General features: G+C 68.7%; 104 protein-coding genes, 1 tRNA gene and 1 rRNA gene. 42 read left to right on the forward strand and 64 right to left on the reverse strand.

What is annotated here, in order from left to right; translation table 11 throughout:
- Both ACFUEJ_RS06325 and ACFUEJ_RS06330 read right to left on the reverse strand, forming a co-directional pair.
- Positions 1–91: ribosomal RNA gene (locus ACFUEJ_RS06325) — 16S ribosomal RNA — on the reverse strand; the annotation flags it as partial.
- A 791-nt stretch (positions 92–882) separates the two neighbouring features.
- Positions 883–959, reverse strand: a tRNA-Met gene (locus tag ACFUEJ_RS06330).
- 218 nt (positions 960–1,177) lie between these two features.
- Between ACFUEJ_RS06330 and ACFUEJ_RS06335 the strand changes: the two genes are divergently transcribed.
- Positions 1,178–1,462 (forward strand): hypothetical protein, encoded by a 285-nt coding sequence (locus ACFUEJ_RS06335; protein ID WP_058251883.1) that lies wholly within the window; start codon positions 1,178–1,180, stop codon positions 1,460–1,462.
- Between the two features lie 43 nt (positions 1,463–1,505).
- Here the strand turns inward: ACFUEJ_RS06335 and ACFUEJ_RS06340 are convergent, their stop codons facing one another.
- Positions 1,506–4,463 (reverse strand): UPF0182 family protein, encoded by a 2,958-nt coding sequence (locus ACFUEJ_RS06340; RefSeq protein WP_238994920.1) that lies wholly within the window; start codon positions 4,461–4,463, stop codon positions 1,506–1,508.
- 220 nt (positions 4,464–4,683) lie between these two features.
- Here ACFUEJ_RS06340 and ACFUEJ_RS06345 point away from each other — a divergent pair, with 220 nt between their 5' ends.
- Positions 4,684–5,229, forward strand: a complete 546-nt coding sequence (locus ACFUEJ_RS06345) for a PPA1309 family protein (RefSeq protein ID WP_065631883.1) — start codon at positions 4,684–4,686, stop codon at positions 5,227–5,229.
- 20 nt (positions 5,230–5,249) lie between these two features.
- Here ACFUEJ_RS06345 and ACFUEJ_RS06350 read toward each other — a convergent pair whose 3' ends face one another.
- Positions 5,250–6,314: a PDZ domain-containing protein gene (locus ACFUEJ_RS06350; RefSeq protein WP_205333205.1), complete on the reverse strand. Its 1,065-nt coding sequence runs from the start codon at positions 6,312–6,314 to the stop codon at positions 5,250–5,252.
- A gap of 123 nt (positions 6,315–6,437) precedes the next feature.
- On the opposite strand from ACFUEJ_RS06350, the gene ACFUEJ_RS06355 reads away from it, so the two are divergent.
- From ACFUEJ_RS06355 to ACFUEJ_RS06365, 3 genes are all read left to right on the forward strand, one after another.
- The gene (locus ACFUEJ_RS06355; protein ID WP_058251886.1) at positions 6,438–7,910 is read left to right on the forward strand and encodes a zinc-dependent metalloprotease; all 1,473 of its coding nucleotides are present in this window, start codon (positions 6,438–6,440) and stop codon (positions 7,908–7,910) included.
- An 88-nt stretch (positions 7,911–7,998) separates the two neighbouring features.
- On the forward strand, positions 7,999–8,940 hold the full coding sequence (locus ACFUEJ_RS06360; protein ID WP_091344360.1) for a hypothetical protein: 942 nt from the start codon (positions 7,999–8,001) through the stop codon (positions 8,938–8,940).
- Between the two features lie 15 nt (positions 8,941–8,955).
- Positions 8,956–10,272 (forward strand): AarF/ABC1/UbiB kinase family protein, encoded by a 1,317-nt coding sequence (locus ACFUEJ_RS06365; protein WP_068970010.1) that lies wholly within the window; start codon positions 8,956–8,958, stop codon positions 10,270–10,272.
- Positions 10,273–10,335: 63 nt separating this feature from the next.
- On the opposite strand, the gene ACFUEJ_RS06370 is transcribed toward ACFUEJ_RS06365, so the two are convergent.
- Both ACFUEJ_RS06370 and ACFUEJ_RS06375 read right to left on the reverse strand, forming a co-directional pair.
- Entirely contained in the window at positions 10,336–10,626 is a 291-nt protein-coding gene (locus ACFUEJ_RS06370) for a WhiB family transcriptional regulator (protein WP_068970011.1), read from the reverse strand.
- Positions 10,627–11,237: 611 nt separating this feature from the next.
- Positions 11,238–13,385, reverse strand: coding sequence for an ATP-dependent helicase (locus tag ACFUEJ_RS06375; protein ID WP_165629759.1), 2,148 nt, complete (start codon positions 13,383–13,385; stop codon positions 11,238–11,240).
- Between the two features lie 81 nt (positions 13,386–13,466).
- On the opposite strand from ACFUEJ_RS06375, the gene ACFUEJ_RS06380 reads away from it, so the two are divergent.
- The gene (locus ACFUEJ_RS06380; protein WP_058251890.1) at positions 13,467–13,751 is read left to right on the forward strand and encodes a mycoredoxin; all 285 of its coding nucleotides are present in this window, start codon (positions 13,467–13,469) and stop codon (positions 13,749–13,751) included.
- A 42-nt stretch (positions 13,752–13,793) separates the two neighbouring features.
- Here ACFUEJ_RS06380 and nudC read toward each other — a convergent pair whose 3' ends face one another.
- The 4 genes from nudC to ACFUEJ_RS06400 form a co-directional block, all read right to left on the reverse strand.
- A complete protein-coding gene (gene nudC, locus ACFUEJ_RS06385; protein WP_240198905.1) occupies positions 13,794–14,717 on the reverse strand; it encodes an NAD(+) diphosphatase in 924 nt (307 codons plus the stop codon).
- Between the two features lie 43 nt (positions 14,718–14,760).
- The gene (locus ACFUEJ_RS06390; protein WP_058252009.1) at positions 14,761–15,831 is read right to left on the reverse strand and encodes a TrkA family potassium uptake protein; all 1,071 of its coding nucleotides are present in this window, start codon (positions 15,829–15,831) and stop codon (positions 14,761–14,763) included.
- 102 nt (positions 15,832–15,933) lie between these two features.
- Positions 15,934–19,338, reverse strand: a complete 3,405-nt coding sequence (locus tag ACFUEJ_RS06395; protein ID WP_388028212.1) for an ATP-dependent helicase — start codon at positions 19,336–19,338, stop codon at positions 15,934–15,936.
- Positions 19,331–22,768 carry an ATP-dependent DNA helicase gene (locus ACFUEJ_RS06400; RefSeq protein ID WP_068970014.1) on the reverse strand — a complete coding sequence of 1,146 codons (3,438 nt, stop codon included), beginning with the start codon at positions 22,766–22,768 and terminating at the stop codon, positions 19,331–19,333. Before ACFUEJ_RS06400 ends, ACFUEJ_RS06395 begins: the two co-directional genes overlap by 8 nt.
- A gap of 108 nt (positions 22,769–22,876) precedes the next feature.
- Here ACFUEJ_RS06400 and ACFUEJ_RS06405 point away from each other — a divergent pair, with 108 nt between their 5' ends.
- Positions 22,877–23,653 (forward strand): alpha/beta fold hydrolase, encoded by a 777-nt coding sequence (locus ACFUEJ_RS06405; protein WP_055475540.1) that lies wholly within the window; start codon positions 22,877–22,879, stop codon positions 23,651–23,653.
- 23 nt (positions 23,654–23,676) lie between these two features.
- The gene (locus ACFUEJ_RS06410; RefSeq protein ID WP_055475541.1) at positions 23,677–23,979 is read left to right on the forward strand and encodes an MGMT family protein; all 303 of its coding nucleotides are present in this window, start codon (positions 23,677–23,679) and stop codon (positions 23,977–23,979) included.
- Between the two features lie 87 nt (positions 23,980–24,066).
- Here ACFUEJ_RS06410 and ACFUEJ_RS06415 read toward each other — a convergent pair whose 3' ends face one another.
- From ACFUEJ_RS06415 to ACFUEJ_RS06450, 8 genes are all read right to left on the reverse strand, one after another.
- On the reverse strand, positions 24,067–24,810 hold the full coding sequence (locus ACFUEJ_RS06415) for a sirohydrochlorin chelatase (protein WP_055475542.1): 744 nt from the start codon (positions 24,808–24,810) through the stop codon (positions 24,067–24,069).
- Positions 24,811–24,827: 17 nt separating this feature from the next.
- The gene (locus ACFUEJ_RS06420) at positions 24,828–26,012 is read right to left on the reverse strand and encodes a uroporphyrinogen-III synthase (RefSeq protein WP_055475606.1); all 1,185 of its coding nucleotides are present in this window, start codon (positions 26,010–26,012) and stop codon (positions 24,828–24,830) included.
- A gap of 5 nt (positions 26,013–26,017) precedes the next feature.
- Positions 26,018–26,455 carry a nitrite reductase (NAD(P)H) small subunit family protein gene (locus ACFUEJ_RS06425; protein WP_055475543.1) on the reverse strand — a complete coding sequence of 146 codons (438 nt, stop codon included), beginning with the start codon at positions 26,453–26,455 and terminating at the stop codon, positions 26,018–26,020.
- Positions 26,452–29,040, reverse strand: coding sequence for a nitrite reductase large subunit NirB (nirB, locus tag ACFUEJ_RS06430; protein ID WP_083229296.1), 2,589 nt, complete (start codon positions 29,038–29,040; stop codon positions 26,452–26,454). The genes ACFUEJ_RS06425 and nirB overlap by 4 nt, the downstream gene beginning before the upstream one ends.
- 37 nt (positions 29,041–29,077) lie before the next feature.
- Positions 29,078–30,583, reverse strand: coding sequence for a NarK/NasA family nitrate transporter (locus ACFUEJ_RS06435; RefSeq protein WP_055475545.1), 1,506 nt, complete (start codon positions 30,581–30,583; stop codon positions 29,078–29,080).
- A gap of 237 nt (positions 30,584–30,820) precedes the next feature.
- On the reverse strand, positions 30,821–31,675 hold the full coding sequence (locus ACFUEJ_RS06440; protein WP_055475607.1) for a TIGR02569 family protein: 855 nt from the start codon (positions 31,673–31,675) through the stop codon (positions 30,821–30,823).
- Positions 31,676–31,760: 85 nt separating this feature from the next.
- On the reverse strand, positions 31,761–32,969 hold the full coding sequence (gene moeZ / locus ACFUEJ_RS06445) for an adenylyltransferase/sulfurtransferase MoeZ (protein ID WP_055475546.1): 1,209 nt from the start codon (positions 32,967–32,969) through the stop codon (positions 31,761–31,763).
- A 58-nt stretch (positions 32,970–33,027) separates the two neighbouring features.
- Entirely contained in the window at positions 33,028–34,071 is a 1,044-nt protein-coding gene (locus ACFUEJ_RS06450; RefSeq protein WP_055475547.1) for a DUF3152 domain-containing protein, read from the reverse strand.
- A gap of 66 nt (positions 34,072–34,137) precedes the next feature.
- Between ACFUEJ_RS06450 and ACFUEJ_RS06455 the strand changes: the two genes are divergently transcribed.
- Complete coding sequence (locus ACFUEJ_RS06455) at positions 34,138–34,872, forward strand: TetR/AcrR family transcriptional regulator (RefSeq protein ID WP_055475548.1); 735 nt, start codon at positions 34,138–34,140, stop codon at positions 34,870–34,872.
- 78 nt (positions 34,873–34,950) lie between these two features.
- Here the strand turns inward: ACFUEJ_RS06455 and ACFUEJ_RS06460 are convergent, their stop codons facing one another.
- Complete coding sequence (locus ACFUEJ_RS06460; protein ID WP_004023442.1) at positions 34,951–35,181, reverse strand: DUF3107 domain-containing protein; 231 nt, start codon at positions 35,179–35,181, stop codon at positions 34,951–34,953.
- A gap of 125 nt (positions 35,182–35,306) precedes the next feature.
- Positions 35,307–36,020 (reverse strand): ferritin-like fold-containing protein, encoded by a 714-nt coding sequence (locus ACFUEJ_RS06465; RefSeq protein WP_083207443.1) that lies wholly within the window; start codon positions 36,018–36,020, stop codon positions 35,307–35,309.
- Between the two features lie 287 nt (positions 36,021–36,307).
- Here ACFUEJ_RS06465 and ACFUEJ_RS06470 point away from each other — a divergent pair, with 287 nt between their 5' ends.
- Together ACFUEJ_RS06470 and ACFUEJ_RS06475 are read left to right on the forward strand one after the other, a co-directional pair.
- The gene (locus ACFUEJ_RS06470) at positions 36,308–37,918 is read left to right on the forward strand and encodes a DEAD/DEAH box helicase (protein WP_055475609.1); all 1,611 of its coding nucleotides are present in this window, start codon (positions 36,308–36,310) and stop codon (positions 37,916–37,918) included.
- 16 nt (positions 37,919–37,934) lie between these two features.
- Entirely contained in the window at positions 37,935–39,209 is a 1,275-nt protein-coding gene (locus ACFUEJ_RS06475) for a hypothetical protein (RefSeq protein WP_055475549.1), read from the forward strand.
- Positions 39,210–39,240: 31 nt separating this feature from the next.
- On the opposite strand, the gene ACFUEJ_RS06480 is transcribed toward ACFUEJ_RS06475, so the two are convergent.
- Together ACFUEJ_RS06480 and ACFUEJ_RS06485 are read right to left on the reverse strand one after the other, a co-directional pair.
- A complete protein-coding gene (locus ACFUEJ_RS06480; protein WP_055475550.1) occupies positions 39,241–40,029 on the reverse strand; it encodes a ParA family protein in 789 nt (262 codons plus the stop codon).
- A 100-nt stretch (positions 40,030–40,129) separates the two neighbouring features.
- Positions 40,130–40,561, reverse strand: a complete 432-nt coding sequence (locus ACFUEJ_RS06485) for a hypothetical protein (protein ID WP_055475551.1) — start codon at positions 40,559–40,561, stop codon at positions 40,130–40,132.
- Positions 40,562–40,690: 129 nt separating this feature from the next.
- Between ACFUEJ_RS06485 and ACFUEJ_RS06490 the strand changes: the two genes are divergently transcribed.
- Positions 40,691–41,641, forward strand: coding sequence for a diacylglycerol kinase family protein (locus tag ACFUEJ_RS06490; protein ID WP_197282767.1), 951 nt, complete (start codon positions 40,691–40,693; stop codon positions 41,639–41,641).
- Here ACFUEJ_RS06490 and ACFUEJ_RS06495 read toward each other — a convergent pair.
- Positions 41,578–42,768 (reverse strand): MFS transporter, encoded by a 1,191-nt coding sequence (locus tag ACFUEJ_RS06495; RefSeq protein WP_055475553.1) that lies wholly within the window; start codon positions 42,766–42,768, stop codon positions 41,578–41,580. The genes ACFUEJ_RS06490 and ACFUEJ_RS06495 overlap by 64 nt on opposite strands.
- A gap of 414 nt (positions 42,769–43,182) precedes the next feature.
- Between ACFUEJ_RS06495 and ACFUEJ_RS06500 the strand changes: the two genes are divergently transcribed.
- Entirely contained in the window at positions 43,183–43,437 is a 255-nt protein-coding gene (locus tag ACFUEJ_RS06500) for a WhiB family transcriptional regulator (RefSeq protein WP_004023450.1), read from the forward strand.
- Positions 43,438–43,558: 121 nt separating this feature from the next.
- Here the strand turns inward: ACFUEJ_RS06500 and ACFUEJ_RS06505 are convergent, their stop codons facing one another.
- Both ACFUEJ_RS06505 and ACFUEJ_RS06510 read right to left on the reverse strand, forming a co-directional pair.
- Positions 43,559–45,064 carry a sensor histidine kinase gene (locus ACFUEJ_RS06505; RefSeq protein WP_388028222.1) on the reverse strand — a complete coding sequence of 502 codons (1,506 nt, stop codon included), beginning with the start codon at positions 45,062–45,064 and terminating at the stop codon, positions 43,559–43,561.
- Between the two features lie 39 nt (positions 45,065–45,103).
- Positions 45,104–45,319, reverse strand: a complete 216-nt coding sequence (locus ACFUEJ_RS06510) for a biotin/lipoyl-binding carrier protein (protein WP_388028224.1) — start codon at positions 45,317–45,319, stop codon at positions 45,104–45,106.
- 244 nt (positions 45,320–45,563) lie between these two features.
- Here ACFUEJ_RS06510 and ACFUEJ_RS06515 point away from each other — a divergent pair, with 244 nt between their 5' ends.
- Positions 45,564–45,638 (forward strand): 50S ribosomal protein bL37, encoded by a 75-nt coding sequence (locus ACFUEJ_RS06515; protein ID WP_369758845.1) that lies wholly within the window; start codon positions 45,564–45,566, stop codon positions 45,636–45,638.
- 95 nt (positions 45,639–45,733) lie between these two features.
- Here ACFUEJ_RS06515 and rsrA read toward each other — a convergent pair whose 3' ends face one another.
- Together rsrA and ACFUEJ_RS06525 are read right to left on the reverse strand one after the other, a co-directional pair.
- The gene (rsrA, locus tag ACFUEJ_RS06520) at positions 45,734–46,021 is read right to left on the reverse strand and encodes a mycothiol system anti-sigma-R factor (protein ID WP_055475556.1); all 288 of its coding nucleotides are present in this window, start codon (positions 46,019–46,021) and stop codon (positions 45,734–45,736) included.
- On the reverse strand, positions 46,018–46,827 hold the full coding sequence (locus tag ACFUEJ_RS06525; protein WP_078113362.1) for a sigma-70 family RNA polymerase sigma factor: 810 nt from the start codon (positions 46,825–46,827) through the stop codon (positions 46,018–46,020). The genes rsrA and ACFUEJ_RS06525 overlap by 4 nt, the downstream gene beginning before the upstream one ends.
- Positions 46,828–47,003: 176 nt before the next feature.
- Here ACFUEJ_RS06525 and ybaK point away from each other — a divergent pair, with 176 nt between their 5' ends.
- Both ybaK and ACFUEJ_RS06535 read left to right on the forward strand, forming a co-directional pair.
- Positions 47,004–47,501 (forward strand): Cys-tRNA(Pro) deacylase, encoded by a 498-nt coding sequence (gene ybaK / locus ACFUEJ_RS06530; RefSeq protein WP_277243186.1) that lies wholly within the window; start codon positions 47,004–47,006, stop codon positions 47,499–47,501.
- A 64-nt stretch (positions 47,502–47,565) separates the two neighbouring features.
- Positions 47,566–48,342 carry an SOS response-associated peptidase gene (locus tag ACFUEJ_RS06535; RefSeq protein ID WP_277243431.1) on the forward strand — a complete coding sequence of 259 codons (777 nt, stop codon included), beginning with the start codon at positions 47,566–47,568 and terminating at the stop codon, positions 48,340–48,342.
- Between the two features lie 53 nt (positions 48,343–48,395).
- Here ACFUEJ_RS06535 and ACFUEJ_RS06540 read toward each other — a convergent pair whose 3' ends face one another.
- The gene (locus ACFUEJ_RS06540) at positions 48,396–49,877 is read right to left on the reverse strand and encodes an NAD(P)/FAD-dependent oxidoreductase (protein WP_277243187.1); all 1,482 of its coding nucleotides are present in this window, start codon (positions 49,875–49,877) and stop codon (positions 48,396–48,398) included.
- A gap of 118 nt (positions 49,878–49,995) precedes the next feature.
- On the opposite strand from ACFUEJ_RS06540, the gene ACFUEJ_RS06545 reads away from it, so the two are divergent.
- A complete protein-coding gene (locus ACFUEJ_RS06545) occupies positions 49,996–51,213 on the forward strand; it encodes an MFS transporter (protein WP_277243188.1) in 1,218 nt (405 codons plus the stop codon).
- Here ACFUEJ_RS06545 and malQ read toward each other — a convergent pair.
- From malQ to ACFUEJ_RS06575, 6 genes are all read right to left on the reverse strand, one after another.
- Positions 51,185–53,332: a 4-alpha-glucanotransferase gene (malQ, locus tag ACFUEJ_RS06550; protein WP_388028347.1), complete on the reverse strand. Its 2,148-nt coding sequence runs from the start codon at positions 53,330–53,332 to the stop codon at positions 51,185–51,187. The two genes, ACFUEJ_RS06545 and malQ, sit on opposite strands and share 29 nt — an antisense overlap.
- Before the next feature lie 79 nt (positions 53,333–53,411).
- Positions 53,412–54,818 (reverse strand): FAD-binding oxidoreductase, encoded by a 1,407-nt coding sequence (locus tag ACFUEJ_RS06555; protein WP_388028236.1) that lies wholly within the window; start codon positions 54,816–54,818, stop codon positions 53,412–53,414.
- On the reverse strand, positions 54,799–55,452 hold the full coding sequence (locus ACFUEJ_RS06560; protein WP_165629752.1) for an SDR family oxidoreductase: 654 nt from the start codon (positions 55,450–55,452) through the stop codon (positions 54,799–54,801). Before ACFUEJ_RS06560 ends, ACFUEJ_RS06555 begins: the two co-directional genes overlap by 20 nt.
- 168 nt (positions 55,453–55,620) lie before the next feature.
- The gene (locus ACFUEJ_RS06565) at positions 55,621–55,896 is read right to left on the reverse strand and encodes a GlsB/YeaQ/YmgE family stress response membrane protein (RefSeq protein WP_004023462.1); all 276 of its coding nucleotides are present in this window, start codon (positions 55,894–55,896) and stop codon (positions 55,621–55,623) included.
- 180 nt (positions 55,897–56,076) lie between these two features.
- Positions 56,077–56,520, reverse strand: coding sequence for a lipoprotein LpqH (locus ACFUEJ_RS06570; RefSeq protein WP_058251911.1), 444 nt, complete (start codon positions 56,518–56,520; stop codon positions 56,077–56,079).
- Positions 56,521–56,576: 56 nt separating this feature from the next.
- On the reverse strand, positions 56,577–57,527 hold the full coding sequence (locus tag ACFUEJ_RS06575; protein ID WP_058251912.1) for a ParA family protein: 951 nt from the start codon (positions 57,525–57,527) through the stop codon (positions 56,577–56,579).
- Positions 57,528–57,900: 373 nt separating this feature from the next.
- Here ACFUEJ_RS06575 and ACFUEJ_RS06580 point away from each other — a divergent pair, with 373 nt between their 5' ends.
- From ACFUEJ_RS06580 to ACFUEJ_RS06595, 4 genes are all read left to right on the forward strand, one after another.
- The gene (locus tag ACFUEJ_RS06580; protein ID WP_388028240.1) at positions 57,901–58,542 is read left to right on the forward strand and encodes a hypothetical protein; all 642 of its coding nucleotides are present in this window, start codon (positions 57,901–57,903) and stop codon (positions 58,540–58,542) included.
- A gap of 84 nt (positions 58,543–58,626) precedes the next feature.
- Complete coding sequence (locus tag ACFUEJ_RS06585; protein WP_388028243.1) at positions 58,627–60,462, forward strand: hypothetical protein; 1,836 nt, start codon at positions 58,627–58,629, stop codon at positions 60,460–60,462.
- Positions 60,459–60,749, forward strand: coding sequence for a hypothetical protein (locus tag ACFUEJ_RS06590; protein WP_388028245.1), 291 nt, complete (start codon positions 60,459–60,461; stop codon positions 60,747–60,749). The genes ACFUEJ_RS06585 and ACFUEJ_RS06590 overlap by 4 nt, the downstream gene beginning before the upstream one ends.
- Complete coding sequence (locus ACFUEJ_RS06595; RefSeq protein WP_388028248.1) at positions 60,724–62,073, forward strand: hypothetical protein; 1,350 nt, start codon at positions 60,724–60,726, stop codon at positions 62,071–62,073. Before ACFUEJ_RS06590 ends, ACFUEJ_RS06595 begins: the two co-directional genes overlap by 26 nt.
- A 7-nt stretch (positions 62,074–62,080) precedes the next feature.
- Here ACFUEJ_RS06595 and ACFUEJ_RS06600 read toward each other — a convergent pair whose 3' ends face one another.
- Positions 62,081–62,281 (reverse strand): hypothetical protein, encoded by a 201-nt coding sequence (locus tag ACFUEJ_RS06600; protein WP_388028250.1) that lies wholly within the window; start codon positions 62,279–62,281, stop codon positions 62,081–62,083.
- A gap of 101 nt (positions 62,282–62,382) precedes the next feature.
- Positions 62,383–62,856: an NUDIX domain-containing protein gene (locus ACFUEJ_RS06605; RefSeq protein ID WP_058251917.1), complete on the reverse strand. Its 474-nt coding sequence runs from the start codon at positions 62,854–62,856 to the stop codon at positions 62,383–62,385.
- An 83-nt stretch (positions 62,857–62,939) separates the two neighbouring features.
- On the opposite strand from ACFUEJ_RS06605, the gene ACFUEJ_RS06610 reads away from it, so the two are divergent.
- Both ACFUEJ_RS06610 and ACFUEJ_RS06615 read left to right on the forward strand, forming a co-directional pair.
- Positions 62,940–64,154, forward strand: coding sequence for a pyridoxal phosphate-dependent aminotransferase (locus ACFUEJ_RS06610; RefSeq protein ID WP_388028253.1), 1,215 nt, complete (start codon positions 62,940–62,942; stop codon positions 64,152–64,154).
- Positions 64,151–65,356, forward strand: coding sequence for a serine hydrolase domain-containing protein (locus tag ACFUEJ_RS06615; protein ID WP_388028255.1), 1,206 nt, complete (start codon positions 64,151–64,153; stop codon positions 65,354–65,356). Before ACFUEJ_RS06610 ends, ACFUEJ_RS06615 begins: the two co-directional genes overlap by 4 nt.
- A gap of 587 nt (positions 65,357–65,943) precedes the next feature.
- Here the strand turns inward: ACFUEJ_RS06615 and ACFUEJ_RS06620 are convergent.
- Positions 65,944–67,203 carry an HNH endonuclease signature motif containing protein gene (locus tag ACFUEJ_RS06620; protein WP_137810408.1) on the reverse strand — a complete coding sequence of 420 codons (1,260 nt, stop codon included), beginning with the start codon at positions 67,201–67,203 and terminating at the stop codon, positions 65,944–65,946.
- Between the two features lie 571 nt (positions 67,204–67,774).
- On the opposite strand from ACFUEJ_RS06620, the gene ACFUEJ_RS06625 reads away from it, so the two are divergent.
- The 6 genes from ACFUEJ_RS06625 (at position 67,775) to ACFUEJ_RS06650 (ending at position 75,312) form a co-directional block, all read left to right on the forward strand.
- Positions 67,775–69,157 carry an FAD-binding oxidoreductase gene (locus tag ACFUEJ_RS06625; RefSeq protein WP_068970093.1) on the forward strand — a complete coding sequence of 461 codons (1,383 nt, stop codon included), beginning with the start codon at positions 67,775–67,777 and terminating at the stop codon, positions 69,155–69,157.
- Positions 69,158–69,189: 32 nt separating this feature from the next.
- Positions 69,190–70,380, forward strand: a complete 1,191-nt coding sequence (locus ACFUEJ_RS06630; RefSeq protein ID WP_068970089.1) for a helix-turn-helix transcriptional regulator — start codon at positions 69,190–69,192, stop codon at positions 70,378–70,380.
- A gap of 201 nt (positions 70,381–70,581) precedes the next feature.
- A complete protein-coding gene (locus ACFUEJ_RS06635; protein ID WP_068970088.1) occupies positions 70,582–72,441 on the forward strand; it encodes an acyl-CoA dehydrogenase in 1,860 nt (619 codons plus the stop codon).
- 65 nt (positions 72,442–72,506) lie between these two features.
- Complete coding sequence (locus ACFUEJ_RS06640; protein ID WP_065631863.1) at positions 72,507–73,268, forward strand: SDR family NAD(P)-dependent oxidoreductase; 762 nt, start codon at positions 72,507–72,509, stop codon at positions 73,266–73,268.
- Between the two features lie 30 nt (positions 73,269–73,298).
- Positions 73,299–73,817 carry a PH domain-containing protein gene (locus tag ACFUEJ_RS06645; RefSeq protein WP_068970087.1) on the forward strand — a complete coding sequence of 173 codons (519 nt, stop codon included), beginning with the start codon at positions 73,299–73,301 and terminating at the stop codon, positions 73,815–73,817.
- Complete coding sequence (locus tag ACFUEJ_RS06650; RefSeq protein WP_068970086.1) at positions 73,804–75,312, forward strand: PH domain-containing protein; 1,509 nt, start codon at positions 73,804–73,806, stop codon at positions 75,310–75,312. The genes ACFUEJ_RS06645 and ACFUEJ_RS06650 overlap by 14 nt, the downstream gene beginning before the upstream one ends.
- Positions 75,313–75,337: 25 nt before the next feature.
- Here ACFUEJ_RS06650 and chrA read toward each other — a convergent pair whose 3' ends face one another.
- Positions 75,338–76,792 (reverse strand): chromate efflux transporter, encoded by a 1,455-nt coding sequence (gene chrA / locus ACFUEJ_RS06655; protein WP_388028350.1) that lies wholly within the window; start codon positions 76,790–76,792, stop codon positions 75,338–75,340.
- 172 nt (positions 76,793–76,964) lie between these two features.
- Between chrA and ACFUEJ_RS06660 the strand changes: the two genes are divergently transcribed.
- The 4 genes from ACFUEJ_RS06660 to ACFUEJ_RS06675 all read left to right on the forward strand — a co-directional run bounded on the left by ACFUEJ_RS06660 (position 76,965) and on the right by ACFUEJ_RS06675 (position 80,558).
- Positions 76,965–77,441: a Chromate resistance protein ChrB gene (locus tag ACFUEJ_RS06660; RefSeq protein WP_068970084.1), complete on the forward strand. Its 477-nt coding sequence runs from the start codon at positions 76,965–76,967 to the stop codon at positions 77,439–77,441.
- Entirely contained in the window at positions 77,438–77,869 is a 432-nt protein-coding gene (locus ACFUEJ_RS06665) for a chromate resistance protein ChrB domain-containing protein (RefSeq protein ID WP_004023491.1), read from the forward strand. The genes ACFUEJ_RS06660 and ACFUEJ_RS06665 overlap by 4 nt, the downstream gene beginning before the upstream one ends.
- 149 nt (positions 77,870–78,018) lie before the next feature.
- Positions 78,019–79,851: an FAD-dependent oxidoreductase gene (locus ACFUEJ_RS06670; protein WP_139115424.1), complete on the forward strand. Its 1,833-nt coding sequence runs from the start codon at positions 78,019–78,021 to the stop codon at positions 79,849–79,851.
- A 41-nt stretch (positions 79,852–79,892) separates the two neighbouring features.
- Positions 79,893–80,558 (forward strand): TetR/AcrR family transcriptional regulator, encoded by a 666-nt coding sequence (locus ACFUEJ_RS06675; protein WP_068970092.1) that lies wholly within the window; start codon positions 79,893–79,895, stop codon positions 80,556–80,558.
- Here ACFUEJ_RS06675 and ACFUEJ_RS06680 read toward each other — a convergent pair.
- Positions 80,489–81,004, reverse strand: a complete 516-nt coding sequence (locus tag ACFUEJ_RS06680) for an NUDIX domain-containing protein (RefSeq protein ID WP_065631856.1) — start codon at positions 81,002–81,004, stop codon at positions 80,489–80,491. The two genes, ACFUEJ_RS06675 and ACFUEJ_RS06680, sit on opposite strands and share 70 nt — an antisense overlap.
- An 80-nt stretch (positions 81,005–81,084) precedes the next feature.
- Between ACFUEJ_RS06680 and ACFUEJ_RS06685 the strand changes: the two genes are divergently transcribed.
- Entirely contained in the window at positions 81,085–82,794 is a 1,710-nt protein-coding gene (locus ACFUEJ_RS06685) for a nucleobase:cation symporter-2 family protein (RefSeq protein WP_388028354.1), read from the forward strand.
- Positions 82,795–82,822: 28 nt separating this feature from the next.
- Here the strand turns inward: ACFUEJ_RS06685 and ACFUEJ_RS06690 are convergent, their stop codons facing one another.
- Entirely contained in the window at positions 82,823–83,200 is a 378-nt protein-coding gene (locus tag ACFUEJ_RS06690) for a cupin domain-containing protein (RefSeq protein WP_068970082.1), read from the reverse strand.
- A gap of 11 nt (positions 83,201–83,211) precedes the next feature.
- On the opposite strand from ACFUEJ_RS06690, the gene ACFUEJ_RS06695 reads away from it, so the two are divergent.
- The 5 genes from ACFUEJ_RS06695 to rsgA all read left to right on the forward strand — a co-directional run bounded on the left by ACFUEJ_RS06695 (position 83,212) and on the right by rsgA (position 86,381).
- Complete coding sequence (locus ACFUEJ_RS06695) at positions 83,212–83,373, forward strand: hypothetical protein (RefSeq protein WP_388028264.1); 162 nt, start codon at positions 83,212–83,214, stop codon at positions 83,371–83,373.
- Positions 83,357–83,590 (forward strand): hypothetical protein, encoded by a 234-nt coding sequence (locus tag ACFUEJ_RS06700; RefSeq protein ID WP_068970081.1) that lies wholly within the window; start codon positions 83,357–83,359, stop codon positions 83,588–83,590. The genes ACFUEJ_RS06695 and ACFUEJ_RS06700 overlap by 17 nt, the downstream gene beginning before the upstream one ends.
- Positions 83,591–83,974: a VOC family protein gene (locus tag ACFUEJ_RS06705; RefSeq protein ID WP_068970080.1), complete on the forward strand. Its 384-nt coding sequence runs from the start codon at positions 83,591–83,593 to the stop codon at positions 83,972–83,974.
- A 72-nt stretch (positions 83,975–84,046) separates the two neighbouring features.
- Positions 84,047–85,324 (forward strand): 3-phosphoshikimate 1-carboxyvinyltransferase, encoded by a 1,278-nt coding sequence (gene aroA, locus ACFUEJ_RS06710; protein ID WP_068970079.1) that lies wholly within the window; start codon positions 84,047–84,049, stop codon positions 85,322–85,324.
- Positions 85,325–85,346: 22 nt separating this feature from the next.
- A complete protein-coding gene (rsgA, locus tag ACFUEJ_RS06715) occupies positions 85,347–86,381 on the forward strand; it encodes a ribosome small subunit-dependent GTPase A (protein ID WP_388028268.1) in 1,035 nt (344 codons plus the stop codon).
- Positions 86,382–86,392: 11 nt separating this feature from the next.
- On the opposite strand, the gene ACFUEJ_RS06720 is transcribed toward rsgA, so the two are convergent.
- The 9 genes from ACFUEJ_RS06720 to hpf all read right to left on the reverse strand — a co-directional run bounded on the left by ACFUEJ_RS06720 (position 86,393) and on the right by hpf (position 98,410).
- Positions 86,393–87,592 carry a fatty acid desaturase gene (locus ACFUEJ_RS06720; protein ID WP_211538388.1) on the reverse strand — a complete coding sequence of 400 codons (1,200 nt, stop codon included), beginning with the start codon at positions 87,590–87,592 and terminating at the stop codon, positions 86,393–86,395.
- A 72-nt stretch (positions 87,593–87,664) separates the two neighbouring features.
- Positions 87,665–89,008, reverse strand: coding sequence for a fatty acid desaturase (locus ACFUEJ_RS06725; RefSeq protein WP_065631850.1), 1,344 nt, complete (start codon positions 89,006–89,008; stop codon positions 87,665–87,667).
- 232 nt (positions 89,009–89,240) lie between these two features.
- Positions 89,241–90,359, reverse strand: a complete 1,119-nt coding sequence (locus ACFUEJ_RS06730; protein ID WP_068970077.1) for a GNAT family N-acetyltransferase — start codon at positions 90,357–90,359, stop codon at positions 89,241–89,243.
- A gap of 106 nt (positions 90,360–90,465) precedes the next feature.
- Complete coding sequence (locus ACFUEJ_RS06735) at positions 90,466–91,581, reverse strand: ferredoxin reductase (protein WP_068970076.1); 1,116 nt, start codon at positions 91,579–91,581, stop codon at positions 90,466–90,468.
- A 76-nt stretch (positions 91,582–91,657) separates the two neighbouring features.
- Positions 91,658–92,224, reverse strand: coding sequence for a DUF6912 family protein (locus ACFUEJ_RS06740; protein WP_068970075.1), 567 nt, complete (start codon positions 92,222–92,224; stop codon positions 91,658–91,660).
- A 52-nt stretch (positions 92,225–92,276) separates the two neighbouring features.
- Positions 92,277–93,767: a wax ester/triacylglycerol synthase domain-containing protein gene (locus ACFUEJ_RS06745; protein WP_068970074.1), complete on the reverse strand. Its 1,491-nt coding sequence runs from the start codon at positions 93,765–93,767 to the stop codon at positions 92,277–92,279.
- A 55-nt stretch (positions 93,768–93,822) separates the two neighbouring features.
- The gene (locus tag ACFUEJ_RS06750; protein ID WP_321179882.1) at positions 93,823–94,344 is read right to left on the reverse strand and encodes an Rv3235 family protein; all 522 of its coding nucleotides are present in this window, start codon (positions 94,342–94,344) and stop codon (positions 93,823–93,825) included.
- A 263-nt stretch (positions 94,345–94,607) separates the two neighbouring features.
- The gene (gene secA, locus ACFUEJ_RS06755; RefSeq protein WP_068970072.1) at positions 94,608–97,436 is read right to left on the reverse strand and encodes a preprotein translocase subunit SecA; all 2,829 of its coding nucleotides are present in this window, start codon (positions 97,434–97,436) and stop codon (positions 94,608–94,610) included.
- A 152-nt stretch (positions 97,437–97,588) separates the two neighbouring features.
- On the reverse strand, positions 97,589–98,410 hold the full coding sequence (gene hpf, locus ACFUEJ_RS06760) for a ribosome hibernation-promoting factor, HPF/YfiA family (RefSeq protein ID WP_058251942.1): 822 nt from the start codon (positions 98,408–98,410) through the stop codon (positions 97,589–97,591).
- 395 nt (positions 98,411–98,805) lie between these two features.
- On the opposite strand from hpf, the gene ACFUEJ_RS06765 reads away from it, so the two are divergent.
- The gene (locus ACFUEJ_RS06765; protein ID WP_388028357.1) at positions 98,806–99,435 is read left to right on the forward strand and encodes a ComF family protein; all 630 of its coding nucleotides are present in this window, start codon (positions 98,806–98,808) and stop codon (positions 99,433–99,435) included.
- A gap of 19 nt (positions 99,436–99,454) precedes the next feature.
- Here the strand turns inward: ACFUEJ_RS06765 and lpqB are convergent, their stop codons facing one another.
- From lpqB to mtrA, 3 genes are read right to left on the reverse strand one after another with little or no spacing between them, the layout of a single operon-like run.
- Positions 99,455–101,203, reverse strand: a complete 1,749-nt coding sequence (gene lpqB, locus ACFUEJ_RS06770) for an MtrAB system accessory lipoprotein LpqB (RefSeq protein WP_058251943.1) — start codon at positions 101,201–101,203, stop codon at positions 99,455–99,457.
- Positions 101,200–102,873: an MtrAB system histidine kinase MtrB gene (mtrB, locus tag ACFUEJ_RS06775; protein ID WP_058251944.1), complete on the reverse strand. Its 1,674-nt coding sequence runs from the start codon at positions 102,871–102,873 to the stop codon at positions 101,200–101,202. Before mtrB ends, lpqB begins: the two co-directional genes overlap by 4 nt.
- The gene (gene mtrA, locus ACFUEJ_RS06780) at positions 102,870–103,556 is read right to left on the reverse strand and encodes an MtrAB system response regulator MtrA (RefSeq protein WP_091344371.1); all 687 of its coding nucleotides are present in this window, start codon (positions 103,554–103,556) and stop codon (positions 102,870–102,872) included. The genes mtrB and mtrA overlap by 4 nt, the downstream gene beginning before the upstream one ends.
- Positions 103,557–103,643: 87 nt before the next feature.
- Between mtrA and ACFUEJ_RS06785 the strand changes: the two genes are divergently transcribed.
- Both ACFUEJ_RS06785 and ACFUEJ_RS06790 read left to right on the forward strand, forming a co-directional pair.
- Positions 103,644–104,297: a dTMP kinase gene (locus ACFUEJ_RS06785; protein WP_388028274.1), complete on the forward strand. Its 654-nt coding sequence runs from the start codon at positions 103,644–103,646 to the stop codon at positions 104,295–104,297.
- A gap of 282 nt (positions 104,298–104,579) precedes the next feature.
- Positions 104,580–105,215, forward strand: coding sequence for a hypothetical protein (locus tag ACFUEJ_RS06790; RefSeq protein ID WP_388028277.1), 636 nt, complete (start codon positions 104,580–104,582; stop codon positions 105,213–105,215).
- 86 nt (positions 105,216–105,301) lie between these two features.
- Here the strand turns inward: ACFUEJ_RS06790 and ahcY are convergent, their stop codons facing one another.
- The 12 genes from ahcY to ACFUEJ_RS06850 form a co-directional block, all read right to left on the reverse strand.
- Positions 105,302–106,771: an adenosylhomocysteinase gene (ahcY, locus tag ACFUEJ_RS06795; protein ID WP_058251947.1), complete on the reverse strand. Its 1,470-nt coding sequence runs from the start codon at positions 106,769–106,771 to the stop codon at positions 105,302–105,304.
- A gap of 108 nt (positions 106,772–106,879) precedes the next feature.
- On the reverse strand, positions 106,880–107,059 hold the full coding sequence (locus ACFUEJ_RS06800) for a methionine/alanine import family NSS transporter small subunit (RefSeq protein WP_058251948.1): 180 nt from the start codon (positions 107,057–107,059) through the stop codon (positions 106,880–106,882).
- On the reverse strand, positions 107,056–108,633 hold the full coding sequence (locus ACFUEJ_RS06805; RefSeq protein WP_165629748.1) for a sodium-dependent transporter: 1,578 nt from the start codon (positions 108,631–108,633) through the stop codon (positions 107,056–107,058). The genes ACFUEJ_RS06800 and ACFUEJ_RS06805 overlap by 4 nt, the downstream gene beginning before the upstream one ends.
- A 188-nt stretch (positions 108,634–108,821) precedes the next feature.
- Entirely contained in the window at positions 108,822–109,124 is a 303-nt protein-coding gene (locus tag ACFUEJ_RS06810) for a WXG100 family type VII secretion target (protein ID WP_058251950.1), read from the reverse strand.
- A 46-nt stretch (positions 109,125–109,170) separates the two neighbouring features.
- Positions 109,171–109,494: a WXG100 family type VII secretion target gene (locus ACFUEJ_RS06815; protein ID WP_014927790.1), complete on the reverse strand. Its 324-nt coding sequence runs from the start codon at positions 109,492–109,494 to the stop codon at positions 109,171–109,173.
- Between the two features lie 118 nt (positions 109,495–109,612).
- Positions 109,613–110,443, reverse strand: coding sequence for an ESX secretion-associated protein EspG (locus ACFUEJ_RS06820; protein ID WP_058251951.1), 831 nt, complete (start codon positions 110,441–110,443; stop codon positions 109,613–109,615).
- The gene (locus ACFUEJ_RS06825; protein ID WP_058251952.1) at positions 110,440–111,495 is read right to left on the reverse strand and encodes a PPE domain-containing protein; all 1,056 of its coding nucleotides are present in this window, start codon (positions 111,493–111,495) and stop codon (positions 110,440–110,442) included. Before ACFUEJ_RS06825 ends, ACFUEJ_RS06820 begins: the two co-directional genes overlap by 4 nt.
- A 77-nt stretch (positions 111,496–111,572) precedes the next feature.
- The gene (locus ACFUEJ_RS06830) at positions 111,573–111,884 is read right to left on the reverse strand and encodes a PE family protein (RefSeq protein ID WP_137810653.1); all 312 of its coding nucleotides are present in this window, start codon (positions 111,882–111,884) and stop codon (positions 111,573–111,575) included.
- Complete coding sequence (locus ACFUEJ_RS06835) at positions 111,881–113,173, reverse strand: hypothetical protein (protein WP_247449911.1); 1,293 nt, start codon at positions 113,171–113,173, stop codon at positions 111,881–111,883. The genes ACFUEJ_RS06830 and ACFUEJ_RS06835 overlap by 4 nt, the downstream gene beginning before the upstream one ends.
- A gap of 47 nt (positions 113,174–113,220) precedes the next feature.
- Positions 113,221–113,529 (reverse strand): type VII secretion target, encoded by a 309-nt coding sequence (locus ACFUEJ_RS06840; RefSeq protein WP_058251955.1) that lies wholly within the window; start codon positions 113,527–113,529, stop codon positions 113,221–113,223.
- A gap of 58 nt (positions 113,530–113,587) precedes the next feature.
- On the reverse strand, positions 113,588–113,899 hold the full coding sequence (locus ACFUEJ_RS06845) for a YbaB/EbfC family nucleoid-associated protein (RefSeq protein WP_078113319.1): 312 nt from the start codon (positions 113,897–113,899) through the stop codon (positions 113,588–113,590).
- Between the two features lie 8 nt (positions 113,900–113,907).
- Positions 113,908–114,288, reverse strand: coding sequence for a hypothetical protein (locus tag ACFUEJ_RS06850; RefSeq protein ID WP_058251956.1), 381 nt, complete (start codon positions 114,286–114,288; stop codon positions 113,908–113,910).
- Positions 114,289–114,433: the final 145 nt, after the last annotated feature.

The following is a 114,433-nucleotide window of genomic DNA, read 5'->3' on the forward strand; positions in this document are numbered from 1 at the left end:
GTACCCAGCAAGCTGGGCCTTTCCGTTCGACTTGCATGTGTTAAGCACGCCGCCAGCGTTCGTCCTGAGCCAGGATCAAACTCTCCATGAAAAAACAGTGAAACAAAACCAACCCCAAAAAAGGCCGGCGTTTCAACACAATCAGGAAAGCACAACCTGACCAAAATAAACCTAGCAAAATGTGACACCCAGGACGGGGCCCGAACGTCACACAACAAACAAACATCTACATCCACAAAGATGCACGATGCTAAATTGGCATCAGACAATTCATCATCACACTATCGAGTTCTCAAAGAACACACACCCACCAGCTACCCACCCCAAATCAGGGCTCTCACCAGCACACTTCGCATTCAACCTTGCCAGCCACCCCGTCTCCGGGGCAACTCTTCCAGCCTACCAGACCCATCCCGCAGCCCGCAACCCCGAAGAATTCCGAACCACTGAGAGACCCAGCAACCCCAAACACTCTACCCAAGCCACAACGACTCAAGCCAAAACATTCAGGGGCGGCCAGCCAAGAAACCCGGTCTCCACTCCCCACCATCAGACCCTCTCAGGCCCTTCCGGGGCGGCGCCGTGGCTCGCTGACTCGACATAAGTTACGCACCGCCGCACCCGCCGTCAAATCGCCTGGTCAGAGTGGGTACGACGCTCGATGCGACGACCTGGGAGTGCAGACTTCGCAGCCTGTTCGGTCGGCAAGCCGGCGGCGACGGTGCCACGGGGACCGACCAGAGCGGATGATCCGCCCGCCGATGCGGCCGCATCCGGGCCTGCCCGGTTGGGTTCTCGAATCGTCGGGCTTGTCCCGCCTCAGACAGGACCGCACATAGCAAGAACCCCCGCCCGGGTGTCCCGGGCGGGGGTTCTTGGTGTTGGTAGCGGGGACAGGATTTGAACCTGCGACCTCTGGGTTATGAGCCCAGCGAGCTACCGAGCTGCTCCACCCCGCGTTGGTGAACACAACGTTACACACCGGTTTGTCAGCGATGCAAATCGGTACTTCAACCCCATCCGACCTGGGAAAACGTCAGTGACGGCGGTCACTCGCACCTCGATAACGGCAGGTGACGTGACGACCCGGACAGCCCGCCCGTCGCCGCTGTGAAATGTGATGCCAGTCACATCAGGCGTACACTCGGCTCACGAGACGCCCCGCCGAGGAGGAACCATGAACACCCACCGCTTCCACCACGAGAGCCACGGGAACCATCCGATGAGTTTCGTCGGGTTCGTCTTGGCACTGACCGGATTCGCCATGGCCGCGCTCTGGCTGGTCCACATGGCGGTCGGGAATGTCGGCCCCGCGATCATCTGCGGCCTGCTGATGGTCGCGGCTTTCACGACGGCGGTGTCGATCTTCTTCTCGCTGGGCCACCGGCACCACCACAGCCCGGTGCTCCCCGACAACACCCCCAACGAAACCGAGCGCTACCTGCGGAAATACCGCGGATAGCGGTATGACTCGCAGATAGCGCCCGGCCTGGGTCGTCGTTCGACTAGTTGGGAGCCGCCAGCGACTCGTAGCGGGCAACCGCCTGACTCAGCTGGTCGAGTGCCTCGCCGTACGCTGCGAAGTCGCCACTCTGCTGAGCCTGGCGTAGCGCCGTGATCGCGTCACTGATGGCGTTTGCCGCGTCGTCCCGCTCCGGCGAATCACCTTGCTGCGGAGGTTGATTCGGTGCCGGCGTGGCCGGTGCCGGCGTTCCGGCCTGGTCCGGCGCGGGCGGTGCCTGCTGATCGCCGGGGACCACTCCGGCAGCGGGCGTGATGCCGACCTGCCGCAGAGCCTCGCGGGTCGTGGGTGCATAACCGATCCCGGATACCCGGTCTGCCGATTCGAACCTCGTGATCACACGGAACAGACGGGGGAAGGCCTCTTCGCCCTGGGCCTGTGCGTACAACGGGACGACGTACAGGATGCCGTTGTCACCCACCGGAAGCGTGAGGAGATTACCGAAGGTCACCGTCGCCGTGTTCTCGAGCGACTTCAGTGATTCCGCCACCGTTCGGTCGGTGCGCATCGGGTTGAACGCCTGCTGCGGACCGGACCGTTGGGAGTTGCTGGGCAACTGCTTGACCGTCATCTGACCGTAGTTCTCGGGATTCGACGACACGGTCACATAGGCGCCCAGGATCGGTCGGTTGAGTCGCGTCAGCACCGAGGTCAGCTGGAACGTCGGCTCACCGCTCTCCGGGTCCGAGGCCACGAAGTAGTACGGGGGCTGGTCCAGCCCGCGCTGCTCGGCGTCCGGGTCCGTCGGATCGGAGGGCACCGACCAGAAGTCGCTCGCCTGGAAGAACGTCTGGGGCGAATCGACGTGGTAGCGGGTCAGCAGCGACCGCTGGATCTTGAAGATGTCCTCGGGGTAGCGGACGTGATCCCGCAGGGAGGTCTGCGCGTCGAAGTCGGCGCGGGACTTGACCGTGTCGGGGAAGACCTCCATCCACGTCTTCAGCACCGGGTCATCGGTGTCGAACTGATACAGCTCGACCTCGCCGGTGTAGGCATCGACGGTCGCCTTCACCGAGTTGCGCACGTAGGACACGGTCTTGTTGATCTGCGTCCGGCCGGTCTGCCCCGGGTTGAGGTCCTGGGCGTCGGCGGTCGCGCTCTGCAACGACGTGGGCTGCGAGTACGGGTAGTCGTCGAGGGTGGTGTAACCGTCGACGATCCACTTGATCGAGCCGTCCTCCATCACCGCGGGGTACGTCTTCGAATCGACCGTCAGCCACGGTGCGACCTGTTCGACGCGGTCCCGGGGATCGCGGTTGTAGATGATCTTCGATGCCGAGTTGATCTCGCCCGACAGCAGGAAGTTCCGCTCGGCGTACTTGCCGGCATAGAGGACTCGGGAGAACCAGTTGCCGAGCGAGACTCCCGCCGGCCCCTGGTAGGTGTACTTGTCGTCCCCGATGTCGTGTTCCCGAGCCTGCCCGTCGTCGGAACCGACGATCGCGTAATCCGGGTCGATCTTCGCGAGCAGCTCGCCGAAGTAGATCCGCGGCTGTGACACCTTGATCGGGGCGTCCCGCTTGTACTCCTCGGTCTGGTAGTTCGAGGTGTCGCTGACGTAGTAGAACGGATCGCCGCCACCGTCGACGTTGTTGACGTCCGTCGACTCCTTCACCCGGTTGGCCGGGGCGGCGACGAACCCGTCTCCGTGGGTGTACACCAGGTGCTTGTTCAGCCAGTTCTGCTGGTTTTCGAGATAGCGACTCGGATCGAGCTCGCGCACCGACACCACGAAATCACGGAGCTCGCCGTCGATGCGATAGCGGTCGACCGCCAGCTGCGTCGGGAATCCGTAGAAGTTCTGCCGCTGCTGCTGCTGGATGAACGTCGGGGACACCACATTCGGGTCCAGGATCCGGACGTTCGACAGCGTCGGTTCATCGCTGTTCACCAGCGCCGGGTTTGCCGGCCCGGCGGTCCAGCCCGGCTGGGTGATGACCTTGTCCGGCCCGATGCCGTACGCCTCGCGGGTCGAGGTGATCGCGCGTTCTATGTACTCGGCTTCCTTCTGCGCGGCATTCGGCTTGACCGAGAACTGCTCCATCGTCAGCGGCCAGCCGACCCCGATGAGCAACGCGGAGAACAACATCAAGACGGTGGCCAGTGCCGGCACCCGCAGGTCGCGGAGCACGATCCCGGCGAAGAACGCCACCGCACAGATGATCGCGATCGCCATCAGGATGAGCTTCGACGGCAGCACCGCGTTGATGTCCGTGTAACTCGCCCCCGGGAAGATCTCGGCCTTCCGCTGACTGGACAGCAGAGTGTACCGGTCGAGCCAATAAGCGGCCGCTTTCAGCAGCAGGAAGGTGCCCGCCAGCACCGCGAGCTGAATGCGTGCCGCGGTCGTGACCGAACCACCGCCTTGCCCCAGGCGGATACCTCCGAACAGGTAGTGCGTGACCAGGTTCGCCAGGAACGCCACCACGACCACGACGAACAGCAGGTTGAGCACGAAGCGGAAGAACGGCAGGTCGAAGGCATAGAACCCGATGTCGAGATTGAACTGAGGGTCTGTCCGACCGAACGACTGACCATGCAGGAACATCTGGACGGTCGCCCAGGACCCTTGCGCGACCAGGCCGGCCAGGGCGCCGATGATCACCGCCGGGACGATGGCGAACCAGCGGACCTTGCCCATGATGGCCGTGCGGTACCGGGCGAGCGGATCGTTCGGGCCCGCGGTCGGTACGAACACCGGGCGACTGCGGTACGCCAGGGAGACCGCCCCGAAGATGATGAGTCCGACGACGATCGTCGTGATCAGGAAGAGGATCACGCGCGTCCAGATCACCTTGGTGAAGACGCTCGAATACCCGACGTCGGAGAACCAGAGCCAGTCGGTCGCGAGACCGATCAGGCGTGGCCCGACGAGCAACAGCACCAGGACGGCCACGCCGAGCCCGATGATGATCTTGCTCCTGCGTGACAGTGTCGGCATTCCCGCCGGCCCTCGGACGCCCACCAGACCCACTCTCCAAAGCTCTCAATCCGGACACCACCCGCGCACACGTGCCTGCTGGGCGTGGTGCCCACTGTACTGGCACCACCCGGGTGACCAACTCACTCGGGGCGCCCGCTCAACGATCGCCACACCTCAGCGGTTCCCTGGCGGCGTCGCAGACTCGCGGTCGCACCGCGATCCGGGGCAGGATGAGCACGTGCCCGACCTCCCGACGACCCCACGCGCCTTCTCCACCGACGATCTCGGCAGCGCGTTGAACGAGATCATGGAACACCTCGACTCCCGTGGCTGGGGTCAGTCACCGTCCGTGTTCGCGCTGGCGCCGACCGCCCTCCTCCACGCACAGCTTCCCGAGGTGATCGCCGACGACGGTTCGGTGTTCACCCCGGTGGAGGAAGACGTCGACGACCTCGACGAGTTCCTCGCCTCGGCGGTCTGGCCAGAGGAGGTCGCCGGGGCGGCGGTGAGTATGGAGATCGTCATCGCCGATCCCGAAGACGACGACGACCGGACGCCCCGCTTCGAGGTCACCGACACCGGCGATCACCATCCGGGCGAGGAGGTTGCGCGGCTGGTGGTCGGGGTGCTGCGCACCGGCGCCGATCTCGCGCTGATGCGTCTTCGACCCGAACCCGACGGGGAACCCGAACTGCTGACCCACCCGCAACTGGCACTCGAACTGCGGGCCGCGCTGCGCGACACCTTCGCTCCCGATCTACCGGAGTCGTCCGACCGGGGCTGACGCGGCAGTCCTGGCAAGCCTCAGCAGCTCGGCGCCGGACGGCCCGCGCCGACCGCGTTCAGCGCGTCGACAGCGCCCTCGAGAGTGTCGACCTTCACCAGCTTCAATCCGTCCGGTCGCTCCGAGACCGCCTCGGCACAGTTGCGGGCCGGGACCAGGAAGACCGTCGCGCCGGCGTCGCGGGCGGCCCGGGTCTTGTGCGTGATCCCGCCGATGGGACCGACAACCCCCTCATCGGTGATCGTGCCGGTGCCCGCGATGAACTTGCCGGAGGTCAGCTCGCCGGGACTCAGCTGGTCGATGACCGCGAGTGCCAGCATCATCCCCGCCGACGGTCCCCCGATGTCCCCCACGTTGTAGGTGACCTCGAGGCGCGGATCGGCATCGACCACCTCCGGAACGACGCCCAGATACCCGGCCTCGGAGTCGGCCGGATGCGTGCCGAGGGTCACCGACACGGTTTGCCGGGCACCGGCGCGGACGATCTCGATGGGCAGGACGGTCCCCGGCGGATTGTCGCCGACGACCTTCCGCAGCTGTTCACCCGTTTCCACCGGCACGCCGCCGGCCGCCACGACCTCGTCGCCGGCGCGCAGCACGTCGACCGCGGGCCCGTCGGGTGCGACGCTCGCGATGCGCAACGCGGTGGGACGATCGAGGTAACGGAGCGCGGCGACCGTCGCGTTCTCCTCTGACCCCGTCATCTGCTGCGCGTTCTCCTCCTGAACCTGCTCGGTGGTGCGGTCGGGCGGATAGACCTGGTCGCGCGGCGTCAGCGAGTAGGTGCCCGACACCCACATGCCCAGGGCGTCGAACAGCGAGATCCCGTCCCGCACCGAGACGGTGGTGAGGTTGAGGTGGCCGGTCGTCGGATCGGTCGGCGCACCGTCGATCTGCACGACCTTGCGCTCCACCACCGCCCCGTCGTCCTCCACCTTCGTCGTACCGAGGGTGTTGAGCGTGGGTCCGGGCCCGAGCGCGGCGTAGGGCACCTGCACCTGCGTGCCGAGCACCAGCAACGCCAGCAGGACCACGGTGGAGACCGCGGCCGCGGCGATTCTCCGGAATCGGGGGCTCGAACTCATTCCGCACACGATAGTGCCCCGCAGCGACCACGAGCCGGCTGCGCCGGCGACCATGAGCCGGCTACGCGCAGGGCGAACAGTCGTCGCCGTTTGCGGGCCTCACCGGGCGGTACGGTGGAACCCATGAGTGATCTGCCCTTCGGCTTCTCGTCGTCCGGTGACGGCGATGACGACCGCGACAAGAACAGCGGTGACAAGAACAAGCCGGGCGACAATCCCGGTGGCAACCCGTTCGGCGGGGCCAACCCGTTCGGATTCGGGGGCGGGCAGGGGTTCGGCGGCGGTCCCGGCGGCGACTTCGACCCCTCGAAGTTCGATCCCAACATGATCGGCCAGATGTTCTCGCAACTGGGCAACATGTTCAGCGGTATGGGCGCGGGCATGGCGGGCGGCGGAAACGGTCCGGTGAACTACTCGGTCGCGACCAATCTCGCCCGGCAGCAGATCGGTTCGTTCACCCCGATCCTCGAGAAGGAGATCTCGGCCTCGGCCGACGCGGTCCGGCTCGCCGACGTCTGGCTCGACGACGCGACGAATTTCCCCAGCGGCGTCACCCAGACGGTGGCGTGGACACCGGTCCAATGGCTCGAGGAGTCGATGGACACGTGGAAGGGTTTGTGCGACCCGGTCGCCGAGCAGCTGGCCCGAACCTGGCAGGACAACCTCCCCGCCGAGGCGGCCCAGTTCGCCGGCCCGATGATCGGGATGCTGACCCAGATGAGCGGCATGGCGTTCGGCACCCAGCTCGGCCAGGGGCTCGGTCAGCTCGCCAAGGAGGTGCTGACGTCGACCGACGTCGGGCTGCCGCTGGCGCCCGAGGGGATCGCCGTCCTGCTCCCCGAGGCGATCGCCAAGTTCGCCGAGGGTCTGGAGCAGCCGGCGCAGGAGATCATCGTCTTCCTCGCCGCGCGCGAGGCCGCCCATGTGCGCCTGTTCACCCACGTCGGCTGGCTGCGTCAGCGGTTGCTGACCACCGTCGAGGAATACGCCCGCGGCATCAGTATCGATTTCAGCGGTATCACCGACGCCACCGCCGGGATCGACCCGACCCAATTGCTCTCCGACCCTTCGAAACTCGAGGAGATCATCAGTTCATCGACGTCGTTCGAGCCGACCACGACACCTGAGCAGAAAGCGGCCCTCGGCCGTCTCGAGACCCTCCTCGCCCTGATCGAGGGCTGGGTGGAGCAGGTCGTGACCCGAGCGCTCGGCGACCGGATCCCGAGTACCGGGGCACTCACCGAGACCATGCGACGTCGGCGCGCGTCGGGCGGGCCGGCCGAGCAGACATTCGCAACCCTCGTCGGTCTCGAGCTTCGGCCCCGCAAGGTCCGCGAGGCGTCGGAGCTGTGGCGCCGCGCGCTGGAGGCCACCGACGTCGCGACCAGGGACGGCGTGTGGGCACACCCTGATCTGCTGCCGGATGCCGACGACCTCGACAACCCTGCGGGTTTCATCGACCGGCTCCTGGGCGGCGACGACCTCGACGACCCGATCGCCCAGCTCGAGAAGACCATCGCCGAGGAGAAGGCGCGCGACGCCACCGACGAGTCCCGTAACGATGACGGCGGCGAATCGGCACGAGGCGGATCGTAGGAATCCACACCACCGGTGGAACACGCCATGCTGTGGATAACCTGCTCGCCGAGCGCCCGCGACGGCGTTCGGCTGGCAGAGTTGCCGCATGTCGCCAGCCCGGACGAGTTCCAGCGCCATCTCGGTGTCCCCCTGCGCTGTTCCGCCCGCGGTCCCGCGGCTGCTCCCGGGGACGCCCGTCATCGTCCAGCCGGGCAACTCGGTCCGCGTGGGCATCGATCCGGCCGACAGCCTGCTCCTCGACTTCGACGCCTCGGTGTCGGCGTATTCCGTCGCCGGGCTGCTTCGATCGTTGGAGGATCCGTGCACGGCGGACACCTTCGCTCGCCGCGCCCGACGGGCCGGCCTCCACGACGACGACCTCGATCTGGTCCTGAGCAGTCTGGTGTCGGCCGGCCGAGCGGTTGTCGACCGCCCGCCCACGGCCGCGGAGTTCCACATCCTGATCCATGGCCAGGGGCCGATCAGCGAACAGCTGTCGAATTCGTTGCGCAGCATGGGTTTGTCAGCTCGACGGACGATGCGGCGGCTACCCGACGGGACGCTCGATGCCGTCGACACCGACCTGGTGATCCTGACCGACTTCGTCGTCCACGATCCGCGGGTGGTGTTCGCACTGACCCGGGCCCGGATACCCCATCTGCTGGTCCGGGTCCGCGACGGGGTGGGCATCGTCGGCCCGCTGGTGCTCCCCGGACTGTCGAGTTGCCTCATGTGCGCGGACCGTCACCGGTCCGACGCGGACCCGGACTGGCCGGCCCTGGCCGTCCAGCTGATCCGGACGTCGGGTCAGGCGAGCCCGGCCGTGGTGGCGATGACCGCCGCGATGGCCCACTCGCAGATCGAGCAATTGGTGGAGGCCGTACGCGACCGGCCGCATGTGGAGCCACGACCCGATCCGCAGCTGCTCGACCATGTGTTGGAATTCCGAGATGACCCGACGCGGCTGGACATCAGACAATGGTCGCCGCACCCGGCCTGCGATTGTCGTCCCGCACCGGATCAGCAAGCCAGGTCGTCTATTGTGTGACGCGGAAAGGATGCTATGACCGACATCACCAAAGGACAGGGTCGCCGCAACGCGAAACTGGCCTCTCTTCCGATCGGTATGGCCGGGCGGGCTGCTGCCGGTTTCGGCAAGCGCATGGTCGGAAGGGACAAGGACGAGGTCAACCAGGAGCTCCTGGAGAAGTCCGCCGAACAACTGTTCGCCGTTCTCGGCGAACTCAAGGGCGGCGCCATGAAGGTCGGGCAGGCGCTCTCGATCATGGAAGCCGCGATCCCCGACGAGTTCGGCGAGCCGTTCCGCGAAGCGCTCACCAAGTTGCAGGCCGACGCCCCGCCCATGCCGGCCGCGAAGGTCCACAAGGTGCTCGACCAGCAGCTCGGCACCCGGTGGCGCGAGCGTTTCCGGGAATTCTCCGACGAGCCCGCGGCATCGGCGTCGATCGGACAAGTACACAAAGGAATTTGGTCGGACGGCCGTGAGGTCGCGGTCAAGGTCCAGTACCCCGGGGCCGACCACGCACTGAAGGCCGATCTGAAGACCCTGTCCCGCATGTCCGGACTCCTGCAGCGCCTGTCCCCCGGCACCGACGTCAAGGCGATGATGGACGAACTCATCGACCGGACCGAGGCCGAGCTCGATTACCTCGGCGAGGCCGACAATCAGCGCGCCTTCGCCAAGGCCTACGACGGCCATCCCGACTTCCTCATCCCCAAGGTCGTCGCGAGTGCACCCAAGGTCGTCGTCTCGGAGTGGGTCGACGGCGTCCCGCTGTCGAAGATCATCACCACCGGGGACCAGCAGACCCGCGACGACGCCGCCGCGAAGATGGCCGAATTCGAGGTCGGCTCGCCGTACCGGGTCGGACTCCTCCACGGCGATCCGCATCCGGGCAACTTCTTCCGGGCCACCGACGGGCGGTTCGGCGTACTCGACTTCGGTGCGGTCGGCCACTATCCGGAAGGCCTCCCGCCCGAGACCGGACCGATTCTCCGTCTGGCGCGGGACAAGAAGTACGACGAACTCAAAGAACTCATGATCTCCGCCGAGTTCATCCGCCCGTCCCACGCGAACAAGGTGACGAGTGCCGACCTCGAGGCCTACCTGCGTCCCTACGTCGATCCGCTCTACAGCGAGTCGTTCCACTTCACCCGGAAGTGGATGCAGCGGGCCGCGGGCAAGGCCACCGATGTTCGCGGCGAGGTGTACAAGACGTCACGAAACCTGAACGTGCCCAAGCGTTTCGTGATGGTCTTCCGCGTACTCGGGGGCTGCGTCGGCATCGCCTCGCAGCTCGAGGCGCATGCCCCGTACCGGGCCATCATGGAGGAGTGGGTCCCCGGCCTGGGCGACTGACACCACCTCGCAGACACGACACCGACGCCGCGAGCATTTCTGCTCGCGGCGTCGGTTTTGTTGTCATGCAACGTTCTTACGCGGGCGACCGCGGGGACGCTTGCGTGCGATGACGGCTCCGCGCTCGAAGATCTCGCCTCCCCAGACCCCCCAGGGCTCGGATCGATCGAGTGCGGCCTGCAGGCACTGGGCCCGCAACGGGCATTCGGCGCACATGGCCTTGGCACGCTCGAGGTCACGGGGGTCTTCGGCGAACCACAGATCTGCGTCGGCGATCTGGCAGGGCAGGTCGAGCCGGGCGGTCGCTGCGCGGTCCGCCGACATACAGGACTCGAGGACGCATTCGACAGTCATTGGTTTCTCCACATCTGCTCGTTTGGGGTGTTGAACCCGAGTCCTCGATGTGGCTCTGTGTCCGAGACCCCTGGATCGGGGTGGAGATTCGGTGACAGAAAAAAGAGGGCCACGGGTGTCGCCTCTGCGATTCGCCCGTGGCCCGGAATGTCTCGGAGATCTAACTCCGGGAACTTCGGAACAGAACGGGGAACCGACGCGGCGCGGGTGCTACTGCTGCTGCGGGCGGTGCGATTCGCGCGACGCGCGCTTCGGCTGCCAGGTGCAGGGCCGCCGCCGGGACGGCGACCGGGCGTGCAAAGCTCGTGCACGCTCGGGCGACCGGCATCCAGGAGCGGGTGCGACCGGTACGCGCGATGGCGGGCTGATTCGGCTTCAGCGCATGCAATTTCGGCGCATACGTGTCGGCTGCTCTCAGGTTCGCCGCAGACTGGCAGATGCCGGCCTGGCTCACGGTGATTCCGTTCACTGATCCACTCCCTTCTGGTCTCGTGGCTTTCCGCGTTCGTGTCGGTCGTCGGTGACTGTGGCGGGCCGGTGTGACGGACGCACACAACCCATCCCCGTACTGACGGGACTCAGAGTAGACGCTGGGCCGAAACCCGCACAACCTATTTTTGACCTGCGGTTTCGACGAGTTCGATGATCTCGGCGCCGTACTCGTCGACCTTCTTCGCCCCGATTCCCGAGATCGCCACCAGCGCAGCGGTATCGGTCGGTCGTTGCTCGGCGATCGCGGTGAGGGTCTTGTCGGAGAAGACGACGAAGGCCGGCACCTTTTTCTCGTGGGCCCGCTCGCGACGCCACTCCTTGAGCGAGACCAGCAGTCCTTCGTCCAGATCCGACGGGCACCCGGCGCAGCGACCGAGCAGCGTCGCGGTCGAATCCATCAACCGGGAACCGCAGACCCGGCAGGTCGGTCCGCGGCGGGGCGCGCGCTCCTTCGCGATCGGCGACGCGGGCGAGTCGTCGGGCACGAGGTCGGCGAGGAACCGCGAGCGACGCCGGGCACGGCCGCCCTCGTTGCGGGCCAGGGCCCACGACAGGTGCAGGTGCTCGCGGGCACGCGTCACTCCGACATAGAACAGTCGCCGCTCTTCCTCGACCTCTTCCCAGGACCCCTTGATCGCCTGGCTGATGGGCAGCGACCCGTCGGTGAGTCCGACGAGGAACACCGCATCCCACTCGAGTCCCTTGGCCGCGTGCAGCGACGACAACGTCACGCCCTGCACCGTCGGGGGATGGCGCGCCTCGGCGCGGGCGGCGAGTTCGGCCGACAGTTGCGGCAGCGTCAGTTCCGGGTTCTCGGCGACCATGTCCTCGGTCAGCTGGACCAGCGCTTTCAGTGATTCCCACCGGCTGCGCGCCTGCGCACCGGACGGCTGCTCCTCGCTGAGACCCAGCTCGCCCAGCACCGCGCGCACGACGTCGAGGAGCTCCACGTCGGGTCTGACCTCGCGGCCAGCGACCGTCGCGAGCTGCCGCATGGCCTGCCGGACCTCGGTGCGCGCGAAGAACGCCTCGCCGCCGCGCACCTGGTACGGGACGCCCACCTCGGTCAGGGCCTGCTCGTAGTTCTCGGACTGTGCGTTGACGCGGTACAGGATCGCGATCTCGGCGGGCGCGACCCCCGATCTGATGAGGTGTTTGATCTCGATGGCGATCGCCGTCGCGGCGGCGGGCTCGTCGTCGTACTCGGCGAACTGCGGCGCCGGCCCGGGCGGGCGCTGTCCGATGAGCTGCAGGCGGGTTCCTGCGATGCGCCCCCGGGCGGCGCCGATGACGCGGTTCGCCAGATCGACGACCTGCGGGGTGGACCGGTAGTCGCGCTCGAGACGGACGACCGTGGCCTCCGGGAACCGGCGACTGAAATCCAAGAGATGGTTCGGCGAGGCACCGGTGAACGTGTAGATCGTCTGGTTGGCGTCACCGACGACCGTCAGGTCGTCGCGTTCCCCGAGCCAGGCGTCCAGCAGACCCTGCTGCACCGGCGTCACGTCCTGGTACTCGTCGACGACGAAACACCGGTACCGCGAACGGAATTCGTCCGCGGCGCCCGGTTCGACGGTGAGGATCTGGGTCATGTAGATGAGCATGTCGTCGAAATCGAGCAACCGGTCCCCGTCGGGCGAGACCTTGGCGTCCTCGTAGTGCCCGTACACGGCCGCGACCTTCGGCGGCGGTGCCGGGGACTCGCGGCCGAGCCGGCCGACCGCCTCGACGTAGTTCTCCGGTGAGATCAGCGAGGCCTTGGCCCACTCGATCTCCGACGACAGGTCTCGCAGCGTGTCGGTCGAGGTGTCGAGGCCGGAGCGGCGAGCCGCCCGCGAGATGAGCGGGAACTTGTTGTCCAGGAGCTCCCACCGGGCGTCACCGAAGGCACGCGGCCAGAAGTACCGCAGCTGACGCATGGCGGCCGCGTGAAAGGTCTGGGCCGCGACGCTGCCCCCCGTACCGCCGACACCGAGACTGCGCAGGCGGGTGCGCATCTCGCCGGCGGCGCGGGCGGTGAAGGTGACCGCCAGGACCTGGCCGGGATTGACCTGGCCGGTGTCGACGAGGTGGGCGATGCGCCTGGTGATGGTCCGGGTCTTGCCCGTGCCCGCCCCGGCCAGCACGCACACCGGTCCGCGCGGCGCCAGGACTGCGGCGCTCTGCTCGGGGTCGAGTCCCTCGACCGCGCCGCCACTCGCCGACACCGCGGCACGACGCGGGGACTCGGGTTTCGCGGCAGAAGTCGGGTGAGGCACGGCGTCCACTATGTCACCAACCACCGACGCCGCCGGCAGGCGAACAACGCGGACGGGAACAGCAGGCCCGGACATGGTGTTATGGGACCCATGAGCAACGTGATCGACGACGAGGCCGGCGCCCGCACCTCCGACTCCGGTGAGCTGACCATGTACACCACGTCGTGGTGCGGCTTCTGCGCGCGCCTCAAGCGCGGCCTCAAGAGCAGCGGTATCAGCTGGCAGGAGATCGACATCGAGCTGAACCCGGACGCCGCCGAATTCGTGGGCAGCGTGAACGGCGGCAACCATGTCGTCCCGACTGTCCTCTATGCCGACGGCACCACCGCCACCAACCCGTCGATCGCCGACGTGAAGGCGAAGCTGGGCGTCTGAGTCCGGTCGGCCGGCGATGAGTCCAGCGCGACGGCGGCCGGTCTATCCGGCCGCCCAGGCCTCGATCATCGAACGAGCGATGGAGATCGATCCGGGGAGGCGCAGACGGTCGGCGTCGTCGGAACCCGGCGCCTCGGCGCGGGACCAGCCGTCGCCCCGAGCCAGCGCCGCCCGGACCTCGTCGCGGTGGAACCACTGCGCATCGCCGATCTCGCCGTCGAGGAACGCCAACTCGTCGGCCGGGTCGCCGAGTGCGGCGAATCCCAGCATCAGCGACCGCGGGAACGGCCACGGCTGACTGCCGAGGTAGCGCGGTTCCCGCACCCCGATCCCGACCTCTTCGTACACCTCGCGCAGGACGCACTGTTCGAGCGACTCCCCCGGCTCGACGAAGCCGGCCAGCGTCGAATACCAACCCTGCGGCCACACCGACTGGCGGCCGAGCAGGATGCGATCGGCGCCGTCGTGGACGACGGTGATGATCGCCGGGTCGGTCCGCGGGAACTCGTCGCGGCCGGAATCCACACTGCGCCGGACCCAACCACCGCGGGCCGGCCGGGTGACGGAACCGTCGACCGGTGAATGACTCGCGGTCGCATGCCAGTTCAGGATTCCCAGGGCGGTCGCGAGGAGCCCCGCCTCGTCGGCGGACAGTCGCGTCGCACCGCGTCGGGCGTCATCGGTCGGTCCGTCGATGTGGTCCACCCGGCGCGTCCACAGGTCGGCTCCACCGGCGCCGCCCGACCCGTCGAAGCCGAGGATCACCGCATCCCCCGGCGGCGCCTCGGCCACGGTCGGAGCCGCAACCCAGTGCAGCGCACCGGAATCGGTGACCGGGTAGCGGCCGGCCGCGTCGATCAACAGCACCTTGGCCGTCGGCCAGCCGGCGGCCATCCGCTCGGCGTCGTCGCGGATCGCGTCCGCCCGGTCGAACACCGCCCGCGACAGCAGCGGCGGCTGGGGCATGTCGAAATGCACGGTGACACGGCCTTTCTCGATGACGGAACGATCAGTCGTCGTTGGGGTTGGTGCGGACGTACAGCAGCCGGTCACCGACTTCGATCTGTTCGACCTCGCTGTCGTCGACGCGGTGCAGCACACCGTTCCGCACAACACCCAGGACGATGTCGCGGGTGTGGGCGGGCGATCCGCCGGTCTCGGTCGGGTCGACCTCGCGCTCGGCGATGGCGTAGCCGGCATCCGGGGTCAGGAGGTCCTCGATCACCTCGACCACCGACGGGGTCATCGTCGCGATCCCGAGGAGGCGGCCGGCGGTCTCCGACGACACCACCACCGAGTTGGCGCCGGACTGGCGCATCAGGTGGGTGTTCTCCGACTCCCGGATCGACGCGACGATCTTCGCCCGCGGATTGAGTTCGCGGGCGGTGAGCGTGGCGAGGACCGCGGTGTCGTCGCGGCTGGTGGCGACGACGATGCTGGCGGCGTGCGCGACACCGGCGAGGCGGAGCACATCCGACTTGGTGGCGTCGCCGCGCACGGTGACCAGCCCGTCGGAGGCGGCCGCCTCGAGCACGGTGGCGTCCGCGTCGACGACGACGATCTCGGAGGGCTTGATGCCGTCGCCCCGCATGGCGTCCACCGCGGTGCGGCCCTTGGTGCCGTAGCCGATGACCACGGTGTGATTGCGCACGGTATTCCTCCAACGCTGGATCTTGAGCGCCTGGCGCGACCGTTCGGTGAGCACCTCGAGGGTGGTACCGATCAGCACGATCAGGAACAGCACGCGCAACGGCGTGATGATGACGAGGTTGATGAAACGGGCGAACGGGGTGATCGGTGTGATGTCGCCGTAGCCGGTCGTGGAGAGGGTCACCGCGGAGTAGTAGAGCGCGTCCAGGTACGACAGCTCGTTGTCCTGGGCATCGCGATAGCCGGCGCGATCCAGCCAGACCACGACCGAGGTGAACAGCAGCGCCAGGGTCGCCCAGAAGACGCGCCGACCGATCGCCCGGCTCGGGCTCTGCTGGAGTTCGGGGATGCGGACGACGCCGACCAGTGCGTGGTCGGGCCGGTTGGCCAGCTCGGTACCGCCGAAGCGTCGGCGCAGACGGTTAGCCACCGGCACGCACGCGCACGTCGAGTTCGCTCACACGCTGCAATGTAGCCCACCTCGGGGCATCACAAGGCATGTGGCGGGAGCTGTCCCGGGGCACCGGCGCGCTCAGCGGGCCAGCTTCGCGGCGAGGGTCGCCTCGTCGGGCAGGTCGTCGGCCTCCAGGGTGTGCCCGTCGCGCACATAGTGGAACGCGGCGCGGACCTTGGTCGGCTCCACCCCGGCCAGCTGCGCCCACGCCAGGCGGTACGCGGCGAGCTGGATGAAGAGTGATTCCCGGCGGGCGGGTTCGGGGATCACACCGGTCTTCCAGTCCACGACCGTCCACGAACCGTCCTTCTCGGCGAAGACCGCGTCGATCCGTCCGCGCACGACGATCCCGCCGATGACGGTCTCGAAGGGCACCTCCACCTCGGTCGGGCTGCGATTCGCCCAGGGCGAGGAGAGGAACGCGGCCCGCAGTTCCTCGAGATCGGCGTCGGGACTCGCGGTCGCGTCGGCGGCGCCGGGCAGTTCGTCGATGTCGAGGAGCCGTGTCGCCCCGAACCAGCGTTCCACCCAGGCGTGGAACGCGGTGCCGCGCCGGGCCATCGGGTTGGGCCGGAACGGGGTGGGCCGGCGGAGCCGACGAGCGAACTCGGCCTCGTCGGCGTCCAGTTCGACCAGCTGACTGACGGACAGATGGGTCGGCAACGACACCTCGACGAGCGCCTGGTTGGCCTGATGATGCTCGGCGAGCAGGGCCGACACCTCGGCCTCCCACGCCCAGATCTCGTCCGCGGGGTCGGCCGGTGGCGTTGCGGGGGTCTCGGCGTCGGCGGGGCCGGACTGGGCAGCAGGTGTGTCGAACAGCGCGGGCGCCGCGCGGCCGGCGATGGCGTCGGCGACCAGGTCGGCCGCCCGCTGTACCGAGTCGCGGCGGCCCGCGAGCGGATCACGCGGCCACGGCGCCGCGATCGCGCGTTCGGCCAACGGATTCGGGCTGTCCGGTTCGGGCGGTGGCGTCCGCACCGCGATCGACAGACCGGTCGAGTCGACGCTCGGGTCGGCGATCGCCTCATCGATGCCGGTCATCAACTCGTCGAAGAAATCCGAACCGCCGCGGGGTTTGTCGCCGGTCTCCGACCAGTGGTGCGCCGAGATCAGCAGGTCGTGCCGGGCGCGGGTGAGCGCCACATAGAGCAACCGGCGATCCTCCTCGAGTCGCCGTTCGCCGATCGCGGCCTTGTGGTCGGTCAGGGCGTCCTCGAGCTGCTTGCGGTCGGCCACGGTGTCGATCTTCAGGATCGGGAACCCCTCCGGCGCACCGTCGGCCGCCTCGGCCGGGATCGCCAGATCGCCGCGCAGGTCCGCCGGGAGTTCGCGCGCACTGCCCAACCATGTGGTGTCGGCCTTGGCGCTGGGGAAGATCCCCTTCGCCAGGTGCGGGATCGCGACGACATCCCATTCCAGGCCCTTGGCCGCATGCACGGTGAGGATCTGCACCCGCTGTTCGGCCACCTCGATGCGGCCCGGTTCGAGACCCTTCTCGATGGTCTCGGCAGCATCCAGGAAGGCGAGCAGTCCAGGCAGATTCGCTCCCGGACGATCAGCGTAATGACTGACGTAGTCGGCGAAGGCGTCGAGGTGTTCGCGTCCGGTGATCGCACCCCGCATGCGCCGCGCCCGGATCTGCGCCTCGACGCCGACCCCGATCGTGTTCTCCACGTCGGCGACGAGTTCGGGCAGCGGTTGTCCGATGCGCCGACGCAGTGACTCCAACTGCGCACCGAACGCCCGGATGCGGGCGTAACCCTCCGGGCTGTAGTCGGTGGGTTCGCCGGGGTCGACGACGGCGTCGGCGATGCCCGCCCGGTCGACGATCTCGGTGGGCAGCACCGCATCGAGTGCGGCGTCGAGCGCTTCCCTGCTGGTGACCACCCCGCCCGCCTCGGCGAAGCTCTCCGCCGCCAGGTTGGTGGCCCGACGCCAGAGCGCGGCGAGGTCCTTGGCGCCGAGCCGCCAGCGGGCCCCGGTGAGCAGACGCATGACCGCGGTCCCGGCCATCGGGTCGGCCATCACGCGCAGGGTCGCGACGATGTCCTCGATCTCCGGGACGTGCAGCAGCCCGCCGATGCCGACCACCTCGGTGGGGATGCCCCGACTCTCGAGCTCGGCGGCCAGCGGCGCCGAATCCTCGTTGCGGCGCACCAGGATCGCGGTGGTCGGCGGCGCGACGTCTGCGGCCTCGGCCGCCCGGTAGCGTTCCTCGATGGCGTCGGCGATCCAGTTCCGTTCGTCCAGAACCGTTTCGGTCAGGGCGATCGACGCCGTTCCGTCCGGGGCATCGGGACGCGGCCGGAGCACACTGACCGGGATACCGCGGCGTCGGAGCTCCGCGGAGATCTGATTCGCCAACCGCAAGCCCTGGGCCGAGTTGCGCCAGCTGGTGAGCAGTTCGAGGCGCCGGGCCGGGGTCCCGTCGGGTCGTGGGAAGTCGCGCGCGAACCGCGGCAGGTTGGCCGCCGAGGCGCCACGCCACCCGTAGATGGACTGGATGGGGTCGCCGACCGAGGTGACCGCGACCGGCGCGCGGCCGTGCCCGCCGAACAGGGTCGACAGCAACACCCGTTGCGAGTGGCCGGTGTCCTGGTACTCGTCGAGGAGAACCGCGCGGAAGGCGGTGCGCTCGGCGGTCACGACCTCGGAATTGGACACCACCAGCCGTGCCGCCAGCGACATCTGGCTGCCGAAGTCGAGCGCGGACTGGGCGCGCATCGTCTCGCCCAGCGCTATGACCATCGGGATCAGCTCGCGACGTTCGTCGATGACCTCCTGGACCTTCAGCAGCGCCTGGGTCGGTTTGTCACGCTGCTTGGGGCCCTTCGGGAGGGTGTCGACGAGTTCGTACAGCGTCGAACCCGCCTGCGCGAGGTCGGCGATGTCGACGAGGTGCTCGGACATCTCGCCGTACAGCTTGAGCACCGCCTCGGTGACACTCGCCGGCACCTTCTTGGTGTTCAGCTCGCCCGGCCACGCGGAGACGAGGGAGAACGCGAGCTGCCAGAGCTCGGTCTCGGTGAGCAGCGTCGACGACGGTTCCACCGGCAGCAGCAGCCCGTAGTCGGCGATCAACCGGCCGGCGTAGGCGTGATAGGTGCTCACCTCGGGGTCGGCGCCGCGCAGGCGGGCGGCCAACGCGCCGTCGGGATCCCAGTTCCGCAGCGCCGGCGACCCGGCAAGCATCGAGAGCCGACGCCGGATGCGGGCGCCGAGTTCGCTCGCGGCCTTGCGCGTGAAGGTGAGTCCGAGGATCTCGTCGGGGGCCACGAGCTGGTTGGCCACCAGCCACACCACGCGTGAGGCCATCGTCTCGGTCTTGCCGGCCCCGGCTCCGGCGACGACGAGCATCGGCTCCATGGGTGCCTCGATCACGGCCACCTGCTCGGGCGTGGGATCGGGCAGACCCAGCGCCGCGGCCAGCGACTTCGCCCCGACCATCGGCCGTTCGGTCCGATCCTGCAGGTCAGTCATCGGTGACCGCCTTCCCCGGGATCTGGGCCGGACAGCTGGTGGTGAGGTTGCAGTGCACACAGCCCGGGTTGGGCGTCGCGCTGTACGTCGGACCGATACTCGCCCGGGCCGCGCGACGCACCACCCCGATCCACTCGTCCAGCAACTCCGGCGTGAGCGGCGACTGAACACGCTCGGCCGCACCGGAATTGCGGTTCGCGGTCGACACGTAGACGAGTCGGGCGCCGCCCGGCGCGGCGTCGCCGAACTGGGGCACGCCGCCGTGCGCCAACGCCACCTGATAGGCCGCCATCTGCGCGTGCTCGTCGGCGTCGGCCTTGGTGATGGGGTTCTTCGAGGTCTTCACGTCGACGACGACCGGGCGGCCGGCGCCATCGGTCTCGAGGCGGTCGACACGCCCGCGCAGACGGACCGCGGGCTCGTCGGAATCCGGCCCCGACGCCGCGGGAATGGTTGCGTCGATCGGCAATTCGACGCCCACCTCCTCGAGATCGGCACGCGAGATGCGCAGCCACTCCCGGAAGTGCCCCAGCATGCCCTCGGCCCGTTCGAGTTCGCGAGCCGAGTACCAGCCCGCCCCGGTGTCGACCCGTTCCCAGATGCCGCGCAGCGCCGCCGTCACCTCAGCCGGGTCGAGCTGGCCTGCCACCGCCTGGACGAGCGTGTGCACGAGACTGCCGGTCAGCGCGGGGGTGCCGTCGCCGTCGCGGCCGCCGTTGCGTTCGAGCACCCACCGCAGCGAACAGCGGGTCAGTGCATCGACATTCGACGGTGAGAGCGTCAGCGCCCCCGACTCCGGCGTCCACAGCGGATCGTCGGTGCTGGGTGCGGCGAGCCCGAACCAGTCGCGCGGGTGCGCACCCGGGATGTCGGAGTCGGCGAGCTCGGCCAGCAGACGCGCCGCGGCCTTCGTCCGGGGTGCATCGGGTTCGTCGACGCCGGCGATCACCGCCGACCGCAGTGTCGCGACGAGGGACGGCAACGAGAGCACCCGGTCGACGCCTGGATCGAGCCGTACCTCGGCGCGGGCCGACTCGGCCGGATCGTCGTTGTCCCCCACCAGATCTGCGAGCTCGGTGATGAACCGCGACGGCGAGGCGTCCCCGCTGCCGTCCTCGACCGCGGTCACGAGCAGCCGGCTTCGCGCCCTGGTGCAGGCGACGAGGAAGAGCCGGCGCTCGTCGGCGAGTGCCGTCGCCCCACGGGCGACGGTGTCCACGGCGTCGGCGGCCATACCGTCGAGGAGGTCGACGAGTTGCCCGGTGGCGAGAACGCCACCCCGGCTGCGCAGCGACGGCCACAGTCCGTCCTGGACCCCGGCGACGGCGACGACCTCCCATTCCCGCCCCACCGCGGCGTGCGCGGACAGCACGGTCACCGACTCGGTTGCGGCGGTGGCTGTTCGGCTGTCGCGCGGGATCTGCAACTGGGACAGGTAGTGCACGAATCCGGCGGGCCCGGCCGCGGGCAGCGTGTCGGTGAAATCCGCGGCGGATTCGAACATCGCCATGACCGCGTCGAGGTCGCGGTCGGCCTGTTCACCGGCCGGGCCGCCGCGGACCGCCGATGCCGCCCACCGCCGCTCGAGTCCCGTGGCCTGCCACGCCGCCCACAGGGTCTCCTCGATCCCGCGGCGCGCGTCATGGACCCGCTGGGCCGCACCGACGACGTCCAGCACGCGGGCCAGCGGCGCCGCCTCGGTCTCGGTGAGCCGTCGGCGATAGCGCGCGCCGACCTCGGGGTCGAGGATGGCGCGGGTCAGCGACGTGAGCGAATCCGGTTGTCCTGCTGGGTCATCGGCATCGTCGAGACGCCGCACACCGCGTCGGAGACGGCGCATCGAGCCCGGGTCGGCCGCCCCGATCGGACCGGACAGCAACGTGAGCGTGTCCTCGGTGCTGAAGAGCTCGCTGGTGAACAGGTCGGTGGTCTCCGGGTCGGTGGTGTCGGGCAGGTCGGCATCTGCTCCCGCGGCCGCCCGCGCGGCGACGGCGCGCAGCACCAGCATCAGTCCGATGACGGCTCGTTGCCGATGCAGGGGCAGGTCGCTCGCGGGCGTCGTCAGGGGTACGCCCGCGGACCGGAAGGCGCGTCGGAGCGGCGGCAGGGCCAGTGACACCGACCGGACGACGACCGCCATCTGCGACCACGGGACCCCGTCGAACAGATGCGCACGCCGCAGGAGGTCGGCGATGGCGGTGGCCTCTTTCGCGGCAGACCCGTACACGCGCACCGCGGCCGCGCCTCCCCCATCGGCCGCGCCCGGGTCGGCGTCGGCCGAATCCGTCACCGGGTCGGGATACGGGTGCGGGCGAGCGCCGGGCAGCCGGGCGGCGATCGCGCGCCCGAGGCGGGACAGCTCGGGCCGGGCGCGGTGATCGTGTTCCAGCAGGATGTCGAGCGGGCTGCCCGGTTCGGCCAGCCCGTCCGCGAATCGCGGACTCGCACCCCGGAATCCGAACACGGACTGGTCGGTGTCGGCGGCGATGATCGTCGAGAGGGTTCCGGTGCCGACCAGCGTGATGAGCTGCGCCGCCTGCGGGTCGAGATGCTGCGCGTCATCGACCAGCAGATGCCGGATACGACGACGCTCGCCGCTCAGCAGGTCGGGATCGGTGGCGAAGGCCGACAGGGCCGACCCGATCAATTCGGCCGCGTCGACCGCGGGCGCCGAGGCCCCCGGGGTCTCGAGCCCGACCGCCCCGCGCAGCAGCATGTTCTGCTCGTACTGCGCGTAGGCCCGGGCGGCCGCGGCCCACTCCGGTCGTTTGTGCGTACGCCCCAGCGCGGCAAGCTCTTCCGGACCCACCCCGCGTTCGGCGGCGCGCATCATCAGGTCGCGCAACGCCTGGGCGAACCCGTCGGTGCCCAGCGCGGGCCGTAGGTGGGCAGGCCAGTACCCGGCGCCGTCCTCGATGTCACCGGCGAGCAGTTCACGCAGGACGACATCCTGTTCGGACCCCGTGATGAGGCGCGGCGGCGGATTGTTGTGGGCCTGCGCCTGTAAGCGGAGGATCGCGAAGGCGTAGGAGTGCACGGTCCGCACCAGTGGCTCGCGCAGCGCACCGCCGAGCACCCGGCGACCGCTCGAGCCCGCGGACAGGACGCGCCGGGTGATCTCCTCCCGGAGCGCGACGGCGGCGCGTCGGCTCGACGCCAGGACGAGGACCGACTCCGGATCGGTGGCGGGGTCGAGCAGGCGGGCGACCGCGGCGTCGACGATCAGCGCGGTCTTTCCGCTCCCGGGGCCGCCGTGCACCCGCACCGGGCGCCACGCCTGCTCCTCGTCCGCCGGCCGACTCGTGGGCGGGTCGATCACCTGCGCCACCGACGGTGGCCAGTACCGGGTCCGGTCCGTCGGGTCGGGGGCCGCGACGAGTCGCGCACGCAGCGCGCTCCGCGGGGTCTGGGCACCCGGTTTCCGACTCATGCACCCATCGAATCACGGCCCACCGACGGCCTCGTCGGCCGTGCCCGCGACCTGTGTCCCCGCGACCTGTGTCAGAGTCCGCCGCGCGGCGTACGGCAGGATGGACGGGTGACAGCTCTCAACACGCATGTCTTCGGCAGCGGTCCTGCGGTTCTCGCGATCCACGGACTCACCGGGCACGGCCGCCGCTGGGCAGCGCTGACCGATCACCTCCCCGGCGTGCGCCTCGTCGCGCCGGATCTGATCGGTCACGGCCGGTCCCCGTGGCGACCGCCATGGAGCATCGAGCACCAGGTGCGGGCGTTGTCCGCGGTGATCGACGAACACATCCCCGCCGATGAGCATCCGGTGGTCGTCGTGGGTCACTCGTTCGGTGGCGCGCTGGCGTTGCACCTGGCCAACCGCCGCCCGGATGCGGTGAAGGGGCTGGTGCTGCTCGACCCCGCGCAGGGCCTCGACCCCGAATTCGCGCTCGACGTGGCCACCGACAGTCTCGACAACTGGGACTACGCGGATGCCGACACCGCCCGCGCCGCGAAACGTGCGGAGGGCTGGGCCTCCGTTCCCGACCAGCTCATGGAGGCCGAACTCGCCGAACACCTCGTCCCCCGGCCGCGCGGCCGGGTCGGCTGGCGGGTGAGCGCACCCGCCGCAGCGGCGTCGTGGAGCGAGATGGCAAGGCCCGCAGTGCTTCCGCCGCCAGGTGTGCCCACCCACGTGGTGGTCGCCGACCAGGTCCAGCCCCCGTTCGTGCGGCCGGCCTTCCTCGATGCGTGCGCGAGCGAGCGCAGCGACGAGGTCACCGTCCACCATGCCGACTGCGGCCACATGGTGCCGTTCCTCGAGCCCGGGCTCGCGGCCGCGCTGGTCCGATCGCTGCTGTAGCGACGACATCTGTCGAGGCGACGATGGCAGCCATCACCGAGGAGCAGGTCGAACAGGTCCGCGCACTCGTGTCGGCCATTCCGGCCGGCCAGGTGAGCACTTACGGCGACCTGGCCGCCGCGGCCGGGTTGTCGAGCCCGCGGATCGTCGGCTGGATCATGCGGACCGATTCGGCCGACCTGCCCTGGCACCGTGTGGTGCCCGCCGGCGGCCGGCCGGCGCCGCATCTCGCGACTCGTCAGCTGGAACGGCTGCGGGCGGAGGGTGTTCCGGTCACCGACGGGCGAATCCGACTGCGCGAGTGCCGGTGGGACCCCGCCACGTGACCGACCCGCAAACCCACCTGTTCTCGGCATACCCACCCCCTTGGAGGGTGCTGGATATGCCGAAAAAGGGTGGGTTTGCGGGGCAGCTCAGACGTGGCGCGGGACCGGCACACGTCGGTACGGACTGATGGCCGCACGCATCCGCGTGACGATCAGGTCGACGATCCTGGGGTCCGGCCCCAGGGGTGCGGCGACCGCGTCCGCGCCGTAGGTGCTCAGGCGCTGATGGAACAGGCCCGGGGCGAGGAGGTGGCTGGCGATCACGACCCGCCGTCCCGTGCGCCGGGCCCGCTCGACCGCCTCGGGCACAGTGGGGGTCGCGGTCGTGATGAACCCGACCTCGACCCGTCCGCCGATCAGCGATTCCAGCTGCCGGGCGGCCAGATGAACCTGCCCGCAGGCACTCTCGTCCGACGACCCGGCGGCGGCGAGCACGACCGCGTCGCCCGGTTCCCAGCCCGCTTCGGCCAGCCGGAGTCGGGCGACCGAGGCGATGGCCGGATCGGGACCCAGCGCCCGGGTGACGACGGTGTCCGCCCGGCCGGCGGCCGCGACGTGTTCGGGCAGGTCCTTGCGGACGTGGTAGCCCGAGGCGAGGAACGCGGGCACCAGCACCGCCGGACGTTCCAGGTCGGCGATGACCTCGCTCGGCGTCGGTCCGAGGACGTCGACGAATGCGGTGCGGGTGAGCCCGATGCGGGCGCTGACGGCCTCGGCGATCTCTGCGATCACGTTGACCCCGTGCGGGTTGCGGGTCCCGTGCGCGACCAGGACGGGGCTGTACCCCTGCAACCGGTCACCGTGCGGAAGCCGTACATGGTTGTCGTGCATGTGTTCTCGCTTCCTTCTCACTCGTCTTCGGCGTCGTACTCGAGGTCGACCGCGAGCCGGTAACCACGCTTGACGACGGTTTGTACCATCTTCGAATCCCCCAGTGCGGCACGGAGTCGCGCGACGGCGACCTCGACCGCATGGGTGTCGGAGCTGTCGCCGGGCAGACCGGCGAGCAACTCCTGCCGCGAGACCACGCGACCGGGGTTGCGGGCCAACAGTTTGAGCAGGAGCAGACTCGTCGCCGACATCTCCCGGAGCTCACCGTCGACCACGACCGCCTGGCCGCGGATGGCGGTGTCGTGCCCGGCGACCCGCAGCAGGTGGCTCCGCCGCGGCAGTTCGTCGGTGATCAGGCGCGCGAGCGCGCCGAGACGGAACCGGCGCGGGTAGATCGTCGGGATCTGCAGCGCCTCCAGCGGACTGGCGGTCACCGAGCCCACGCACATGACCGGTACCGCGGTCCGCAGTGCGTGGATGAACTGCTGCAGCTTGCCGAGTTCTTTGGCACGGGTCAGGATCGACGCCGCCGCCGGAGCGCTGGTGAAGGTGATCGCGTCGAGATCGCCGCGGAGCACCGCGCCGATCATCTTGTCGATGCGCGCCACGTCGGGGTGCATATGCCAGCGGTACACCGGGATCGCCACCACCTCGGCACCGGCGGCGCGCAGCACCGTGCAGAAGTCCGGCAGCGGTTCCCACTCGCTGGTGGCACCGTGCAACTGCACCGCGATCCGGACGCCGTCGACGCCCTCTTCCAGCAGCCGGTCGAGGACCTCCGAGGAGGACTCGCTCTCCGGCGACCACTCCTCGCGCAGCCCCGCCGCCCGGATCGCGCCCTTGGCCTTCGGGCCGCGTGCGATCAGCCGGCTATCGGACAGCGCCCGTAGGACGGCCTCGGCGTTACCCCACCCGTCGGCGGCCTCGACCCACCCGCGGAAGCCGATACCGGTCGTGGCGACCATCACCTCGGGCGGGTGGGCGATGAGTTCCTCGGTCACCCGCTCGAGTTCGGTGTCGTCGACCAGCGGCAGGATGCGGATGGTCGGGGCCTGCATCACCTCGGCACCGCGTCGTTCCAGCAGTACCGCGAACTCCTCGGCGCGACGCGCGGCGGTGATCCCGATCGTGAAACCGGCGAGCGGCAACGGGTCGGGGTCCGGTGAGGTTGCGCCGGCAGGGTCTGCACCGGCGGGGGTCATGGTGTTCACGCCGGGAAGAACACCTCGACGATGCGGTTGACCACCCGCACACCGTAGCTGGGGACCGACACCGTCTCGTCGTCCAGGCAGATCCCGGTGCGCAGCGCGAAGACCTGTTTACCCAGCGGCGAGGCGACGGTGGGTTCGCCCCCGCGGTCGCCGGTGAGTCCCCGGGAGAGGACCGCGGCGCGACCGAACGGATCGATGTTGCCGATCGCGTACAGGCGGGAGCGCCCGGGCGCCGCCTCGCGATCGGACTCGGCGGCGGGCAGACGGAACAGCGCGGCCTGCACACCCTCGGGACCCAGCACGGCGACGCCGCGACCGACGATCAGGTCGTCGATCAAACACGCGCGCACCCAGCTCCCCTCACACTCCGTGGCGGCGCCGGTGGGTGTCGTCTCTGCGGACATGGTGTCGGCCTCCCCTGGCGCGATGGTCATGTGGGCACTCCTTCTCTCACCGGTCGCTCGCTCACTCCATCGGGGCCCGACGGAGCGGTCGCACCCGGACGGACCGCCGGCATGTCGAGCAGCACCGGCGCCTTGCGCTCGTACTCGGAGAACCGGATCGTCGGGTCGACGACATCGGGCGCATTCACGAACGAGACGAACCGCTTCAGCTTGTCCTCGTCCGCGAGCACCGCGGCCCACTCGTCCTGGTAACCGCCGACGTGGCGGGCCATCGCCTCCTCGAGTTCGGCGGCGAGCCCCAGGCTGTCCTCACACACCACGTCCTTCAGATGGTCGAGACCACCTTCGAGCGACTCCAGCCACGGCGCCGTGCGCTGCAGTCGATCGGCGGTTCGGATGTAGAACATGAGGTACCGATCAATGTAGGCGACGAGGGTCTCGTCATCCACTCCGCTGGCGAGCAGCACCGCATGCTTCGGGCTCTGGCCGCCGTTGCCGCCGACGTAGAGGTTCCAGCCGTGCTCGGTGGCGATGACGCCGACGTCCTTGCCCCTCGCCTCGGCGCACTCGCGGGCACATCCCGAGACCCCGAACTTGATCTTGTGGGGTGAGCGCAGTCCGCGGTACCGCTTCTCCAGGAGCACGGCCATGCCGACCGAGTCCTGCACGCCGTACCGGCACCACGTCGAACCGACGCAACTCTTCACCGTCCGCAGGCTCTTGCCGTACGCCTGCCCCGACTCCATCCCGGCGTCGACGAGGCGCCGCCAGATCTCGGGCAACTGATCGACGCGCGCACCGAACAGGTCGATCCGCTGCCCACCGGTCACCTTGGTGTACAGCCCGAAGTCGCGCGCGATCTCACCGATCACGATCAGCTGCTCGGGCGTGACCTCGCCACCGGGCATCCGCGGCACGACCGAGTACGAGCCGTTCTTCTGCATGTTCGCCAGGAAGTGGTCGTTGGTGTCCTGCAGCGCGGCCTGCTCGCCCTCGAGGATGTGGTCGCTGGAGGTCGACGCGAGGATCGACGCGACCGTCGGCTTGCAGATCTCGCAACCCTGCCCGCTGCCGTACCGGTCGACGAGTTCGGAGAACGTGCGGATACCGGTCACCGCGACGATCTCGAACAGCTCGGCGCGCGACTGGGTGAAGTGGTCGCACAGCGACTTGCTCAGTTCGACCCCGGACGCGGCGAGCAGTTGCTTGATGCTGGGCAGGCAGCCACCGCAGGTGGTGCCGGCCGAGGTGCAGCCCTTGACCGCGGCGATGTCGCACGCGCCGTCGGCGATCGCCGAGCAGATGGCACCCTTCGAGACGCCGTTGCACGAGCAGATCTCCGCGTCGTCGGGCAGTGCGTCCATACCCACCGCAGCGCCGCCCTCGGGTGCGATGAGGGCCGCCGGGTCGCCCGGGATCTCCCGGCCGACCATCGGCTTGAGCATCGCGTAGGCCGATGCGTCGCCGACCAGGATTCCGCCGAGCAGCGTCTTCGCGTCGTCGCTGACGACGATCTTCGCGTACCGGCCGGCGACCGCGTCGTGGTAGGTGATCTCCAGCGCGTTCTCGGTGGTGCCGAACGCATCCCCGAAGCTGGCCACGTCGACGCCGAGGAGCTTCAGCTTCGTGGACAGGTCGGCACCGGGAAATTCCGACGTCCCGCCGAGCAGACGGTCGGCGACCACCTCGGCGGTCGAGTAACCGGGGGCGACGAGGCCGTAGCAGCGGCCTTCGACGGCGGCGACCTCGCCGATGGCGTAGACGTTCTCGTCGTCGGTTCCACAACCGGCGTCGACGAGCACGCCGCCGCGCTCGCCGACGGCCAGTCCCGCGTCCCGAGCGAGCTGATCGCGCGGTCGGACGCCGGCGGAGAACACCACGAGCGAGGCGTCGATCGTCGACTCGTCGGACAGCGTGACCCGCAGGCCGCCGTCCTCGGCGTCGGCGATCTCCGACGTCCCGATCCCGGTGTGGACCTCGAGTCCGAGCTCGGTCACCAGGTTCTTCAGGATCGCGCCGCCACCCTCGTCGACCTGCATCGGCATCAGACGCGGGGCAAACTCCACCACGTGCGGGGTCATCCCCATGAGCTTGAGTGCGTTGGCGGCCTCGAGTCCGAGCAGGCCGCCGCCGACGACCACACCCGTCGCACCCGGACCGGCGGCCTCGGCCGCGGCCCGGATGTCGTCGAGGTCGTCGAGGGTGCGGTAGACGAAGCACCGGTCGTTGTCGTGGCCGGGAACCGGCGGGACGAAAGCGTAGGAACCGGTGGCCAGAACGACTGCGTCGTAGTCGATCTCGCGACCGCTCGAGGTGACGACCCGGCGGGCGTCTCGATCGATGCCGGTGACGGTCTCGCCCAGATGCGTGACGACCCGATCGTCCCCGGCGTACGTGTTCCCCTCGAGTGCGAGAGAATCCCGAAGCCAGGCACCGACATACGAGGACAGCCCCACCCGGTCGTAGGCCGGGTCGATCTCCTCGCTGACGATCTCGATACGCCACAGGTCGGTCGCGTCACGCTCGCGGAGCGCCTGGACGAAGCGGTGACCGACCATGCCATGGCCCACCACCACAACTGTCTTGGTTGTGCGCGTTGCGGTTTCGCTGTTCACTGCTCTTTGCTCCCTTGCCTCGCCGGTCCCGTGAGGATCAGGCCAGCGCTTCCTTGGTTGCCTGCTTGTCGGTGCCCTCGGCGGCAGCACCGGTCGATGCGGTCCCGTCGACAGTCGGTGCCGTTTCGTCATGGGCACCGGTGACCGCGAGATCGGTGGTCTCCGCGATGACGATCGGGCGCCGGGCGTAGAACCACCAGGTCACGACCGCTGCCAGGACGTAGAAGAGCATGAACACCCAGAAGGCCATCGTCGCCGACTTGTTGGACTGGTAGCTGGCGCGCAGCACCAGGTTGATACCCACACCGCCGAGACCGCCTGCGGCACCGGCGATCCCGATGAGCGCGCCGGACATGCTCCGCGACCACTTCGTCTTCCCGAGCGAATTCAGTCCGCTCTGCGCCTGCGCCTTGTGCTCCCAGATGGTCGGGATGATCTTGTAGACCGACCCGTTGGCCAGGCCAGAGAGCAGGAACAGCAGGATGAAGCCGATGATGAAGGCCGTCAACGTGGCGCCGGTGATCGTCTTGCCGTTGTTGTCGGCGATCGTGCCGGCGACCACGAGGATCGCCGCGGAGAAGACCATCGCGATGAAGGTGTACAGCGTCACCTTGCCGCCGCCGACGCGATCGGCCAGTTTTCCGCCGTAAGGACGGATGACCGACCCCAGCAGCGGACCGATCCAGACGATCTGCGCTGCTGCCAGCGCCGGCTTCGCGACTCCGGCCTCGGTGAAGCTGATGTTGAGGACCTGGCCGAACGCGAACCCGAAGCCGATGAAGGAACCGAACGTACCGATGTAGAGCAGGCAGATCAGCCACGTGTCGCGGTACTTGAGGCAGTCGAGCATCGCCCGGCCGCTGGCCGTCTGGTGGTCCAGGTTGTCCATGTAGAGGGCGGCACCGATACCGGCGACGGCCAGGGCGACCAGGTAGATGGCGCACACGATCTCGGGTTGGTCGGCGGCGAGCCAGATGACCAGCAGACCGATGACCTGCACGACCGGCACGCCGATGTTGCCGCCGCCGGCGTTGAGTCCGAGCGCCCAGCCCTTCAGCCGTTGCGGGTAGAACGCGTTGATGTTGGTCATCGACGACGCGAAGTTGCCGCCACCGAAACCGGTGATGGCCGCGACGGCGAGGAACCAGCCGAACCCGAACTCGCCCGGGTTCATCATCAGCATCATCGTCAGCCCGGTCGGGATGAGCAGCACGACGGCGGAGAAGATCGCCCAGTTGCGGCCGCCGAACTTGGCGGTGGCCTGCGTGTACGGGATACGCAGGCAAGAACCGACCAGCGTCGCGGTGGCGGCGATGACGAACTTCTGGTCCATGCTGATGCCGTACTCAGGGCCCATGAACAGGGCCATCACCGAGAACAGGGACCAGATCGAGAATCCGACATGCTCACAGATGACCGACCAGATCAGATTGCGCTTGGCGATCGCGGCATTGCCGTTGTCCCAGGCGACCCGGTCCTCCGGGTCCCAGTCGGTGATCGTGTGGTCCCGTGTCAGTTGTGCTCTGAGATCTGCGAATGCCAAGGCTCCGCCTCCGATGGTTGCTGGTCTACGTGGTGTCACTGCCGTGCACAGGGCTGCGTGCAGTGGTGGCTGTCGTGGAAGACGCCGACACCGGTGTCGTGCGACTCGAGACCAAGTGTGGAGGGGGCGTGTTGCGCGGATTTTCCGCGAGGTGACCGCATCGTCACGTTGTCCTCACTCCGTCACACGGGCGTTGTGAGAACCCTGTCAGCGGTCAGTCAGGGCTGTGAGCTGCGGTTATACGAGTAAACGTACATGTTCGACGACTCGCTGCAACCCGGGCAGTGCGCCCGAGGTCGACCGCGGGTGCAGCGCGTGGACGGCCAACCGGAACATCGTCGCCCGCAGCATCATCTGCGGCCACTCGGGCTGATCCGACCATCGCTGGATGAGTTCGGTGTCGGCACCACCCCACGCCAGGGCGTCGACCACCGCGACCGCCGCCGCCCACGGGGCGGGCCGCCAATACGGGACGATGTCGGTGATCCCCGGGGCCGCGGCACCGGCGAACAGCACCGTGCCGAAGAGGTCACCGTGCACGACCTGAGACGGCAGGTCCACCGGCTTACGAAGCTTCGCAAGGGTTTTCAGCATGTCGACGCTCTGCACACCGTCGGGTGCGGTCGGCTCGGCCATACCGGCGGCCCGGGCCGAGCGCAGCGGGACGTCCTCCCAGGCGGCACGATCGGCCGCGGTGAACACGTCGACGTCGGTGTGCGGCGGAGCAGGCGGCTGCAGCAGGAACCGGGGCCGTTCGAGCGAGGCGGTCGCCTCGTGCAGCCGGTCGGCGACCAGGACGACCTCGTCGTGCCGCGGTTCGGGCGTCCCGGCGATGTAGGTGTCGGCCCGCCAGCCCGACACCACATACCGGCCGTCGGTGGCGCGGAACGGACGCGCGATGCGCATCCCCTCCACGAACAGGGATTCGCGCACCGACGCCGACCACGCGGCGCGCGCGTGGTCGGGAACCAGTGAGAGCACGACTTCGCCGACACGCCACCCGCCGACCCACGATTCCCCCATCGCGATGGGCGGGTGGGCGGTGAGCCCGAACGTGTTCAACACGTGTCCGGGCGGCTCGACGGTGTTCACGTCGGCCAGATTACCGAGCGCGGTAGTCCGTTTCCGGAAGGCACGCGGCAACCACCCGCACCGACGTGCGGATCGATGACCGGGCTCAGTAGACCGGCAACGTCTTGTCGACCTGGTTCGCCCACGCGGTCACGCCGCCCTGCAGGTGCGTGGCGTCGGCGAAACCGGCTCGCTTCAGCGCAGCGAGCGCCTCGGCGGACCGGATGCCGGTCTTGCAGTAGAGCACGGTGGGCCGGTCCTGCGGCACCTTGGCGAGACCCTCGCCGGAGAGGATGTCGCCCTTCGGGATGAGGGTCGCGCCGTCGATGCGGACGATGTCCCATTCGACGGGCTCCCGGACGTCGATGATCGCCAGCTTCTCGCCCGCGTCGATCTTCTGCTTGAGTTCGACGGCGGTCAGCGTCGACCCCGCGGCGGCGTCGGACGCCTCCGAGGAGACGACACCGCAGAAGTCGTCGTAGTCGATGAGACCGGCGATCCGCTCACCCTCCGGATCCTTGCGGATCTTGATGGTCCGGTAGGTCATGTCGAGGGCGTCGTACACCATGAGACGACCGAGGAGGGGCTCGCCGATCCCACAGATCAGCTTGATGGCCTCGGTGCCCATGATCGATCCGATCGAGGCGCAGAGGATGCCGAGTACACCGCCTTCGGCGCAGGACGGCACCATCCCGGGCGGCGGTGCCTGCGGGTAAAGGTCGCGGTAGTTGAGACCGCGGCCGTCGGGGGCGTCCTCCCAGAAGACCGAGGCCTGACCCTCGAAGCGGTAGATCGACCCCCACACGTAGGGCTTGTGCGCGAGGACCGCGGCGTCGTTGACCAGGTACCGGGTCGCGAAGTTGTCGGTGCCGTCGAGGATGAGGTCGTACTGCGAGAACAGTTCGATCGCACCCTCGGGCTCGAGCCGCTGGTCATGCAGGTTGACGGTGACGAAGGGGTTGATCTCCAGGATGGAGTCCCGCGCGCTCTCGGCCTTGGGCCGGCCGATGTCGGACTGGCCGTGGATGACCTGGCGCTGCAGGTTGGATTCGTCGACGATGTCGAACTCGACGATGCCGATCGTCCCGACGCCCGCCGCAGCGAGGTACAGCAGTGTCGGCGAACCCAGTCCGCCGGCGCCGATCACCAGCACCTTGGCGTTCTTCAGACGCTTCTGACCGTCCATCCCCACGTCCGGGATGATCAGGTGACGGCTGTAGCGGGCCACCTCTTCGTTGCTCAGTTCCGCGGCCGGTTCCACCAGCGGCGGCAGCGACCCTGTGGGCGACCCTTGCGATGACACGAACGCCTCCATTGTTCGGGCTGACTACGTACCCCCGGCACAACGGATGAGTCCGCGGCGGCATTCCCGGTCAGCGGGTGGGGAACGGCCAGGGATTGGGACGGCACACGAAGGTCCGGTTGGCCTTCATCTGTGGGTCGAGAGCCATGATCTCGGAGTTCGCGACGCCGAAGGACTGCTGCATCATGATCGGCGCGAGCGCGCCGTCCTCGCGGCACGCCTCGTGCGCCTCGTAGCCGATGCCGTGACCGACCTCGTGGTTGATGAGGTACTGCCGGTAGGCGACGTCGTCACCCTGATAGGACAGCGCACCGCGCACCCATCGGGCTTCGTTCAGCGTGACCCGCGCCTGCGGCGGGTAATAGCACGAGGTCTCCAGGCGGATCTGGTAGCCGCACAACTCGCGGGTGGTGCCGGTCGAGGTGAGCGAGATGCGGAGGTCGGGTTCGCCGCGGTCGACACGGCGGAAGGACACGCGGCCGTCGCCGATCCAGCTGCGCGGGTTGGCGAGCGTCGTGTCCACCATCTTCGCGAAGGTCGGGTCACCGCCGTAGTCCTGCGGGTTGAGGCCGTTCTCCACCTCCACCGTGTAGGTGTACACCTGCCCGCCGGTGCCGACGGGCGGACCGCCGCCGCGCAGGACCCGGAACGTCTTGCGGGCCCGGTCGGTGAACGGGCCGCCCTGGGGCAGCGTCCCGGCGGGCAGCGCGGCCGCCTGGATGTCGCCGGTGGGGGCACCGATCGGGCGGGTCTCCTTGCTGATGTCGGTGTTGCGCGCCGCGGAGTCGGGGCTGGCGGCCGCCGCCGGCTCGAGCGCATCGGTCCGGCCGTCCCGGATGGTGACGACGATCAGCGCGATCGTCAGGATCGTGAGCACCGGGATCGCATAGGCACGCCACCCATAGGTCGAGACGAACCGCCCGAGCGCCGACTGCTTCTTGTATTCCGGCTGGGCATCGCGGTCGACGCGGGGACGTCCGCTGTCGTCGGTCGGGTCCCAGCGCGCTCGTAGCGGCTGGTCCGGTCTGGGGCGTCCCGACGATCTCGGGCCGACATCCTTGGCACGCACCCGGCCACGCTCGGACCCGGGGCCACCGTCCTCTGTGCGGCTCACCGGTCAACTTTCTCACAGCAGACCACCGATACTGCGCAGGAAGCTCCGCCGAGTACTCTCTTGGGCATGTCGACCGCAACCAACGCGTCCGCCGTGCCCGGCCGCAGCACTCGCCTGCCGCGCAGCGCACGACGTATGCAGTTGCTCGACGCGGCCAGTGAGATCTTCGTCGAACGCGGCTACCACGCGGCCGGCATGGATGAGATCGCGGTGCACGCGGGAGTGAGCAAACCCGTTCTGTATCAACACTTCCCGTCGAAGCTCGACCTCTACATCGCGGTCGTGGACAGCCACGCCGAGAAGCTGGTCAGCGACGTCAACACCGCCCTGCGGACGACCACCGACAACCTCAAGCGCGTCCGTGCCGCGGTCCAGGCCTTCTTCGACTTCATCGATCAGGACAACTCGGGCTACCGGTTGATCTTCTCCTCCGACGCCTCCGATCCCGCCGTCATCCGCCGGGTGGAGGGCGCGACCGAGGCGTGCGTCGACGCCGTGTACGGCCTGGTCATGCACGATTCCGGTCTAGATCCGTACCGTTCGCGGATGCTCGCGTCGGGGCTCGTCGGTGCCAGCCAGGTCAACGCCCGCTACTGGCTCGAGGCCAAGCGCCCGGTCGACAAGCAGACCGCCGTGGACACCACGGTCGCTCTCCTCTGGGGCGGGTTGTCGCACTTCCCGCGACAGACGGCGTCGGCTGACGCGCAGCCGGTTGTCGAGCCGAGTGTGGCCGACGCGCAGCCGGATGCGACCGGCGCCGGGAGCGAGCCGAGCGGGCCGACTGTCAACGGCACCGCCTGAACCACTTGCGGCACGAGAAGGGGCCTGCACGCCATCCGGCGTACAGGCCCCTTCTCGTCGATCTGGTTGTGCGGCCGGTCAGGAACCGAATCCGACGCGGCGGTTCTCCGACGCGCCCACCTCGACATAGGCGATCTTGGTGACCGGGATGAGGTAGCGGGCGCCCTTGTCGTCCACGAGGGACAACAGCTGCTGCTTGCCACCCAGTGCCGCCTCGACCTCGGCGAAGGCCTTGTCGCTGGTCAGGGTCGACGCGATGGTGAGCTCCCGCGGGCTGTCGGTGATGCCGATCTTCACTTCCACGGCCATGTGCCGCCCTCCTCGGTGTCTGTCAACGCTTGCCGCACAAGGCTAGTGCAGCCGGGGTACGGCGGGACAGCCACTCCGCTCAGAGCGAAACACCGTCGGCCGAGACCGCCGTGGTCAGGTCCGGGTCAGGCGAGGCCGAGGTCGGCCATCCGCTCGGCGTGTTTGCCGGCGACGACGTCGAAGAACCCGGCGACGCCGGTCAGCGAACTGGCCCCGGCGAAGAGCAGATCGGTGACCTCTTCCTCGGCGGCGAGAACCCACTGCGCATGGGTGATGGCCTCGCCGAGTAGCCGGCGGCCCCACAGCACCAGGGCCGATTTGATCGACGGGTCGGCCTCGACGGCCGCCCGGACCTGGTCACGGGCGAACTGGGAGTTGGCGGTTTCCGACATCACCTCGGCCATCACGGCCTGCGAGTCCGGCGGCAGCATGTCGGAGAGCTCGGCGTAGAAGTCGGCCGCGAGTCCGTCGCCGACATACGCCTTGACCAGCGCCTCGTACCAGGTCTTCGGCGTCGTCGCGCGGTGATACTGATCGAACACCGAACGGTAGCGCTCGACGGCTTCCGCGGCGCCGAGGCCGGTCATCGCCTCCACCCGCTCGGCGAGCCGGTCGAAGTGGCCGACCTCGGAGGCCGCCATCCGGGCGATCGCGATGCGGCTGGGCACATCCGGCGCCATCGCCGACTCCTCGATGAGCCGGTGGAACGCGGCGAACTCGCCGGCGAGCAGCACGGCGAACAGCTTCCCGATCGCCGAATCCCGCATCTCGGCCGACGCCACCGAGGTGGACGTCGCAGGTGACGGGGTCGACTCGGACGGGTCGGATGCAGGCGCCATGAGGTGATGGTAGCGGGCCGCCGCGGGGCACCAAGTACACTCGACGGCGGTGCACTCCGACGGGACCCCCCGTCGCTTGCCCGCTGAGCTGCGCGTGGAGCGCGTGCTCGCCGGCGCGAGCGTGTGGATGTGACGACGGCGTTGCTCGCCGAACTGCGAGTTCCTCGCGATACCCGGTCACATCCCCGGTGCCACTACGACATATGCGCGTGCACTTTCGAGCCTTCTCCGTGCGCGCACCGAAACACATCGCGCGCAGACCGGCCCAGAAAGGCACACAACCGCACATGAGCGATTCCGCCGTGCAGACGACCATCGTCGACGACACCCACACCGCCCCCACCTTCGCCGAGCTCGGCGTCGACGACCGTATCGTCTCGGCCCTTGCCGCAGACGGCAAGACCCACACCTTCGCGATCCAGGAACTGACCCTGCCGCTGGCGCTCGAAGGCCACGACCTCATCGGCCAGGCCCGCACCGGCATGGGCAAGACCTTCGGTTTCGGCATCCCGCTGCTGCACCGGCTCGCCCATGCCGAGGAGTCCGGGGTCCGTCCGCTGGACACCACGCCCCGCGCGCTGATCATCGTGCCCACGCGCGAGCTGTGCGTGCAGGTGACCGGCGATCTCCAGGTGGCGGCGCCGTCGCTCGAGGTCACCCTGGCCGATGGCACGAAGCGCCCCCTGAAGGTCACCTCGATCTATGGTGGCCGTCCCTACGAGTCGCAGATCGCCGAACTGCAGTCCGGCGTCGACGTCGTGGTCGGCACCCCGGGCCGGCTCCTCGACCTCGCCCAGCAGGGCCACCTCGTCCTCGGCAAGGTGTCGATCCTGGTCCTCGACGAGGCCGACGAGATGCTCGACCTCGGCTTCCTGCCCGACATCGAGCGCATCATGTCCGCATTGCCGGCGCCTCGTCAGACGATGCTGTTCTCGGCGACCATGCCCGGTCCGATCGTCACCCTGGCCCGCACGTTCCTGAACCGGCCGACCCACATCCGGGCCGAGAACGCCAACGACTCCGCGGTCCACGACCGCACCAAGCAGTACGCCTACCGGGCGCACGCGCTGGACAAGGCCGAGCTCGTCGCCCGCATCCTGCAGGCCGAGGGTCGCGGCGCCACGATGATCTTCACCCGCACCAAGCGCACCGCGCAGAAGGTCGCCGACGACCTCGCCGAGCGCGGCTTCAAGGTCGGCGCGGTCCACGGCGATCTCGGCCAGGTCGCCCGCGAGAAGGCGCTCAAGCGGTTCCGCGACGGCACCATCGACGTGCTGGTCGCCACCGACGTGGCCGCCCGCGGCATCGACATCGACGACGTCACCCATGTCATCAACTACCAGTGCCCCGAAGACGACAAGACCTACGTGCACCGCATCGGCCGTACCGGTCGCGCCGGGCGCACGGGTATCGCGGTGACCCTCGTCGACTGGGACGAGCTGCACCGCTGGGAGCTCATCGACAAGGCGCTGAACCTCGGTATCCCCGATCCGCCGGAGACCTACTCGACGTCGGAACACCTCCGGTCGGACCTGTCGATCGACGAGTCGAAGACGGGCCGGATCGCCGCCGCCAAGCCGCCGCGCGACCCCGACGAGACCCGGGAGACGCGCGCGGACCGCGAGCCGCGCAAGCGCTCGACCCGCACCCGCCGTCGCACCCGGGGCGGACAAACGGACGCCAATGGGACGTCCACCGAATCGGCTGCCGAGTCCGCGACAACCGAGACCACGACGACCGAGTCCGGCGCCGACGCCGGAACGCCTGCCGCCGACGGCACCGCGAAGCCGCGCCGCCGTCGTCGTCGCCGCGGTGGCGCCAACCGCAAGCCCGCCGGCGAGCAGACCGCCGCGTCCGACGCCGGCGCGCCGGAGTCCACAGCAGCTGTCGCCGACTGACCACCGGCTGACCCGCGTGGCACGAGTCAGGCCCGAACGGCGCCGCCCGATCGATCTCGCGGTCACCGCGGCCATCGTGGTCGTCGTCGCGGCCCTGTGCGTCACCGCCTGGGCCCTCAGCCCGGTTCGCCACACCGTGAGCGTGCCGGCCGCGGCCGAACCCGCCGCGGTGCAGCCGGCACAGTCTGTGCCCGCGAGTTTCGTCGCACGCTGGCGGGCCGACTCCGACGCCACCCGCGCCCCGGCGATCGGCACCTCCGCCGTCGTCACCGGGAACGGCGGACGGGTCGTCGGGCACGACCCGGCCACCGGTCGCGAACTCTGGTCGTACAGCCGCGATCTCGACCTGTGTGCGGTCGGTACCGCCTGGACCGGGAGCGCCGATATGGCGCTGGCCGTGTACCGCAACAGCCGCGGTTGCTCGGAGGTGACCGCTCTCGATGCGGGCACCGGCAGCCGGAAGGGCGCCCGCACCAGCGACGCCGACCCGGAGGTCCGGCTCGCGACCGACTCGGGGTACGTCGTCGCGCAGGGCCCCCGCCGGATGGAGACCTGGGGTTCCAATCTCGTTCGCGGAATCGAATACGGCCGGGTCGAGGCGCCGGTCCGACCGGAGGACGCGCCCGATCGCGTCGACTGCGAGCTGTTCTCGTCGGTGGTGTCGGGAGACCGCGTGGCCGTCGTCGAACGCTGCGCCGACGACCCCGGGTATCGGCTCACGGTCCTCGGCGCGGTACTCGGCGACGACGAGAAGGTCGAACAGTACGGGTCGACCCTCATCACCGGCGACGTGAGCGGACCGCCGCCCGTGGTCATCGCGATGTCGTCGTCGGGGATCGCCGTGTACGACGGTGGCGCCGCACCGGCCGAACCGCCCACGTTCGACGCCGAGAGCGGGCCGGCGATCCGCCGGTTCGACACCGACGCGAACGCGGCGGGGACCAACACCGTCGCAGGCGACTCGACGCCACCCGCCGGCAGCGCCCCGATCTCCTCCGACGGGATCGTCACCTACTGGACCGGGAAGGCGACCGTCGTCCTGAATGCCCAGACACTGAATCCGATCTACCAGGTCCCCGGCACATTGGGACCCGGCCAGATGATGGCGGGACAACTCCTGCTGCCGAGTACCACCGGGATCAGCGTCCGCGACGTCGCGACCGGCCGGGAGATCCGGTCCATCCCGCTCGCCCGGAGCGAACCGGCCGCGCCCGTGGTGAGTCTGCGTGTCCTCGGCGACATCGTCGTCGAACAGCACGGACCCCGGATCGAGGCCTTCGGTCCGGGCTGACCCCCACGGCCCCCCGGACCTCAGACCCGACTCAGACCTCGAAGGTGCCGACCTCGGCGCCCGCCTCCCAGTGCTTCCACAGATTCTCGGCGAGCGCGCGATATGCCGTCGCGCCCTTGTTCTTTCGCCCCCGCATGACCGACGTCCCGGATGCGGAGGCCTCGGCGAAACGCACTGTGCGCGGGATGGGCGGGTCGAGCACCGGCAGGTCGTACCGATCGGCGACGTCGGCGAGAACGTCGCGGCTGTGCGTGGTCCGGGCGTCGAAGAGGGTGGCCACCGCACCCAACATCGTGAGGTTCGGGTTGGTGATCTGCTGGACCTCCCGGACCGTGCGCAACAACTGTCCGACGCCGCGATGGGCGAGCGTCTCACATTGCAGCGGCACGATCACCTCGTCGGCCGCGGTGAGACCGTTCAGCGTGAGGACACCGAGCGACGGCGGGCAGTCCACGATCACGACGTCGAAGTCCTCGCTCACCTCCGCGAGTGCACGCTTGAGGGCATACTCCCGCCCGGGGCGCATCAACAGCAGCGCCTCGGCGCCGGCCAGGTCGATGGTCGCCGGCAGCAGGGTGACCTTGTCCTCGGTGTCGAGCAGGACATCGGCGATCTCCTCGTCACCGAGCAACACGTCGTGGACCGAGGAGGTGAGCTGATCGGGATCGTGCCCGAGCGAGAAGGTGAGACACCCTTGCGGGTCGAGATCGACGACGAGGACGGAGACGTCGAGATCGGCGAGGGCGGCACCGAGGGACTCCACCGTGGTGGTCTTGGCGACCCCACCCTTCTGATTGGCAATCGCGAGGATGCGCGTCATGCGCCCTACTGTACGACCGCCCGGGCGTGGATCGTCGGATGAGAGTCCACCTCGGCCGCGCGGCGTACCCGGACGGAGGAGAACCGGCCGGAGGAGGATGTCAGCGCTCGGGTTCGAGTTCGTCGGCGAGCCATCTCATGGACGCCGGACTGAACAGCATCACCAGGACCGCGAGCGCCGCGAGTGCCAGCGGCACGCCGAACACCGGCCATCCGCTCGTGAACAGGTAATACGCCACCGGCAGCAGCAGGATCTGCGCCACCATGGCGATCGAACGTCCCCACCGCCGCCCCGAGAGCAGCGCCAGACCGCCGACCAGCACTCCCCCGCCGATGATGCCGAACCAGGCCGCGGTGCCGTAACCGCTGATGGTGGTCTCCTCGTGCCCGGCCAGGCCGCGCACGACCAAGATCACCGCGACCGCAACACCGGCCAGCCCCTGCAGCGTGGTCACCGCACCGGCGATCTTGATCTGGCGCGGGGTCACCGACGGATCGGTATCGGACTCCGGACGGCCGTTCTCGGTGCTCACCGTCCCAGGATATTTGGTCCCCCCGCGCGGACCTCCGCGGGTGTGCGTACCGGAGCGATGGCGCCGTACACATCCGCGCGATTACGCGCGGGCGGCGACGACCCCATATCCTCGGGTGTCGTGCGTGTCATGCTCATCGTCAACCCGTTCGCCACCGCGACCAGTCCGGCCGGCCGCGACGCGCTGGCGCACACCCTGAGCGCGCATTTCCACCTCGACGTCGAACTCACCACGCACCGCGGGCATGCGTTCGAGCTCGCCGCGCGCGCCGCGGCCCAGGACTTCGACACCGTCATCGTGCACGGCGGCGACGGATCGGTGAACGAGGCCGCCAACGGACTGCTCGACCCGCCGTCGAGCAGCGATCCCGACCGGCGGCGGCCCGCCCTGGCCGTGATCCCCGGCGGTAGCGCCAACGTCTTCGCCCGCACGCTGGGGATCGATCCCGACCCGTTGCTCGCGACACAGCAGATCATCACCCTCCTCGACGCGGGACGCAGTCGCCGGATCGGACTCGGCCACACCGATGACCGCTGGTTCCTGTTCAACACGGGCATGGGCATGGACGCGGTCGTCATCCACGCGATGGAGGACAAGCGGCACGCGGGCAAGACCGCGACGCCGGCCCGATACCTGTGGACCACGATCACCAGCTTCCTGAAGCAGTCCGGTTCGTCGGCCACGTTCGACGTCGAGATCCCGGGCCGGAACCGGATCGTCGGCGCGCGTTACGGTTTCGTGTCCAACACCAGCCCGTGGACCTATCTCGGACCGCGCGAGATCCGCACCAACCCCGGCACCGGTTTCCACACCGGCCTCGGGGTGTTCGTGGCGACCTCCACCGGTGTGTTCCGTAACCTCCCGCTGGCGACGCGACTCCTGTCACAGGCAGATCCCAAGGCACGCCACCTCTTTCGGGATGACGACGTCGACGAGGTGTGCTTCCGCGCGGAGGCCCCGATCGACGTACAGATGGACGGCGATTACATCGGGGCGTTCCGCGACATACGTTTTCGTCATCGCCGCGACGCCCTCACGGTCATCGCACCGCCGATCAGCACCGCCGACATCACGACGTAGGGCAGCGCCGCCGCCGCGAAGAGCCCGGCCGGACCCAGCCATGTCGACCCCAGCGCCCAGCCGGCGAAGGCCAGGATCGCGACCACCTCCTCGCCCATCCCGGCCAGCGAGGTGACGGTGGCCCGCGATGCCGATCTCAGATGGTCCTGCAGCTCGGCGTCGGCCACGACCCGCGCCCACCCCAGGATCCCGAACGCCGTCGCGACGCCCGCGGCGCCCACCGGGTGCCCCCACAGCGCCGACCCGATGAGCACGACCGCGCCCACCCCCACCGCCGGCCCGATCGCGTCGACCGACCGGAACCGCCCCGCCGCGAGCGCGCCGCCGATGTCACCGGCCGACACCACGATCATCAGCAGCGCGACCGCCGCCGGATCGGGCTCGGCGGCGGCGTCGACCACGAACGACGCGATCAGCAACGGGAGATACTCGTCGAGCGCCGCGACCCAGGTCAGCGCCACACCCAGCAGCAACATGCGCCGTGCGACCGGCTGCGTCCGCACCGAGCCCCAGCCGTGGCGGACGATCTCCCGCCAACCGAGGTCGGGGTCCGCGTCCTCGGGTTCCGGTGGATCGGCGGCGGCCTCTCGACCCTCGGGCAGCATCGCCGACATCACCGAACACAACACGCAGGCGACGACGCTGGCGGCGCCTGCGGCGTCGTAGCCGCCCCACGCGAACAACGGTGCGGCCGCCGCGGTGCCGCCGATCACTCCGATGGCCCCGGCCGCCCGCATGAGCCCGGTCAGTCGGGCGTAGTCCTGCGAGCGCCTCAGCCGGTTCAGCTCGTCGTAGACCAGCGCCTGTGTCGTGCCGGACCGCAACGCTCCACCGAGGGCCCACAGGACGAATCCGGCGGCGAAGGCAACGAACGACGGCGCCACCGTCCACAGCGCGAAACCCGACGCGGTGATCAGCGGACCGGCGACCAGCAGCTTCCGTCGGGACACGCGGTCGGCCAGCACACCGGTGGGGACCTCGACGATCACCGACGACACCGACCAGATCACGAACAGCGCCGAGATCTCGGCGGGCCCGAGCCCGGCGCCCGGAATCCCGGGGTCGGCGAAGAGGACGGCGTACAGCGGGTAGAGCGGGATGAGGTCTTCGAGGAGGGCGGAGCCCACCGCCGCGGCTGTCAGCCTGCGGTGGGGCCGCCGGGGCGGTGTGGATCAACATCGTCGGCGCATGTGGTGAACAATACCCTCGGCGTCCGGCCACGTCACGAGCGTTTTTCACCGGCGACGGGGTCGCGACCTGCAGAAAGTCGTCGACAGTACCGCCGCGAGACGCGTAGGCTACAACAAGGCCGTGAGACAAAGTGCCCGGACCCCCCTTCGGGAGTCCGCGACCGGAGTGCTAGGCGGGTGACGTGATGTTGCCCACGTGTGAAGCAAACCCATTGACTTCGGCCCGATTCGTGAAAGTATTCACAAGCAACAACGCGGAAACATTTGGTGCGCCGCGTGAACTGAGAGTTACAGCCGACAATCACCAGCAAGACGATCGAGTGGTGCGAACGCGCCCGAAGGAGTAGTGGAATGGACTGGCGTCACAAGGCCATCTGTCGCGACGAGGATCCGGAACTGTTCTTCCCCGTGGGGACCAGCGGCCCGGCCATCGCACAGGTCGCCGACGCGAAGCTCGTCTGCGCGCGGTGCCCCGTCACCGCCGACTGCCTGTCGTGGGCCCTCGAGTCCGGCCAGGATGCCGGAGTGTGGGGCGGCATGAGCGAGGACGAGCGACGCGCACTCAAGCGCCGTACCGCACGTACGCGTACCCGGAGCAGCGTCTAGGCCTCGACGGCCGGCATCGTCCCGGACTCGAAGAAACCCGGCCGCGGCCGGGTTTTTTCGTGCTCTCGTCCCCACCGTCCGGCGGAAACCGCGGTCAGACAATGCGGTACGCGACCACGGCTCACGAGCGCAGCGGAATGTAGACACCCACTTCGGTTCCCGGGCCACCCGGATTGGACCGGATGTCGAGCTCACCGCCCAGTTCGATGGACACCAAGGTCTTGACGATCTGCAGGCCGAGATGGTCGGACGTGGCCAGATCGAAATGCTCCGGGAGACCGGAACCGTTGTCGCGGACCGCTATTCGAAGGCCGCGCACATCCCGTTCGGCGACGACCGCGATCTCGGCGTCATCGTGCGGCGCGCCGTCGAAGCCGTGTTCGATCGCGTTCTGGATGAGTTCGGTGAGGACCATCACCAGCGGCATCGCGAGTTCGGCGGTCAGCACGCCGAGCCGATCGCGATGGCGCACAGCCACCCGCGCCTCCCCCGACGCGACATCGACCAGGATCGGGACCAGACGATCGACGACCTCGTCGAGGTCGACCTCCTCGTCCACGCTGCCCGACAACAACTCGTGGACGAGCGCGATGGAGGCCACTCGGCGCACCGCCTCGTTGAGCGCCTCGCGGGCATCGGAGTTCGACGTGCGCCGCGCCTGTAGTCGCAACAGCGCCGAGACCGACTGCAGGTTGTTCTTCACCCGGTGGTGGATCTCGCGGATGGTGGCGTCTTTGCTGATGAGCGCGCGGTCGCGTCGCTTGACCTCGGTGACGTCCCGGATCAGGACGACGGTCCCGGTGGTCTCGCCGCGCGGACGGAGCGGCACGGCGCGGATCAGGGCCGTCGCCCGGCGGGCGTCTGCCTCCACCCGCATCCCGATGTCGCGGTAGGGGCCGGTCGGGATCTCGGCGACGCCGGCCGCGATGTCGAGCATCAGTGCGACGTCGTCGGCCTCGAACGGTTCGGTGATGAGTTGCTTGACGACGTCGGACAAGCGCGTGTGATTGAGTTCGGCGGTCCACCCCATCCGGTGGAAGGCCGACAGCGCGTTCGGGCTGGTGTAGGTGACGAGGCCCTGTCCGTCGAGACGGACGAAGCCGTCGCCGGCGCGGGGCGTCGACAGCCCGCGCGGATTCCCTTCCTCGTGCGGAAAGGTGCCGTCGGCGACCATCTGGCACAGGTCGTCGGCCGAGTCCTGATAGGCGAGTTCGAGCGGCGACGGCAGGCGCGGGTGGGTGAGGTCGACAGCTCGGGTCGCCACGGCGATCACCTCGCCGTCGAAGCCGACCGGAACCGCTTCCTGCCGCATGGCCGTCGCGCCGAACCAGGTGGGGTCCTCGTCGCGCAGGATGCGGGCGGAGGTGAAGGCGCGCAGCACCTGTGGATGTGCTTCGGTGTCGATGACGCGGCCGACCTCGTCCGTCGGGAAGACCGTCGAGGCCGTGTTGGGACGGCATTGCGCGACCGTGACGACCGCGCCCGCCTCCGTGCGCACCGACAGCAGAAGGTCGGCGAACGAGAGGTCGGCGAGCAGTTGCCATTCGGCGACGAGGCGCTGCAGATGCGCGGCTGCCGAGTCGGACAGCGTGGTGTGTTCGGCGAGCAGGTCGGAGAGGGTGGACATCTCAGTACACGGGGCCGACGACGGGGCGGGGCCGGTTCACTACTCGAAGACGGCTATCACATCACCGGCCTGGATGACGTCGCCGACCTCGACCTTGACCTCGGCGAGCGTGCCCGGCTCCTCGGCCAGCACGGGGATCTCCATCTTCATCGACTCCAGCAGGACCAGGGTGTCGCCGACCTCGATCTGCTCCCCCGCGGAGACGCGCACCTCGAGGACACTCGCGACGATCTCTGCCACAACGTCTTCTGCCATGCACCCAAATTAGCCCACGGCGTCGTACCCGGAGGGTCCGGTGCCGGGGGCGTCAGCGGAGGTGTTTTTGGCACGTGGGAGAATCCCTGAGACACTGTGATGTCCCGATCACCAGGGATGTCATCCCCGGATGACACCAGGGATGTCCTCCCCGGCCGATGCCAGGGTTGTCTCAGCACGGCTGAACCAGTAACACGGCGGGCCCGGTCCCACGGCGCCCGCCCCGCAATGAAGGAGATGCGTCATGGGAAAGCGCGGACGCAAGAAGCGTGCTCGTAAGAAGAACGCTGCCAACCACGGCAAGCGCCCCAACGCCTGATCACCGCACCACGCGGTCTCGGCGAGCGAGCAAGCGAAAAACGCCCGGGTACGGCCATCAGGCCGCCCGGGCTTTTTCGTGTGTTCTCGACGCGGTCAGCGATCGGATTCGGAGACCTCGTGCACGATCACGGTCTTGCGGATCTCGATGCGCAGGCGGTCGCGCAGGCTCTGCGGTGCCTGGTCGCCGCCGCACTTCCGGTTGACGAGCGCCTTGAGTTGCTGCTCGATGCCGTAGTGCGCCAGGCACGACGGGCAGGAGTCGAGATGGCCCTGGAGTCGTTCCCTGGCGTTCTGGTCACACTCGTTGTCCAGCAGGAGCCAGACATCGGCGATGACGGCCGAGCAGTCGAGCTGGGTCAGCTCCGGATCGACGTCGCTCATCGCGCCACCTCCGCATCCGCCGCCGCACGTGCGGAACGATTGAACCCGCGCTCACGCGCGACGTCGGCCAGCAGCTCACGCAGCTGACGGCGACCGCGGTGCAGTCGGGACATGACGGTACCGATCGGGGTGTCCATGATCTCGGCGATCTCCTTGTACGGCAGGCCTTCCACATCGGCGTAATAGACGGCCATCCGGAAGTCTTCCGGCAATTCCTGCAGCGCGGCCTTGATCTCGTCGTCGGGGAGCGCGTCGAGCGCCTCGATCTCCGCCGACCGCAGCCCCTGCGAGGTGTGCTCGGCGGTCGCCGCGATCTGCCAGTCGGTGATCTCGTCGGTCGGGTACTGGGCGGGCTGACGCTGCTTCTTGCGGTAGCCGTTGATGTAGGTGTTGGTGAGAATCCGGTAGAGCCAGGCCTTGAGGTTGGTGCCCTCCCGGAACGACGCGAACGCGGTGAACGCCTTGATGTAGGTCTCTTGGACGAGATCCTCGGCGTCGGCGGGATTGCGGGTCATCCGCAGCGCGGCACCGTACATCTGGTCGAGCAGCGGCAGCGCGTCGCGCTCGAACCGCTCGGTCAGCTGCTCCGGCGACTCGTTCGGATCGGCCCGGCGAGGCGCCTTGGCGGTCCCGGTACGGCCGGCATCGGGTGACTCTGTGTCGGATGCTTCTGTGTCGGACACTACGATCCCTTCGATGGGAGGCATCACGGAGATGTTGTCGATCAAGCTTACCGACCCGTCCCCCACCGAGAGAGGCCTCGGTTCGACGCGCTGCGGGAGCTCCATCACGGCCGCTGTGCTCATATGCCTCTGACCTCCTTCGTGTCCGCTTCATACGTCCGTTGTCCGATCAGTCCCAACAGAGCGCAACGCGCGGTTTGTTCCCGGCCCGCCGCCGCGATCGTCTCGGGGCGGATCACCGTGGCCTCGTGCACACGCGCGCAGCCGCGACCCCGCTCACCACCAGGAGGTAACCGACCATGGCGTCCACCCCGGCGATCGCCGCGCTCGAACGCGCCCGGATCGACCACTCGGTGCACCGCTACGCGCACGACCCCCGATCGGAGGCCTACGGCGCGGAGGCGGTCGCCGCCCTCGCCGAGATCCTCGGTGTCCGTGCCGAGCAGATCTTCAAGACGCTGGTCATCGAACTCTCCGGCGGGGACCGGCCCGGCCTGGCGGTGGCGGTGGTCCCGGTGCCGGCCAAGCTGTCGCTCAAATCGGCGGCCGCCGCACTCGGCGCGTCGAAGGCGAAGATGGCCGACGCCAAGGCGGTCACCCGGACCACCGGCTACGTTCTCGGCGGCGTGTCCCCGGTCGGCCAGCGGACCCTGTTGCCGACCGTCGTCGACTCCTCGGCGACGCACTTCGACCGGGTGCTGTGCAGCGCCGGCAAGCGCGGGCTCGAGATCGAGCTGGCCCCGGCCGATCTGGTGTCCGTCACCAAGGCCGTCGTCGCCGACATCGCCGTCGGCTGATCGTCGGCTGTCGGAACGGGCACTCACCACGAGGGCGGGGCACCACTAGGGCAGCATGGACACCATGTGCGGACGCTATGCGGTGACCACCGACCCGGCGAAGCTGGCAGCGGAGATCGATGCGGTCAACGAGGTACCCGAGCCTGCGGGTGCGGACTCCACCGATCTCGATGCGGCGCCCCGGTCACCGGGCGTGAACTACAACGTCGCGCCCACGACGACCGTGATGACCGTCGTCAAGCGACACTCGCCCGACGATCCCGACGACGATCCGCTGCTCCGCGTCCGCGCGATGCGCTGGGGGCTGGTGCCGCCGTGGGCCAAAGAGGTCGGGAAGGGGCCGCTGCTGTTCAACGCGCGCGCCGAGAGCGCCGCGGAGAAGAGTTCGTTCCGTTCGTCGGTCAAGTCGCGGCGTTGCCTCGTGCCGATGGACGGCTGGTACGAGTGGAAGAAGGGTCCGGCCGACAGCAAGGGCAAACCCACCAAGATCCCGTTCTTCATGTCGCCGCAGGACGGGACCCGGCTCTTCATGGCCGGGCTGTGGTCGGTGTGGCACCCCAAGACCGACGCCGAGTCGTCCGAGAAGGCCGCCCAGCCGCTGCTCAGCTGTTCCATCCTCACCACCGACGCGGTCGGGGAGCTGCGCGACGTCCACGACCGGATGCCGCTGATCATGCCGTACGAGAACTGGGATGCCTGGCTCGATCCGGACGGCCGGGCACCCGACGAGCTGTTCGCCCCACCGGCCGAATCGCTGGTCGACGCGATCGCGATCCGCGAGGTCGCCCCGCTGGTCAACCGCGTCGCCAACAACGGACCGGAGTTGCTGAACCCGTTGTGACGCGCCCTCCGCAAGCTCCGGGCGCTCCTCAGGGAGCTGTCGGAGCGGAGCGCTCAGCTGAACTCGTAGTCGCGCAACGGAAACGAGTCCATCTCGCGGAAAGTTCGCAGCGTCGAGGCCGGGCGGAGCAGCGTCGCCTCGCCGTGCTGGTTGAAATAGTAACTGCGTGACGACGCGCAGTCCCCGTTGTAGAACACCGAGGACTGCAGACGGTCGGTCACCTCGTCGAGGAAGGCGCTGTTGGCCTCCTCGGTCACCTCGAACGTCCGTTGCCCGCGGCGGCGCAGTTCTCCGAAAAGACGGGCGATGTGCTTCATCTGCCCCTCGATGGTCGTGAAGTACGACAGGCCACTGTAGGAGTAGGGACTGTTGAGGGACAACAGGTTCGGGAACTTCGGGACGGTGACGCCCTCGTAGGCCTGGAAGCGGTTCTCGCGCCAGAACCCGCCGAGGTTGCGCCCATCCCGGCCGACGATGTCGAAGGCCGGGAAGTTGGTGTCCCAGAGGTTGAACCCGGTGGCGAGGACGAGGGTGTCGATCTCGGTCCGGGTGCCGTCCGCGGCGAGGATCGCATCGGCTTCGAGGCGGGCGATGCCACTGGTCTGCAGGGTGACGTTCGGCTGGGCGAAGCTGGCGAAGTAGGTGTTGGAGAAGGTGGGGCGTTTGCAGCCGAAGTCGTAGTCCGGGGTGAGCTTCCGCCGTAGTTCCGGGTCGGCGATCTGACGCCGCAGGTGCGCTTGGGCCAGTCGGGCGGCGAGTTCGTTGCCGGGCTTCACCTGCTTGTAGTGCAGGACGCCGAAGACCATCAGCAGTTCGAGAAGCGACGAGTTCACCAGCCGCGCAGCACGCTGGGTGAGCGGGAACCGGCCGAACAGTTGCTGGACGACAGGCGGGATCGCGAAGTCGATCTTGGGCACCACCCAGATCGCGGTGCGCTGGAAGACGGTCAGGGCCTGTGCGCGTGTGGCGATCTCGGGGATGAGCTGCACCGCCGTCGCGCCGGTACCGATCACGGCGACCTTTGTACCGGTGAAGTCGAACCCGTCCGGCCAGTCCGCGGTGTGCAGGATCGTGCCCGCGAAGTTCTTGATGCCCGGGAACTCCGGGACGTGCGGTTGGGACAGAAACCCGGTCGCGGTCACGAGATAACGCGCCGTGCGTTCGGTGCCGGACGCGGTGCGGACGCGCCACAGCTGTTCGTCGGGGTCCCAGGTCGCGGACTCGACGACCGTTCCGAACTCCATGTGCCGCTTGAGGTCGTACTTGTCGGCGACGTGGTGGGCGTAACGCTTCAGCTCAGCTCCGGGCGCGAACAGCCGTGACCAGTACGGGTTGGGTTCGAAGGAATAGGAGTAGGTGACCGACGCGATGTCGACGGCCAGTCCCGGGTAGTGGTTCACGTGCCACGTCCCGCCCAGATCGTCCTCCCGCTCGAGGATCGCGATGTCGTCCAGACCCTGTCGCTTCAGTTCGATCGCGGCACCCATCCCGCCGAAGCCGGCACCCACGATCACGACGTCGAGTTCTGGTTGCATCCGACACCCCCTCTTCGCTCACCCTTAATTACCGTTACCGACAGTTACAGTAACCCAGCACACAGCCGGGAGACCAGGGCCGAACCTTTCCGGACGCGGCGGTAGCGTGTCAGCTGCCATGTCTGACCGTTCGCATCCCCCTGCCTCCCCCGCTCCGACCGGCGCATCCTTCGCCGCGGCGGTCTATGCTTTCGCCGTGATCATGCTGGGCACCACGCTGCCCACACCGCTCTACGCGATCTACGGCGAGGAACTCGGTTTCGGCGTGACCACCACGACCGTGATCTTCGCGGTGTACGCGGCCGGCGTCATCGCCGCACTGATCGGTTTCGGACGCTGGTCCGACGTCATCGGCCGGCGCAAGATGCTCATCGCCGGCGCGATCCTGTCGGCGGTCAGCGCCGTCGTCTTCCTCACGGCCGGCCCGGTCTGGCAGTTGCTGCTGGGCCGGGTGCTGTCGGGTCTGTCCGCGGGCATCTACGCCGGCGCCGCCACCACCGCGGTCATCGAGCTGGCCCCCGCCTCGTGGCGGGGACGCGCCCCGGCCGTGGCGACCGCGGCCAACATCGGCGGCCTGGGGCTCGGACCGCTCATCGCCGGGCTCCTCGCCGAGTACGCTCCGTCCCCGCTGCACACCCCGTTCGTACTCGATCTGGCGCTACTGGTGCTGGTCTTCATCGGCATCTGGCGTCTGCCCGAGACGGTCGAGGTCGTCCCCGGCGCCCGGTTGAGCATCCAGCGGCTGTCGGTCCCCGCCGACATCCGCGGCGTGTTCGTCCGAGCGTCGATCGCGGCCTTCGCGGGGTTCGCGGTGATGGGCACCTTCACCGGCGTGATGCCGTCTTTCGTCACGAACATCCTCGGCATCGACGACCACGCGTTCACCGGTTTTCTGGTCTTCGTTCTGTTCGCGTCCTCGGCGGTCACCCAGATCGTCGTGCGCCGAATGCCCACCGAACCGGCCCTGATCGCCGGCTGCGCCATCCTCATCCTCGGGACCGGCCTGTCGATACTGGGACTGGTCGCCGCGTCGACCCCCGCGTTGCTCGGCGGAGCGGTGATCTGCGGTGTGGGGCAGGGCATGTCGTTCAGCAAGGGACTGGCGTCGGTGGTCGCGGCGACCCCGGCGGGACGCAAGGCCGAGGTCACCTCGACCTACTTCGTCGTCGCCTACGTCGCGATCTCGATCCCGATCGTCGGCCAGGGAATCACCGTGCAGCACTGGGGTCTCCGGCCCGCCGGGATCGCCTTCAACATCGGGGTCGCCGTGCTGGCCCTCATCGCACTCGTACTGACCATCGTCTCGGTCAGGAGCCTGGCACGCCCGACTCGTTGAGCCCCGATCGGTTGAGCACCGACACGAGGCGGCGGAAGCGCACGCTGCTGACGAGGTCCTCGACGAGCACGACGTCGCCCTCCGAATTGGCCAGCGGGACACACCAGTTCGGATACTGGGTGCTGTCGGTGCCCGGCTGGTTCTGGATCCGCCGCTCCCCCACAGCGTCCACGAGGGCAACGCTCAGCAGCACCGACGGGCTGCGGGCGATCACCGCGTAGAGGGCGTCGACGACCCTCGGGTCGGTCAGCGGTGTGTCCCGGGACAGCAGGCCGCGTTCGTAGGCGAGTTCGAGAACGGCGTCGCGTTCACGCGCATCGCGCGCCCGCTCCGCGTCCTCCCCGGAGGCGAGGAGGCCCAGCCGCGATCGCAGCGTGATGTGGTCGCCCGCCAGATATCCCACGGTCGGCGGCAGGTCGTGCGTTGTCACCGAGGTCAGACACAGCTCGCGGTAGTCCTCGGGCGGGGTCGCGGCGTCGGACCCCTGTTCGAACCACAGGATCGACGTGCCGAGGATTCCGCGTTCGCGGAGTGAGTCCTGCACCGACGGTTCGAACACCCCGAGATCCTCGCCGACGACAACCGCGTCGGCGCGCTGTGCCTCGAGCGCCAGGATGCCGATCAGCGCCTCGCTGTCGTAGTGCACGTAGGTGCCCTGGGCCGGGCTGCTGCCGTCGGGTATCCACCAGAGCCGGAACAAGCCCAGGATGTGGTCGACGCGCACACCGCCCGCGTGTCGGAGGACGGTGCGGATCATGTCGCGGTAGGGCTCGTAACCGGCCTCGGCGAGGCGTCGTGGATGCCACGGCGGTTGGTCCCAGTCCTGGCCCTGCTGGTTGAAACCGTCGGGCGGCGCCCCCACCGTCGCACCGGAGGCGAGCACGTCACCGAGGGCCCACGCATCGGCGCTGTGCCGGGCGACCCCGACCGCGAGATCGGCCATCACACCGATCTCCATGCCGGCCGATCGCGCCGCATGCGCGGCGGTGGCCAGTTGCTCGTCACAGATCCACTGCAGCCACATGTGGAAGTCGATGCGCCGGGCCATCTTCCGACGCTTCTTCTTCATGTACGCGGGGTCTGCGAACTTGCCCTGCCAGCGCGGGTCGTCGGCGTCGTACCGCTCGGCCAGGGCGCACCACGTCGCGAAACGCTTGAGGCCCTTTCCCTCCCGGCGACGGAAAGCGCGGTAGGCGTGCGACCGGGCCGGGGCGAGCGGGACTCCGTAGATGAGTTCGAGCGCCTCCAGCTTGGCGCGGAAGGCCTTGTTGCGCCGGATCTTGTCGGTCGCGGTGTTCTCGTCGAGGAAGCTGCGCCCCACCGCCTTGACCCACTTGCGCTGCGACTTCGACAGCCCGTCCAGTTCGGGGATGTCGGTGATCCGGATGTAGAGCGGATTGACGAACCGTCTCGTCACCGGCAAGTACGGCGACGCCTCGATCGGCGCCTTCGGCTGGGCCGCGTGAAGCGGATTGACCTGGACGAAGTCGGCGCCGTACGCGCTGGCGGCCACCTCGCAGATCCCGGCGAGATCGGCGAAGTCGCCCACGCCCCACGAGTCAGCCGATCGGATCGAGTACAGCTGCGCGGCGAGTCCCCATCGTTTCCGGCCGATCAGCCGGTCGGCGGTGTGCAGGCGGCGCGGCGTCACGATCAGAGGCGCGCTCGAGGCCGATGAATCGTCGAGATCGAGCGCCTTGATCTGGTGATACCCGGTGGGGAGGTCGTCGGGCACGGCGAACGTCGCACGGCCGATCAGCACGCCGTCGACCTCGCGCGGCTCGACCCAGACGTCGAGTTGGGGGGCCGCGACGTCGTCACCGGTTTCGCTGACCACCCACACCTTCACCAGGTGCCCGTGCGGAACATGCACGGCGAACGTGGGTCCCGAGCCCTCGGTCACGACGGTCACGGCCGGGACGAACTCACGCCACGGTTGTTCGTCGATCTCGCGAATCGAGTTCTCGATCTCCTCGGGCGAACCCGCGGGGACGTCTAGCGCCCGGAGCACCGCGACCAATGTGTCCGGATCCACCTCGTGCCGCTCGTCACCCCAGCCGACATAGCTGGAAGCGACGCCGTAGCGATCCGCCAGTGCGGTCAACCCATCGAGGTTCACATCAGCCACCCGTGCATGATCGCAGGATTTCCGTGCGCCCGCCGCCCGCGCCGCCCGGTTCGGTCCACCGGTACGGTCCTCACGGAAAGATCACCCCCGGGTTCAGGGTTCCCCGCGGGTCCAGCGCGTCCTTGATCGCGCGCATGGTCGCAAGGTCGGTGGCGTCACGGCCGAGGTGCGTCCAGGCCGACTTCGCGCGGCCGATACCGTGCTCGGCACTGATGCTCCCGCCGTTGGCGGCCACGATCCCGAACACGTGGTCGGTGACCGCGCCGGCCTGCGCCGGCGGGACGTCGAGCAGGTTGACGTGGATGTTGCCGTCACCCACGTGTCCGAAAAGAATAGGGCGACAGGGAAATTCGTTTTCGGAACCCACACGGGACAGTTCGGCGAATGCCTCGGGCAGTGCCCGGATCGGAACCGAGATGTCGAGCTTGACGACCGGTGTCGCGCTCGACCGGGCGATGGCCTCGGTGTGGCCCTCGCGACCGGACCACAGGGCGCGAGCCGGCGCCGGCGCGAGCACGGCGTCGATGATCCCGGTGGCATCACCGAAGAGCTCCGCGGTGGCGGTCTCGATGTCCCCGGTCCCCGACACCTCGAGAAGGACATAGAACGGTCCCGGCGTCGTCGTCGGGCGCCGGTGGCCGTACTCGGCGACGAGCGCAACCCCGGCCTCGGTCATCAGTTCGGCGGCCTCGACGGTCAGTCCCGCCGCCGACGCGGCGCCGATCAGCCCGATGGCGTTCTCGACGCGCTCGATCGAGGCGACCGCGACGGTCGCGGCCGAGGGCGGCGCGACGAGTCGGAACAGGACCCGGGTGATCACCGCGAGGGTTCCCTCGCTACCGGCCAGGAGGGCTGGAAGGTCGTATCCCACATTGTCTTTGACGAGGGATGTCCACCGGCGGAGCACGCGGCCGTCGGCCAGGACGGCCTCGATCCCCGCGATCTGCGACCTCGCGTTGCCCCGCCGGATCATCCGCGTCCCACCGGCATTGGTCGACACGACCCCGCCCGCGGTCGCGCTCTGGCGGGAGGCGAGGTCGATACCGAACGACAGGCCGTGCGCCGCGGCGCGGAGGTCGATGGATTCGACGGTCGCGCCGGCCTGGGCGCCGACACAACGACCGACGGTGTCCACCTCGTCGATGTCGGTCATCCGCACCGTCGACAGCACGATCCAGCGCTCGCCGACGGCGGCGGCCGGTGGCACCGAGCCGCCGACGAGTCCGGTGTTGCCGCCCTGCGCGCAGACCCGGATGCCCGACCGGTCGCATTCGGTGAGCACGCGCGAGACCTCGTCGGTGGTGCGGGGCCGGACCACCGCCTCCGCCGCTCCGCGATACCGCCCGGTCCAGTCGGTCAGGAACCCTGCCGTGGCGTCCGGGTCGGTGAGGACATGCGCGTCGCCGACGATCGCGCGACAAGCCGCGATAACGGCGGCAAGAGGGGAATCCGGCTCCTCAGGACCGTGGGAAGGCATCGAGGATCGGGGTGTCGCCGTCGTTGAACTCGATCACCTCGTGCACCGCCGCCGGATGGTCGAGAACGGCCGCCGCGACCTGGGCGACGTTGTCCCGGCTGACCTGGTCACCCTCGACCCGGTCGCCGCCGAGCGTGATGCTGCCGGTGCCGTTCTCGTCGGTCAGCTTGCTGGGTCCGAGGATCGTCCAGTCGAGTTCCGTGGACTTCAGGTACGTGTCCGCAGCCGCCTTGGCCTCGGCGTAGGCGTGGAAAGAGTTGTCCTCGGGCACACCGTGATCGGGTCCGGCGCCGAAGTAGGACACCATCACGTACCTGCGGACTCCGGCCCGCACGGCGGCGTCCATGGACCGGATCGCGGCATCGCGGTCCACGGCGTACGTCCGCTTCGGATCGCCGCCGCCGGCCCCCGCGGTCCACACCACCGCGTCGTGGCCGGAGATCGCGGTGGCGATGCCGGTGGTGTCGAGGGTCTCGACGTCGGCGACCACGGGAACGGCCCCGGTGTCCGCGACGTCTTCGGCGTGTTCGGGATTGCGGATGATCGAGGTCACCTCGTCGCCGCGTTCCGACAGAATCCGCGCCAGCCGCAGCGCTATCTTGCCGTGTCCGCCGATGATCGCCACTCGAGTCACTGGATGCTCACTTTCGGTTGCTCACTTGTGCGGTCGCCACTCTCGTACCCAATCCAACGTACGCACATGCGCGCACCGGACACGGCCGAGACACGACTCCGCCCCGGCCCGACGTTCGATGCGAACGTCGAGCCGGGGCGGAGTTGAGTCGGACGAATCCGGTGGACCTCAGACGCGGGTACGACCGCGGCCGGTCACCAGCTTCACGAGGAACAGCAGGATGCATGCGCCCGCCAGGCAGGTGATGAAGCTGAAGATCCAGCCCCCGCCCTCGACGTCGACGCCGAACAACGTCAGCAGCCAGCCGCCGAGAAGGCCGCCGATGACACCGACGACGATGTTGAGGATGATGCCCTGCTGCGCATCTGTCTTCATGATCTTGCTGGCGATCCAGCCGGCCAGGCCGCCGATGATGATCCACGCGATGATGCCAATTCCCAGCATGTCTGCCTCCTATGGTCGTCGTGATCCGTTGTGCAAATCGTTAGAGATCGCGAAGACCTCTCGAATCGCTACAAATCGGAACGTACCCAGACTGACAGAGCGTCAAACAGTGTCCGCGGAAAATGTGTACACATCGAGACCGGACCGGTCACCGGACCGAGACCAAGCGGGGAAACGGGATCAGGGGCAGGTCACCTTGATCTCGTAGGACTTGGTCACGGGCTCGGTCGGATTGGCGGGATCGATCCCGGATGCGTCACCGGTGACCGTGTAGGTGTCCCCGTCCTTGGTGACCTCGCCGCTGCCGCCGCCGGCACCCTTCTGATAGGCCAGCACCACACCGTCGAGCGAGCCCAGCCCCACGGACTCCACCTCGGGCGAGTCACCCGACGTCAGGACGACGCCGATACCCGAGCCCCCACCCGATCCGATCCCGATGGTCACCTTGCCCGCGGCGTCGGTGCACCCGACCGTCTTGTCCGCCAGTTCCAGTTCCTGACCGTCGACGGTCACGGTGGCCTCCGCGTCGGTGCCACCCGACGCCGAGTCATCGGAACCGCACGCCGTGAGGGCGACGGCCAGTGCTGCGGCGCCGAGAACCGAGGTGATGTGCACTTTGCGCATGATGGGAGCTCCTGAGGAGTCGAACGAGGCGCCACCGGTCGGCGGCTGAGACGAACTTAGACGCCTGAGCTGCGGTTCGGCGTCGGTCGATCGAATGGGCCGCGGGAACTCGGAACCGCCCCCGAGAGTTCGGCCCGAGCGAGTTCGGCCCGAGCGAGTTTGGCGTCGGCCTCGACCATCACGGCGCGGGTCAGATCGCGGAACTGTTCGTAGTGGCCGTGGTAGCCGTACTTCGCATGCAGGCTCGGCCAGGTTGCGAAGTCGGCGGCGGCACCGATCGCGTTGCCCTCGTGCAGATAGGTCGGGAGGACGTTCTGGATCGAGGTGTCCCGTCTCAGTCGCCGCACCGTGTCCTGATGGAGCGTCGACGCCGCCCGGTACTTGGTGATCACGACCCCCAATTCGACGATTTCCCGCCCCAATTCGGTGCCGAAATCGGCGACCTGACGCTGGATGTGCGGAATCGCATATGTGGACAGGACATCCGGGATGGTCGGGATCAGATATGCGGCGGCCATCGCCAGCCCGTTGAGGCTGAACGGTCCGACGTTGGGCGGGCAGTCGACGAGGATGTAGTCGTATTGCCCGGCGATCGGGGCCAACGCGTTCGTCAGTACCTCCACGGCCGCCAGATGGTCGTCCGCAGCAACCCGGTGAGCACTGAGCTCCTCGGCCAGTTCGATGAGGTCCAGGGACGACGGCAGCAGGTCGATCCCGGTGAGCCCGGCCACGGTCGAGACATCGCGCTGCACGCTGCCCTCGAGGTCGAACGATTCCGTGCCGTCGAGCAGGTCGGTGAAGAGTGTCGCGACGGTGTGCCGCCGGGCGTTGCACGTCAGCCAGTGTTCCTGCCCGATCATCATCGTCGTCAGGTTGGTCTGGGCGTCCAGGTCGACGAGCAGCACCTTCTTGCCGAAGACGCCGGCGAGGAAGTCGGCGAGGCCTCCCGTGAGCGTGGTTTTCCCGACCCCGCCCTTGAGACTGATGGTCGCGATCACCGTCGGCATGGCGTCCCCGGTCTGTTCGGTCGCCCTGCTGTTCGGGCGTCCTGCGTCGCGAGTAGATTACCGAGCCGACGCGTAGGCCACCGGGTGTTCGGTGGCGCCGCGACGGCCGCCCGGCCTCTCGAACCTGCGAATCCGACGCCGAATGTCTTTTCCACCCTCATTCTGCGGGCATTACCCATATCTGTAAGAATGACCGGGTCGAGCATTGACCGGATATTTCTGTCGATTCGGTCGTGTGATTCAGAGTCAGGTGAGAACGACTTGACAATCGTTGACGAGAATCGAACGGGATGCGAAATCCCGCATATTTTCGACGACCGTGCGACTTGCTTTTCCTGGTCGGTACTGAAAACCCATGTGGAAGGACACCCGTATGAGCAACCGAGTCCGGACAGCCACCGTCGGCCTGGCGGTGTGCGCCGCAGCGGCATTCGGAGCCGCCCTCGCGCCCGTCGCCACCGCAGCGCCGAGCGATGTGACCGCGACACCCTCGGTGTCCGGCAACAACGTCACCCTGACGGTGACGAACAACGCCGCGAAACGCATCGGCTGCGAGATCGTCGGCGTCCCGGCCGGCGGAGCCCCGACCAATGTCGTCTTCGGATACCAGACACCGGAGGAGCTCGGTGCGCTCATCTCCCCCGGCTCGTCGAAGTCGTTGCCGCTGCGAATCTCTCAGGGCACGCCGCCGACACCCAGTGGGACGACGACGATCCCGGACGGCACGTACGACATCTACTGGGGATGCACCACGATCACGCTGCCACCGGGCACCGGGGCAGCCGAGGAGTTCTGGGGCACCAACCCGCCGGTGACAGGGACGACCCCGACGGTCGCCGCACCGCTGCGGGTAACCGTGCCGGGCGGAGCGGCAACGGCACCGGCCCCGGAATCGGAGACCCCGGCGGCGCCCGGATTGCCGAGCATCCCGGGCCTGCCCGACATCCCCGGACTCCCGGGGATCGAGCTGCCGGAGGAGATCTGCACGACGTCGTCGTGCGTCCCCGTCGGATGAGCTGAGCGGGCCGTTCACCGCGCGTGATCGCCGTTTTGCCCAATGCACTTCCGGGACCCGGGTGCGGTTGTGCATACTTCGACCATGTCAACAAGCGATGTCACGTGCGTCCATCTCGCCGCCGAGGGTGGTGGAGCGGCACTCGACCAGGTCTTCCTGATGTCGGCGGTGGCGGCCGTCGTGTCGGTCGGACTGCTCTGGATCGGTTATCTGCATCGCACGCGCAAGATCACGTGGCTGACCACGCTGTCCGAATGGGCCGCGCGCCGGGTGAACCGCCCACCGTGGGCGGCGCTGCCGATCTTCCTGTTCACCAGCACGATCATCTGCGCGCTGTTCGGCTTCCTCTGGGACGTGAGCCTGCACATCGGCGACGGTCGCGACGAGGGGCCGCTGGCGAACCCGGCGCACTACTTCATCCTGGTCGGCCTGTTCCTGCTGTTCATCTCCGGCATGCTGTCGGTGTTCCTCCCCTTCGACAAGCCCGGCCGCTCGGCGATCCGGATCACGCGTCACTGGTACGCACCGGTGGGCGGAATCCTGTTGGCAGGCTGCGGTTTCTACGCACTGCTGGGGTTCCCGCTCGACGACGTCTGGCATCGGATCTTCGGCCAGGACGTCACCCTCTGGGGCCCGACCCACCTGATGCTCATCGGCGGCGCGGGCCTGTCGCTCATCGCCGTCGTGATCCTCGATCGTGAGGGCCGGGCCGCGATGGGTCCCGACGCCCCGGACGACGGCCGGAGCCAGTGGCTCGTGCGCTGCCTGGCCTTCGGCGGGCTCGTGATCGGCATGTCGGTGTTCCAGATCGAGTACGACTTCGGCGTCGAGCAGTTCCGGCTCGTGCTGCAGCCGATGATGATCGCCGGGGCCGGGGCGTTCGCCCTCGTCGCCGCGCGGATCTGTCTCGGGCCGGGCGCCGCGCTCGTCGCGGCCGTCTTCGCGATCCTGCTGCGTGGTGTCGTCGCGGTCGTCGTGGGTCCGGCGCTGGGTGCGCCGATCAACGTCTTCCCGCTCTACCTGGGCGCGGCCGTGGTCATCGAACTGCTCGCGCTGACCCCGCTGCTCAAGCGCCGCGTGCTCTTCGGCGCGGTGGCCGGGCTCGGAGTCGCGACCCTCGGTCTCTGGATCGAGTCCTGGTGGATCGCCGCGGCCTACCCGTTCCCGTGGGTCACCGGCATGTGGGGCGAGGCGTTGGCGATGGCGATCCCCGTGGGCATCGCGGCCGGTGTGTGCGGCGGGCTGCTGGGTCTCGTCAGCGTCGGCGAGCGGCTCCCGACCCGTTGGGTCAGCATCACCGCGGTCGTGCTCTCCGTCCTGGTGATCGGCGGGGCCGTTGCCAACGGTCTACGGGTCTCGGTCCCCGCGGATGTCACCGCGCGCGTCGTCCTCACCCCGGCCGGGCCGAACGAGGCTGCCGACGAGAACGTGACGGCCGAGGTCTTCCTCGACCCGGCCGACGCGCTCAGCGACGACCCCGAGTGGGTCACGCTGATGTCGTGGCAGGGCGGGATCGACAATGACCGCGGCATCGTCATCGACCGGCTCGAGCGCGTCGGCCCCAACCACTTCCGGTCCACCGAACCGATGCCGGTGTCGGGATCATGGAAGACCATCCTGCGCGTACAGGACGGCACCACGATGGCGGGCGTGCCGGTGTATCTGCCGGCCGACCCGGCGATCGGCGCGGAGGGCGAGCCGGCTCAGCTGACGTCGACGAAACCGTTCGTCGCGGAGATATCGATCCTGCAGCGCGAGCGCACCTTCGACTACCCGTCGTGGCTGTTCGGCGCCGCCTCCCTGGTGGTGCTCGTGTGTTCGCTGCTGCTCATCGCGGCGCTGTCGTGGGGAGCCGGCCGGGTGAACGCCCGGGAGGCGACATCGGGCGCGCGGGAGCCTGAACTCCAGCCGCAGCCGTGATCGCTCTCGCTGCCGACCCCGGCGTCCACCACCTGGCGACGCACCCGCTGGTGCTGGCGCTGCCGGCCGTGATCCCCGCGTTCCTGGTGGTGGGCGTCATCGTCGCGATCGCGATCATCGACCGTCGACGCGGGGACGACGAGGACGACGAGGACGACGAGGACGACGCGGCAGGCCGCCCAGGCGAGGCCGGCCGCACTGCCGCCGAGCCGGCAGGCGGCGATCCCGATCCCACCGATCCCCCGACCCGAAACGAGGCCGATGACCCCGCCCGCGAGGCCGACTGACGTTCTGCTCGCCCACGGACTGGGTGGTTCGGAGTACCTGCCCGTCCCGCTGACCGCGGTGTTGATCGGCGGCGCCTGGGCGCTGACCATCTCGTTCGCGGTCATCGCGTTCGCTTGGCGTACACCACGATTAGGTCGGCCGGACGCCGGCCGAGAACTCCCGGCATGGGTGACGGCGGCCGTCGACAACCGGTGGGTGCGCGGCGTGATCAGCGGCGCCGCAGTGGTTCTCACCGCATGGCTGATCGTGGCCGCCGTCGGCCCCGACAACGACGAGAACCCCCTACCGGGCGCGTTCTATGTGCTGCTCTGGGTCGGCATGACCGTGCTGTCGGTACTCCTCGGACCGGTGTGGCGACTGCTGTCCCCGGTCCGCACCCTGCTGCGGGCCGCCCGAGGTGTCGGGGGCCCGCGGGTCGTCGGCCTGCGGGAGTATCCGCGTCGGCTGGGCTGGTGGCCCGCGGCGTTGGGCCTGTTCGCCTTCGTCTGGCTCGAATTGGCGTCGCCCGACCCGAGTTCTATGTCGTCGGTGCGGATCTGGCTTCTCTGCTACCTGGTCATCACCCTCGTCGGTGGCGTGGTCTTCGGGTTGCGGTGGACCGTGGACGCCGACCCGTTCGCGGTGTACAGCACCGTGGCCTCGCGCCTGTCCCCGTTCGCGCGCAACAGCGCCGGCCGGGTGATCCTCCGCAGTCCGATGAACTCGCTGCCCACGCTCCCGGTGCTCCCGGGTACCGTCACCGTTCTCGCGATCCTGCTCGGCTCCACCGCTTTCGACAACTTTTCGGCGATCGCGTTCTGGCAGGACCTCGTCGCCGACGGTGCCGGTGACAGCCGGGCGGCCGCCACCGTGTACTCGACCGCCGGACTGCTGGTGTTCATCGGCGTCGTCGCGGTGACGTTCTGGACGGCCGCCCGCGCGGTCGGCGGTGTGCAACCGGACCTTCGGCGCCGCCTCCCCGGCCTGATGGCGCACTCGCTCGTCCCGATCGTGATCGGTTACATCCTCGCCCACTATCTGCAGTCACTCGTCGAACAGGGACAGGAAGCCGTCCTCGCGCTCGGCGATCCGCTGGGGAGGGGATGGAATGTGTTGTGGCTCAGCGATGCTCATCCGGTGTACGTGATGAGTGACCACCCGACGGTCACGGTGACCCTGAAGGTGGCGTTCGTACTCGGCGGCCACCTGTTGGGAGTGGCCGCGGCGCACGACGCATCGTTGCGTCTCCTGCCCCGCCGGCATCAGCTGACCGGGCAGCTCACCATGATGGTGCTGATGGTCTTCTACACGTTCCTCGGGCTCTGGCTGCTGTTCGGCGGGTGACGCCCGGTCAGTAGGTGGTCGGGGGCGTGTTCTTCTTGTTCGAACGGAACAGCATGTAGCCGCCGTAGAGGGCGAGTGCGACGAGGGCGATCCAGAAGAGTCCCTCGAGTAGCGGGCCGAGGACGGCCAGTGCGATCAGCGCGACCGCGATGACGCCCAGGACCTTCCAGAAGGTCATGCCGGTGGTGTTGTTCGTCGATGTGGTCATGAGCCCAGTCTGCGCCCGCCGAAGCCGGAAAGCGATGCTCGGCGGCACTTCTGGGGCGAACTTCAGGGACTTCCCTGAGGGACCCCCTACCGCTGGAACCCCTACCGTCGGAACCACGCCTCGGCGTTGCCGGCCAGCGCCTTCTCGATCCGCAGTGCCGACGTGTCGGTCAGGTCGGACGGCAATGCGTCGGGCGCGAACCACGCGACGTCGGAGTTCTCGTCGTCGGCGGCCCGGGGATCGCCGTCGACGTGGCGCGCGAGGAAGCAGACGTCGAGATAGCGTGTCCGGTCGCCGTTCGGGTAGGTGATCAGCGGCGTGACGTCGATGCTGGTCAGTCGGATGATTTCGGCGCTGACATCGGTTTCTTCGCGGACCTCGCGCAGGGCCGCCCGCGCCGGCTCCTCTCCCGGTTCGAGGACGCCGGACACGACGGCCCACTGTCCGTTGTCGACGCGGCGCGTGAGGAGCACCCGCCCGGCGTCGTCGCAGACGACGACGCTGACGCCGGACAACCAGAGTTCGCGGGTACCGACCTGGGCACGCAGATCGCGGATGAATTCGGGAATGGGCACCCCCACATCCTGCCTGCCGGTGCGCGTCGCCGCCGGAGAGGTGGGGTCGGGTGCCAGATATCCCGACGCGCACAATGTCACCCATGAGGATCTCCCGACGTGCCGAAGGGATCGCCCCGTTCCAGGCGATGGAGTTCGCGAAGCGCGCCGCCGAACTCGAGGCGGCTGGTCATTCCGTCGTCAAGCTGAACATCGGCGAACCCGATTTCGGGGCACCGCCGGCGGTCCTCGCCGCCGCCCGCGAGGCGACCAGCCGTCCCCTCGCCTACACCGGTGCCCTCGGCCTCCCGGAGTTGCGCGAGGCGATCGCAGACTTCTACGGCCACCATTTCGGGGCGTCGGTGGATCCCGCGCGGGTGGCGGTCACCGCCGGCGCGTCGGCGGCACTCCTGATGGCCTGCGCGGCACTGATCGACCCGGGCGACGAAGTCCTCATCGGAGACCCGTCCTATCCGTGCAACCGCCAGTTCGCGCACGCCTTCGGCGCACAGGTCCGGCTCCTGCCGACCAGCCCCGCCAACCGGTTCCAGGTCACCGCCGCCGAAATCGACGACGCGTGGACGGACGCGACCCGCGGCGTCATCGTGGCGACCCCGTCGAACCCGACCGGCACCTCGATGCCGGGTGAGGAACTCGTCGCCATGTGCGAGCTCGCGGCGGCCCGGGACGGCTGGTCGATCGTCGACGAGATCTACCTCGGCCTGTCCGACCCCGGACCGGACGGTCGGCCGCCGCGCAGCATCCTGGCCGCCGATTCGCCGGGCGTCGCGGAGACGGTGGTGATCAACAGCTTCTCCAAGTACTTCGGGATGACGGGTTGGCGGCTGGGATGGTGCATCGTGCCCGCGGAACTCGTGGGGGTGCTGGAGCGGCTGGCGCAGAACTTCTACGTGTGCCCGCCCACGCCGTCGCAGTACGCGGCGCTGGCCTGCTTCACGCCGGATTCCCTGGCGGTGGCCGAACAGAACCGTCGTGAGTTCGCGCGACGCCGGCAACTCGTCGTGGACGGGCTCGCGGACATCGGACTCGACGTGCCGGTCATCCCCGACGGCGCGTTCTACGTCTACCTCGACGTCGGCTCCACGGGCCTGACGTCGGCCGAGTTCTGCGACCGGGCGCTCGCCGAAGCCCGTGTCGCCCTGACCCCGGGCCACGACTTCGGGGTCGCGGGCGCGGACCGGTATGTCCGTCTGTCCTATGCCGCATCCACCGACGACCTCACCCTCGCCATCGACCGACTCCGGACGTTCGTCGGGGCCGGTCACGTTCCACTTCGATCAGGAGGGACCATTCCATGAGCTCTGCGGGACCAGTCCGTGCCGAACGCCTCGCCGAGGAGGTGACCCCGATCCTGACCGCCCGGACCGAGGGCGCACCTCGGGTGCCAGGTGTGGTCGCGGGCGTCACGACCGACGAGGAGACGGTCTTCCTCGGTGCCGCCGGGGTGCGTGCGCTCGACGACGAGCAGCCGATGACCGTCGACTCCGTCTTCGCCCTGTTCTCGGCGACAAAGGCGGTGACCGCGACGGTCGCGCTGCAGCTCGTCGAGGAGGGCGCCTTGGACCTGCACGCACCGGCCCGCACTTACGTCCCGGCGCTCGGCGAACTGCAGGTGATCGAGGGCTTCGACGACGACGGGCGGCCGCGTCTGCGGCCACCCGCCTCCGACGTCACGACCCACCAATTGCTCACGCACACCGCCGGTTTCGGTTACGACTTCTTCAACGAGACCTACCGTCGACTGACCGCGGACCACGGTGTGCCCGCCGTCGCCACGGCCACGAGGGCCTCGTTGCGAACCCCGCTGCTGTTCGATCCCGGCACGGAGTGGGAGTACGGCTCCGGGATGGACTGGGCCGGCCAGGTCATCGAGGCCGTCACCGGACGCCGTCTCCGCGAGGTGATGGCCGAGCGGGTCCTCGACCCACTCGGCATGTCCGACACCGGATTTGCGCTGTCCGACGGCGCCCGGCGTCGGCGAGCGGTCCTGCACATGCGCAAGCGGGGCGAGCTCGTCCCCAACCACCGCTGGGAACAGCCTGCCGATCCCGAGATCGACATGGGCGGGCAGGGCCTCTGGTCCACCGTCCCCGACTATCTGACCTTCCTGCGAATGTGGTTGCGCGAAGGCCGCTCCGACCGCGGTCAACAGATCCTGCGCCCGGAGACCGTCACCACGGCGTTGCGCAACCAGATCGGCGATCTCGCGGTGCGACGGCTGCCCGGAGTGATCCCGCCGCTGAGCCACGATGTCGAATTCGATCCGGGGACACCGAAATCCTGGTCGTATCCGTTCATGGTGAACGACACCGACACCCCCACCGGCCGCAAGGCGGGTTCGCAGTCGTGGGCCGGGCTGGCCAACCTCTACTACTGGATCGATCCCCACACCCGGATCGGCGGCTTCTGGGCCACCCAGATCTTCCCCTTCGTCGACCCCGCATCGATCGACGGGTACCGCGACTTCGAGGCGGCGACGTACCGAGCGTTGGCGGACTGACCTACGGCGCGTTCGTCATCAGGCAACGCCGAGCAGTACCCAGTTGCTCTGCCCGGTGAGATCGCGAAAGCACCGACCCGGTAACGGCATTACGCAGAGATCGCTACCTCACAACGCCGCCGACGACCATGCCGTCGTCGACCACTCCTGTCCGGTGCACTCCAGTCCGTTGCACTCCGAGATCCCCACCGATGAACGCGAGGGTGTAGATGTAGGCGATCGGCGGGGGCACTGGCTGATCTGTCGTACCGGTCTCACCCCATCCATGGTGGCGGGCGCCCGCTGCTCGACCGTCGCGGTCGAGCGGTTCAACCGCGCCCCGGCCCGTCGCAGTGCTCCCTCATCGGTGGTCGACGACGGACTCAGCCAGGGCACGCCCCGAAAGTTCCGCGGAGTGTGGCTCGAGGGCCCGATTGCTGCCGAACGGGGGCGTTGCGTGTTCGTCCGACACCCCGTTCCCGCGACGGTGATCCGCTGCGGTAACGGAGTACGGAGGGGCAGCACTGTGGAGTTGTCAAGGGACGGACGCGGTCCCGGGTACGGTCCGGGTGCAGAAGGTGCTACGCGAAAGTGTGACGGAGGGCCGGTCAGGCGGCGTCGTCGAGTCGCATGGTGCGTCGGTTGTAAGCGGGTAGTGGTCGACGTTGCGGGTCGATGATCGCGGGTGGGACGAGCCAGGGATGACGGTCGAATCCCATCACGATGTCCCAGCCATGGTGGTGGACCTGGGTGTGGCAGCGTTGGCAGAGCAGGCAGCCGTTGTCGAGGTCGGTGGCGCCGCCGTCTGCCCACGACTTGATGTGATGCACCTGCGTATGAGACGGCGGCGCACCACATTTGATGCAGCAGGTGTCGCGGACGATGATTGCTCTGCGGAGGTGTGCCGGATACAAGCGGTGGGTGTGGCCCATCTGCAGCGGCACGCCCTCACGGTCGAGGATGATCTCGGTCAGGGATCCGTCGCAGGAGACCTGTTTCGCCGTCACTTGGCTGACCGATCCGGTCCACGGCAGCGTCGCCAGGTCTCCGGTCGCGGGGATCGTCAGCATCAACTGGGTGCGTGGGCTTCCGACGGTGTCGATGCTCGCGCCGATCGCGGCTTGGTCGAGGATCAGTTCGAAGGCGTCGGCGCGGCGTTGCTCGGCGGTGCGACGGTCCTCGGCGCCGTCGGGTTCGGGCCGTGGGCAGGACCGTTCGTCGATCATAGCCAGGAACTTCTCACCCACGACCTGGGTGAGGTCGGCGCGGACTTCGACGCGGCCGTCGTCGGTGGTGTGCGCGTTCACCGAGTTCAAGCGTGCATCGTCCGACGCTGGGGTTCCGGCGTCAGAGGCGTCGGCGAGGGCGTTGCTGATGGCGTGAGCATGCTTGAGCACTTCGGTCGGCGTAGCACCGGATAGTGCTTGGGCGATGAGTTCGATCTCATACCGGGAGCGTTCTCCCTCGGAAAGAGCGTCACCACACCGTTTTTCGATCTCGTTCATGCCGCGGACGATGGCATCGACGACCTCGCCGGACAGCCGCCCGTCAGCGGCATGACGAGACAGCGCAGGCAACCCCGGCAACGCATCGACGCTTCGCATGGTGCGGTGCGCGGCGGCCGGTGCGTGGCCTGACTCGATCAGCAGTTTCTTGGTGGTGCTACCGGCCTCCTGTGCGACACCGAGTTCGTCGAGTTGCGCTGCGTGCGCGACGATCTGATGATCGGCAAGGTTGCGGATCAGGCGCCACGTGTCGAGGGCGTCGAATGTTGCTCTGCCCGTCGGGTCGTCGGTGGGTGGGGTGGTCTCGATGAGTTGATCGAGGAGCGTGGTGAGCTCTGGCATGACTCCAAGGTACCGGAACATTCGTTCGACTACGAGGAGTTTCCACAGGCTCAGAAATCTCGAAACTGTCGACTGTGCAGCGTTTTTCGTCGAGTGTGCGTCGATTCGCGTTGATTGTGCGTGAATCGTTGACAGAGGTGAACTTCAGTCACATCTGTTACGGATTCTGGGTGAAAAGTTGCGAGTCTGAAGTGGACTGAAGATCCCGCGAACTCGCTCCCCCGGGGCGCATCCGCAACCCGCCGGGCGTGTGGGGCTGGGTCCGCAGGGGTTGTGCAGCGGCGTCGGGTCACCAAGTGGCTTCGACTCGGCGCCTCGACCTCGACGCGCTCCTTCGTCGCTTGCTCGGCCCGGCGGCTCCGCTCGGTGCCGGCTCAACCAGCGGGGGTCGGGTCGACTGACGCCCCCCCAGACTTCTGGGACGCACACGAACCCAGAACTCTGGCACGAGCATTTCCCGCGTTCGAGGGATGGCGGGAACAAAAGGGCGTCGGCCACTCTGAGTCCCATGGAGCTGCCGAGTCCGGCGGCCCACCACAGCAGCACCGACGCTCGAACCCGTTCATCCCCAGATCATTACGAAGGAAGCATCGTGTCCATCACCTCCGAACCCATCGACTTCACCGACTTCGACGCCCTGCTCTCCGCGGTCAGCGGTCCCGTTCTGACCCCGGCCGACGAGGGCTACACCGCCGAACTGACCGGCTTCAACCTCGCGGCGATACCCGCCGCTGACGTGGTCGTCGGGGCGACGAACGCTGCCGACGTCGCCGCCGCCGTGCGATATGCGCGCTCGAACGGGATGCGGGTCGGTGCGCGGGCGACCGGGCACGGATCGCCGATCGAGGGGCGCGGCACGGTCGTCGTCACCACGTCCCGGATGGCGGGGGTGAGTGTCGATCCGGTGACCAGGACCGCGCGCGTCGAAGCCGGTGCGCGGTGGCGCGATGTGGTCGCCGCGACCGCTCCGCACGGCCTCACCGGGCTCGTCGGCTCGTCGTCGTCGGTGGGTGTCGTCGGGTACACACTCGGCGGCGGGCTGAGTCCGTTGGGTCGTCAGTTCGGTTATGCCGCCGATCATGTCCGGTCGATCGAACTCGTCACCGCCGATGGTCTCGTCCGCACGGTCGACGCATCCGCGGGTTCGGACCTGTTCTGGGCACTGCTCGGCGGACGGGACGGCTTCGGCATCGTCACCGCGCTCGAGTTCGAGCTCTTCGATCTGCCCACGGTCTATGGCGGCGGGATCTTCTTCGCCGGCTCGGCGGCCGCCGACGTCCTGCACGCCTGGCGCGAATGGGCGCCCTCCCTGCCCGAGGAGGCCGGGACCTCGGTGGCGATCCTCCGCCTCCCGCCGGACCCCAACCTGCCCCCGCCCCTGCAGGGTCAGCTCGCCGTGCACGTCCGCTACACCCACACCGGGGACCCGGCCACCGCCGCCGCGTTGCTCGCACCGATGCGGTCGGCGGGTCCGATCCTCCTGGAGAACATCGACGTCCTCCCGACGGCTGCGCTCGACGCGGTACATATGGACCCGCCCGGGCCGATGCCGAGCGCCGAACGCGGCTGCGTACTCGCCGATTTTCCGGCATCTGCCGTGGATGCCCTGCTCGCGGTAGCCGGGCCGCAGGTCGCGAGCCCGCTGGCCATCGTCGAGGTCCGTCTCCTGGGTGGCCGGTTGCGGTCGCCGCAGCGCGTACCCAACGCCGTCGTGGGACGCGATGGCGCGTTCTCCGTCCTCGCCATCGGCGTACCCGCCGGCCCGCTGGGCGAACAGGTCGGTGAGCATCTCGCGGCCGTCACCGACGCGGTGGCCGCCCACTCCTGTGGAGCGCTGCTCAACTTCTCCGGGCGGACGGCAACCGAACGCGACGCGCTGTGGTCGACCGACCAGCGGACGCGCCTCGAGACCATCCGACGACGCCACGATCCGGCCGGTGTCCTCCGTCCGGGGGACCCCACTATTGTGGGATAGACATCCGTGCAGCTCATGCCCACAATTGTCGAATGACATCGAGTCTGACCGCCGAGCGTGTGCGCCGCGACATCGAGGTCGTGGCCCACGCCGGCCTCGGTCTCGACGACTTCTTCGCCGAGACCGTCGCCTCCCTGAGCCGCGCGGTGCCCGTCGACGCGGTCTGCATCGGCACCTTCGATCCCAACACCGTCCTGCTCACCAGCGCCCGCAAGTACGGATCACTGCTCGGCGAGGATCACCGGGACCCGGACTGGGGTCTCCTCGAATACGGGCAGGTCGAGCCGACGGCCTACCGCGAGATGGTGGCCGCCAAACGCGATGCGGTCGGACTCAACCTCCTCAACCGGGGCGCCACCGAACGGTCCAATCGGATGTCGCAGTTGATGATTCCCGAATACTGCTTCCACGACGAGGCCCGCTTGGTGCTGCGTGACGGGGACCGGGCGTGGGCCGGGATCGCGATGTTCCGCAGCGGGGCCGGATGCCGGCCCTTCGACGCCGACGAGATCGACTTCCTGGGTTCGCTGTCGCGCACTCTCGCCTACGGCGTGCGCGTGGGGTTGCTGAGCAGTGTGGTCGCCGGCGGGGCGAGTGCCGCCGCCCCGGCCGCCGTCGACGCGCCGAGTCCGCCACCGCCGACCGGCCACGGCCCGGCGGTGCTGATCATCGACCGCAGCAACGAGATCGTGCAGATGAGCGCAGGCAGCCAGGAGCGCATCGCCGACCTCGCGTCCGGTCCGAACGGCGCGGCGGTGATGAACCCGATCTACGGCCTGATCGGAGCCGCACGCCGTTACGGCTCGGGTGAGTCCTCCGTCCCGCCGCGCCTCCGGGTGCGCGGGGCGTCGGGCATGTGGCTCGTCATCCACGCGTCGCCGCTGTCGTCGGCCGACGGCCGGGTCGGCGAGGTCGTGGTGACCATCGAGGAGGCCCGCCCGCCCGAGATCATCCCGCTGGTCGTCGAGGCGTTCGGGCTCACGGCCCGTGAACGCGACGTCACCCAGATGGTGCTGCAGAGCGTGGCCACCAAGGACATCGCCACCGCCCTGCACGTTTCCGCCTACACCGTGCAGGACCACCTCAAATCGATCTTCGACAAGGCCGGCGTCCGCAGCCGGCGCGAGCTGATCGCGCGAATCTACTTCGACCAGTACGCCCAGCGTCTCAACGATCCGCTGCTTCCGTCCGGGTCGTTCGCCACCCCCGACACCGAGCTCTAGCAGCTCCTCCCCCGTACCCGCCCAGTGCGCGCATCGCACCGGGCGGGTTCGTCGTCGTCTCATAGTGAGACGTACGCCCTGCCGCACCGTGTGACGAACGGGCCGGGGTCTCGCACGCGGGCGCGGCGTGCCGGGGCATGATGGACGGGCGACGGACATCCGCGTACCAGCGTCCGCCCACCTGACCGACGAGGAAGTGCGATGACCACACCCATGTCCCGGCGGGACCTCGAGTTCCTGCTCTACGAATGGCTCGATGTCGAGGCGCTGACCTCGCGGGAGCGCTTCTCGGCACACTCGCGGGAGACCTTCGACGCCGTGCTCGAACTCAGCGCCGACATCGCGACGAAGTGCTTCGCACCCGCCAACAAGATCGGCGACGCCAACGAGCCCTACATCGGCGACGACGGCAAGGTCGTCCTGCCCGACGAGATCGTCGCCGGCCTCACCGAGTACCGCAAGGCCGGTCTCATCTCGGCCTCCTTCGACGACGAACTCGGCGGCATGCAACTGCCCACCGTCATCCGCCAGGCCTCCGCCGTGTGGTTCCAGGCCGCCAACGCCGCGATGTCGTCGTACAACTTCCTCACCGTCGGCAACGCGAACCTGCTGGCCGAGTACGCCACCCCCGAGCAGCGCGACACCTGGGTCCGTCCCCTCGTCGAAGGCCGCTTCTCCGGCACGATGTGTCTGTCCGAGCCACAGGCCGGCTCGTCGCTGGCCGACATCACCACCAAGGCCGAACCCGCCGGCGACGGCACCTACCGCATCACCGGCACCAAGATGTGGATCTCGGGCGGAGACCACGAACTCACCGAGAACATCGTCCATCTCGTCCTGGCGAAGATCCCCGGCGGCGGCCCCGGCGTCAAGGGCATCTCGCTGTTCATCGTGCCCAAATACCTCGCCGACGGAACACGCAACGACGTCGCGCTCGTCGGCCTCAACCACAAGATGGGCAACCGCGCCACCACCAACACCCTGCTCAACTTCGGCGACGGCACCTTCCCCGTCGACTCCACCCAGACGGCTCCCGGCGCTGTGGACGATCAGCCCGCCCGCTCCGCTCCCGGCGCTGTGGACGATCAGCCCGCTCGCTCCGCTCCCGGCGCTGTCGGCTACCTCGTCGGCGACGAACACCGCGGCCTGTCCTACATGTTCCACATGATGAACGAAGCGCGCATCGGCGTCGGATTCCTCGCCACCGCACTGGGTTACGCCGGGTACCGGGCCTCCCTCGACTACGCGAAGGTGCGTACGCAGGGCCGACCCGTCGACCACAAGGATCCGTCGACCAAACCGGTCCCGATCATCGAACACGCCGACGTGCGTCGGATGCTGCTCGCCCAGAAGTCCTACGTCGAAGGCGCTCTCGCGTTCGGGTTGTATTGCAGCACCCTCGTCGACGAGGCGGCCACCACGACCGACCCCGCCGAACGCGACCGGCTGAACCTGTTGCTCGAGGTACTCACCCCGATCGCGAAGAGCTGGCCCTCCCAGTGGTGTCTCGAGGCGAACAGCCTCGCGATCCAGGTCCACGGCGGATACGGTTACACCCGCGAATTCGACGTCGAGCAGTACTACCGGGACAACCGGCTCAACCCGATCCACGAAGGCGCCCACGGCATCCACGGCCTGGACCTGCTCGGGCGCAAGGTGATCATGCAGGGCGGGGCCGGTCTCGCCGCGCTGGCCGAGACGATCGAGGCCACCGTCGCCCGCGCACGGACTGTCGACGGACTCGACACCCTTGCCGACACGCTGCACGCGGTGGTGGACCGGCTGGTGAAGGTGACCGCGCACATCTGGTCGGCGGGCGACCCGAAGCTGTCGCTGGCCAACGCCACGATCTACCTGGAGACGGCCGGCCACATCGTGATCGCCTGGATCTGGCTCGAACAACTCCTCGCCGCCGACGGCCGGACCGGTGACTTCTACGACGGCAAACGCGCTGCGGCACAGTATTTCTTCCGGTATGAACTACCCAAGACCGGCCCACAGCTCGATCTGCTGACCGCACTCGACCGCACCACCCTCGACGTCGAACCGTCCTGGTTCTGACGCCGATTCCGACTCGACCGGCGCCCCGCGTCGGTCACCGTGCTGAGTACTCAAGGGAGACAACGATGTCCGTGATGGATCTGTTCGACACCACCGGCAAGGTGGTCATCGTGACCGGCGCCTCGTCCGGGCTGGGGGTCTCGTTCGCCCGCGGTTTCGCCGAAGCCGGCGCGGATGTCGTACTCGCCGCGCGACGGGCGGAGAAGCTCGCCGACACCGCTGCCGCCGTCGAGGAACTGGGCCGCAAGGCGCTGGTGGTCCCCGCCGATGTCGCCGACCCCGAGCAGTGTCAACGGGTCGTCGACGCCGCGATGGAGACCTTCGGCAAGGTCGACGTGCTCATCAACAACGCCGGCGTCGGGACCGCGTACCCGGCGACCCGCGAGACCCCCGAGCAGTTCCGCGGCGTCATCGACGTCAACCTGAACGGCTCCTACTGGATGGCCCAGGCCTGCGGGCGGGTGATGCAACCGGGTAGCTCGATCATCAACATCTCGTCGATCCTCGGCATCACCACCGCCGGGCTGCCGCAGGCGGCGTACGCCGCGAGCAAGGCCGGCGTCATCGGCCTCACTCGCGACCTGGCCCAGCAATGGGGCGCGCGCAAGGGCATTCGCGTCAACGCCATCGCCCCTGGGTTCTTCGAGAGCGAGATGACCGACACCTACCAACCGGGATATCTCGACTCCCAGATGCCCCGGGTACTCCTCGGCCGGACCGGACACGGCGAGGAGCTCGCCGCCACCGCGATCTGGTTGTCCTCGGCCGCAGCCGGATACGTCACCGGCCAGACGCTGCCCGTCGACGGCGGCATCACCGTCACCTAGGGCGGGGAACCCACCCCTAGACTGGCGGCAATGGACCCCTCATCTGATCCGACCGTGCCGGTGCACCCGACCCTGCGTGACCCGGTCAACAGTGTCGATCCACGCGCCAAGACCCTGTGGCGCATCGGCCCGCTCGTTCTCGGGGTCCTGGGCGTGGTCGTCGCCGTCGTGGTGGCCGTCGTCGTCGACCAGGCGCGATGGATCGCGGTGCTCGCCGCTGTCGCGGTGGTCGTCGTGACCGTCGCCTGGGTCGCGATTGTCCCGCAGTGGCGCTACCGCTTTCACCGCTGGGAGGTCAGCGATGACGCGGTGTACTCGCAATCGGGCTGGTTCGTCCGGCACCGCGTGATCATCCCGATCGCCCGGATCCAGGTGGTCGACACCGAGGCCGGGCCGATCGAACAGTTCCTCGGGCTGGCGACCCTCACCGTGACCACGGCGTCGTCGGCCGGGACGATCCACATCGCCGGTCTCGACGCGGAGGTCGCACGGACTACCGCCGCCGATCTGACCATTCGCACACAGGCTTTCACCGATGACGCGACCTGAGCCGTTCGCCGTCGACGGGCCGGAGGACTGGCACCGGTTGTCGCCGTGGATGATGGCCGTCAAACCCGTCGAGCTCCTGCCCTCACTGATCCCGGTCGTGATCGCGCTGGTCTTCGCCGGCTCGGGCGCGCCGTTGTTCACCCTGATCGCCACCGCGGTCATCGTGCCCTTCGTGACGGTGGTGCCCTGGCTGACCACGCGCTACCAGGTCACCGATGAGCACGTCCGGGTGCGCAGCGGGCTCGTCACACGTAAGGTCGCGACCGCGCGCCGGGACCGCATCCGCAGCGTCGACCTCACCGCGTCCCCTGTTCACCGCGTGCTGAAACTGCAGAAGGTCAAGATCGGCACCGGAGGGGACGACGAGTCGTCGGCGGTCGTCCTCACCGCACTCACCGTCGACGAGGCGCGGGCGCTGCACGACAATCTGATGGCCACGCGCACCCTGCGGGGACCGTCGGCGCCCGCCGGCACCGACCCCGACGACCCGACCGCCCCGGTGGCGGCCGAGGACCCCACGGTCCTGGCGCGGTTCCAGACCTCGTGGCTGCGCTACTCCCCCTTCTCCGTCGCCGGGCTCGCACTGGCCGCGGGCGCCGCCGGCCTCGCCGCGCAGATCGCCAACGACGCCGGGGTATTCGCGGAGGGGATCGGATTCGCGCGCGATGCCGTCGACTCCATCCGCGAGACCGCAATCGGACTCGTCGTGCTGGGTGCCTGTCTGCTCGTGATCGTCGTCGGCGGAATCCTGTCCGTCCTGGGGTACGTCCTGAACTACTGGAACTTCCGGCTCCTCCGCTCCCCCGACGGGACCCTGCGCACCGAACGCGGACTGCTGACCACCAACGCGATCAGCTTCGACGAACGGCGCATCCGCGGCAGTCACCTCACCGAGCCGGTCCTCATGCGCCCACTCAAAGGCGCTCGCCTGCAGGCGATCGCCACCGGCAGCACCAAGCACCCGCTACTGCTCCCACCGGCACCGATCGACGAGGCGATGCGCGTCGCCGGTCTGGTCACCGACGAACGCACCGAGCTCACCACGCCGCTCGTCGGACACGGCGTCACCGCCGGGCGGCGTCGGATCAACCGCGGATTCCTGTCCGGCGCAGTGGTGTTCATCGCCATCGGCGTCGCGGTACTCACGCGCGCCCTGCCGGCGCCATGGCTGGCGGTGGGGGTCGTCGCCGTTCTCGGCTCGACGGCGCTCGGTGTCGTCCGCGCCCGGCACCTCGGGCATCGGCTGACCTCTCGCTCGGTGGTCATCGCACCGCCGAGCGTCGCGCGGCAACGCGTCGTCGTCGACCGGGACGGTGTGATCGGCTGGGCCAGCCGTACGTCGCTCTTCCAGCGCCGGGCGGGCGTCACCACACTCATTCTCGCCACCGCGGCGGGCGCCGAGCACTACCCTCTCGTCGACGTCGACGAGGAGACCGCGGCCGGCGTCGCCCGTGATGTCTCGCCCGACTGGATCCGCCCGTTCCTCGTGCCCTGACGACACCCGTTCAGGTCAGGGTCGTTCAGGTCAGGGGCAGGCCGACGGCGGCGGCGAGCAGGCCGAGCACCGCGCAGATGCCGAGGGTCCGGAGCACCGACTGCTTGAGCGGATAGATCAGGACGAAGGCGATCACGGTGATCACCACGGCCAACGGACGCAGGGTGTCGAGATGCGGGACCGCGAGGTGCAACGGCCCGGCGGTGACGACCGTGGTGTCCCGGAACAGCGTGTGCAGTGCGAAATACAGTGCGAGATTGGCGATCACGCCGACCACCGCGGCGGTGACGCCGTTCAGCGCGGACGTCAGATGCCGGTTGTTGCGGAGCTTCTCGATGAACGGCGCGCCGAGGAAGATGAACACGAAACTCGGCACGAACGTGACCCAGGTGGTCAGGAGTGCGCCGATGGTCGCCGCGACCCAGGGGTCGAGACCGCCCGGATCGCGATAGGCGCCGAGGAACGCGACGAACTGGACGACCATGATGAGAGGGCCGGGGGTCGTCTCGGCGAGTCCGAGTCCGCGCACCATCTCACCCGGCGTGACCCAGCCGTAGACCTCGACCGCCTGCTGGGCGATGTAGGCCAGGACGGCGTAGGCGCCGCCGAAGGTGATGAGGGCGGTCCACGTGAAGAACGTGCCCTGCTGGGTGAACACACTGCCCGTCCCCGTGGTCGCCACGACGATGCCCATCGGGATGATCCAGGCCAGCGCACCGACACCGAGCACCAACCCGGCGCGACGCCAGCTCGGGGATGCCGTGTGGATCGCGTCGTCGGCGATGATCGGCGCGGGCCCGTCGTCGGCGACCTCCTTCTGGGCAGCGACGACACGGCGGCCGGTCAGCCAGCCCAGGACGCCGGCCACAGCGATGACTATCGGGAATGGGACAGCGAAGACCGCCAGGGCGATGAACGCAGCGACCGCGATCGCGATCTGCACCGGCCCGGTGAGCGCCCGTTTGCTCACCCGCGTGACCGCCTGGGCGACGATGGCGAGCACCGCGGGGCCGATGCCGGCGAACAGGGCCGCCACGATGGTCGTCGCGCCGAAGGCGACGTAGATCGCCGACAGCCCGAGTATCGCGATCACCCCGGGCAGGACGAACAGGATGCCCGCGATCAGCCCACCGGCGGTTCCGTTGAGCAGCCAACCCACGTAGATGGCCAATTGCTGGGCTTCGGGCCCGGGCAGCAGCATGCAGTAGTTGAGGGCGTGGAGAAACCGGCGCTGGCCGATCCAGCGCCGGTCGTCGACCAGTGCTCGCTGCATCACCGCTATCTGACCCGCGGGACCCCCGAAGGTCTGCAGCGAGATCAGGAACCACGCACGGGTCGCGGTCCGCAGCGAGACCCCCGCCGCCGGGTCGACGTGGTCACCCGACTCGACGGCCGCCGACCCTTCGGCCTCCGGCGGACCGTCCGCACGTCTCGACGCATCCGAACTCCCGGGTCGACCGGATCTCTCCGACATCGCCACTCGCACCCCTTCCACCACGCACCAACGTGCCCACGACGCCGCGATCGTGCGGCTCCCAGCAGATGCAACCACGGTTACAATCAGATTGTCCAGAGTTGAACGCGCAGTGAGCGGCGGGCCACGACATCGACCGCTGGTGCATGATCGGATGGCATGCCGAGGAGGTGCTGGAGTGTCCGAAGACTGGGTGATGCTCGTGTATCGGGTTCCCCGAGAGCCGTCGACGCCGCGGATCGCGATCTGGCGCAAACTCCGGAAGTACGGCGCCTATCAGTTGACCGATGGGGTGGTACTGCTTCCCGCGAGCGCCCGCACCCGCGAACAGCTCGAGTGGGTGGCCGAGGATGCGGTCAGCGCAGGCGGATCCGGCGAGGTCTGGTCGGCCGCGCCCACCAACCCGGCCGAATTCGAACGCATCCGCGCCGAACTCCAGCTGGCCCGCGGAGCCGAGTATGCGGAGATAGTCGTCGAGGCGCAGCAGGCGGAAGACCATGCCGACCCCGCGAAACAGCTCGGCGTCCTGCGTCGCAGGTTCCGTGAGGTCACCCGACGGGATCATTTTCCGACCGAGTCGCGCGAGACCGCCCGACAAGCACTTCGCACACTGGCCGACCGACTCCTCGAGACCGAACCGGCGAGGCCGTCGTGAGGTGGGCGACCCGGGCCGGCGTGCACATCGACCGGGCGGCGTGCGCGTGGCTGATCCGCCGGTACGTCGATCCCGCCGCCGAGTTCGTCTTCGTCACCAGCGCAGACGAAATCCCCTCGGACGCAACGCCGTTCGACATGCGCGGGGTCGAACTGGGCCATCATGACGGCGACTGCACGTTCGAGACGATCCTGAAACGGTACGAACTCACCGACCCGGTCTTGTGGGCGATCGCAGAGATCATCCACGAAGCCGACATCGAAGACGACCGCTACGACGCTCCGGAAGCGCCGGGCCTCGATGTCGTGTTGCGCGGCCTCTCCCTCATCGGCGACGACGAACACACGCTGTCGGTCTCGGATGCCGTTTTCGACGGTTTGCACGAGTACTTTCGCCAACGCACCCTCACCGGCCGCGAACCGTCGTAGGCAACCGCGGGGCGCGTCGGAGCACCCCGTGAGACGATTCGCCAAAACCGTCCGACCCACTTTGACGCTGTGGTAGACATCACAGCAGATAAGTCAACGCTGACTGTTCTCCATCGCCGCGGACAGTCGTCGACAAAGGGGTCATGGGGATGTCGGACGCCACTTCCACTTCGAACAGCAACTCGCCGAACAGCTTTCCGCGGCGGTCCATGCTGCGCGGATCGGCTGCCGCCGCAGTCCTGGCCGGTACCGCAGTGGCCCTACCGGGCGTCACGGTTCCCTCTGCGCGTGCGGTGCCACGACACGGCACCGGCCGCGGACGCGACGTCGCGATCTTCGGCGGCGGGATGGCCGGCTTGTCCGCGGCGCATGAACTCGTCGAGCGCGGCTTCGGGGTCACGGTCTACGAGCCGTCGCGCCTCGGCGGCAAGGCCTACAGCCACGATGTCCCCGGCACCGCACGGGGTGGTCGCCTCGCTCTCCCCGGCGAGCACGGTTTCCGGTTCTTCCCGGGTTGCTACCAGCACGTGCCGGACACCATGGAGCGAATCCCCGTCGGCAACAGCAACGTTCGTGACCGTCACCTCATCGACGTCGAGTCGGCGGTCGTCGCCTTCGACGACGCCGGGTATGCCCCGACCACCGCCCCGGCATCGATCATGGGTTTCGTCCAACACGCGAACGAGATCGTGACGCTGGACAACCTGCGCAACGCGTTCATGACCGGACTCAAGTTCGTCGTCGATGTGCCGCCTCCCGAACTCGCGTTCTTCGTCACCCGCGAGCTGATCATCGCGACCAGTTGCACCGAACGTCGAATCGGCCAGTGGGAGAACCAGTCCTGGATGCAGTTCGTGAAGTCCAAGGGCAAGTCACGGGCGTATCAGCGATATCTCGTGGGCGCCCTCACGCGAGCGCTCGTCGCCGCGAAACCCGACACCGCCTCGGCACGGACGATCGGCCAGATCGGACTGGCGCTGGCCACCTCGGCGACCGGATTGATCAGCGGATACGACGCCGGGCTCGTCCACGGCGGCGTCGACCGGATCCTCAACCGCCCCACCAATCATGCGTGGATCGACCCGTGGGTGGCCCACCTCCGCGGTCGCGGCGTCCGCTTCGAGATGGGGACCGGCCTGGCGCGACTGAATCTGACGCGCGGCCGGATCAGTGGAGCGCAACTCACCTCCGGCGCCCCGGTCGATGCCGATTGGTATGTCGCCGCGATGCCCATCGATCGCCTCCGTCCGTTGTTGTCGCCCGAGTTGGTCACGGCCGACCCGTCGCTGGCCGGTATCCACGCCCTCAAGGACGACTGGATGGTCGGCATCCAGTACTTCCTGTCCCGGCGCGCCGACATGCCGCCGAGCCACATCGCCGCGCTGGGTACCCCCTGGGCTCTGACCGGCCTGTTCCAGGCCCGCCCCTGGAACGTCGACTTCGCGCGCACCTACGGTGACGGGCGAGTGAAAGATTGTCTGTCCATTGACATCTCGGAGTGGGAGAAGCCAGGCATCCGCTACGGCAAACCCGCCAAACAGTGCACCCGGCAAGAGATCGCGCGGGAAGTGTGGGCCCAGATGAGCCGAGCGATGAACTCGGGGGCCCGGAAGCTCCTGCGTTCGGAGGAGATCGTCACCTGGTCCCTCGACCCCGGGATCACCTGGTCGCCGTCCATCGCCAACGCCACACCGCTCATGGTCAACACCGCCGGCTCGTACAAGAACCGGCCGAACGCCTACACGTCGATTCCGAATCTGTTCATCGGCGGCGACCACGTCCGGAGCAACATCGATCTCGCGACGATGGAGGGCGCCAACGAATCCGGCCGCCGGGTGACCAACGCGATCATCGCCGCGGCCGACAGCCCCGCCCGCGCGGCGACCGTCTTCCCGCTCTGGGAACTGCCGATGCTCGAGCCGCTGAAACAGATCGACCGCGATCGTTACCGCGCGGGCCTCCCGCACATCCTCGACGTGTGAGGCCGCGGGTCATCCGCGCCGTGCCGAACTACGATCCTCGTGTGACCACCTCTCCCGGCGCCCCGCGCGCGCGGCAGCAACGCAGCGGGGTCACGCAGACCCGCATCCTCGATGCCGCGATCCGAGTCCTCGTCGATCGCGGATACGCCGCCGCGAGCACGGTCGCCATCCAGAACGAGGCGGGCGTGAGCCGGGGCCGGTTGTTGCACCACTACCCGTCGCGGGACGTCCTCCTGATGGCTGCGGTCGGACACCTCGCCCGCACCCGCATCGCCGAACTGCCCAGCCACGTCGAATGGCCGGCCGATCCGGTCCAGCGCATCGCGCTGGCCACCGACGTCGGGTGGTCGACGTTCCACCAGCCGTACTTCGTCGCGTCGATGGAGTTGTGGGTCGCGGCGCGGACGAATGCCAATCTGCGGACGGCATTGCTCCCCACCGAACGCGAGATCGGCCAGACCGTCCGGCGCGCGGTCGCCGGGTTCCTCGGTCCCGAGTTGACCGCGTCGCCGCGCTACGCCGCCCTCTACCCGCTGCTCCTGACGAGCATGCGCGGCGCGGCGACCACCTACCTCATCGACCGGCGCGACCCGCTGACCGACCCGCATCTCCCGCTGTGGCGAGACCTGACGCGCACCTACCTCCTCGGTGACGCCGGGTCCGCGGACCCCAGCGCCTCGAGCAGACGGTCGACGAACGGAACCTGAGCGGGGTTGAGCCGGGTCCGCGCGAGATCGACGGAACACCATTCGGCGCGGTCGATCTCGGGGAACGCCTGCATCCGTCCCGACCGCGGTGGCCACATCAGCTCGAACGTGTTGCTGACGACCGACACGACGTCGAGGTCGCCTTCCACGGCGAATCCGATCACCCTCTTGCCGCTCTTCAACCTGACCTCGCCGAGTTCGATCGGCGGGGCGTCGGGCACCGGGCTCCCGATCTCCTCGGCGTACTCACGTCGCGCGGCGGCCCACTCGTCCTCGCCCGGTTCGACGAGCCCCTTGGGCACCGACCACGACCCCGCGTCCGGTTTACGCGCCCAGATCGGACCCCCGGGGAACACGAGGAGAACTTCGACGGCAGCGGCACCGTCGGCCGACGTCGTCCGGCGATAGAGCAGGATTCCCGCGCTGCGGCGGGAGGCGGTGGCCATCACGGATATATCTTGGCGGAAACGTCGCGGATACACGCTCGCGCCTTCGCGGAAACGTGCGAACCGTAGAACTGAAGACCATGTCGGTTCTCGATGTCGTCAAGAACGGAAGGTCCGCCGCACATCCGGTGGACGAGATCCCGCCGTTCATCAAGCTGTTCCCGCTCGGCCTCCAGCACGTCCTGGCCATGTACGCCGGGGCCGTCGCGGTACCCCTCATCGTCGGCGGCGCGATGGTCGGCGCCGGCCAACTCGAGCAGGGTGACATCGTCCACCTGATCATGGCGGACCTGTTCGTGGCGGGCATCGCGACGATCTTGCAGGCCGTGGGGTTCTGGCGGTTCGGGGTCCGGCTCCCGCTGATGCAGGGCGTCACCTTCGCCGCGGTCGGCCCGATGATCACCATCGGGACCTCGTACGGCATCACCGCCATCTACGGGTCGGTCATCGCGTGCGGGTTGTTCATGATCGCCGTCGCACCGATCGTCGGGAGACTGATCCGCTTCTTCCCGCCGCTGGTCACCGGGACGATCATCCTCATCATCGGGGTGTCCCTGATGCGGGTGGCGGCCGGCTGGTTCGGCGGCGGCACCGCCGCGGGCCCCGACTTCGGCGACCCGAAGAACATCGCCTTCGGATTCCTCACCCTGGCCGTCATCATCGGCATCGAACGATTCGCCCCCGCGGCGATCCGCCGGGTGTCGATCCTGCTCGGCCTGGCGGTCGGCACCCTGATCGCGATCCCGTTCGGCATGACGCACTGGGATCAGGTCGGCGAGTACCCGTGGGTCGGCATCCCGCAGCCGTTCCAGTTCGGCGCACCCACCTTCGAGGTCAGCGCCATCATCTCGATGATCATCGTCGGCGTCGTGATCATGACCGAGACCACCGGCGACATCGTCGCCGTCGGCGAGATCGTCGACCAGAAGATCACCCCGCGCAAGCTGGCCGACGGGATGCGCGCCGACGGCCTGGGCACCGCACTCGGCGGCGTGTTCAACACGTTCCCTTACACGGCCTTCGCGCAGAACGTCGGCCTCGTCGCGATCACCGGGGTCAAGACCCGCCACGTCGCGACCTGCGCCGGCGTGATCCTGGTGGTCCTCGGCCTGCTGCCCAAGATGGCCGCCGTCGTCGAGGGCATACCGCTGCCGGTGCTCGGCGGCGCCGGAGTCGCTCTGTTCGGCATGGTCGCGGCCAGCGGCATCCGGACGCTCGCGAAGGCGAAGCTGAACAACACCAATATCCTGGTCGTCGCGATCTCCGTCGGTGTCGCCATGCTGACCGAGGCCAAGATCTACTACACCGACCGTGAACTCGGCGAGGCGCCGGTCAACGTGGTCCTGGATCTCTACGCCCAGTTCCCCGACTGGTTCCAGACCATCTTCCATTCGGGGATCTCCGCGGGTGCGCTCACCGCGATCGTGTTGAACCTCCTGCTCAACACGCGCAGTGTTTCCGCCGATCCGGTCGACCACCACAACACCGGCGACATCGCGGTGGTCGGTGCACCCGACGGTTCAACCGACCTCTCCGGCGCCGACGGCGTCCGCGCCGCCGCCTTCGACCCACGCGACGCGTTAACGGCCGCCGACCCCGACACCCCGGCCGACACGCTCCGCTACCTGGCCGACCACGACGCGTCGCTGCACCCGTTCATCGTCACCAATCCGGCCACGCCCAAGGATCTGGCCGATCACATCAAGAGCCTCGGCGACCCGAAGGTGTTGCGGCTCTTCGACACCTGGGACGGCTACACCTCGGGCGGGTTCTCGCGGCGCGGTTCGTGACGGGTTCGGTTCGGGCCGTGGTCGGTCGTCACCCGGTCTGCTGCTTGGCGTAGTTGCTGGCGCCGTAGAAGTCCACGAGGACCACGGGTTCGTCGCCGACCACCCAGGCGTCGTGGCCGGACGGCAGGGACGTGATCGATCCCGGCCCGGCGTCGAACTCGGTGCCGTCGGCCATCACGACGTGGATGACCCCGGACACGTGGTACTGGAAGTGCGGTGCCTCGCACAATTCGGTACCGGCGATCGGTTTGACGTCGACCGACCATCGCCAGCCCGGTTCCAGGGTCAGCCGGCCGATGTCCGACGTCCCAACGGTGAGTAGCTCCACCTGCCCGTGCCCGAAGGTGCGTACCTCGTCGGGTTCGGCGAAGTCTCGGTGCTCGGTCCGGTGCTCGATGCTGGTCATGATCCCTCCCGGTGATCGCGTACGAAACGCCCGACCCCGACGACAACGGTAGGCCGCCGACCTTGCGGTTGTACTGCGACGACCGCACGATCGCGCAACGGTCGGGCCGCTCCCGAATCCCGCGCACCGCGCCCGGTTCGGCCTATCGTGGAACCCATGTCCCCCAGTTCTGATCTCGAGCCGATCGACGACGACGGGCGCATCGTCGACCCCGACCTCCCGCACGAGTGGCCGCACGATTCCGCGTTCGCGTTCGGCGATTCGACGCCCATCGGCGAGACGGAACGGCTGGCCCGCGAACGGGCCGCGTACGAGGCCGCGAGCCACGGGAGCGACCTCAACCGCGGACACGCCCTGGGCGGCTCCGCCGGCACCACCGAGGGGCAGTAGATGGAGGTCCTGGCCAGCCGGGTGCTCCTGCTCTCGGCCGATCCCGAACGCCTGCAGGCGTTCTACCGCGAGCGGCTCGGTCTGCCGGTCCACCGCGAGTATCCGGGTGGTGTCGTGTTCTTCGCCGGCAACGGGCTCATCGAGATCTCGTCGCACATGAAGACCGACGAGCCGGCCCCGTCCAGCGATTCGGTTCTCTGGCTTCAGGTCCGGGATGCCGAGGCCGTCGCCGCCGAGTTCCGCGACCGCGGCGTTCCCGTGACCCGCGAGCCGCGCACCGAGCCGTGGGGTCTCATCGAGATGCACGCGACCGATCCCGACGGCCGGACCTTGATCGTCGTCCAGATCCCCGCCGATCACCCGCTGCGCAAGGACACGCGATAGATCGGGAACCCATCGCCGTGGACGCCCCATCGGCGCCGGGGAACGTGAGCACCCCATGACAGACTGGACGCCATGAGTTCCTGGAACGCGCCGACGATCACCAAGGGCGGCCTGGATGCAACCGTGGAGTTGCCGGGTTCCAAGTCGATCACCAACCGCGCTCTCGTCCTCGCCGCCCTCGCCGAGGGGCCGTCGACCGTCCGTGGAACCCTCCGGAGCCGCGACACGAACCTGATGCTCGCCGCGCTCGAGGCCCTGGGCGCCGAGATCCGCATCGACCCCGCGAGCGAGACCACGGTCTCGATCGTGCCCGGACCCCTGCGGGGTGCCGCGATCGACTGCGGCCTCGCCGGGACCGTGATGCGGTTCCTGCCGCCGGCCGCGGCCCTGGCCACCGGGCGCGTGGTCTTCGACGGCGATCCCCACGCGCGCGAACGGCCGCAGACCACCATCCTCGACGCGTTGCGCGGGCTGGGTGTCGCCGTCGACGGCGATCGATTGCCGTTCACCATCGACGCTGCCGGCACCGTGCCCGGCGGCGAGGTCACCATCGACGCATCCGGGTCATCGCAGTTCGTGTCGGGGCTCCTGTTGTCGGCGGCCCGGTTCGAGGCCGGCGTCGTCGTCCGGCACGTCGGCGCGGCCGTCCCGTCGACCCCGCACATCGACATGACCGTGGAGATGCTGGCGACGGCCGGCGTCGTCGTCGACACCTCCGAACCGAATGTCTGGCGCGTCGCACCCGGACCGATCGCGGCCGTCGACTGGACGGTCGAGCCCGACCTGTCGAACGCCGCCGCGTTCCTCGCCGCGGCAGCCGTCACCGGCGGTACCGTGCGGGTGCCGTACTGGCCCGCCGTGACCACGCAGCCCGGTGCACGGATCGCGGACGTCCTCGCCGCGATGGGTTGCGCCGTCGAGCACCTCGACGGCACGCTGTCGGTGCGCGGCCCCGAGGTGCTCAAGGCCGTCGACCTCGACCTCCGGGACATCGGCGAGCTCACCCCCACCATCGCCGCGCTGTGCGCGCTCGCCGACGGCGAGTCGGTACTGTCCGGGATCGCCCATCTCCGCGGCCACGAGACCGACCGGCTCGCCGCGCTCACCACCGAGATCACCCGCCTTGGTGGGACATGCGCCGAAACCGGCGACGGACTGCGCATCACCGGCACCGCCGGCTCCCCGTTACGCGGGGGTACCTGGGAGTCCTACGCCGACCACCGGATGGCCACCGCCGGAGCCATTGTCGGCCTGGTGACACCCGGTGTGGTGGTCGCCGACATCGAGACGACGAGCAAGACGCTGCCGGACTTCCCAGGGATGTGGCAGCAGATGTTGGGGCGCGCATGAGCTCTCGAGGACGGGCGCGCCGTTGAGTCGCCGCGCGGCGAGCTACGACGAATCCGACGTCCGGGTCCGTCCCGGGAAGGGCACCCGACCGCGCACCAAGACGCGACCGTCGCACGACGACGCCGAGCAGGGCATGGTGGTCTCGGTCGATCGCGGTCGCTGGGGCGTGGTGCTCGACGGCGACCCGGATCGGCGCGTCGTCGCGATGCGCGCCCGAGAGCTGGGTCGCACCCCGATCGTCGTCGGCGACGACGTGTCGCTGGTGGGCGACCTGTCCGGCCGGCCCGACACGCTGGCGCGTATCGTCCGGGTGGCCGATCGTCGAACGGTGTTGCGCCGCACCGCCGATGACTCCGACCCCTACGAGCGGATCGTCGTGGCGAATGCTGATGCGCTCCTCATCGTGACCGCCATGGCGGATCCACCGCCGCGCACCGGATTCGTCGAACGCGCACTGGCCGCGGCCTATGTGGGCGGCCTGTCCCCCATCCTGTGCCTGACGAAATCGGATCTCGCCGATCCCGCCGAATTCACCGCGGCCTTCGCCGATCTCGACTTGCCGGTGGTGTGCGCGGGCCGCGACGACCCGCTCGACGAGATCCTGTCGACGTTGCGCGGTCGGATCACCGCATTCATCGGCCACTCCGGGGTCGGCAAGTCCACTCTGGTCAATCGTCTCGTCCCGGACGCATATCGGGCGACCGGCGTGGTGTCGGGAGTGGGCAAGGGCCGGCACACGTCCACCCAGTCGGTGGCGTTGGCCCTGCCCGATGACGGTGGCCCGCGTGGCTGGGTCATCGACACCCCCGGCATCCGGTCGTTCGGACTCGCGCACGTCGGACCCGACGACATCGTCGCCGCCTTCGACGATCTCCACGCCGCCATCGAGGAATGTCCCCGCGGCTGTACACATCTGGGCCCACCGGCCGATCCCGAGTGCAAGCTCGACGAGCTGACCGGTCACTCGTATCGTCGCGCGATGGCCGTGCGCCACCTCTTGGTGGCGGTCAGCGGCGGCGAGGGTGACGCGGCCGAGGAGCCACGGACGGCGGAGTGACCGCGCGCGTGCTACCGCCGGCGACGCCGGGCGCGCAGCTCGCGGATCGCGGTCTTGAGGCCGGCGGCGCGGGGGGTCATCCCGGCGAAACGCTTCTCCGACGCGGTTTCCGGGGCATCGTCGGCGGTGTCGCGCAGAAACGAGTCGGGCAGGGCCAGCTTGTTGATCGTGCGCAGCGTCTGAAGATACTGCACCACAATCGATCCCGTGGTGTAGGGCAGATCGTACTTGTCGCAGAGCGCGCGTACCCGCACCGCAATCTCGGCGTACCGGTTGCTCGGCAGGTCCGGGTAGAGATGGTGTTCGATCTGGTAGCAGAGATTTCCGCTGAAGAAGGCCATCGCGGGCCCGGCGTCGAAGTTGGCCGTGCCGAGCATCTGGCGCAGGTACCACTGGCCCTGGGTCTCGTTCTCGAGCGACTCCGCGGTGAACTTCTCCGCGCCGTCCGGGAAGTGCCCACAGAAGATGACGACGTAGGCCCAAACGTTGCGGATCAGATTGGCACTGAGGTTCGCGGTCAGCGTGTGCTTGAAGTTCGGTCCCGACAGCGCGGGGAACAGGACATAGTCCTTGGCCAACTGCTTGCCGACCTTGCGCGCGAACACCTTCAGCTGCGGGATCGCGACCTCTTTGGGTTTCTTCCCCGAGATGACGTCCTTGATGGAGAGGTCGTGCAGACCGATCCCCCACTCGAACAGCGCGGCGAGCAGGATGTTGGTGACCGGCTGGAGGAGCTGCTTGGGCTTCCACGGTTCGTCCCGTGTGACCCGGAGGGTCTTGTAACCGACGTCGTGGTCCATGTCGAGGACGTTGGTGTACTTGTGATGGATGTAGTTGTGGGAGTGCTTCCAGTGCGGCGAGGCGCACACCATGTCCCATTCCCAGGTGGTCGAGTGGACCTCCGGGTCGTTCATCCAGTCCCACTGCCCGTGCATCACATTGTGCCCGAGCTCCATGTTCTCGATGATCTTCGACAGCGCGAGCGCTCCGGTGCCCAGCAGCCAGAGCGGCCGGGAACGGCTGCCCATGAGAGCCGCGCGGCCTGCGACCTCGAGAGCACGGTGCGCCAAGATGGTGCGCCGGAGATACCGGACGTCGCGCATGCCGCGGTCCGCCTCGATCTCGCGGCGGAGCGCGTCGAGCTCGGCACCGAGTGCTTCCACGTCGGCGTCGGTCAGGTGCGCGTACTCGTTGATATCAGTGATTGCCATTGCGCCTCATTATGCCCCTGTCGAGGCCACTGCCTTGGTCTCGATGTGTGCCGGCCGTCTGACCTGCGCCGATCAGGCGGCCTGCTCGTCGGAGCGGGCGGCCGACGTATCGACACCGATTCGGGAACGAAGCGAGCGGAGCGAACCCTGGTCTCGCCGCCGGGAGCGGAGCGACGCAATGGCCGAGCGGAGTCCCCGGCGCGCGCCGGTCGTCTCGTCGATCGTCGCCTGCAGACGCGCACCTTCCGGCAGGCCCTGCTTGAAGCGGCGTTCGGAAGCGGTCTCGGGTGCGTCGTCCGCGGTCGCCGACAGGTACTTGTCCGGCAACGAGAGCTTGGCGATGGTCCGCCACGCCTTCGCGTACTGCACCGGGAACGGACCCGAGGTGTACGGGAGGTCGTACTTGTCGCAGAGCGCGCGCACACGTACCGCGATCTCGGCGTACCGGTTGCTGGGGAGATCGGGGAAGATGTGGTGCTCGATCTGGTACGACAGATTCCCGCTCATGAAGGCCAGCGGGAATCCGGCGTCGAAGTTGGCGCTGCCGAGCATCTGGCGCAGGTACCACTCCGCCTGCGTCTCGTTGTCGATGTCCTGCTTGGTGAACTTCTCCGCGCCGTCCGGGAAGTGACCGCAGAAGATGACTGCGTTGCTCCACACGTTGCGGATGACGTTGCCGAGCGCGGTCGCGGTCGCAGCCTTGGCGTACGCGCGGCCGTACCCGACCTTGTGCCCGGTGGCGGCACTGACCAGCGCCGGGTACGCGAGGTAGTCCTTGGCGACCTGCTTGCCGATCTTCGACAGGACCTCGTTGCGATTGCGCCGGAACTCTTCCTGGGCCTCCGGGGTCTTGCGCTTCTTGCCCAGCTCGAGATGCTGCACGGCGACCCCGTATTGGAAGGCGAGCGCGAGAATCGTGTTGTAGACGAGATTTCCGTAGTTGAACGGACGCCACCGCTGATCGCGCGTGACGCGCAGCAGTCCGTAGCCCACATCGTCGTCCATGCCCAGCACGTTCGTGTACTTGTGATGGATGTAGTTGTGGGTGTGCTTCCAGTGCGCCGACGGGTCGGTGTTGTCCCACTCCCAGGTGGTGCTGTGCACCTCCGGGTCGTTCATCCAGTCCCACTGCCCGTGCATCACGTTGTGCCCGAGCTCCATGTTCTCGACGATCTTCGCGACGCCGAGGGCGCACGCACCCGCCCACCAGGCCGACTTCCGAGTCGAACCGAACAGCAGGGCGCGGCCGGTGACCTCCAGCCCGCGCTGGAACCGGATCGTGTTGCGCAGGTACCGCGCATCCCGCTCACCACGGTCGGCTTCGATGTCGGCGCGGATCGCGTCGAGTTCGGCTCCCAATGCGGCCACGTCGGACTCGGTCAGGTGCGCGTATTCGGGGATGTCGGAGATCGCCATACGTGTGGTTCCCTTCGCCGGTGGTCGGTCGATGGCGCGACTTCGAGGTGCGCGTGTCGACCGCTGCCTACGCCTACGTTTCCGTAACTTACGCAAGCGTAGGTTGGCGACGGCGTCGTGTCCAGTGAGTGTGACGAACCGGGACTCAACCGATCAACGGAACGGGTTCCGTGCCGGCGAGGAAGCTGCACAGTCGACGCGAGACAGTGCACGGTCGACGGGGCGGGACTCGTCAGTCCTTGCGGTCGGCCTCGTAGTCGTCGCGGAACAGCTCGAATCCCACGAGGTCCTCGAAGACGCCGTCGGACCGGGCGGCGAGTTTCTGTGTGCCGAACTCGCGGAAGCCGGCGATGCGGGCGAGCTTCTTGCTGCCCTCGTTGCTGTCGGCGGCGAAGAGGGTGAGGCGGCGGAACCCCAGCTTGTCGAAGGCGTACCGGACCGCAGCCGGAAATGCTTCGCCGAGAACGCCTTTGCCGCGGGCCTCGGGGTGCGTGTAGAAACCCGCCTCGGCGCCGGTGACCTCGTCGATGTGCAGCAGGGTGATGTCGCCCAGGTAGTCGTCGGTCTCGCGATCCGCCACCGCCCAGGTGCATGTCGTGCCCTGCGCGGCCGTCCACCACTTGCGGAGGCGTTCGGCCGCGGCGTGTTCGAGTTCCAGCGGATCGGGGCGCGCGAACAGGTACTTGCGCGACACCGGGTCGTCGAGCGTCTCCCGGATGCGCGGATCGTCGGTCTCCGCGAGCGGCCGCAGGCGGAACCGTTCGGTCTCGAAAACGTCTGTCCGCCAATCGGTCTTGGGATGCTGAGGATCGCCTGCGTGCAGCGATCCGACCCAGGCGTCGCGGATGTGACCGCGGACCTCGATGCCGTTGGGGACCGCGGCGTCGAGACGGAAACCGCAGGAGTGGGCCACCCGCAGCGCGTCGATGTTGCCGGCGACGGTCGTCCATCGGACGACCTCTTTGTCCGCCTCGGTGAATGCGTAGTTGACGGCCAGCAGGACGGCGCGCTTCATCACGCCCCACCCGCGGGCGTCGGGGTGCAGGTCGTAGCTGAGTCGGGTGAGCGGTCCTTCGCCCTCGATGTCGACGGTGCCGACGAACCGGCCGTCGAATTCGACGGCCCACAACATCCGGGTGCCCTGCGCCCAGCTGCGCGGCGCGTAGTCGAGGGCGAAGCGCTCGGCTGCCGCACGGCTGTACGGTGCCGGGATCGGGGTCCACCGCATCATGGCCGGATCCGCCGCGAGTTCGACCATCCGGTCGAGGTCGTGGGGCTCATGCGGCCGTAGGGTGACGCCTCCGTCACTCAGGACGGGGATCTCGCTGGGGACCGGGGCCTCAGCGGTCACTGGTGCCTTCGCCGGCGTTTCCACAGAACAGATTCCTCTCGCCACGCACGTCGTTCACCCTACCGGCTCACCGATGGGCGCGAGCCACACGAGACGAAGACGCTGCTCAGACGGCGAGGGTGCAGTCTCCCGCCGCAGCGGAAACACAGGTCTGGATGCGTTCGCCCTCGACGTGTTCGACGCCCGAGCGCAGGTCGCGCACGCATCCCTTGTCGAGCATGACCACGCAGCTCTGGCAGATCCCCATCCGGCATCCGAACGGCATCATCGCGCCCGCGGCCTCCCCCGCCTCGAGCAGCGTGGTCGCGCCGTCGACGACCGCCGACTTCCCGGACCGGGAGAACGTGACCGTACCGCCCTGGGCCCCGACGACGCCGCGTTCGAGGGCGAACCGCTCGATGTGCAACTGCTCGGTCAGGTGCGCCTCCGCATACAGGCGCTGCAGGCCGTCGAGGAACCCGGCGGGTCCGCACGCCCAGGTCTGACGTTCGCGCCAGTCGGCGCAGAGGGACGGCAGCACTTCGGGAGTGATCTGCCCGTCGGATCGCGTGTACTGCACATGCAGGTCGACGACGCCGCTGTCCGCCAGATCCCGGAGTTCGTCGGCGAAGAGCAGATCGGCCGGCGTGGGCGTCGAGTGCACGAGTGTGATGTCGGTGCGCTGGTCGCGGTGTCGTGCGGTGCGCAGCATCGAGATGATGGGCGTGAGTCCGCTTCCGGCGGTCACGAAGAGAACCTTCGCCGGCAACGGGTCCGGCAGCACGAACTCCCCGCGCGGTGCGGCGAGACGGACGACCGTGCCGGGCTGGAGACCGTTCACCAGGTGACTGGACAGGAAGCCCTCGGGCATCGCCTTGACCGTGATCGAGATCGTCTTGTCGTTCGCCGACGAGTCGGGGGTCGAGGTCAGCGAATAGGAACGCCACGCCCAGCGGCCCTCCATCAGGACGCCGATGCCGATGTACTGACCCGGGGCGTAGTCGAACGAGAAGCCCCAACCGGGCCGGATGCGGATCGTCGCGGTGTCCTCGGTCTCCTTGGTCACCGAGACGACCTTGCCCCGCAGCTCGCGGGCCGACCACAACGGATTCGCCAGGTGGAGATAGTCGTCGGGCAGGAGCGGCGTCGTGATCCGGGTGAGCGCGGCGCGGGCCCACTGCGAGCCGCGGCTGCGGGCCGCGACGCCGGAAACCGGTTCCTCGAACCTCTCGAGCAAACCCATCTCACTTACCGCCTTCGACGTCGGGGAACGTGTCGGAGCCACCATAACCTACGCAACCGTAGGTTAGTGTTTCGGTTCAGAGCAGCTCGAGGAGGAACGGCAGTTCCTGAGTCGCGTACCACGCGAGATCGAAGTCCTCGACGTCGCCGACCGCGAGTTCGGCATCGAGATCACCCATGTCGGCGGCGTCGATGACCACCACGGCCGCACGGACCTTCGGCTCCGCCTCGGCGACGTCGACATGCACCGACGCGATCGCCGACACCGGGACGGGCCCGGAGATCTTCACCACCGCGTCGTCCAGGTCGGGACGCAGTGTCACGTCCTCCACGTCGGCCGCGACGACCACGCGCCGGGGCGGCAGACGCGGGGTGTCCGCGGGGTCGGTGACCGCCTCGTCGGCGACCAGTTCGGACTCCGACTCGCGGTCGCCGACCTCCGGGGCCTCCCCGGCTAGCAGGCGCAGCGACGCACGCGCGGCCTCACGCAGCGCGACCTCGGACAGCTCCTCGTCGTCCCCGGAGACGAAGGCCTCACGCAGCGCGGGCGTCAGGGCGAAACCCGTGCCGCCCAGCGGACGGAACTCGCCGTCGGTATCGAGCCGCAACAGCATCGCCAACGTCGCCGGCAGGTACACCCTCATTCGTCAACTACTCCCGTTCGGCCAGCGGTGGGGCTGGGTCAGCTCTTCTGGGTCAACTCTTCTGGGTCAGCTCTTCGTGGGACTCGAAGACGTAGTCGGCCATCGCGGGCAGATCGGCGATGACCCCGCGGTCGGCGACGAAGGCGAAGTGCAGATGGTCACGGTACTCGACGACGCTGATCGCCAGCGCACGCTGCGACACGAGGGTGGGAATCGAGAAGACCTGGCGCACCGGTGCGCCGAGGACGAAACGGTCCGGCACCGGCGACGTGCTCATCGCCACCGGCACGTTGTACGCACGGCTGTTCAGCGACCGGAACGCCCGAGAGCTGATCTCCGGGAACGGCACCACACCCAGTTCGGGGAAAAGCGGGCTGGGACCGAGAGTCATCCGGCGCGACGACTGCGCATATCGGTCGGCCAGACCGGCCACCTGCGCCAGCCGAACGGCCGGATTGCTCTCCCCCACCGGCAGATCGGTGACGAAACTCGGTTTGCCGACCCCGATCCACCCGGGTTCCGGCTCGGCAGTGCGCTCGACACCCGGGTCGCGTGCCGACAGCGGCACGACGACCCGCACGGTGTCGGCGGGCACCTCGGCCGGATCGAACGACAGCATCCACTTGCGCATGACCCCGGAGATGATGGCCAGCTCGACGTCGTTGATGGTGCAACCGTGATGCTCGGCGACCTTTGCGCAGCCCCGTCGCGGCAGCGCGACGGTGGTGAAGGACCGGGTGGTGGTACCCGCGTTGTTCAACGGACTGCGTGGCGCCGAATCGGTCAGCTGCGACACCACGTCCCCCACGCGCCGCACGGTCGTGCCCACGGCGGACCGCATCTCGGACACGAGTCCGTTGCCGTGGAGCACCGTGTCCACGAGGTCGCCCGGACGCGCGAGCGCCTCGGCGAGGGCACCGGCGACGAGATGGGTGCCGCCCGGCGGCCTGCCCGGCATCCACAGCTCCTCCGGCAGCGGTTCGGCTGACTCGGTGTCGTCGCAGATGACCTCACTGATCTCCCGGCTGCCGGCATCGTCGATGAGGCATCGGTGCGACTTGGTCAGGATCGCGAGTCGGCCGTCGGCGAGACCCTCGATGAGATACATCTCCCAGAGCGGTCGCGTGCGATCGAGCGGCCGCGACATCACCCGGGCGACGAGTTCGTCGACGTCGACGGCTCCACCGGGCCGCGGCAGACCCGCGCGACGGATGTGGAAGTTGATGTCGAAGTCGGGGTCGTCGACCCAGACCGGGCGCGCGAGGCCGAGCGTCACCTCGCGGACGACCTGGCGATACCGCGGGATGAGTTGCAGGCGGTTCTCGACCAGCGAGACCAGACCCGCGTAGTCGAGCGTCGACTGCCGTGACGCTCGCCTGGCCGCGTCGGACGCTTCGGATCCGGCGTCGCCCGGTTCGGCGTTCTCCGAGGTGGCCAGCGCGGCCGCGGGATCGACGATCAGCAACGCCCCGAGGTGGGTCGTGGACCGCGAATCGTCGAGGAAGTAGTACATCGCGTCGCGGGGCGACAGACGGGTGACCACGACGCCGATCGTAACCGCCGACGCGGATTTCCGTGGTCTGCGCAGGAGCTACCCGTCAGCCGAACTCGAGGGCCACCAGCTGCCACCGGTATTCCACTCGACCCAACGATCGCCGGCCCGGGTCCGCGGCGCCACGGACCCGGATCGGCTTACGCTCGATGCGGCCCGCGAACGCCCGGAGCCGCCCACCCCCCTCGTACGAGCCGAACACTTCTGCGGCGCTGGGATCGCACACCTGGACGTGCACGCGCCGCAGCACGTTCCCGGTCGACACCTGCGCCACCGGCGTCGATGCGGTCCCCGGCGTCCCGGTTCCGGTCGACTCCGGAATCCGAAAGGCGTCGTGCCGGACGAGGGCTGCGACCTGGTCGGCGATCGCCGGCGACACGACGTCGCCGAGGTGCGCGACCGAGCGACGCCGATCGACCACCTCGAACAGCAGCCGGGACACCGCAACGGTGAAGCGGCGGGCCTCGGCCGCGGCGACCGCGGTCTTGCGCGCCGAACCGGCACCCGGAGCCGACCCCGGGAACGGCCGGATGGCCGTCGGAGTCGCAAGGCCGTGCGGTGCTGCCACCACCGGACCGGCGGGCTCGTACGGCGGCGCCGGACGAACCCGGACCCGCGGTGTCTGCTGCGACGGCCGCGATCCGTGCGGCCGCGACGTGCTCGTGGGTGCGAGTTCAGGACCCGCCAGGAGTGGACGCATGGGATTTGGACGCACGGGGCGGCGTCCCGGTTCCATCGAATCCGAGAAAAACGCCGACGGTCGGTCCCGGACATCTCCGGGACCGACCGTCGGCGGTCACTGCTGGTGGCGGCACCCGCTTGGGGCGCCGGTCAGCGGCGCTGCTTCTTGGACTTCGGCGGCTTCGGCCGGGACCCCTTGGTGGTGGCGCGGGCCGCGGCGCGGCGCTCGCGACGGCTGGCGGATTCCGCGGCGCCCGAGAGCTCCTCCTCCTCGGAGTGCACGACCGTACCGCCGCCCTCGCCCGGGCCCGAGTATGTGACCGCCGCGTCCGCCGACTGAGTCGGGGCCCGCAGGGCGGCCGGGGCCTGAGCACCGGAGTCGGCGGCCGGAGCGGGAGCGGGCACCGGTGCCGGGGCACCCGCGCCCACGGCCGCGCGCAGGTCGGCAGCACTCGGGAGCGGTTGCTCGGCCGCCGGCTGCTGTGTCTGCACCTGCGCGTTGAACAGGATGCTCAGCGTCTCTTCCTTCAAGCCCTCGAGCATGCCGTGGAACATGTCGAAGCCCTCGCGCTGGTACTCGACGACCGGGTCACGCTGGGCCATCGAACGCAGGTGGATGCCCTCGCGCAGGTAGTCCATCTCGTACAGGTGGTCGCGCCACTTGCGGTCGAGCACGCTCAGCAACACGCTCCGTTCGAGCTGTCGCATCGCGCCCTCGCCGGCGATCGCGTCGATCTGCTTCTCACGGGTGTCGTACGCGGCGCGCGCGTCGGCGACGAGCTTCTCGCGCAGCTCGTCGGCCGAGATGTCATCGCGCTCACCGTATTCGGACTCACCGACGACATCCTTCGGATCGAGCTCGATCGGGTACAGCGCACGCAGTGCGGTCCACAGCTCGTCGAGATCCCAGTCCTCGGCGTAACCCTCGGCGGTCGCACCGTCGACGTAGGCCCCGACGACGTCGTCGACCATCTGCTTGACCTGCTCGTGGTGATCCTCGCCCTCGAGGATGGTGCGGCGCTCGGCGTAGATGACCTTGCGCTGCTCGTTCATCACCTCGTCGTACTTGAGCACGTTCTTGCGCATCTCGAAGTTCTGCTGCTCGACCTGCGTCTGCGCACTGCGGATCGCCTTGGTCACCATCTTCGCCTCGATGGGGACGTCGTCGGGCAGCCGGTTCATGATCGCCTCGAGCGCACCGCCGTTGAATCGACGCATGAGCTCGTCGGCGACCGACAGGTAGAACCGCGACTCACCCGGGTCGCCCTGGCGGCCGGAACGGCCGCGCAGCTGGTTGTCGATACGGCGTGACTCGTGGCGTTCGGTGCCCAGCACGTACAGACCGCCGGCCGCGCGGACCTCCTCGGCCTCCTTCGCGGCGTCGGTGCGGGCGACCTCGATGGCCTCGTCCCACGCGGCCTCGTACTCGTCGGGGGTCTGCACCGGGTCGAGACCGGCCTTGCGAAGCCGGGTGTCGGCGATGATGTCGGGGTTGCCGCCGAGCACGACGTCGGTACCGCGACCGGCCATGTTGGTGGCCACGGTGACCGCGCCGAGCCGACCCGCCTCGGCGATGATCTGCGCTTCCTGCTCGTGGAACTTCGCGTTCAGGACGCTGTGCGGGATCTCGCGCTTCTTGAGCTGGCGGGAGAGGTATTCCGAACGCTCGACGCTGGTCGTACCGATCAGGACAGGCTGACCCGTCGCATGGCGCTCGGTGACGTCGTCGACGACCGCGGCGAACTTCGCCTCCTCGGTCTTGTAGATCAGGTCACCCTGGTCCTTGCGGATCATCGGCTTGTTGGTCGGGATCGGCAGCACCCCGAGCTTGTAGATCTGGTCGAACTCGGCGGCCTCGGTCTCGGCGGTACCGGTCATCCCGGACAGCTTCTCGTAGAGGCGGAAGTAGTTCTGCAGTGTGATCGTGGCGAGCGTCTGGTTCTCGGCCTTGATCTCGACGCCCTCTTTCGCCTCGATGGCCTGGTGCAGGCCCTCGTTGAAGCGACGCCCGTCGAGCACGCGGCCGGTGAACTCGTCGACGATCATGACGTTGCCGTTGCGGACGATGTAGTCCTTGTCGCGCTGGAACAGCTCCTTGACCTTGATCGCGTTGTTCAGGTAGCTGACCAGGGGCGAGTTGGCGGCCTCGTAGAGGTTGTCGATGCCGAGGCGGTCCTCGACGAACTCGACGCCGGCCTCGTGGACACCGACGGTCTTCTTCTTGATGTCGACCTCGTAGTGCACGTCGCGCTCGAGCAGCGGGGCGATCCGCGCGAACTCGGTGTACCACTTGCTCGACCCCTCGGCGGGGCCGGAGATGATCAACGGGGTACGGGCCTCGTCGACGAGGATCGAGTCGACCTCGTCGACGATCGCGTACGAGTGGCCGCGCTGGACGAGGTCCTCGAGCGAGTGCGCCATGTTGTCGCGCAGGTAGTCGAAGCCGAATTCGTTGTTCGTGCCGTAGGTGATGTCGGCGGCGTAGGCCTCGCGCCGCGCGGCCGAGCTCATGCCGGTGAGGATGACGGCGGTGTCGAGACCGAGGAACCGGTGCACGCGGCCCATCCACTCGGAGTCGCGCTTGGCCAGGTAGTCGTTGACGGTGACCACGTGCACGCCGTCGCCGGAGAGCGCGTTGAGGTAGGCCGGGAGCACACAGGTGAGCGTCTTGCCCTCACCGGTCTTCATCTCGGCGATGTTCCCGTAGTGCAGCGCCGCCCCGCCCATGATCTGCACGTGGAAGTGCTTCTGGTCGAGCACTCGCCACGCCGCCTCGCGGGCGACCGCGAAGGCCTCGGGCAGCAGCTCGTCGAGCGACGCCCCGTCGGCGATGCGCTCTCTGAACTCGTCTGTCTTGGCACGCAACTCGGCGTCGGTCAACGCCTCGACGTCATCGGACAGCGTCTCGACGTGCGATGCGATCGCATCGAGTCGCTTGACCATGCGGCCTTCGCCGACACGCAACAGCTTGTTCAGCACCGTGGATCGAGTCCCTCACCTGTAGAAAACACACGGAATCCGGCCCGCGCGAACGCACAGACCGGATCCCATGGTACCGAGGTGAGCTGAGCAGACCCTGATCGGATCGTCGGACATCGACCGGATGACCGCCTGCGGGGCCCGCTCGGGCGTCAGGTCAACCTGATGAGCCCGTAGTCGAAGGCGTGCCGGCGATAGACGACGGACGCCTTGTCGGTCTCCTTGTCGTGGAACAGGAAGAAGTCGTGGCCGACCAGTTCCATCTCGTAGAGCGCGTCGTCGACGGTCATCGGCACGGCCGTGTGCTCCTTCACGCGGACGATCTGACCGGGTGTGTATTCCTCCACGCCGTCGTCCCACTGTTCGGCGGAGTCGGCCGCCGTCGAGTTCGGATCACCGACGAAACCGTCCACGGAGAGCTGGTTGTCGCGGAGGGGCGGCGCACCGATCTCGGTGGCTTCGGCGACCGAGAGCGGCCGGCGGTTGCCGTGATGGACACGGCGGCGGTCCTTGACGCGGCGCAGCCGGGACTCGACCTTGTCGAGCGCGTGTTCGAGGGCGGCGTAGAAGTTCTCGCCGCAGGCCTGCGCCCGGACGATCGGCCCCTTGCCCGTCGCGGTGATCTCCACCTGTTGACAGACCTTGGACTGTCTCCGGTTGCGCTCGTGGTTCAGCTCGACGTCGAATCGGTAGATGGTCGGATCGAATCGCTCGAGACGAGCGAGTTTGTCGCCGACGTAGATGCGGTAGTGGTCGGGGATCTCGACGTTGCGGCCGCTGAACACGACCTTCGCGGTGGGTTCGGCCGGCTCGTCGGCGTCCACCGTTCCCGGTGGGCGGACAAAGGCGAACTCCGGATCGTAGGAATCGTTCTCGGTTGATCGGCGGTCGGGCGCGGGACCCTCCTCCACGGTCGGCCGTGGGTCGGCGGTCTTCGGTTCGCGCTGGCCTTTGCGGTGGATGACTGTGGACATTCAACTACCTCCTGAATTGTCCCGAAGCCGGTTGAATCGCCGTGATCTGTTGTCGCACTGGCGATTCGAACGGCACCGAGGATGTGTCCATGTCAGCTGACAGCTGACACTCAAAGACAGGGGCATCACCTCCCGGCAAAAGCGGTCGTGGCCGGCACACCTCGACGGCCTCCGGCAACCTGCTGTACCCCCGACCGTAGCCGCAAGTTCCGGTATCGGCCACGTTTTGCGGCGCGGCGTCGGCATGTCGGGACGAACGGGCACGAGATCCTCCCGCGAGCACCCGTGCCCCGGTTGTGCACACCCTCGCCCACCGCCCCGCACACCTGTGCGAGGTGCACTACCGTCGGCGCGTGACGTGGCGCCGGGAGGTCTTCGAGGCGGGAGCCGATCTGATGTTCCCGATGGTCTGCGGCGGGTGCGGTCGCCCGGGGACCCGGTGGTGCCGTCGGTGCGAGCGCGCGCTGTCCGACGCCCCGATCTCGGCCCACCCTCGGGTCGCGCCCGGCGTCCCGGTCTGGGCGCTGGGCCGGTACCGCGGTCCGCATCGGCAGGCGATCATCGCGCTCAAGGAACACGACCGTCGCGATCTCGCCCGGCCCCTCGGCACCGCCCTCGCGCTCGGTGTCCGCGTGCTGGCCCGGTGGGGTGAGCTCCCCGACGCCGAACGGATGCTGCTGATCCCGGCACCGACCCGCCGGATGACGGCGCGGCGACGCGGCGGGGACCCCGTCACGGCGGTGGCGGCGAACGCGGCGCCCGCACTGGGCCGACGGGTACGGGTCGCACCGCTGCTGGTGACCTCGGCGACGGCACGGGACTCCGCCGGACTCGACGCCCGGGCCCGCGCCCGGAATCTGCGCGGGGCCGTCCGGCTGCGCTCCGGCGCCGTCCCGACCCCCGGGGCGAGCGCGATCCTGGTCGACGACGTGCTGACGACCGGCGCGACCGTGACCGAATCAGTGCGCGTGCTCGCCGAGAACGGCGTCGACGTCGCGGCGGTCGTCGTGCTCGCGGCTGCCTGACGGTAGCGGCTCGGGTACCTCAGGGGAGGACCGGGATCGCGCCCTCGATCATCGCCGGCTCGACCTCGGTCCAGTACTGGTCGGGTTGGCCGTTGCTGCTGCCGAGTCGCAGCACACCGCGCTGATCGCCCACGTAGATCGTCGAGGCGTTGGCGACGACCGCCCGCACCGGCGGGGACACGTTGCCGCTCAGCAGGCCGACCGCCGGGGTGCCGTCGATCGACAGCTGCACCACCGGCGACTCGGGTGCCTCGCGCGCGATCATCAGCGTCGTCGGCGACGCCCAGTCCACCGAGACCGCGCGGTTGCCGATGTTGTAGGCCGCGATCCGCGGGCTGGTCAGCGAGACCTGGCCCTCGGTGTTGGTCGACAGCACCGCGAAGACGATCTGTCCGCCGACCACCAGTGCGGTGCGCACACCGTCCGGGGCCACCTGCATCTCGGTGATCGCGCCTCGCGCGACCGTCGGGATCGCCGAAGCCTCGACGGGCACGGTGGCGGTGCCGTCGTCGTCGCGTTGCCATTGGATCGGTTTGCCGTCGACGACGACCCACACGGTGTTCTCGTCGGAGCCGAACGACGGCCGGGTGATCGACGACCCGCCGACGATCGGTCCGACGTCGCCGCCGTAGTCGCCGATCACCAGTTCGAGCCTGCGCTCGGGTCCGGACAGACTCCGGACCGCGGCCACCCGCGCCCCGTTGTCGGAGATGGTCGCCGACCGCAGATCGCGCGCCGACCCGAGCGGCCCCTGCACCGGCACGGTCGCGGTGTCGGTCACCGCTCGCAACGCGCCGCCCGTGACGATGTTGAGCCCGACATCGGTGGTGGGCACAGAGTTCGGATCGAAGGCCCGCACGTCGGTGGTCTGCCATCCGGAGGCGCGTTCGGCGGCCAGCGGCGCGCCGTCGGCGTCGATGACGTAGGGCCCGGATATGTCGGCGCCGTCGAGCGTCCAGATGATCTGCGCCGCCAGCAGGTTGCGATCCCGCGCGGGGGCGCTCCCGATGCCGTCGAGATCCACACGTACCCCGCCGCCGGCGAGGCCGACGACCGGACCCCGCAGTGCGGCTCCGTTGGGGAAACCGCTGTCCACTGCCGCCGCGAGGTCCGACGCGGGTCCCGCGATCAACCGGTTCACCAGCACGGTCGGGTCGGTCGCCTGTCCCGCGTAGAGCCAGCGCGGGTCGGGGACGAGCCGGCGCCCGGTGCGGTCGCTGTAGTACAGCGAGACCGGCCGGTAGGTGCTGTCGAACTGGTCCCGGTCGATCATCGTGCCGTTCGGCAGGGGCCCGTCGATGCGCCACTGGTCTCCCGAGCGGGTGAGGCTGATGCTGGTCTCGACCCGTCCCGAGGCCGGCAGCAGCTGACCGTCGGACTTGAGGGTCCCGACGTTGTCGCCGATGAGCCGCATCCGCACCGAGTCCTCGTTGCGTTGGTCGACGAAGGTGTTGATCTCGTCGACGATCAGCGCGTCGCCGCGGTCGTCCCACTGCTGCGAGGCGACCGAGGTCAGGAAGGCGCGCGCCGACCGATGCGCCGAGTCGGGATCGACGGTGGACTTGAGGAAGGCCCGCACCAGGGCCTCGGGATCCATGTCGGCCTGGGGCACCGGGACGGCGTTGGTCGCGCCCTCCCGTTCGAACGATTTGATCGGCTGGGGAGACGAGTCGTTGGGGATCGCCCCGCACGCGGTGACCAGCAGCAGCGCCGCGATGCCGAGCGCCAGCGCCAGGACGGCGCGGCCGGACCGGGATGACCGCGTCATTCGGCACCCGCTCCCGGGCCCGCGGCGCGCCCACCCGTCCTGGGCGCGGATGTGCGCTGCAGGGTGCCCACCGATTTCAGGGGCAGCGGCGAACCGAGGACCTTGTGCCCGCGCACGAGCGGCAACGTCAACCGGAAGCACGCGCCCTTGCCCGGTTCACCCCACGCCTCGAGGCGCCCCTGGTGCAGGCGGGCGTCCTCGATGCTGATGGCCAGGCCGAGGCCGGTACCGCCCGAGCGCCGGAATCGCGACGGGTCGGATCGCCAGAACCGGTTGAACACCAGCTTCTCCTCCCCCGGCCGCAGTCCGATGCCCTGATCGCGCACGGTGATGGCCACCGCGTCACCATCCGAACGCATGGTGAGCGTCACCGGTTTCCGTTCGCCGTGATCGATGGCGTTGGCGAGCAGGTTCCGCAGGATGCGTTCGACGCGACGCGGATCGATCTCGGCCAGGACGGGTTCGGCCGGGAGATCGAGGACGAGCTCGGTGCCGGTCTCCTCCGCGAGGTGACCGACGGTGGCCAGGGCACCGTCGATCGGGATGGCCATGTCCATCCGCTCGGCGGCCAGTTCGGCCATTCCGGCGTCGTGACGCGAGATCTCCAGGAGCTCGTTGAGCAACGTCTCGAAGCGGTCGAGTTCCTTGTCCAGCAGTTCCACCGACCGCTTGCGGACCGGGTCGAGATCCTCGCGGCCCTCGTAGAGCACGTCGGAGGCCATCCGCACGGTGGTCAGCGGTGTACGCAGTTCGTGGCTGACGTCGGAGGTGAACTGCCGCTGCAGTCCGCCGAACTCCTCGAGATGGGTGATCTGCTTGGACAGGCTCTCGGCCATGTCGTTGAAGGACATCGCGAGCCGGGCCATGTCGTCCTCACCGCGGACCGGCATTCGCTCCTTCAGTCGGCCGTCGGCGAACCGCACCGCGATCCGCGACGCCGACCGCACCGGGATGACGACCTGACGCGACACGAGCCACGCGATCGCGGCCAGCAGACCGAGCAGCACGATGCTGCCCGTCAGCAGCGTGCCGCGGACGAGGTCGAGCGTGTTCTGTTCCGCGGTCAACGGGAACACCAGGTACAACTCGAGGCCGGGCACCGAGGCGTTCGTGGGACTGCCGACGATCAGCGCCGGCGCCCGACCCCCCGTCCCGTCGGGGACCTGGGTGTACTGGTAGGCCACCTGACCGCCGCGGACCATGTCCCGCAGGTTCGACGGCACCTCGGCCGTCGGCCCGACGCCGCTCGCGACCCCGTTGTCGGAGCCGCCCGGTACCAGCAGGACGGTGTCGAAGGCACCGACGGCACCCGACGCCTGCCCGGTGTCGGCGTCCCGGTCGGTGAGCAGGGACCGCGTCTGACGCAAACGGTTCTGGACGGACATGTTGCCCGCGCCGCTCGACAGATCGCGCTCCACCGAGATGCGGGCGCGATCGATCTCCTCGGTCGCCGCCGCCAGCTTGACGTCGAGCAACCGGTCGGTGATCTGGGTGACGAGGACGAAGCCGAGAATGAGGAGAACGACGACCGACAGCACCAACGTGGACACCACGACCCGCAATTGCAGCGAGCGCCGCCAGATGTGCCCGAAGGCACGTCCGACAGCGCCGGCGGTGCGGGTGAAGCGTCCGAGAGTGCTGTTGACCCGTCGTCGAGATCGACCGATCACGGCGGGCCGGCCTTGTAGCCGACCCCCCTCACCGTCAGGACGACCTCGGGATTCTCCGGGTCGGTTTCGACCTTGGCGCGTAACCGCTGGACATGCACGTTGACGAGTCTAGTGTCCGCCGGGTGCCGGTATCCCCACACCTGTTCGAGGAGGACATCGCGGGTGAACACCTGACGGGGCTTGCGCGCGAGCGCGACGAGCAGGTCGAACTCGAGCGGGGTCAGCGAGATCGGCACGCCATCGCGGGTGACCTTGTGGGCGGGCACGTCGATCTCCACCGGGCCGATCGACAGCAGCTCGGCCGGTTCCTCGTCGGTCCGGCGCAGGCGCGCACGCACCCGGGCGACCAGCTCCTTCGGCTTGAACGGTTTGACCATGTAGTCATCGGCGCCGGATTCCAGGCCCAGCACCACATCGACGGTGTCGGACTTCGCCGTCAGCATCACGATGGGCACACCCGAATCGGCACGCAGCACACGGCAGACGTCGATGCCGTTCATGCCGGGCAGCATGAGGTCGAGAAGCACCAGATCGGGACGGATCTCCCGGACCGCAGTCAGAGCCTGTGTGCCGTCGCCCACCACGAAGGGCTCGAAACCCTCGCCGCGCAACACGATCGTCAGCATCTCGGCGAGTGCGGCGTCGTCGTCGACGACGAGGATGCGGGGTTTCATGTTGTCAATGGTGACATCACCGTGATGAAACCGTGGTGATCGACGCGCCGGGACGGACGTTCTGACCCGTTGGTTTAACCACCTAGACTCCCCGGCGTGGGTCAATTGATAGCCGTGGAAGGACTCGACGGCGCCGGCAAGAACACCTTGGTCACCGGTCTGATCGACCGATGGTCAGCGGCCGGACTCCGGGTCGCGACGTTCACCTTCCCCCGCTACGGCCGGTCGGCGACCGCCGACATCGCGGCCGAAGCGCTCCACGGTTCGCACGGTGACCTACGCGACAGCGTGTACGCGATGGCACTCCTGTTCGCGCTCGACCGGGCCGGAGCGGTCGAGGACATCCACGCCGCCACCGACGCCCACGACATCGTGATCCTGGACCGCTATGTCGCGTCCAACGCCGCCTACAACGCCGCACGTCTGGAGCAGGGCGCCGGCGGTGAGATGGTGCGGTGGGTCGTCGACCTGGAGTTCGGCCGATTCGACATGCCGGTCCCCGACCGCCATGTCCTGCTCGGGGTGTCACCGGAGGTCGCGATGCAGCGTGCGGCGTCGCGCGCCGACCAGGACGCGGCGCGAGCCCGGGACGCCTACGAACGCGACGACGCCCTGCAGCGCCGGGTCGACGCCGTCTACCGCGAACTCGCGGGGGACGGCTGGATGTCGCCCTGGTACCTGTTCGACGGCGAGGATGTCGGGGGCCTGGCCGACGACCTCCGTACCGACCGGACAGCACCGACCGAATGACGCGTCCATGACCTCGCGGCACCCTTTCGATAGCCTGGGACCACCGATTCTGAAGGGCGTTTCATGACCTATCAGCCACCGCCACCAGGTGGTGGACCGCCGCCGTACGGTCCGCCGGGCCCCGGCCGGCCGGGCTCGGGTCCACAGGGTTCGGGCCCGCCGGGTCCCGGCAGGCAGGGCCCCGGTCAACAGGGTCCCGGTCAGCAGTACGGCCCGGGTCGGCAACCAGTGCCCGGTCCGCATCGCCCGGGGGGATACGGCCCTCCGCCCGACCGGGGGCCGGTGCCGCCGCCCGCCCCGTACGGCCGCCCCCCGTTCGCCCCGGGACAGTATGGTCCCCCCGGGGCCGGGGCTCCCGGATTCGGGGGCCCGCCCGGCCCGCCGCCGCGCGGCAACACCGGGGTGATCGTCGCCTGGGTGCTCGGCGGCGTCGCGGTCGTCGCGGTGATCGCCCTGGTGCTCACGGTGGTGGTGACCAGATCGTCGTCGGACGACACCGTGGTCGCCGGTTCGTCGAGCGCGACATCGGGCCCGACCTCCGCCTCCGACGACCCGTCGCCGAGTGAGAGCGGGTCGGAGCCGGGATCGACCGACTACACCGCCCTTTCCGAGATCCGGGCGGCGTTGCTCGCCTACATCACCGCCCGCAACGAGCGCGACGTCGCGCGAATGCGCGCCGCGGTGTGCACCCAGTCCCGCGACCGGATCACCGGCGTGCCCCCTGCCGACGGCGGAGACATCGTTCTCGACGGCTTCCTCGACACGGTCTTCGACGGCGACGTCGCCCAGTCCGAGGTCGTGTCCCACCTCGAGAAGGGCACGGAGAGAACGGCATCGGAGAAGTCGAACGAGCGCTTCCTCAAGGAGGAGGGTTCGTGGATCTACTGCCCCGACGCCGAACCCGACATCGGAACCTGACTTCGGGAACCCGGCTTTCGAACCCCCGGTCATAGAAAAAGGAGCCCCACCGAGGTGGGGCTCCTTTTCTATGACCGGGGGTTCGATCAGTAGCGGTAGTGCTCGGGCTTGTACGGCCCCTCGACATCGACGTTGATGTACTCGGCCTGCTCCTTGGTGAGCTTGGTGAGCTTGCCGCCGAGCGCCTCCACGTGGATGCGGGCCACCTTCTCGTCGAGGTGCTTGGGCAGGCGGTAGACCTCGTTGTCGTACTCGTCGTTCTTCGTCCAGAGTTCGATCTGCGCGATGACCTGGTTCGAGAAGCTGTTGCTCATGACGAACGAGGGGTGACCGGTCGCGTTGCCGAGGTTGAGCAGACGGCCTTCGGAGAGCACGATGATCGACTTGCCGTTCTCGAAGATCCACTGGTCGACCTGCGGCTTGACGGTGATGCGCTTGGCACCCGACCGCTCGAGGCCGGCCATGTCGATCTCGTTGTCGAAGTGGCCGATGTTGCCCAGGATCGCCTGGTGCTTCATCGCCCGCATGTGCTCGAGGGTGATGATGCCTAGGTTGCCGGTCGAGGTGATGACGATGTCGGCGTTGCCGATCGCGTCCTCGACGGTGACGACGTCGAAGCCGTCCATCAGCGCCTGCAGCGCGTTGATCGGGTCGATCTCGGTGACCTGGACGCGGGCGCCCTGGCCGGCCAGCGACTCCGCGCATCCCTTGCCCACGTCGCCGTAGCCGCAGATCAGCACCTTCTTGCCGCCGATGAGGACATCGGTGCCGCGGTTGATGCCGTCGATCAGCGAGTGGCGGGTCCCGTACTTGTTGTCGAACTTCGACTTGGTGACCGAGTCGTTGACGTTGATCGCCGGGAACGCGAGGTCGCCGGCGGCGGCGAACTGGTACAGCCGCAGCACACCGGTGGTGGTCTCCTCGGTGACGCCTTGGACCGACTCGGCGATCGCGGTCCACTTGCCCTTGTCCGTCTCGAACCGCTTGCGCAGCAGTTCGAGGAACACCTTGTACTCGGCGGGGTGGTCGTCCTCCGCGGGCGGGACCACGCCGGCCTTCTCGAACTCGGCACCGCGGAGCACCAGCATGGTGGCGTCCCCGCCGTCGTCGAGGATCATGTTCGCCGGTTCACCGGGCCAGGTCAGCATCTCCTCGGCCGCCCACCAGTACTCCTCCAGGGTCTCGCCCTTCCAGGCGAAGACCGGCACACCCTTCGGCTCGTCCGGCGTGCCGTTGGGCCCGACGACGATCGCCGCGGCCGCGTGATCCTGGGTGGAGAAGATGTTGCACGACGCCCATCGCACCTCGGCGCCGAGAGCGGTGAGGGTCTCGATGAGGACCGCGGTCTGCACGGTCATGTGCAGCGAGCCGGAGATACGAGCTCCCTTGAGCGGCAGCACGTCCGCGTATTCGCGTCGAAGCGCCATGAGTCCGGGCATCTCGTGCTCGGCGAGCTCGATCTCCTTGCGGCCGAAGTCCGCGAGGGACAGGTCGGCCACCTTGTAGTCGATTCCGTTGCGGCTGTCGGCCTTCAGCTCGTCCTGAGCAGTCGTCACTTGATCCCCTTGTCGTTCGCGTCGGGCGCCCGTCGATGCAGGCGCGAATGCGTTCGACCCAGGCTAACCGAACGAGCGGGCGGTTCCGAGGGGCAGGTGCTCCGAGCCTCAGGTGTCGCGCGAAGGGTGGGGCCGGGCCGCGCGGTCGGCGTCCTCCCGGACCAGGTCCGGATCCTCCGCCAAGTCCTCCACCTCGGGCCGACGACGGAGGAACACGATGCTCGCGACGAGCCCACCCCACACGATGGTGATCGACACGATGAGCATGACGATGGCGATACCGCTCATCGGACGGTCTCCTTCGTGGACGGGCCGGAGGTGCGGCCGGTGTCGGCCAGCGGTGGCCACGGTAGGAAGTCCGGTTGATCCCGGCCCTTCCAGGACGGCAGGGTGAGCAGCACCGCAGCCACGACGACCAGCGCGATCGTGCCCCAGCCGAAGACGCCGAGGTACCACGTCGGGTATCCCTCATATCCCTCGTCGATGACCGACCACACCTTCTGCACCAGCATGATCGTGAGGAAGATCGGCGCCACGACCCCGACGAGCGCCAGCCAGATCTTGCCGACCTTGAACGTCGAGACGGCGTTCAGGTGCTGGCGCAGCATGTCTCCGCGGCGGAGCACCCAGATGAGGATGACCGTCATCATGATCGCCGACGCGACGACGCCGACGTTGTTGGCGAACATGTCCACCGTGTCGAGGGCGATCAGGCCCGAGGTCGTGGAGAACAGGGCGATCGAGATCAGACCACAGATGCCGGAGACGCCGACCGCCGCCTTGGTGCGGCTGATGCCCCATTTGTCCTGGAGCGCACCGGACACACCGATCATCAGCGAGATGAGCGAGGTGAAGCCCGCGATCACGAGCGAGCCGAAGAACAGCGCCCCGAAGAACGCGGCGCCCGGCATCTCCGAGATGACGGCCGGGAACGTGACGAAGGACAGGATCGGACCGGTCAGACCCTCGAGATCCGAGACGGCCACCTGCTGCTGGTAGGCCAGGAAGCCGAGCGCCGAGAACACGCCGATGCCGGCGAGGATCTCGAACGAGGAGTTGGCGAACGCGACGACCAGACCCGAGCTGGTCATGTTGGCCCGGCGTCGCTGGAACGACGCATAGGCGATCATGATGCCGAACGCGATCGACAACGAGAAGAAGATCTGGCTGTAGGCCGCGATCCACACGTCGAGGTCCTTCAGCGCGGCCCACTGCGGGGTGAAGAGGGCGTTGAGCCCGTCGGCGGCGCCGGGCAGGGTGATTGCCCGGATCACCAGCCCGGTGAACCCGATGAACAGCAACGGGATGAACACGATGTTGACCTTCTCGATGCCGTTGGCGACACCGAGCGCCAGGACGGCCAGCACCGCGAGCCACACGATGACCAGGGGCAGTGCGACGCCGCCGACGACGGTCGTCGAGACACCCGGATCACCGACCTGGAGGTAGTCCTGGGTGAAGAAGGTCGCCGGGTCGTCGCCCCAGCTCTGGTTGAACGAGAAGAAGAAGTAGCTGGCGGCCCAGGCGATGACCGCCGCGTAGTAGACGCCGATGACGAACAGCAGACCGGTCTGGAACCAGCCCAGCGCCTCGACCGGCTTCTTGATGCGTCGGAACGACAGTGGTGCGGTGCCGCGGAAGCGGTGCCCGACCGCGTAGTCGAGGAACAGCACTGGAATGCCCGCGGTCAGCAGGGCGACCAGATACGGGATGAGGAACGCGCCGCCGCCGCTCTCGTACGCGACGCCCGGGAAGCGCCAGATGTTGCCGAGGCCCACTGCGGAACCGATTGCGGCGAAGATGAAGCCGGAGTTCCGGGTGAACTGCTCCCGACCACCTCCGACGGTCTTGGCAGATGCCACCGCTTACCTCCTCGTCGAGATCTGCGCCCTCGGGGTACGGGTGCCGCGAGGTCTGTAGACGTCGACGCTATCGCACGAAGCGGGACTCCCGCGGGCGTTGGCAGACGGCGCGCCCGAACGCGAACGGGGACCCCCGGCGCACGGCCGTGGGTCCCCGTCCTGACGTCGGGCTACGAGTCGGTCGGCGGTCAGACGAGACCGCGGAAACCCGTTCCGATCGCTGCGTCGGTGTCCTGCATGACACGGCTGGCGTTGCTCACACCCTGCTCCAGCGCGGTCAGCGAGTCACGGGACTGGGTGAAGATCCGATCGAAGGCGCCCTGCGCGTCGACGTAGGCAGCCTTGGCCTGCTGGGAGTTCCAGTTCCCGTCGAGGGCGGCGACCTGCGCCTTGAGCTGCGAGTTCAGGTCCTCGAGCCGGGTGAAGGCAGCCCGGAGGCCGCCGCTGAGATCGCCGAGAGCGGCGAAGTCGTAATTGATCGAGCCGTTCATGGTGGGTTCCTTTCGCAGAACGTGAGGTTCGGGATGCGGACCGGTGTCAGACGCTGGTGTTGAGTCCGCGCGCGGCAGCCGCGTCCTGGTCCTCGTAACCGGCGAAGCCGTTGGTGAGCTGGGTCTTGATCTGCTCCAGCAGCTGGTTCATGGTCAGCGCGGCCTTGTTCCAGTCGGTGTGCGTGCCGTCGAACGCGACACCGGCCGAGCCCTGCCACGTGGGTGTGGCGTTTCCGGCGTGCTGGGCGATCTGGTTGATGACGGCCTTCATGTCCTCGACGAGACTGCCGACCTTGGCTGCGGTGGCCTGTCCGTCCGCGACGTTCACGGTGACGCCGGCGCCGCCGCCTGCTCCGGGCAAGTTCAGCATGAGTGCTCCTCCTGTGTAACGGCACCGTTTGGCGATGCCCCCGTTGGTATCCGTGACACAGATACCCCTGACAGTTGATTCCCGCGGCGGTCTGTTCCGCGGAATCCCCCGATGCGGATCATGGCATCCATTTCCCGTCGGGCAGGGTCTCTATCAACAGGCTGACCGCCTGTGCGATTCGATGACCCGTTCCCGGCGAGAAGGTGGTCCACACCCGACCGTCCGGGGACTTGCTGGGACTGGACACGATTCGACCCCGTTCGGTGTCGAAAATCGCGACAGCTCCAGAAGATTGAGCGAATCGTCCGTCCTCGTTCATCGAGGCGACGACCTCGGTGCGGGTCCGGCACGACGCGAACCCTGCCGAGACGACGACGGCATCGGCCGGTGCGGCGCCGAGCGCGTGCAGGGCGTCGGTCGTCTCGGTGCCGGCCCGACAACGGCCGAGCCGGTCGACGACCTCGTCGGACGGAGCCGAGAAGGCCGTGAATTCAGCCGGCTCCGCGGCGGATTCGAGAGCGTCGAACTGAGCCCGCACCACCGCGGCGAGGGCCTCGACGTCGGCGACATCGACGACCGTGACGTCGACGCGACGGCCCGTCCGCGTCACGAGTACGTGGTCGTGGCCGTTGCGCGCCACACAGATTCGGCGAACCGCGTCGTCAGTGTAGGAGCGGATCTCGATCTCGCGCTGCGGTTGCGCCAGCACCCGTAGCACCGTCGACGCCCACGGTGTGGGCTCACCGTGCTCGACGAGTTCGAGCGCCGCGATCACCGCGTCGGGGTCGGCTTGGGTGACGTTGGCGGAGTCATTCCCGGTGTCGGACTCCGCGGCAACGTTCCCGAGGTCGAGGACGACCGGCCAGGTCTGGACTCCGAAACGTTCGCCGAGCCGGCACAGGACTGCGGCATCGAACGTCATCCCGGCGTCGTGCACGATCGGCATCATCGGCGTTCACCCGGGTTGCCGAGCATCAGCGTCTCCGATAGGTAGCGCGGATCGACGTCGGGCATTCCGTGCCCGTCTGGCGCCGAGACATAATGCGCAGCAGGACGATCCGACGTGGCCAGCTCGGCCCAGGTCGTCTGTTCCGTGGATTCGGTCGCCACCGAGGGCGGAGGGTCGGACGAGTCCAGTTCGGCGGCGTCGGCGCCGACGGTGCGGACGACCGAACCGCGGTCCGCCGTGGCGACACCCGGGGCCACCGGCGGCGGTACGCCGGGGCCGGTCACGGGGGCCGACGCCCCCGGAGCGCCGCCGGACGTCGTGGCGGCGACCTGCGATGGTCCGCTCGCGACGATCGTCGGTGCGTACTTCAGCTTCTCGGGCGGCGGCAGGAACACTCCCCCGATGCCCGCGGGCATCGCCGCACCCAGAGGCGCGGCCGGCGCCGGGGTCGGAGGTGGCGCGGCCGCGCGGGCCGCCGCCGCCCGCTCGGCGGCGAGCGCGTCACCGGACACGAGCCCCGGTGCGGGTTTCGCCGATTCCCACGGCGCGGCAACAGGTTCGGTGGCATTCTCGTACGTCTGCATCACACGGGCAGCCCGCATTCGCTGGTGCGCGACCGCACGCTCGGCCTGGGCGGCCGCACCGGCGATGATCGGTGCGACCGCGGTGGCGGTGGTTGCGATCTCGTGCAGTTTCTCGACGACGTCGACCTCGGCGAGGTCGGGCATGTTCAACCGCGCGACCGTGATCGCCGCGGCCTGGGCTTCGGCGCGTGTGGCATTCTCGGCCGCCTCGGTCGCGACTTCGGCGAACCACGGGGCCAGCCGGGTCAGCTTCTCGAAAGCCGCACTGGTGTGGGCGGACTGCCAATGCGCCCCCAGGCGTGCCAGCACGGCGGCGTATTCGACACCGGCTTCCCCGACCTCCGCGGCAAGAGCGGCCCAGGCCAGGCCCGCTTCCGCCAGCGGCGCGGGCCCGGGACCGGCGCCGAGGTCGGCGGCGAGCTGTTCGGTCGGACGGGTGTCCCAGTTGACTCCGGTGAAGCCGATCACGAGCGCCTCCCTTCGATGCCGGCGGGTTGTGGATGTGCGAGCGGAATGATGTTGCTATGCAGGGGGTTCGCGCTCTCCTACAACGCCACGCGGAAGGCGTCCGACGCCTCGGCATCACCCTCGATGAAGCCGGCGGCCTGCGCGCGGAGTACGGCGGCGATCTTCCGCATCTCCAGAACTCCCGTCGCCGTGTCCGTTTCGAACTTCTCGGCTACCGTCGTGAAACTCTCGGCAGCTGCGGTCGAGACCTCATCGCGACCCTGCGCGGCCACGGGCAACGCCCGACCGGCGGCGGTGAGCGCGTGTTCCAGGCGGTCGGCGATCCGGTCGAGGTCGCTTGCCGCCGAGATCAGTTCGGCGGGTTCGACGCGGAGTTGCGAGTTGCTCATACTTCCTCGTTTCGTTTCGGACCGGGCACGCCCAGTCGCAGTTCGATGTCCGGGCTGGGATCGGCTTCGGCGGCTTCCTCATGACCGATGACGGCTGGAGCGACCTCAGGCGACTCACCGACCACGCGACGGCCGTTGTCCTCGGTGACGAGATAGTCGGGTACCGAATGCTGGTCGTCCGCGGCGCCCGCGCCGCGCGCACCGGCGGCACCCATCGGGGCACCGCCCATCGGTGCGCCACCCATCGGCATAGCGGCGGGCGCCGTCACGGGCCTGGCGGTCGTCGATGCACCGAGGGCGGGTTCGCCGAGGTTGAAGTTCGTCGGGACGGTCGGTCGAGAAGCGCCCAGCGGCGTCGCTATTCCGCCCACGCCTCCGATGCCACCGCCACCGCCGCCTCCCCCGCCACCACCACCGCCGCCCGCGCCCTTCGACTTCGGCGACAGCGCAGCCGGGACGACGGCAGGTGAACCGTGTTCGACGTTCAGCATCTTGCTGATCGGTTGCATCAGCGAGGTGGGCAGTTCGGTGGCCGTCGACATCGCCGGCGACACGACGTCGAGGATCGAGCTGGCCAGCGTGAACGGCGATTGTCCCGCGCCCGCGGTGGGTGCACCGGTGACGGCGACCGGGGCACCGTTCACGGCCATAGCCGTCGTCGGGCCGAGTAGTTCGGCCCGGGTCACCGCGACCGCGGCGGTCGCCTGCGACAGTCCGACGGAGGCGAACCCGGCCGCAGCTGCGAAGCCTGCGCCGACCGCCGGTGTCATCATCATCGGTACCGCGAAGCCGGTGATCTTCGCGACCGTCGCCGCGATGATCCCCTGCACCACTGCCAAGCCCTTTGCCACGATCGCGGCCGCCGTCTTGGTATCCAACGAGATCCCCGACCCCTGCGTGGCCAGAGCCGAACTGTTCGCCCCCGCCTCGGCGGTCTTGGCGCCGGCGCTCACCGCGCCCTGCCCTGCCCACAGCTGGTCGGCGAGTTTGAGTGCGCTCTGCCCCATCGTCATCGACGTCTCGAGCACCTTGGTGAGGCTCTCGAAGATGACGGTCGGGTCGAATCCGCCACCCGAGAGATCACCGGTGCCGAAACCACCCAGCAGATCGGTCATCGGTTTGATGAACATGTCCAGGTTCGGTGGCTGCAGCGGTGGCAGTCCCGGCATCGGCGGCAACGGGGGCAGCACCGGCAGCGGAGGCAGACCCAGTCCGCCCAGGACGTCGGCGACCGTGCGGTCGAGGATCGGGCCGAGCGGGGTCGCCTCGATCATCTCCTGCACCGTCATGTGATTCAGGGCAGGCACATCCGGGATGCCCGGTAGCGGTGGAACCGTCACAGCACCGAACGGATGGCTGCGGCGCTGGCGGCGTCGGTGCCCTCGAACTCGGCGAGACCCGCCGCAGTCGATGCCGCGGTGGCGGCATGCACGGCCGCGAGTTGCCCCACGGACATGAGGTGACTGGCCTGCGCAGCGATGAAGGCGGCGAGGAACTCCTGCCCGATGAGCCCGAAGACGGGGACCATCGCCGCTGTGTTGGCCGCGGCGTCGATCGACCCGGCGGTGCCGACGGCGGTCGCCATCGCGGCGTTCGTGGCGGCGAAGCCCTCGAGGACCTCCGGCGTCACCTTGACGTTCGTCATTCTCGAACCCCCTCGTGGGTGTCAGTCTGATGGATCGGTGTCATGTCGGCCGGGTCCGTCATTCGGCCGGACGAGCGGCCAGCATGTCGCCGAACGACTCGTTGAACTCCTCGGTCACCGCGGCGATCCGGGCGTAGACCTTCTGTGCGGCCAGCGCGGCGGTCGTCACGACCTGGTCGGCCAGCCGGCTCGCACCGAGTTCGTTGGCGCCGTAGGCGAATTCGAGGTCGATGAGCGCGCCCTTGCCGTCCACCTCGGCGGTGACCAGCCCGTCGGACGACGTCTCCCGGACCGAGATCGCGCGTAGCTTCTCCTGAAACCCGTGCAGGCCGTCGAGCTGCCGTTGCGCGCGCGCCTCGAGTTCGTCCATTCCCCAGGTCATCGCTGCAACCACGACGCGGGCGCGTCGGCTTCCTCGTCGTCGCGCCACTCGGCTCGTGCGAGATCGTCCGGGCGGGGCAACTGCATCTCCTGCACGAGGTCCCGGTCGATGCCGGCGGCGAGCAGGTTCTCGCGGAGCCGGATACCGGCGGACATCGCCGCCTGCTGACAGAGTCGGAGGATGTCCCCGGCGAGCAGAGCCGGATCCTTGTCGAGTTCGGACGCCTCGATACGAACTGCCACCGGAAGACCTTGCGCGGTGGTCCGGACGCCGAGCCCGCCCGACCGTGACCGCGCGGTCACGAACTCGTGCAACACCGCCCACGGGTCGTCGGGATCACCGTCGACGAGATCCCGAGGATCGTCGGAGTAGGTCATGGAAAGCTGCACCCCCTTCACGCCGAATATGACGCAGCCGGGGCCCCTTCCGGTTCCATCGAATTTTCGTTCGACGGAACCAGACCTCCCACATACGGATCCGTGAAGAACCGCGCACCCCGCTGCGCACATGTGTTGAGTGTCT

The organism is Gordonia sp. NPDC057258 (assembly GCF_042668985.1).
Lineage (GTDB): Bacteria > Actinomycetota > Actinomycetes > Mycobacteriales > Mycobacteriaceae > Gordonia > Gordonia hongkongensis.

Excerpts from the sequence above, each read along its gene's own strand:
- ACFUEJ_RS06335 (WP_058251883.1), top strand. The coding sequence starts at position 1,178 with ATGAACACCCACCGCTTCCACCACGAGAGCCACGGGAACCATCCGATG.
- ACFUEJ_RS06340 (WP_238994920.1), bottom strand. The coding sequence starts at position 4,463 with ATGCCGACACTGTCACGCAGGAGCAAGATCATCATCGGGCTCGGCGTG.
- ACFUEJ_RS06350 (WP_205333205.1), bottom strand. The coding sequence starts at position 6,314 with ATGAGTTCGAGCCCCCGATTCCGGAGAATCGCCGCGGCCGCGGTCTCC.
- ACFUEJ_RS06355 (WP_058251886.1), top strand. The coding sequence starts at position 6,438 with ATGAGTGATCTGCCCTTCGGCTTCTCGTCGTCCGGTGACGGCGATGAC.
- ACFUEJ_RS06360 (WP_091344360.1), top strand. The coding sequence starts at position 7,999 with ATGTCGCCAGCCCGGACGAGTTCCAGCGCCATCTCGGTGTCCCCCTGC.
- ACFUEJ_RS06365 (WP_068970010.1), top strand. The coding sequence starts at position 8,956 with ATGACCGACATCACCAAAGGACAGGGTCGCCGCAACGCGAAACTGGCC.
- ACFUEJ_RS06370 (WP_068970011.1), bottom strand. The coding sequence starts at position 10,626 with ATGACTGTCGAATGCGTCCTCGAGTCCTGTATGTCGGCGGACCGCGCA.
- ACFUEJ_RS06380 (WP_058251890.1), top strand. The coding sequence starts at position 13,467 with ATGAGCAACGTGATCGACGACGAGGCCGGCGCCCGCACCTCCGACTCC.
- nudC (WP_240198905.1), bottom strand. The coding sequence starts at position 14,717 with ATGCCCCAGCCGCCGCTGCTGTCGCGGGCGGTGTTCGACCGGGCGGAC.
- ACFUEJ_RS06395 (WP_388028212.1), bottom strand. The coding sequence starts at position 19,338 with ATGACTGACCTGCAGGATCGGACCGAACGGCCGATGGTCGGGGCGAAG.
- ACFUEJ_RS06400 (WP_068970014.1), bottom strand. The coding sequence starts at position 22,768 with ATGAGTCGGAAACCGGGTGCCCAGACCCCGCGGAGCGCGCTGCGTGCG.
- ACFUEJ_RS06410 (WP_055475541.1), top strand. The coding sequence starts at position 23,677 with ATGGCAGCCATCACCGAGGAGCAGGTCGAACAGGTCCGCGCACTCGTG.
- ACFUEJ_RS06415 (WP_055475542.1), bottom strand. The coding sequence starts at position 24,810 with ATGCACGACAACCATGTACGGCTTCCGCACGGTGACCGGTTGCAGGGG.
- ACFUEJ_RS06420 (WP_055475606.1), bottom strand. The coding sequence starts at position 26,012 with ATGACCCCCGCCGGTGCAGACCCTGCCGGCGCAACCTCACCGGACCCC.
- ACFUEJ_RS06425 (WP_055475543.1), bottom strand. The coding sequence starts at position 26,455 with ATGACCATCGCGCCAGGGGAGGCCGACACCATGTCCGCAGAGACGACA.
- moeZ (WP_055475546.1), bottom strand. The coding sequence starts at position 32,969 with ATGGAGGCGTTCGTGTCATCGCAAGGGTCGCCCACAGGGTCGCTGCCG.
- ACFUEJ_RS06455 (WP_055475548.1), top strand. The coding sequence starts at position 34,138 with ATGTCGACCGCAACCAACGCGTCCGCCGTGCCCGGCCGCAGCACTCGC.
- ACFUEJ_RS06460 (WP_004023442.1), bottom strand. The coding sequence starts at position 35,181 with ATGGCCGTGGAAGTGAAGATCGGCATCACCGACAGCCCGCGGGAGCTC.
- ACFUEJ_RS06465 (WP_083207443.1), bottom strand. The coding sequence starts at position 36,020 with ATGGCGCCTGCATCCGACCCGTCCGAGTCGACCCCGTCACCTGCGACG.
- ACFUEJ_RS06470 (WP_055475609.1), top strand. The coding sequence starts at position 36,308 with ATGAGCGATTCCGCCGTGCAGACGACCATCGTCGACGACACCCACACC.
- ACFUEJ_RS06480 (WP_055475550.1), bottom strand. The coding sequence starts at position 40,029 with ATGACGCGCATCCTCGCGATTGCCAATCAGAAGGGTGGGGTCGCCAAG.
- ACFUEJ_RS06490 (WP_197282767.1), top strand. The coding sequence starts at position 40,691 with ATGCTCATCGTCAACCCGTTCGCCACCGCGACCAGTCCGGCCGGCCGC.
- ACFUEJ_RS06500 (WP_004023450.1), top strand. The coding sequence starts at position 43,183 with ATGGACTGGCGTCACAAGGCCATCTGTCGCGACGAGGATCCGGAACTG.
- ACFUEJ_RS06505 (WP_388028222.1), bottom strand. The coding sequence starts at position 45,064 with ATGTCCACCCTCTCCGACCTGCTCGCCGAACACACCACGCTGTCCGAC.
- ACFUEJ_RS06510 (WP_388028224.1), bottom strand. The coding sequence starts at position 45,319 with ATGGCAGAAGACGTTGTGGCAGAGATCGTCGCGAGTGTCCTCGAGGTG.
- rsrA (WP_055475556.1), bottom strand. The coding sequence starts at position 46,021 with ATGAGCGACGTCGATCCGGAGCTGACCCAGCTCGACTGCTCGGCCGTC.
- ACFUEJ_RS06525 (WP_078113362.1), bottom strand. The coding sequence starts at position 46,827 with ATGAGCACAGCGGCCGTGATGGAGCTCCCGCAGCGCGTCGAACCGAGG.
- ybaK (WP_277243186.1), top strand. The coding sequence starts at position 47,004 with ATGGCGTCCACCCCGGCGATCGCCGCGCTCGAACGCGCCCGGATCGAC.
- ACFUEJ_RS06535 (WP_277243431.1), top strand. The coding sequence starts at position 47,566 with ATGTGCGGACGCTATGCGGTGACCACCGACCCGGCGAAGCTGGCAGCG.
- ACFUEJ_RS06540 (WP_277243187.1), bottom strand. The coding sequence starts at position 49,877 with ATGCAACCAGAACTCGACGTCGTGATCGTGGGTGCCGGCTTCGGCGGG.
- ACFUEJ_RS06545 (WP_277243188.1), top strand. The coding sequence starts at position 49,996 with ATGTCTGACCGTTCGCATCCCCCTGCCTCCCCCGCTCCGACCGGCGCA.
- ACFUEJ_RS06555 (WP_388028236.1), bottom strand. The coding sequence starts at position 54,818 with ATGCCTTCCCACGGTCCTGAGGAGCCGGATTCCCCTCTTGCCGCCGTT.
- ACFUEJ_RS06565 (WP_004023462.1), bottom strand. The coding sequence starts at position 55,896 with ATGCTGGGAATTGGCATCATCGCGTGGATCATCATCGGCGGCCTGGCC.
- ACFUEJ_RS06570 (WP_058251911.1), bottom strand. The coding sequence starts at position 56,520 with ATGCGCAAAGTGCACATCACCTCGGTTCTCGGCGCCGCAGCACTGGCC.
- ACFUEJ_RS06575 (WP_058251912.1), bottom strand. The coding sequence starts at position 57,527 with ATGCCGACGGTGATCGCGACCATCAGTCTCAAGGGCGGGGTCGGGAAA.
- ACFUEJ_RS06580 (WP_388028240.1), top strand. The coding sequence starts at position 57,901 with ATGAGCAACCGAGTCCGGACAGCCACCGTCGGCCTGGCGGTGTGCGCC.
- ACFUEJ_RS06585 (WP_388028243.1), top strand. The coding sequence starts at position 58,627 with ATGTCAACAAGCGATGTCACGTGCGTCCATCTCGCCGCCGAGGGTGGT.
- ACFUEJ_RS06595 (WP_388028248.1), top strand. The coding sequence starts at position 60,724 with ATGACCCCGCCCGCGAGGCCGACTGACGTTCTGCTCGCCCACGGACTG.
- ACFUEJ_RS06600 (WP_388028250.1), bottom strand. The coding sequence starts at position 62,281 with ATGACCACATCGACGAACAACACCACCGGCATGACCTTCTGGAAGGTC.
- ACFUEJ_RS06610 (WP_388028253.1), top strand. The coding sequence starts at position 62,940 with ATGAGGATCTCCCGACGTGCCGAAGGGATCGCCCCGTTCCAGGCGATG.
- ACFUEJ_RS06615 (WP_388028255.1), top strand. The coding sequence starts at position 64,151 with ATGAGCTCTGCGGGACCAGTCCGTGCCGAACGCCTCGCCGAGGAGGTG.
- ACFUEJ_RS06620 (WP_137810408.1), bottom strand. The coding sequence starts at position 67,203 with ATGTTCCGGTACCTTGGAGTCATGCCAGAGCTCACCACGCTCCTCGAT.
- ACFUEJ_RS06630 (WP_068970089.1), top strand. The coding sequence starts at position 69,190 with ATGACATCGAGTCTGACCGCCGAGCGTGTGCGCCGCGACATCGAGGTC.
- ACFUEJ_RS06635 (WP_068970088.1), top strand. The coding sequence starts at position 70,582 with ATGACCACACCCATGTCCCGGCGGGACCTCGAGTTCCTGCTCTACGAA.
- ACFUEJ_RS06640 (WP_065631863.1), top strand. The coding sequence starts at position 72,507 with ATGTCCGTGATGGATCTGTTCGACACCACCGGCAAGGTGGTCATCGTG.
- ACFUEJ_RS06645 (WP_068970087.1), top strand. The coding sequence starts at position 73,299 with ATGGACCCCTCATCTGATCCGACCGTGCCGGTGCACCCGACCCTGCGT.
- ACFUEJ_RS06650 (WP_068970086.1), top strand. The coding sequence starts at position 73,804 with ATGACGCGACCTGAGCCGTTCGCCGTCGACGGGCCGGAGGACTGGCAC.
- ACFUEJ_RS06670 (WP_139115424.1), top strand. The coding sequence starts at position 78,019 with ATGTCGGACGCCACTTCCACTTCGAACAGCAACTCGCCGAACAGCTTT.
- ACFUEJ_RS06680 (WP_065631856.1), bottom strand. The coding sequence starts at position 81,004 with ATGGCCACCGCCTCCCGCCGCAGCGCGGGAATCCTGCTCTATCGCCGG.
- ACFUEJ_RS06685 (WP_388028354.1), top strand. The coding sequence starts at position 81,085 with ATGTCGGTTCTCGATGTCGTCAAGAACGGAAGGTCCGCCGCACATCCG.
- ACFUEJ_RS06690 (WP_068970082.1), bottom strand. The coding sequence starts at position 83,200 with ATGACCAGCATCGAGCACCGGACCGAGCACCGAGACTTCGCCGAACCC.
- ACFUEJ_RS06700 (WP_068970081.1), top strand. The coding sequence starts at position 83,357 with ATGTCCCCCAGTTCTGATCTCGAGCCGATCGACGACGACGGGCGCATC.
- ACFUEJ_RS06705 (WP_068970080.1), top strand. The coding sequence starts at position 83,591 with ATGGAGGTCCTGGCCAGCCGGGTGCTCCTGCTCTCGGCCGATCCCGAA.
- aroA (WP_068970079.1), top strand. The coding sequence starts at position 84,047 with ATGAGTTCCTGGAACGCGCCGACGATCACCAAGGGCGGCCTGGATGCA.
- ACFUEJ_RS06720 (WP_211538388.1), bottom strand. The coding sequence starts at position 87,592 with ATGGCAATCACTGATATCAACGAGTACGCGCACCTGACCGACGCCGAC.
- ACFUEJ_RS06725 (WP_065631850.1), bottom strand. The coding sequence starts at position 89,008 with ATGGCGATCTCCGACATCCCCGAATACGCGCACCTGACCGAGTCCGAC.
- ACFUEJ_RS06735 (WP_068970076.1), bottom strand. The coding sequence starts at position 91,581 with ATGGGTTTGCTCGAGAGGTTCGAGGAACCGGTTTCCGGCGTCGCGGCC.
- ACFUEJ_RS06740 (WP_068970075.1), bottom strand. The coding sequence starts at position 92,224 with ATGAGGGTGTACCTGCCGGCGACGTTGGCGATGCTGTTGCGGCTCGAT.
- hpf (WP_058251942.1), bottom strand. The coding sequence starts at position 98,410 with ATGTCCACAGTCATCCACCGCAAAGGCCAGCGCGAACCGAAGACCGCC.
- ACFUEJ_RS06765 (WP_388028357.1), top strand. The coding sequence starts at position 98,806 with ATGTTCCCGATGGTCTGCGGCGGGTGCGGTCGCCCGGGGACCCGGTGG.
- lpqB (WP_058251943.1), bottom strand. The coding sequence starts at position 101,203 with ATGACGCGGTCATCCCGGTCCGGCCGCGCCGTCCTGGCGCTGGCGCTC.
- ACFUEJ_RS06800 (WP_058251948.1), bottom strand. The coding sequence starts at position 107,059 with ATGAGCGGTATCGCCATCGTCATGCTCATCGTGTCGATCACCATCGTG.
- ACFUEJ_RS06810 (WP_058251950.1), bottom strand. The coding sequence starts at position 109,124 with ATGAACGGCTCGATCAATTACGACTTCGCCGCTCTCGGCGATCTCAGC.
- ACFUEJ_RS06815 (WP_014927790.1), bottom strand. The coding sequence starts at position 109,494 with ATGCTGAACTTGCCCGGAGCAGGCGGCGGCGCCGGCGTCACCGTGAAC.
- ACFUEJ_RS06820 (WP_058251951.1), bottom strand. The coding sequence starts at position 110,443 with ATGATGCCGATCGTGCACGACGCCGGGATGACGTTCGATGCCGCAGTC.
- ACFUEJ_RS06830 (WP_137810653.1), bottom strand. The coding sequence starts at position 111,884 with ATGAGCAACTCGCAACTCCGCGTCGAACCCGCCGAACTGATCTCGGCG.
- ACFUEJ_RS06835 (WP_247449911.1), bottom strand. The coding sequence starts at position 113,173 with ATGACGGTGCAGGAGATGATCGAGGCGACCCCGCTCGGCCCGATCCTC.
- ACFUEJ_RS06840 (WP_058251955.1), bottom strand. The coding sequence starts at position 113,529 with ATGACGAACGTCAAGGTGACGCCGGAGGTCCTCGAGGGCTTCGCCGCC.
- ACFUEJ_RS06845 (WP_078113319.1), bottom strand. The coding sequence starts at position 113,899 with ATGGACGAACTCGAGGCGCGCGCGCAACGGCAGCTCGACGGCCTGCAC.
- ACFUEJ_RS06850 (WP_058251956.1), bottom strand. The coding sequence starts at position 114,288 with ATGACCTACTCCGACGATCCTCGGGATCTCGTCGACGGTGATCCCGAC.